The organism is Citrobacter freundii complex sp. CFNIH9, from assembly GCF_002903305.1.
Taxonomy (GTDB): Bacteria; Pseudomonadota; Gammaproteobacteria; order Enterobacterales; family Enterobacteriaceae; genus Citrobacter; species Citrobacter portucalensis.
Map to the genome: position 1 here is coordinate 2642530 of NZ_CP026238.1, position 115343 is coordinate 2757872.

The window sequence follows — 115343 nt, forward strand, 5'->3', positions numbered from 1 at the left end:
TTGGTTTTGCACTAATGGTTGGGATCCCCGTTGGTATGCTGGCCGGTATCACGCGGAACAAATGGCAGGACCGCTGCATCAGCGCATTGGCTCTGATGGGATTTTCTATCCCCGTTTTTTGGCTGGCGCTGCTGCTGACATTGCTCTTCTCGCTGACCCTCGGCTGGTTACCCGTTTCCGGGCGTTTTGATCTTCTCTACGAGGTGAAACCTGTTACCGGTTTTGCCATTATTGATGCGTGGATCTCCGACTCGCCCTGGCGCGATGAAATGCTGGTCAGCGCTATCCGTCATATGGTGCTCCCGGTGCTGACGCTCTCCGTTGCGCCCACCACAGAAGTTATCCGCCTGATGCGTATCAGCACCATTGAGGTCTTTGACCAGAACTACGTCAAAGCGGCGGCCACGCGCGGTCTGTCACGATTAACGATTCTGCGTCGTCACGTCCTGCACAATGCCCTTCCGCCTGTGATCCCGCGTCTGGGATTACAGTTTTCCACCATGCTGACGCTGGCGATGATCACCGAGATGGTCTTTAGCTGGCCCGGTCTTGGTCGTTGGCTGATTAACGCGATTCGTCAGCAGGATTACGCGGCGATTTCAGCGGGCGTGATGGTGATTGGCTCACTGGTTATTATCGTTAACGTCATCTCTGATATTTTGGGTGCTATGGCTAACCCTCTGAAACATAAGGAATGGTATGCCTTACGATAGCGTCTACAGCGAAAAACGCCCGCCAGGTACGTTGCGCACCGCATGGCGCAATTTCTATGGCGATGCGACTGCGATGATCGGCCTGTACGGCTGTGCGGGACTGGCTATTCTGTGTATTTTTGGTGGTTGGTTTGCCCCTTACGGCATCGATCAGCAATTTCTCGGCTATCAGCTTTTACCGCCGTCATGGTCGCGCTATGGCGAAGTCTCATTCTTCCTCGGGACAGACGATCTGGGACGTGACGTTTTAAGTCGTCTGCTCAGCGGCGCGGCCCCGACCGTTGGCGGCGCGTTTGTCGTCACTCTTGCCGCCACGCTGTGTGGCCTGGTATTGGGCGTAGTTGCCGGTGCGACGCACGGCTTGCGCTCTGCGGTGCTGAACCACATTCTGGACACCCTGCTGTCGATCCCTTCTCTGCTGCTGGCGATTATTGTGGTGGCCTTTGCCGGGCCGCACCTGACACACGCCATGTTTGCCGTCTGGCTGGCGCTGCTGCCGCGCATGGTGCGCTCCGTTTACAGCATGGTGCATGACGAGCTGGAGAAAGAGTACGTCATTGCCGCTCGCCTGGACGGTGCAACCACACTGAATATTCTGTGGTTCGCCGTTCTGCCCAATATTACCGCTGGCCTTATTACTGAAATCACCCGCGCACTGTCGATGGCGATTCTGGATATCGCCGCGCTGGGTTTTCTCGACCTTGGCGCACAGCTGCCGTCCCCGGAATGGGGAGCCATGCTCGGCGACGCGCTGGAGCTGATTTATGTCGCACCGTGGACGGTGATGCTGCCAGGCGCGGCAATTATGATAAGCGTGTTGCTGGTTAACCTACTGGGTGACGGCGTGCGCCGCGCAATTATTGCGGGGGTGGAGTAATGCCATTACTGGATATCCGCAACCTGACCATTGAATTCAGGACCGGTGACGACTGGGTAAAGGCTGTTGATCGTGTCAGCATGACCTTGAATGAGGGTGAAATCCGCGGGCTGGTCGGCGAATCTGGCTCCGGCAAAAGTCTGATCGCTAAGGCCATTTGCGGCGTCGCTAAAGATAACTGGCGCGTAACCGCAGACCGTATGCGTTTTGATGATATCGATCTGCTACGCCTTTCCGCGCGTGAACGACGCAAACTGGTCGGTCATAACGTCTCCATGATCTTTCAGGAGCCGCAGTCATGTCTCGATCCGTCCGAGCGTATCGGACGTCAACTGATGCAAAATATTCCGGCATGGACCTACAAAGGTCGCTGGTGGCAGCGCATCGGTTGGCGCAAACGCCGTGCGATTGAACTCTTGCACCGCGTCGGGATAAAAGACCATAAAGACGCCATGCGCAGCTTTCCATATGAGCTGACCGATGGCGAATGTCAGAAGGTCATGATCGCTATCGCATTAGCGAATCAGCCGCGTTTGCTGATTGCCGATGAACCAACGAACGCGATGGAGCCAACCACCCAGGCGCAAATTTTCCGTCTGCTAACCCGTCTGAATCAAAACAGCAATACTACCATTTTGTTGATAAGCCATGACCTGCAAATGCTCAGCCAGTGGGCTGACAAAATCAACGTGATGTACTGCGGGCAAACGGTCGAAACCGCGCCAAGTAAAGATTTGGTGACCATTCCTCATCATCCTTATACTCAAGCGTTGATTCGCGCTATTCCTGATTTTGGTAGCGCAATGCCGCACAAAAGCCGCCTGAATACCATGCCAGGAGCTATTCCATTGCTGGAACAATTACCCATCGGCTGTCGTCTGGGGCCACGCTGCCCTTATGCACAACGCGAATGTATTGAAACCCCAAGACTGACCGGAGCAAAGAATCATCTCTACGCCTGTCATTTCCCGCTGAACATGGAGAGAGAGTGAGATGGTAGAAACCCTGCTCGAAGTTCGTAATCTGAGCAAAACCTTTCGCTACCGGACAGGTTTATTTCGCCGCCAGACCGTTGAGGCCGTTAAGCCCCTGAGTTTCACCCTGCGTGAACGTCAGACGCTCGCCGTCATTGGTGAAAACGGTTCGGGGAAATCTACGCTGGCAAAAATGTTGGCGGGTATGATTGAACCCACCAGCGGTGAGCTGCTGATTGACGATCATCCGTTAAAATATGGCGATTATTCATTTCGTAGTCAGCGGATCCGTATGATTTTCCAGGATCCGTCAACATCGCTTAATCCGCGGCAACGTATCTCGCAAATCCTCGATTTTCCGCTTCGTCTGAATACCGACCTCGAGCCTGAGCAGCGTCGTAAACAGATCGTGGAGACCATGCGCATGGTCGGGCTGCTGCCCGATCACGTAAGCTATTACCCACATATGTTGGCCCCAGGGCAAAAACAGCGTCTGGGCCTTGCCCGTGCGCTCATTTTACGCCCCAAAGTCATTATCGCCGACGAAGCCCTGGCTTCTCTGGACATGTCGATGCGTTCGCAGCTCATCAATCTGATGCTGGAATTGCAGGAAAAACAGGGGATTTCGTATATCTATGTGACCCAACATATTGGCATGATGAAGCACATCAGCGATCAGGTATTAGTCATGCATCAGGGCGAAGTGGTAGAACGCGGCAGTACAGCGGATGTTCTGGCGTCCCCGCTTCATGAGCTTACCCGCCGCCTGATTGCAGGTCATTTCGGCGAAGCGCTCACCGCTGATGCCTGGCGAAAAGATCGTTAGCAAACGGCTGCCCTCCTCAACCGGGGGGCAATCTGTCATCAGTGACACAACGTGGGTAAGAGCAGCGTATCAACTTCGGTAAACGCGACTGACGGGTAAAGGGCACCACCTTGCATTGCCCAGACACCTGCGGTACTGGCCTCGTCAATAAGTCGTACTGTTTCTACTCCCTTCACCACAACACGGTCGCAATATTCCCTGATATTTTTGATCAGCACCGGGAACATCGGTTTTTCTACCTGTTCCAGGAAGAAACCGCGATCCAGTTTCACAACGTCAAAATGACCGCAAACCAGCGGACTGGCCCCTACGCTGCCGGAGCCAAGATCGCCCAACCACAATGCGTTTGGGCCGTCGCGAAGTGAATTAATCAGCAGATTATTCAGGCACACGGTATTCGACAGAAAACGTTCTGAAAGTTCCAGTGCAATAAATGGTAGAGCATGTAAGGCCGACTTGATGGCTGGATCACCAATCGCCAGCAGTGCCATTTCGTCAATGAGGTTCAGGGTGCAAATAAGGCTGTTGCGCTCAAACCAGTCACGCTTTTCGGCAATTAGTCGAATTTGCTCGAGCAGGAAATTACGCTTTTGTTCGCTATCCCACGCTGAAATGATGAAATCTGGATGCAACGGGTGAACCGTATCTGAAGTAAACCGGGCGTTAATCTCTACACCCAGTAATTTATCTGTTGTGTCTCTCATCGGTTCCGCGATGAAATGATAGTGCATAAGACCACTCCAATTGATCATAACATCCTGATAATGCACTTCTAATCACAATCAATCAATAATATCGATCAATGAATCGATATTGATCGATAAAAACAATATATCATAACAAGCTGAATATTGTCATGTTTTATGTTTTAAGAAAGTTCCTACCTTGCTATGTTTATTAACATCAGCTAGCAATGAAATAATACCATTTCAATGCCTTTGAAACCTCGTATTTTCTCTGATTCACCGACGTTAGATGCCTGAACGAAGCATAAGCGGAGGGGGATGATATACTCCTCACATGTAATAACGTGACAGGTCACGTGAGGCGGATAACCATTCTCCAGGGAAAAAGCGTGGGATATAATTTCAGGCCAATTTCGAGTGTGTTTGATGCGTCAATCATAACTCATTGATTGATAAAAGATAAGTGTTAACCAAAAGGATTAAAGCCATGGGTTTTTTATCAGGTAAGCGCATTCTGGTGACAGGCCTTGCCAGTAAATTGTCTATCGCATGGGGAATCGCTCAGGCGATGCATCGCGAAGGTGCCGAACTGGCGTTCACCTACCAGAACGACAAGCTGAAAGGTCGTGTGGAAGAATTTGCAGCGCAATTAGGCTCCAACATTGTTTTGCAGTGTGATGTAGCTGAAGATGCCAGCATTGACGCCATGTTTGCTGAACTGAGCAAAGCCTGGCCGAAATTCGACGGTTTCGTACACTCCATCGGCTTCGCACCTGCTGACCAACTGGATGGTGATTATGTGAATGCAGTTACCCGCGAAGGATTTAAAATTGCGCATGACATTAGCGCTTATAGCTTTGTTGCGATGGCAAAAGCATGTCGTTCTATGCTAAACCCTGGCTCTGCGCTATTGACGTTGTCCTATCTGGGCGCAGAGCGTGCAATCCCTAACTATAACGTGATGGGCCTGGCGAAAGCCTCATTGGAAGCAAACGTCCGTTATATGGCTAACGCAATGGGGCCTGAAGGCGTACGCGTAAACGCAATTTCCGCAGGTCCAATCCGCACCCTCGCCGCTTCCGGTATCAAAGATTTCCGTAAAATGCTGGCCCATTGCGAAGCTGTTACGCCGATTCGCCGCACTGTTACCATTGAAGATGTGGGCAACTCTGCGGCATTCCTGTGTTCCGATCTTTCTGCCGGTATCTCAGGTGAAGTTGTACACGTTGACGGTGGTTTCAGCATCGCTGCAATGAATGAACTAGAACTGAAATAATCATCCACTCTTCTCTGGGCGGCCCACCGTCGCCCGTGATGCTCGTTTTTAATTCCCCTCTACCCTGTCCCATATATGCTTTTCTGATATTTATTATCACGTAACAATCTTTCATCCCCTCTTCTGCTTACGTCAGGATATTGCAGCGCAAACGATCCGGCGTAGTGGTATGACGACGTGTCCGGGTCGCCACTTTTTAGACCAAGGACCGCCCATGGAACAACGCCGAATTGAAGGCAAAAGCCACTGGTATCATGAGACGCAATCCAGCATGTATCCACAAGATGTTCTGCCGCTGGTGCCGGAAGCCGCTCATGTCGACGACTGCTTTTTACTGGATCTGGCGATATCTGATGACGCCCTTTTACCTTTTCAATCCTGGTTAATCCCTGCCCGTAAACTTGCACAGATCCTCTTCCCGATCCACGTAAACCTGAGTCAGATGCACACATTCAGCGCCTATGAACGGATGAGTACGGCGTTAACCGTCGCTCAGGTATATGGCGTCCAGCGATTATGTAATCACTATGCCGCGCGTCTAACACCGCTTCCTGGGCCGGACTCCTCGCGGGAAAGTAACCATCGACTGGCGCAAATCACCCAATATGCTCGTCAACTTGCCAGCTCTCCTGCCGTGATAGGCGCGCGCGATCGCCAGCATCTGGATGCAGTCGGGCTGACCACCAGCGATAGCATTCTGATGAATCAAATTATCGGATTCGTCGGTTTTCAGGCCCGTATCGTGGCCCTGTTTCAGGCCTGGTGTGGACATCCGGTGCGCCGAATTCCGGGTCTCGATATACAACAATTCGCTCACGCTTCACCATTTAGTGCAGCAAACGCTACCTGGCACGCTTCGCCATTTCCGATTGAAAAACATCTTAATCATGATGAGTCGATAGACAGACGTTATCCCGAGGAACTGCAAGCGTTACTGCCATTACTGATACATTCCCCCGTCATTTTGGATTTACTCGGGTCGCTCATTTCCAGCACGCAACGTAGCGGGATACCGGTACAGGCATTTTCATTGGCGGCGCTGATGACTTCGCGGATTAATGGCAGCGTGGCCTGTTTTAATGAACATGCGTATTCAGCTCATGAATTAACCGAGGCCATTACCGTTCTTCGTCAGGATGAACGTGAATTACAACATTGGGAACAACGACATCCGGTTGAGCGCGTCACCCTACAGGCGGTACAATGGCTGACCCGGGCGCCCGACCGCTTTAGCACCGCACTGTTAACGCCTTTGTTCGATCAGGGAATCTCTTCAGAGCAGGCCATTAACCTGCTAGCCTGGAGTGGATTGTGCGGATGGTTGAATCGCTTGAAAATCGCGCTGGGCGACACTGATTAACCGATCCACTTACTGAAAGAGCGCTTGCTGCCACTGGCAGAATCGCGTAAAACTGTCAGCCGCTCTTTTAGCCACGAAAATAGACAATTATGCTTCAGGACAACCCGCTGCTAGCGCAGCTTAAACAGCAACTACATTCCCAGACGCCACGTGCTGAAGGGGTGGTAAAAGCCACGGAAAAAGGCTTTGGCTTCCTGGAAGTCGATGCACAAAAAAGCTATTTCATTCCACCGCCGCAGATGAAAAAAGTGATGCATGGCGACCGTATTGTTGCGGTTATCCATACAGAAAAAGATCGTGAGTCTGCTGAGCCGGAAGAACTGATCGAACCCTTCCTGACGCGCTTCGTGGGTAAAGTTCAGGGCAAAAATGACCGTCTGTCCATTGTGCCGGATCATCCGTTACTGAAAGATGCTATTCCTTGTCGTGCAGCCCGCGGCGTTGAACATGAATTTAAAGAAGGCGACTGGGCTGTTGCAGAAATGCGCCGCCATCCGCTGAAAGGCGATCGCAGCTTCTACGCCGAGTTAACCCAATTTATCACTTTTGCTGATGACCACTTTGTCCCGTGGTGGGTCACACTGGCACGCCATAATCTGGAAAAAGAAGCACCAGACGGTGTAGCAACCGAAATGCTGGACGAAGGCCTGGTTCGCGAAGATTTAACCGCCCTCAATTTCGTCACCATCGACAGCGCCAGCACCGAAGATATGGACGATGCGCTGTATGCTGAAGAACAAGCTGACGGCACGCTACAATTAACCGTCGCCATTGCCGACCCAACAGCCTGGATTGCTGAAGGCAGCAAGCTGGATAAAACGGCTAAAATTCGCGCGTTCACCAATTATTTACCGGGGTTCAATATCCCGATGTTACCACGTGAATTGTCTGACGATCTCTGCTCTCTGCGCGCGAACGAAGTGCGCCCGGTTTTAGCTTGTCGTATGAGCATTACCGCCGATGGCACGATTGAAGACAACATCACCTTCTTCGCCGCAACCATCGAGTCTAAAGCGAAGCTGGCCTATGACAATGTTTCCGACTGGCTGGAAGGTACTGGCGAGTGGCAACCAGAAAACGACGCGATTGCGGAACAAATCCGTCTGCTGCATCGTATTTGCCTGAGCCGAGGAGAGTGGCGTCATAACCACGCGCTGGTCTTTAAAGATCGCCCGGATTACCGTTTCGTTCTCGGTGAAAAAGGTGAAGTACTGGACATCGTCGCTGAGCCACGCCGCATCGCAAACCGTATCGTGGAAGAATCCATGATTGCGGCAAATATTTGCGCCGCCCGTGTGCTTCGCGACAAGCTGGGCTTCGGTATTTATAACGTCCATATGGGATTCGACCCGGCCAACGCCGACGCTCTGGCCGCGCTGCTGAAAACCCACGGTATGCACGTCGATGCCGAAGAAGTACTGACACTGGAAGGTTTCTGCAAACTGCGCCGCGAACTGGATGCACAGCCATCCGGCTTCCTCGACAGCCGAATTCGCCGCTTCCAGTCTTACGCTGAAATTAGTATTGAGCCAGGTCCACACTTTGGGCTGGGTCTGGAGGCATATGCCACCTGGACTTCCCCAATCCGTAAGTACGGCGATATGATCAACCACCGTCTGCTTAAGGCTGTCATCAAAGGCGAAACCGTCGCTCGACCTCAGGATGATACCACCGTGCAAATGGCAGAACGTCGTCGCCTGAACCGGATGGCTGAGCGTGATGTGGGTGACTGGCTATACGCCCGTTTCCTGAGTGATAAAGCCGGAACTGACACCCGCTTTGCGGCCGAGATCATCGACGTCAGCCGCGGCGGCATGCGCGTACGTTTGGTTGATAATGGCGCTGTTGCCTTTATTCCTGCACCCTTCCTGCACGCCGTGCGTGATGAACTGGTCTGCAGCCAGGAAAGTGGTACCGTACAAATCAAAGGTGAAGTGGTTTACAAAGTCACTGATGTGATTGACGTAACTATCGCTGAAGTTCGCATGGAAACCCGTAGCGTTATCGCGCGTCCAGCAGCGTAAACTGACAAATCCAACGACCTTTCTCTTTTTTGAAAGGTCGTTTTCTTTTTTTAGCGGCCAAATTTCAACCACACACTACACTTCCCTTATCCAGTCAAAATTTTTTTTTACTATTTTTCAGTTCCGCTGGCTTTGCTTTTTATGGATTCTGGATTACATATAAATATATAAATAAAACAATACGTTCAGCCATAATCACCCTGAATGAATCATGGCTACCCTTACTTTTGAGGCTTTATGCGCTTTAAACGGGATAGTACACATCATGAAAGACGTCCGGGAGCTGGTTACGTTGTATAGCTATGTGGGTACTCATAACCCCTACTGGCGTTTGTCAGAGGATTGCAACATCCTGCATTTCTCTATTGACGAAACAGCAGACGCTGAGCAGACCATCGAATTATCACCCGAGCAGGCCGACCGCATTCGCGAGATGACGGTAATTACGTCAAGCCTGTTGATGACATTACCTATTGAAGATGACGATATTCCGGTACATTTGGTCGGGCGGAAAATCAATAAGCGCGAATGGGCCGGCAGCGCATCAGCCTGGGATGACACCCCTTCCGTCGCACGCGATCTGGCTCAAGGTCTCTCTTTTGCCGAGCAGGTGGTTTCAGAAGCCAACTCCGTTATTGTCATTCTTGACCGCATGGGCAACATTCAGCGTTTTAACCGTCTGTGCGAAGAGTACACCGGACTCAGAGAACGTGAAGTCATTGGCCAAAGCGTATTCACACTGTTTATGAGTCGACGTGAAGCCGCAGCCTCCAGACGCAACATCGAGGTCTTTTTTCGCGAAGGCAACTCATATGAAGTCGAACGTTGGGTGAAGACCTGCAAAGGTCAGCGCCTGTTTCTTTTTCGCAATAAGTTTGTACATAACGGTAGCGGCAAGAACGTGAAGTCATTGGCCAAAGCGTATTCACACTGTTTATGAGTCGACGTGAAGCCGCAGCCTCCAGACGCAACATCGAGGTCTTTTTTCGCGAAGGCAACTCATATGAAGTCGAACGTTGGGTGAAGACCTGCAAAGGTCAGCGCCTGTTTCTTTTTCGCAATAAGTTTGTACATAACGGTAGCGGCAAGAACGTGAAGTCATTGGCCAAAGCGTATTCACACTGTTTATGAGTCGACGTGAAGCCGCAGCCTCCAGACGCAACATCGAGGTCTTTTTTCGCGAAGGCAACTCATATGAAGTCGAACGTTGGGTGAAGACCTGCAAAGGTCAGCGCCTGTTTCTTTTTCGCAATAAGTTTGTACATAACGGTAGCGGCAAGAACGAAATATTTCTGATCTGTTCCGGCACCGATATCACTGAAGAACGCCGCGCGCAGGAACGCCTGCGTATGTTGGCTAATACCGACTCCATCACCGGATTACCGAACCGTAACGCCATTCATGAGCTGATAAGCGACGCGATTGAGAACGCAGGTGATACTCAGGTTGGGATTGTATATCTCGATCTGGATAACTTCAAAAAGGTGAACGATGCCTACGGGCATATGTTTGGCGATCAGCTATTACAGAGTGTGTCGCTTGCAATCCTCAGTTGTCTTGACGACAACCAGCTATTGGCTCGGTTTGGCGGTGATGAATTTATCGTCCTTGCCACCGAAACGTCCCAGAGCACTCTGGAAGCTACCGCATCGCGCATTCTGACACGCCTGCGTCAGCCCTTTCGCATTGGCCTGATTGAAGTCTATACAGGCTGCTCTATTGGTATTTCCCTTGCTCCACAGCATGGTCAGGACTGCGAGAGCGTCATTCGTAACGCCGATACGGCCATGTACACCGCGAAAGAAGGCGGCCGCGGACAGTTTTGTGTTTTCTCTCCGGAAATGAATCAGCGGGTATTTGAATACCTGTGGCTGGATACTAACCTGCGCAAGGCGCTGGAAAACGATCAACTGGTTATCCATTATCAGCCAAAGATAACCTGGCGAGGCGAAGTGCGCAGCCTGGAGGCGCTGGTACGCTGGCAGTCTCCGGAACGCGGCCTCATTCCACCACTGGAATTTATCTCCTACGCCGAAGAGTCAGGGCTTATTGTTCCGCTGGGTCGCTGGGTTATTCTGGACGTTGTGCGTCAGGTCGCAAAATGGCGCGCCAAGGGAATCAATCTGCGCGTGGCGGTAAACGTTTCTGCCCGCCAGCTCGCCGATCAGACGCTATTTACCGATCTCAAACAGGTGCTTCATGAACTCGACTTTGAATATTGCCCCATCGATGTCGAGTTAACGGAAAGCAGTTTGATTGAAAATGAGCAGTTGGCACTGTCCGTCATTCAGCAGTTTAGCCAGTTGGGGGCGCAAATCCATTTGGATGATTTTGGTACTGGATATTCGTCACTGTCTCAACTGGCCCGCTTCCCGCTTGATGCAATTAAACTGGATCAGACCTTTGTCAGGGATGTACACAAACAACCTATTTCGCAGTCGCTGGTACGTGCCATTGTTGCGGTCGCACAGGCACTCAATCTGCAGGTCATCGCCGAAGGTGTTGAAAGCGCGAAAGAGGATGCGTTTTTAACCAAAAATGGTGTCAACGAGCGTCAGGGTTTTTTGTTTGCCAAACCAATGCCAGCGGCTGCATTTGAACGTTGGTATCGACGACATCTGAATAAAAAAACGCGCTAATGCTGTGGGATCAAACGTCATTAATAGCCATAAATGGACATTACGTAACGATCCTATCTGCATGTAATCACAGAATATATAATATTCTTCTATCATTGAAGTTAATACTATTTTTCCCTTCTCTTTTGCCATGAAATTCTGCATCATGAAATTCAAACTCTATTGCCATTAGGATGATAACCATGTCTGATATCGACGCTCAGCGTCTGGCCGAACGCATTGATACCGTGCTGGATATCCTCGTTGCAGGTGATTACCACTCAGCCATCCACAATCTCGAGATTCTGAAGGCTGAGCTGCTAGACACGGCCAAAGAAGATGCCGAGTCTTTGCCCAAAAAGCACAAGGCTCCCTGGGAGATTTGATGACATTAACCCTTTAATGTCGCTGCTATAAGCAAACTGCGTATGAAGCAGTTTCCGTTTAATTTCCGATACGATATCGCAATAAAATTAATATTATGAATTCCCGACAACAATCTATTTTGCAGATGGTGACTGATAAAGGTCAGATGAGCGTTGCCGAACTGGCAAAAATCACCGGTGTCTCAGAAGTGACGATTCGACAGGATCTGAACACACTGGAAAAACAGAGTTATTTACGCCGTGCGCACGGTTTTGCCGTTTCATTGAACAGTGATGATGTGGAAACGCGCATGATGACTAATTTTACGCTGAAGCGTGAACTGGCCGAATTTGCCGCATCTTTGGTAAGCCCTGGCGAGTCCGTATTCATTGAAAACGGCAGCAGCAATGCGCTCTTGGCCAGAACGCTGGCGGAGCAAAAAGATGTCACCATCATTACCGTCAGCAGTTATATAGCCCATCTGCTGAAAGAAACCCCCTGCGAAGTGATTCTCCTTGGCGGGATCTATCAGAAAAAAAGCGAAAGCATGGTGGGGCCCTTAACTCGCCAGTTTATCCAGCAGGTACACTTCAGCAAGGCCTTTATCGGCATTGATGGCTGGCAGGCTGACACCGGCTTCACCGGACGCGACATGATGCGTTCTGATGTGGTTAACGCGGTGCTGGAAAAAGGTGCAGAAGTTATTGTACTTACTGACAGCTCAAAATTCGAAGCCATTCACCCTTACACGTTGGGTCCATTAGAGCGATTCAGCCGCGTAGTCACGGATTCCAGACTCAGCGCCAGCGTACAAATGCAGCTTGAGCATTCAGGATTAACCGTCAATATCATTGATGCGAACGCATAAAATCTTCAGCAGATGATTTGTCAGTCGGCAAATCATCTCCTCTCTGAGAGTTATCTGACAGTCCAATTAAGACTTTTTACCTGTCGTTAACAGGATTAAGTCGTAAAATTAATGTTAGCGATATAACAGGAACGAACCTCCAATCTCAGGATAGTGTTTGTCATGCCTTCGCTAAACGGTTTCACGGAAATATCTTCGTTAGCCTAAATTTAGCGCTATTCTTAAAGAACACTGGATTCCGTGAATCAATAATTCAGGAGAAAGTATTATGTTAGTAACGAGCAAAAAAATGACCGCTGCCATTTTGGCAATTACTCTGGCAATGTCGCTGAGTGCCTGCTCTAACTGGTCCAAACGTGACCGTAACACCGCAATTGGTGCTGGTGCTGGTGCAATCGGTGGTGCAGTCCTGACTGACGGCAGCACGCTGGGCACGCTGGGTGGTGCTGCAGTAGGTGGTATTATTGGCCACCAGGTGGGTAAATAACTTACGGTTAAACGGCTCGATATAATAATACGTTTACTTTTTCAGGTCTGTATTATTAAAAAGCCACGGAAAAATTCCGTGGCTTTTTTTATTAACCGCCAGCCAATTTAACTTTCATTCCTTTGGCTTCCAGTAGCGATTTAATCAGGTCGCGTTTATCACCCTGTATCTCAATCACGCCATCCTTCACTGCCCCGCCGCAACCACATTTTTTCTTCAGTTCCGCAGCTAATTTGGTCAGTTCAGCATCGTCCTGATCTATTCCAGTAATCAGGCACACGCCCTTACCTTTGCGGCCACTGGTCTGTCGCTGGATACGGACAATGCCATCGCCTTTGGGACGCTCTGGGACGGCTTTCGGTTCATCAATACGCCCGGTGTCAGTTGAGTAGACCAGACGAGAATTTGAGTCGTTCATTTACGCACCTCGTTTCAGGGAGGCATTGATCATCTTCAGCGTCTGAGCCGGATCTGCCGACTGTGTGACCGGACGACCAATAACCATATAATCCACGCCAGCTGACTGTGCCTGTTCCGGCGTCATAATGCGACGCTGGTCGCCTGCCTCGCTACCTTCAGGGCGAATACCCGGCGTAACCAGTTTAAATGCCTGGCCAAATGCCTGCTTGAATCGCACTGCTTCCTGCGCGGAGCATACGACGCCATCCAAACCACAATGTTGGGTTAAACGCGCCAGCCTTTCCGCATGCTCCGCAGGTGACAACGTCACGCCAAGGTCGGCAAGATCGCTGGCTTCCATACTGGTCAGAACTGTTACTGCAATCAGCAGCGGCGCATCCTTGCCAAAAGGCACCAGGGCTTCACGTGCGGCGGTCATCATACGCGCCCCACCTGAAGCATGAACGTTAACCATCCACACGCCAAGCTCAGCCGCCGCCGCAACGGCATGCGCGGTAGTATTGGGAATATCATGAAATTTCAAATCAAGAAAAACGTCAAAGCCACGCTGTTGTAAATCGCGAACCAACTGAGGTCCAAAAAGCGTGAACATCTCTTTGCCCACTTTCAAACGGCAATCACGAGGATCAATTCTGTCGACAAAAGCTAATGCTTTATCACGATTGGAATAATCGAGAGCGACAACGACAGGAGAATCAGTAACAGCACGAGAAAAAGATGAAGCAGTAAACGTCATGACCAGACCTTCCTGAGGATGGGCGCCATCGGCGGCGCAAAATGGGTAAACGGCGTGCATTCTACCTGCGGCAATAGAAAATTAACAGGCGCGATTACATTTCTGCCAGGCGAATTTGGCAACGGAGGTTGAGGATGGATTGGTTACACATCATTAGTATGTTGTAACTAAAGTGAAGTTTTTTTAAAAATTACAGCCCATCAAGTCCGCGAATAGGCTTAATGGTTGACCATGAGCGACAGGATGGGCAGTGCCAGTACAGTGTATATGCGGTAAATCCGCACTTCTGGCAACGATACCGAGGCTTGCTGCGCACCTGCTCCCCGACCATATCGCGCAGAACCATCAGGCTCTCTTTCGCGCGCCCTTCTTCTGCTTCGTTAAGATGATAATCCATCAACTTGTGGAACACGCGCATCGTAGGATGGCGTTGTAGCTGGCGGGTAATATAAACCTGAGCGGTATCAGTCCCCTCACGCGCTTCAAGAATATCGGCCAGCATCAGCTCTGCGGCGGCGCCAGTATTCTCCTCAACGGCCCGACGTAAAAACTCGGCCCACTCATCGTTTTTCCCCAGATGCTGGTAGCAGCTTTGCAGCATTTCCAGCGTTTCGCTGACCAGTTCTTTATCCTGAGAAATCACGCGTTGCAGACTTTCAACGGCCTTCGCGTAATCGCCTTTCACCATGTACACACGGCCCATCATGATGGAAACACGTGCACTGTTTTTGTCTGCCGCAGCCCCTTTTTTCAACAGCGTCATGGCGCGATCCATATCGTCGCTGCCCATCTGCTGTAAGGCCAGTTCGCAGTAGAAGTGAGCTATCTCGATACGTTGTTTATCTTTACCGAGCTTCACCAGGCGTTCTGCAACATCAATCGCTTTCTGCCATTCGCTGGTTGCCTGATAAATTTGCAGCAGTTGCTGTAATGCACCGACGCGAAAATCTGTTTCATCGGTAAGCTGATTAAACATGTCTTCCGCGCGGTCGTACAGACCTGCGGCCATGTAGTCGCGCCCCAGCTGTTGTACGGCCAACAAACGCTGCTCGTAGGTTAGCGAAGCACTTTCCATTAACGTTTGATGGATGCGGATTGCACGGTCGACTTCACCGCGCGAGCGAAACAGGTTTCCGAGGGTGAGATGAGCCTCAACGGTGCCCGTATCCTCTTTTAGCATATCGAGGAACAGATCCACCGCTTTGTCTTGTTGGTTGCTCAGGAGGAAGTTAACCCCGGCGACATAGTCACGGGAAAGACGGTTAGCTTCATCCTGCTTGGTTTGTTGCGCACTTCTGCGACCCATATACCACCCATAGGCAGCGGCTACAGGCAAAAGCAGAAACAACAACTCCAACATAAATAATTATTCCTTCACAACCGACGAATCGGCAGAAACCGCAACGTCGGTCGCAGGCGTAAGCTGGTTTTCCAGTCGTTTGATTTTACGTTCGGCACGCGCAAGAGACACACGAACCTTCAGCCAGAAAAGGCCACAAATTAACCAACCAATCGCAAAACCTGCGGCAAACAATACAGCAAGCAGCGTAGAGATACGATACTCACCCTGAGCCAGCAGGTAATTAAACGTAACCTGTTGATCGTTTTGCGCACCTAATGTCACCGAAATAACAAAAATCGCCAACACCAGTAAGAAAATGAGTAAATATTTCACATTACTTCCCGTTATGTGGTTTGAGCGAATAAATCGTGTACAACTTACCGCGTTGAGCCCTTTAAATTACCATTTTCACAACGAGTGCGAAACGGAAAAGCGCTTTCCCCTTTCTGATTTAAGGGCAAAATTCGAAAAATCAATCATGGCTAACTTTCTTGTTCACGCTGAGCGATTTCTTTTTCCTCCTGCAAAGGCGGCGTTAATGGTCCGCATACCCGCTGCGCAAGCCATGTCGCCAGTGTTACCAGCAACCATGAAATCAGCGTTGCAACGACCAAATCACGGGGCCAGTGCATGCCTAATAGCAAGCGGCTGCCCATAACGCCCGTAGCCCAGATAAGTAAAAACACAATTGTCAGCGTACGTCGGCGTGGCCATAACAGCCCAACGGCCAGTAAAGCCCAGCTGGCGGCAAACATCGTATGCCCTGACGGAAAGGCAAAACCCGTTTCTTTTTGCCAATGCTTACGTAGAAACGTCGGAATATCCTGTTGTTCGGCCAATTGCTCTTTAACTAAGTGACCACGATCTTTACGTTTTAAAGTGTAGAACTCATCAACCGGAATATGGTGCGTTTTTTCCAGCCACACGACAAAGGGCCGAGGTTCCTGCACCCTGTCTTTAACCCAGGACTTCACGCCCTGACCGACTAAAATTGCCGCAGCCAGGATCGCAAACAGCATTACCGCAGCTTTCAGACGAAAACGCAGACACCACAGAAACCATGCACAGAGAACAACGTGAGTGATAATGCCCCACGGCTGCGTCACCGTTTCCGTTATCCAGTACAGAGATTTTAGCCACCAAACGTTATGTCCCGGCTGCCAGCTCCAGCCCGATACCCATACGGCAACCGGCATAATAAGTAGCAGCCCGGCCCCGACCGCAGTGCGCTTTGCAATTGACAGCATTGCCTCTCCTTTCGTCGATAAGTCTCACAATCATAACTGAAAAAAGCGCATGCCGGGGAAATTGACAATTTTGTGCCATTCCAAAAGCGAATCCGTTGTCGCGATTAGGTGAACATCGTTGCCTTATGGCAAAATAGTGCAATATAGAACAGAAGCCAACAGGCGACGGCACGACAGTGCCAGCATAATCTGGAGAATTACATGCAGCTTAAACGTGTGGCAGAAGCCAAACTGCCAACCCCCTGGGGTGATTTCCTGATGGTGGGATTTGAAGAACTGGCAACCGGACACGATCACGTCGCACTGGTTTTTGGCGATATCACAGGCCAAACGCCTGTCCTGGCGCGTGTCCACTCCGAATGTCTGACTGGCGATGCATTGTTTAGCCTGCGTTGCGATTGCGGTTTCCAGCTCGAAGCGGCTCTCACCCATATTGCTGAAGAAGGGCGCGGTATCCTGCTTTATCATCGTCAGGAAGGACGCAATATCGGCCTGCTCAATAAAATCCGCGCCTACGCGTTGCAGGACCAGGGTTATGATACCGTTGAAGCTAACCATCAGTTGGGCTTTGCGGCAGATGAGCGTGATTTCACGCTGTGTGCGGATATGTTCAAGCTGCTTGGTGTGGACGAAGTTCGTTTGCTGACCAATAACCCGAAAAAAGTGGAAATTCTGACCGAAGCGGGAATCAACATTGTTGAACGCGTGCCGCTGATTGTGGGTCGTAACCCGAACAATGAACATTACCTGGACACCAAAGCCGCCAAGATGGGACATTTGCTGGGCAAGTAATAATTGTTACCGCCGATAAAAAAGCCTGCTCTTGCAGGCTTTTTACATTCTAGCTCAACATATTACGAATCACGTAGTGCAGTATGCCATCGTTTTGGTAGTACGTTAGCTCCGTCGCGGTATCGATACGGCAGCGGCATAAAACCACCTCTTTACGTCCATCCGAGCGAACCATACTCACCGGCACTGTTGCACCCGGTTTGATGTTTTGCAGATCCGTAATATCGATCGTTTCCTCACCGGTTAGTCCCAGCGTTTTACGCGTGACGCCCTGTGGGAATTCCAGCGGCAAAATCCCCATACCAATCAGGTTAGAACGGTGAATTCGCTCAAAGGATTCAGCGATAACCACGCGAACCCCCAGCAAGCGCGGGCCTTTTGCCGCCCAGTCGCGACTGGAGCCAGAGCCATACTCTTTCCCGGCAATAACCGCCAGGGGAATATTCTCCTGTTGATATTGCATAGCCGCATCATAGATAGCCACTACCTCAGTTCCCGGCAAATGACGCGTCATCCCACCTTCCACGCCAGGTACCATCTCATTGCGAATACGAATATTGGCAAAGGTACCGCGCATCATGACTTTATGATTCCCGCGCCGCGAACCGTAGGAGTTAAAATCTTTACGCTCTACGCCGTGGCTTTGCAGATAACGCCCCGCCGGACTGTCCGGCTTAATACTACCTGCAGGAGAAATATGGTCAGTGGTGACGGAATCTCCAAGCATTGCAAGGATACGCGCGCCGTGAATGTCCTGGACCGGATCCGGCGTCGCCTGCATACCATCGAAGAACGGCGACAAGCGGATATAGGTTGAGTCAGACTGCCAGCCATAGGTATCAGCCCGATCGACCTGGATTGCTTTCCATTCTGGCGTGCCTTCAAACACTTCAGCATACTCTTTATGGAACATGGCGGTAGAAACCTGCTCCACGGCACGGGCAATTTCCTGAGCCGTCGGCCAGATATCTTTCAGATATACGGGATCGCCCTTTCTGTCATGCCCTAACGGATCTTTCGTCAGATTGATATTCATATTCCCCGCCAGCGCATAGGCCACCACCAGCGGCGGAGACGCCAACCAGTTGGTCTTCACGAGCGGATGGATACGCCCCTCAAAGTTTCGGTTGCCGGAAAGCACAGCACCAACGGTGAGGTCGACTTTTTTGATAGCTGTCTCGATAGGATCGCGTAACGGACCCGAGTTACCGATACAGGTGGTACAGCCATAACCTACAAGGTTAAATCCCAGCTCATCAAGGTATGGCGTGAACCCAGCCTGCGCCAGATAATCAGACACCACCTTCGATCCTGGCGCCAACGAGGCTTTCACCCACGGCTGAGGTTTCAGACCAAGAGTCACTGCTTTTTTCGCCAGCAGCCCCGCCGCCATCAATACGCTTGGGTTAGAGGTGTTGGTACAGGAAGTGATCGCTGCAATAACCACAGCACCATCCGGCAGCTGGTACTGGTGACCGTTCATTGTATAGTCCACTGGCTGGCGATCTTTCAGCGAGCTATTCACTTCGAGTTCATTACTCGCCGAAAACGCTTTCGGGACATCAGCCAGTGCCACCCGATCCTGCGGACGCTTCGGTCCGGCAAGGCTAGCTTCTACACTGCCCATATCCAGCTCCAGTGAACTGGTAAATACGGGTTCATCCCCAGGATTACGCCACATTCCCTGCGCTTTGGCATAGGCGCTGACCAGCTCAACCTGCTCCTCACTGCGCCCACTCAGACGCATATATTCAAGAGTGATGCTATCGATCGGGAAGAAACCGCAGGTTGCGCCGTATTCCGGTGACATGTTCGCAATGGTTGCCCGATCGGCCAGCGGTAAGGTGTCCAGCCCATCACCGTAGAATTCAACGAATTTACCGACCACGCCGTGCTTACGCAACATCTGGGTGACGGTTAAAACCAGGTCAGTAGCGGTGATGCCTTCCCGCAGTTTGCCCACCAGTTTGAAGCCCACAACATCCGGGATAAGCATAGAGACCGGTTGACCCAGCATTGCTGCTTCGGCCTCAATGCCTCCAACGCCCCATCCCAGCACACCGAGACCATTAATCATTGTCGTATGGGAATCGGTGCCGACCAACGTGTCAGGGTAAGCCACCCACTCACCGTCCTGTAACTCGCTCCAGACGGCTTTGCCGAGGTATTCAAGGTTAACCTGGTGGCAAATCCCCGTTCCCGGTGGCACAACGCTGAAGCGACTAAATGCCTGCTGTCCCCATTTCAGGAACACGTAACGCTCATGGTTACGTTCCATTTCCAGGCGAACGTTTTCTTCGAAAGCATCATCATCACCAAAACGGTCCACCGTTACCGAGTGGTCAATGACAAGGTCCACTGGCGAAAGCGGATTCACTTTTGCCGTATCCCCACCCAGACGTTTCACCGCTTCGCGCATAGCGGCCAGATCGACCACCGCCGGCACGCCGGTAAAATCCTGCATCAGAACACGAGCGGGTCGATAGGCAATTTCACGATCGGCATGGGCAGTCTTCAGCCAATGCGCGAGCGCATGAATATCATCTTCGGTTACGGAATTACCATCCTGCCAACGAAGCAGGTTTTCCAGTAACACTTTCAGCGATTTGGGTAGTCGGGTGATATCACCCAGTGATTTAGCGGCCAGAGGTAAACTGTAGTAGCGGTAGGTTTTATCTTTAACCTGCAATGTGTCCTTACTGGCTTCTCGTAGGGTCGACGACATAGCTCCTCCTTAAATGACAGGGTTGGATCCCCTGATTTCCTCAGGGTTAGTATTAAAGATAACACAAACAAAATGTAACGCTTTGATAACAACTCAAATTGATAAAAGTAGCGCGCGATACAAAAGCGCGAAGTGAGGTCAATGGTAGGGAGTAAGGTCTAGCCGTGTAGATGAATAGGATGAATATTCAGCAGGCAATAGCGCAATCGATAATACGTTGATTAGGTGGCTGATGGTGAATACATGGGATAAACAATTCGATATTTAAGGCCACGAGGTAATCGTTATTATTATAAAATACGTACGAATTATTGTTTCTGTTTATCATCATCGGTTAACAGGTCAATAAACGCCCGTTGTTCAGGAGAAAGATTCCAGGATTCGGGTATCTTTGGATCTTTCTCGGCTACGGTTTTGCTCTCTTGCTCATGGTCATGAGACGCTGGCGTCACGGTAGAGTGCTGCTCCGGTGCGGACATACTTACCCCCACACGTTCCAGGCCACGAGTGCGACAATAATCCAGAATATCGCAGAGCCAAGAAACACGGCGAACCAGGCTTTACGTTTCATCGCGGGATCCCGGCGTGCAGACTGGTTTCCTGAAGGCATCGCTAACCTCATACTATCGAAATCACTTATCATTTAGGCACCAAACAATTGGTACAATTAATCATCAGATAGGAGGAATCCTAATAAAAAAGGCGAAAAAAAGCCAGTTAATTTTCGGACTCGATCTGATAAATAAATCAATTGTTTGATCAATTATGAATATTTGAGCGTGATTTTTGGCAAGCTGACTAATTTGAAACTACTTTAGAGAACTTTTTCCATAAATAATATATGGTTAATATATAGGAGGAGAAATAATGAATAAATTCAGACTCTCCTGTCGGTATCACTTTATGCTTACGGATACCGACGAGGTAACAACCGTTATTATTTCTCAGGCAATTTAATATCTTTAAACATGGCTTCAATATCATCGTTGGAACGCAGTGCCACCGCCGTGTCCACCACATCACGCGTCAGATGCGGCGCGAAACGTTGAATGAAATCATACATGTAACTGCGTAAGAAGGTGCTGCGACGAAAACCAATTTTGGTGGTGCTATGGCTGAAGATATCGTGCGCATCCACACGTACCAGGTCAGGATCGGAAACAGGATCAACCGCCATACTGGCAATTACACCCACGCCGAGACCCAGACGGACATAGGTTTTAATAACATCGGCATCGGTCGCGGTAAAAACAATACGCGGCTCCAGACCCGCACGGTTAAACGCGGTGTCCAGCTCCGAACGCCCGGTAAATCCAAAGGTGTAGGTCACCAGTGGATACTGTGCCAGTTCCTCAATAGAAACCGAGGATTTTCCCGCCAACGGATGATCCGGCGTGACGACAATCGAACGGTTCCAGTGGTAACAAGGTAACATCACCAGATCGTCATACAGATGCAGGGCTTCCGTCGCGATGGCAAAATCCGCATTCCCTTTCGAGACGGCTTCGGCAATTTGCGTCGGCGATCCCTGATGCATATGCAATGAAACACGAGGATATCGCTCAATAAAACCCTTAATCACGTTCGGCAAAGCGTAACGTGCCTGGGTGTGCGTGGTGGCGATATATAGCGAGCCTTTATCCGGCCAGGTATGTTCGCCAGCAACGGACTTAATAGCATCTACCTTAGACAGTACTTCGCGCGCAATACGGATGACTTCCTGCCCCGCTGGCGTAACCTGAGTCAGATGCTTACCACTACGGGCGAAAATCTGGATGCCAAGTTCATCTTCCAGCATACGAACTTGCTTACTGATACCGGGCTGAGAGGTATAAAGCCCTTCCGCCGTTGAGGAGACATTAAGGTTGTGGTTCACCACCTCAACAATGTAGCGAAGCTGCTGTAATTTCATGTTATGCCATCCCGATTCGCGCCATCAAATCATCGTTTCAGTGCAGGCTCGTGGGCGCTGCTAATACGATTTAATAATAAAAAGTCTGTTAACTATAACCACTATATCATTTATATGTACGCTGTATAGGTATGACAAAAAATAATATGCCAGAAACAAAAAGGGCCGCTTTCGCGACCCTTTGAGGAGAAATTCAGCCGAAACGCTGTTATTTCTTCCCTTCTACCCATTTACCGTCAACGAAGAACGCGGACCAGCCTGTCGCCTTACCGTCTTTCTCAGCGGCAACGTATTGCTGCTTGGTTTTACGGCTGAAACGAACCATAGACTTGTTACCATCCGGGTCTGTTTGCGGCGCATCTGCCAGATAACGCAGTTTTTCCGGCAGGCGATCGCGGAAGCGGTACAACTCTTCCACCAACGGCGCACGAGTCTCACGTGATTTCGGGAACGTATTGGCTGCCAGGAAGATACCTGCAGCACCATCACGTAACACGAAATACGCGTCAGATTTTTCACACGGCAGTTCCGGCAGCGGAACCGGATCTTCTTTCGGCGGAGCAACTTCACCGTTACGCAGGATCTTACGGGTGTTTTTACACTCGTCGTTAGTACACGCCATGTACTTGCCGAAACGTCCCATTTTCAGGTGCATTTCAGAACCACATTTTTCGCACTCTACGATAGGACCGTCATAACCCTTGATACGGAATTCACCCTCTTCGATCTCGTAGCCGTCGCAGGTTGGGTTATTACCACACACATGCAATTTACGCTTAGGATCGATGAGATAACTGTCCATTGCTGTACCGCATTTCTGGCAGCGGCGTTTGGCGCGCAATGCGTTCGTTTCCGCGTCATCGCCTTCCAGCACGTTCAATACTTCGTTTTCCGGCACCAGGTTAATGGTGGTTTTGCAACGCTCTTTCGGGGAAAGTGCGTAGCCGGAGCAACCAAGGAAAACGCCGGTACTGGCGGTACGAATACCCATCTTGCGTCCGCAGGTCGGGCAATCAATGCTGGTCAGCACCATCTGGTTCGGACGCATACCGCCTTCTTCAGGATCTTTCTCGGCTTTATCTAACTGCTGAGTAAAATCAGTGAAGAAGTTGTCGAGTACGCCCTTCCATTCGGCTTCGTGATTCGCCACCTGGTCGAGGCTGTCTTCCATCTGCGCGGTAAAATCGTAGTTCATCAGTTCGCGGAAGTTTTCTTCCAGACGATCGGTGACGATTTCACCCATTTTTTCAGCGTAGAAACGACGGTTTTCAACGCGAACATAACCGCGATCCTGAATCGTAGAGATGATCGACGCATAGGTGGATGGACGACCAATGCCACGCTTTTCAAGCTCTTTAACCAGCGAAGCTTCACTGAAGCGTGCAGGCGGCTTGGTGAAGTGCTGCGCAGGTGTCAGCTCGATAAGCGTCAAGGTATCGCCTTTGTCCACCGCCGGTAAGATGCGATCTTCATCGCCCTTACGCAGCGCTGGCATCACTTTGGTCCAACCATCGAAGCGCAGAATACGACCACGCGCTTTCAGACGGAAATCACCCGCACCCACGGTCAGGGTGGTAGAGTCATATTTCGCTGGCGTCATCTGACAAGCTACAAACTGGCGCCAGATCAGCTGATACAGTTTTTGCGCATCGGCTTCCATATCTTTCAGCGACTCCGCCAGTACGGCGACATCGGAAGGACGGATAGCTTCGTGTGCTTCCTGCGAGTTCTCTTTGCTGGCGTACTGGTTCGCGCTCTCCGGCAAATATTTTTTGCCAAAATTATCACTGATGTAATCGCGAACCATGGTGACAGCATCCTGGCTCAGATTGGTTGAGTCAGTACGCATGTAAGTGATGTAACCCGCTTCATACAAGCGCTGCGCCATCATCATGGTTTTCTTCACACCAAAGCCCAGACGCGTGCTCGCAGCCTGCTGTAGCGTGGAGGTAATGAACGGAGCACTCGGCTTGCTGCTGGTCGGTTTATCTTCACGTTCCAGGACGCTATAGCGCGCTTTTTCCAACAGGCTAACCGCGGCAAGCGTTTGTTCCCGATTTACAGGACGGAACGGTTTATCATTTTGATGCGTCACCTCAAGCGGCAACGCGTCGCCGCCCGGCGTGGTCGTATTAGCATCAATTTCCCAGAACTCTTCTGGAACAAATGCTTTGATTTCGCGTTCACGCTCAACCACCAGACGCACAGCCACAGACTGTACGCGACCGGCAGACAGACCACGCGCAATTTTTTTCCACAGCAGTGGCGACACCATATAGCCCACAACACGGTCCATAAAGCGGCGCGCCTGTTGCGCATTAACACGATCGATGTTCAACTCGCCCGGTTTTTCAAACGCCTGGCGAATAGCATTTTTGGTAATTTCGTTAAACACCACGCGGCTGTAGCGGGTGTCGTCGCCACCGATGACTTCCCGCAGGTGCCATGCAATGGCTTCCCCTTCGCGGTCAAGGTCGGTTGCGAGATAGATGTGGTCGGCTTTTTCAGCCAGTTGCTTCAGTTCAGAAACAACTTTCTCTTTACCAGGCAGCACTTCATAGCGCGCATCCCAGTTGTGCCACGGGTCAACACCCATACGGTTGACGAGAGCGCCACGTTCATCCTTTTTGGGCTTTTTAGCCGTTTTGGTGGAGGTTGAGTCGGCGCTCTTTTTAGTTGCTGAGCCACTGGTCGGCAAATCACGGATATGACCGACGCTGGATTTCACCACGTAGTCATTACCCAGATACTTGTTGATCGTTTTGGCTTTTGCCGGGGACTCAACGATGACAAGAGCTTTACCCATATTCACCTTTACCTAATTTGATTCTTCCAGAATGCGTCGCACGTTGATTCACCTTCCACTGGCGACGAGACATCGATATGGTCTCTGCGTCGGCGGATATCAACCCCTTAAACTGTTTCGCGCTTGTAATGTAACTCTCATGTAACTGAGTTAACAGGCTTTTTCACAAACGCTCTAGCACGACGAAGTATTGGTCGAATGTCAAGCAAATCTGTTGCCAGATTGACGAAAGCGTCACACTGTACCTGATAAAATGCGTTACGCAACTTTATTAGCATGCAAAAACAAATCTCGCCAGTTGTAACACTGTCGTAAAACCTTCATTTATGTCAGGGAATATTTGCCCATAAGGCGGGCTCAGCGTAGACTAATGTCCTTGTTTAAGGAGTAAATCATGCATAAAGACACTCAACCCATCGATCGCGAAACACTGCTGATTGAAGCCAACAAAATCATTCGTGAGCATGAGGACACGCTGGCGGGGATTGTCGCCACCGGCGTTACGCAGCGAAACGGCGTGCTGGTTTTCAGCGGAGATTACTTTTTAGACGAGCAAGGGCTACCAACGCCCAAAAGTACGGCTGTGTTTAATATGTTTAAACACCTGGCGCACGTACTTTCTGAAAAGTATCACTTGATCGATTAACTCGAGAAATAATTTGCCGGATGGCGGCAACACCTTATCCAGCCTACATTGATGCCTATTTGTAGGCCGGATAGGATATGTGAGCATCGCTATCCGGCAATGACAATTTTACATCAGTGGCTTCTGCCCCCGCTGCCACCAGCGCATCAGCAAACGATCGGCGCTCTCCGCCGCACTACCGGTAAAACGATCCATCAGCTTTTTACGCTGCAGATAGCGAACGTTCAACACTTCACGACCTTCCATCAGCCCGAGGATCACCTCATCGCTGGTGTTGATCTCATCCACCAGCCCATTTGCCAGCGCCTGTTGACCAAACCAGTGTTCACCCGTGGCAACCTGCTCAATGTCCAGAGTCGGGCGCATACGATGGACAAAATCTTTAAACAAATGATGTGTTTCGTTCAGATCTTCACGGAATTTCTGCCGCCCTTCTTCCGTGTTCTCGCCAAGCAGCGTCAACGTACGCTTGTACTGTCCGGCGGTGTGCAGTTCGATATCAATATCTTTCCCTTTCAGGAAGCGGTTAAAGTTCGGGATCTGCGCCACCACGCCAATTGAGCCGACGATAGCAAACGGCGCCGAAACAATTTTATCTGCCACGCAGGCCATCATATATCCGCCGCTCGCAGCGACTTTATCTACCGTGACGGTCAGTGGGATCTGCTTATCGCGCAGGCGTTGTAACTGGGACGCAGCCAGGCCATAACCATGTACCACACCGCCCGGGCTTTCCAGACGAACCACCACCTGATCCTGAGGTTTAACAACCGCCAGCACCGCCGTCACCTCTTCGCGTAATGCGCTGACCTCGTGGGCATCCATACTGCCTTTAAAATCAAGCACCCATACACGGGGTTTATCTGATGGCGTACTGTCACCCAGTTTCGCTTTTGCCTTGGCGGCCTTCGCCTCCAGCTTCTGTTTCTTTTTCTGCGCCTTATGCCAGAATTTTTGCTGATGCCCATCCAATAAGGCCAGCGACAGGTCTTCCTTCATCTCTTTATATTGATCGCTGAGGTTAATAACCCGCAATTCCCCACGCTGACGTTTGCGTTGTGTCGCGTTTACGATCAGCATCACCACCACTGCAATAGCCACCACGACAGTGACAATTTTTGCCAAAAACAGCCCATATTCAGACAACAATTCCACGAGACCCACCTTGGTTAAACAACGCGACTTCCGCTCAGTGTACAACAGGCGTGTCACCTCGTCTTGCTTCATACATCCAGTGCTGAATCAGTAAAAAGCATGACAAAGCGTTCATTTTGCGGTGTTATTGCCTTTGGCTGATTGAAAAAGAACAGGGTTTAAGGCATAAAGCCCAAAAGTTATTGCGAACGAGATGGCCAGGGCGTCGCCGAGGAGTAGCCGTGCATTACCAACCTAAACAAGACCTTTTACTGGGCCGCATTATTCTTGTCACCGGTGCCAGCGATGGTATCGGACGCGAAGCCGCGCAGACCTATGCACGCTATGGCGCGACCGTTATCCTGCTTGGGCGTAACGAAGAAAAACTGCGTCAGGTTGCCCGCACTATCGCCGATGAAAACGGAACACAACCACAGTGGTTTACACTGGATTTACTGACCTGTACCTCTGAAGAATGTCACCAGCTTGCACAGCGCATTGCCGCACATTTCTCACGTCTGGATGGCGTACTGCATAACGCCGGATTACTCGGCGATATTTGCCCAATGAGTGAACAAAACCCGCAGGTCTGGCAGGATGTGATGCAGGTAAATGTGAATGCCACTTTTATGCTGACTCAGGCATTGCTGCCGTTGTTACTCAAATCCGATGCCGGATCGCTGGTCTTTACCTCTTCCAGCGTCGGCCGCCAGGGACGCGCCAATTGGGGGGCGTATGCCACATCAAAATTTGCTACCGAAGGGATGATGCAGGTTCTGGCTGATGAGTATCAAAACCGTCATCTGCGCGTAAACTGTATCAATCCTGGTGGAACACGAACTGGCATGCGAGCCAGCGCATTCCCCACGGAAGATCCACAAAAATTGAAAACTCCCGCCGATATTATGCCGCTCTACCTGTGGCTGATGGGCGATGACAGCCGCCGTAAAACCGGTATGACTTTTGACGCCCAGCCGGGCCGTAAACCAGGAATTGCCCAATGAGTGAAGAACGCTATCAGCAACGTCAACAGCGCGTAAAAGATCGGGTTGACGCACGCGTTGCCGCCGCTACGGACGAGCGCGGGATCATCATCGTATTCACCGGAAATGGTAAGGGTAAAACCACCGCCGCATTCGGTACTGCCACGCGCGCGGTGGGCCACGGTAAAAAAGTCGGCGTCGTACAATTTATTAAAGGTACGTGGCCAAACGGAGAACGTAACTTACTTGAACCCCACGGCGTAGAGTTTCAGGTTATGGCGACAGGATTTACCTGGGAAACGCAAAACCGTGAGTCCGACACTGCGGCCTGTATGACCGTGTGGGAACACGGTAAGCGGATGCTGGCCGACGATGAACTGGATATGGTGGTGCTGGACGAGCTGACCTACATGGTGGCATACGACTATCTGCCGCTTGAAGAGGTCATCACTGCCCTAAACGCGCGCCCTGCCCATCAAACGGTGATTATCACCGGCCGTGGATGTCATCGCGATATTCTGGAGTTAGCGGATACGGTCAGCGAGCTGCGCCCGGTCAAGCATGCGTTTGAAGCGGGCGTGAAGGCCCAGATAGGGATTGATTACTGACAGTAGGCCGGATAAGGCGCTTGCGCCGCATCCGGCTCCACGCTAACGCCTGATGGCGCTTTGCTTATCAGGCCTGGTCATAATTAACCGTTGTTGCTACGACCACCCGGACGACGGCTGCTACCGACCTGTGAGTGGCGCTTCACCGCACGACGGATCTGATTTGCCTTCATGCGACGACGATCTTTCTCGACGGCAACTTTAGAGGTTGTTTCCGGCTTCAATTCCACCAGTTCACGCAGATAGTTGGTCTGCGCGAGGTCAAGCTCGGTCCAGCCACCACGCGGCAGGCCTTTCGGCAGCGGGATATCACCGTAACGAACACGAATAAGACGGCTTACCTGTACACCTACAGCTTCCCACAGGCGACGGACTTCACGGTTACGCCCTTCGGTCAGCGTGACGTTATACCACTGGTTGATCCCTTCACCACCGCTGAACTTGATCGTTTTAAATGCCGCCGGACCATCTTCCAGCTGTACGCCACGACTCAGATCGCGCAGTTTTGCATCATCAACCTGACCAAACACACGTACCGCATATTCACGTTCGACTTCACGGCTTGGGTGCATCAGACGGTTAGCCAGTTCACCATCGGTGGTAAACAGCAGTAAACCGCAGGTATTCACGTCCAGACGCCCTACGGCAATCCAGCGAGCATCACGCAGTTTTGGCAAACGATCGAACACGGTCGGACGACCTTCCGGGTCGTTGCGGGTACACAGTTCACCTTCTGGCTTGTAATAGGCCAGAACGCGGCAGATTTGCTCTGCAGACTCTTTAACCGAAATCAGATGACCGTCGATACGGATTTTCAGACCCGGAGTGACTTCAACGCGATCGCCGAGCGTGGCAATTTTGCCATCAACGCTCACGCGACCCGCGGCAATAATAGATTCGATTTCACGGCGAGAACCGTGGCCAGCGCGCGCCAGCACTTTTTGTAACTTTTCGCTCATAGAGCTTCCTTTAGATGTCGCCTTCACAGGCGTCGAACAGGAGAATCAACGGCGCCAGTCAGCGCCATTTTAAGGCCGCGTAGTATAGCGGTTCGCGCCCTTATAAGAAAGGTTTAACGTCGCCGACGCCTTCACGCAACACCACCGGGGAATCGTCGGTTAAATCGATGACCGTGGTCGGCTGCTGACCGAGATAGCCACCGTGGATAATCAAATCCACCAGTTTTTCCAGACGGTCTTTAATCTCTTCCGGGTCTGACTCAGTAAATTCACTGCCCGGCAGCATCAGCGATGTAGATAGCATCGGCTCGCCCAGCGCTTCCAGCAGCGCCAGCGCAATCGGATTCGATGGCACACGCAGGCCGATGGTCTTACGTTTTTCCTGCAACAAACGGCGCGGAACTTCTTTCGTCCCTTTCAGGATGAAGGTGTAGTTGCCCGGCGTGTTGTTTTTAATTAAACGGAATGCCACGTTGTCGACAAACGAATAGGTCGACAGTTCGGACAGGTCACGACACATCAGCGTAAAGTTGTGCCCGTCCGGCAGGTGACGGATGCGGCAAATGCGCTCCATGGCGCCTTTATCTTCAATTTTGCAGCCCAACGCATAGCCGGAATCGGTTGGATACACGATCACCCCACCTTTACGCACGATTTCAACGGCCTGATTGATCAGTCGCTGCTGCGGGTTTTCGGGATGAATATAAAAAAACTGACTCATACTTTCCTCTCTGTGATCTCGGGCTGCTCCCAAAGTTGCCAGACGCCTTCTACGCCTGCGGGCAACCAAAGTTTACGGCCCAACTCAATCCATGGGCAGGGTAGATGAAAATCAGACCCTTGCGATGCCCACAGTTGATGCGAACGCGCAAGCGTCGCCAGATGGGTGCGTTCATTGGGAGACTGCTGGCACTGTGCTACTTCCATCGCGTCGCCGCGGTGTTCAGCAAAATGCGCAACCAGTCTTTTCAGCCACTTAGCGCTAAGATCGTACCGCCCAGGATGAGCCAGAACAGCCTTACCGCCAGAATGATGAATGACATCAATAGCTTGTTCTATTGTACACCACTGTGGCGGAACGTAACCGGTTTTCCCACGGGCAAGATATTTTTTAAAGACATCCGCCATGGTTGTGGCTTTTCCACATTCCATCAGGAAACGCGCAAAATGGCCCCGCGTAACCGCCCCGCCATCGGCCAGGCGTAACGCCCCTTCCCAAGCGCCGGGGATATGCGCTTTGTCGAGTCGTTCGGCAATCAGGCGTGCACGCTGCTGACGACGTTCCGTTTGTTGCGCCAGAAACTCACACATCATGGGATGGGCGATATCAATGTTCAGACCCACTATATGGATCTCATGGTTTTCCCAGACCGTTGATATCTCGACGCCAGGGATCAAATTTAAGGCTAAACCTGAACGTGAAATTTCTTCTCTTGCCGCCGCAATGCCGGCCGTGGTGTCATGATCGGTGATCGCCAGTGTACCGACTCGCATCTCTACCGCACGGTGTACTAAGGCTTCTGGCGTTAACCGCCCATCGGAGGCTGTAGTATGACTGTGCAGGTCATAAATCACTGCGTAATTCGTGTCGCTCAAGGCGGCTCCCGTTTCAATAAATGTCGTATCACGCCCATCATAGCGGTTTCGACAAATATACTGAAATCAGGTGTTGACTTTATTCCACCGAACTAGTTAACTAGTACGCAAGTTCACATGAAGAAGGTATCTGAGATGAAAGCAACATTTGTTCTGCAAGGTTGGTGGCGCACTTCCTGATTTCGGGCAGTGTCTTACGTCTGCAATATGCAACCAGATACCCGGCCCGCCAAATGAGCGGGCTTTTTTTTGAACAAAATTAATGAGAATAACGATGCAAACTCAAAAACCGACACTCGAACTGCTTGCCTGCGATGCCGCCTACCGTGAGAATCCGACGGCGCTGTTTCATCAAGTGTGTGGCGCACGTCCAGCAACACTGCTGCTGGAATCTGCAGATATCGACAGCAAAGACGATCTGAAGAGCCTGCTGCTGGTCGACAGCGCATTACGCATTACCGCTCTCGGTGACACTGTCACTATTCAGGCATTGTCCGCAAACGGCGCATCGCTGCTGTCGCTGCTGGATGTTGCCCTGCCCGCTGGCGTTGAAAACGAACAACAGCCGAATGGTCGTCATCTGCGATTCCCTGCCGTCAGCCCACTGCTCGATGAAGACGCCCGCTTATGCTCCCTGTCCGTATTTGATGCATTCCGTTTATTGCAGGAGCTGGTTAATGTTCCAGCGCAAGAACGTGAAGCAATGTTCTTCGGCGGTCTGTTTTCTTACGATCTGGTTGCGGGTTTTGAAGAGTTGCCACAGCTTGAAGCGGGCAACCGTTGCCCTGACTACTGCTTCTATCTGGCAGAAACGCTGATGGTTATCGACCACCAGAAAAAAAGCACCCGTATTCAGGCCAGTATTTTTACCCCCAATGATGCGGAAAAACAGCGTCTTAATGCTCGTCTGGCGCAATTGAGCCAGCAGCTTACCGAGCCTGCGCCGCCGTTGCCGGTCACTGAAGTCCCGCAGATGCGCTGCGAGTGCAATCAGAGCGATGAAGAGTTTGGCGCCGTAGTTCGTGGTATGCAAAAAGCGATTCGCGCGGGCGAAATTTTCCAGGTGGTGCCATCCCGCCGTTTCTTGCTGCCCTGCCCATCTCCGCTGGCGGCCTACTATGTGCTGAAGAAAAGTAACCCCAGCCCATACATGTTTTTCATGCAAGACAACGAGTTCACGCTGTTTGGCGCCTCCCCGGAAAGCTCGCTGAAATACGATGCCACCAGCCGCCAGATTGAGATCTACCCGATTGCTGGTACTCGCCCGCGCGGTCGTCGTGCGGACGGTTCGCTTGATCGCGATCTCGACAGCCGTATCGAGCTGGAGATGCGTACCGACCATAAAGAGCTTTCTGAGCACCTGATGCTGGTTGACCTTGCGCGTAACGACCTGGCGCGCATCTGTACGCCTGGCAGCCGCTATGTTGCTGACCTCACCAAAGTCGATCGTTACTCCTTCGTTATGCACCTGGTTTCGCGCGTGGTCGGCGAGCTGCGTAGCGATCTGGATGTGCTGCACGCTTACCGCGCCTGTATGAATATGGGCACGTTAAGCGGAGCGCCAAAAGTTCGCGCCATGCAGCTTATCGCCGAGGCCGAGGGTCGTCGCCGTGGCAGCTACGGCGGTGCGGTAGGTTACTTCACGGCGCATGGCGATCTGGATACCTGTATTGTCATTCGCTCCGCCCTCGTGGAAGACGGTATTGCCACCGTACAAGCCGGTGCCGGGATTGTTCTGGATTCTGTACCGCAGTCTGAAGCCGATGAAACCCGTAATAAAGCGCGCGCGGTTCTACGTGCTATCGCTACCGCGCACCACGCACAGGAGACCTTCTAATGGCTGACATTCTGCTGCTTGATAACATCGATTCTTTTACCTATAACCTGGCGGATCAGCTGCGTACTAATGGTCACAATGTGGTGATTTACCGCAACCATATTCCGGCCCAGACGTTGATTGACCGCTTAGCAACCATGAAAAATCCGGTGCTGATGCTTTCTCCAGGACCAGGCGCGCCAAGCGAGGCAGGTTGCATGCCGGAGCTGTTAACCCGTTTGCGCGGCAAGCTGCCAATCATCGGTATTTGTCTGGGACACCAAGCCATTGTTGAAGCCTATGGTGGATATGTGGGTCAGGCCGGAGAGATCCTTCACGGCAAAGCGTCCAGCATTGAACACGACGGTCAGGCGATGTTTTCTGGTCTGGCGAATCCGCTGCCGGTGGCACGCTATCATTCACTGGTTGGCAGCAACGTACCTGCTGGGTTGACCATTAACGCCCACTTTAACGGCATGGTGATGGCGGTACGTCACGATACCGATCGCGTCTGCGGCTTCCAGTTCCATCCGGAATCAATTCTGACCACCCAGGGCGCGCGTTTGCTGGAACAAACGCTGGCCTGGGCGCAACAGAAGCTTGAACAAACCAATACGCTGCAACCCATTCTGGAGAAACTGTATCAGGCCCAGACGCTGTCCCAGCAGGAAAGTCACCAGCTGTTTTCCGCAGTCGTTCGCGGTGAACTGAAGCCGGAACAACTGGCTGCGGCGCTGGTGAGCATGAAAATTCGTGGCGAACACCCGAATGAAATTGCCGGTGCGGCAACCGCGCTGCTGGAAAACGCCGCCCCGTTCCCGCGCCCTGATTATCTGTTCGCCGATATTGTCGGTACCGGCGGCGACGGCAGCAACAGCATCAATATTTCTACCGCCAGCGCCTTTGTTGCGGCGGCTTGCGGACTGAAAGTTGCCAAACACGGCAACCGCAGCGTCTCCAGCAAGTCTGGCTCTTCGGATCTGTTAGCGGCATTTGGCATCAATCTGGATATGAACGCTGATAAATCCCGTCAGGCGCTAGACGACCTCGGGGTGTGTTTCCTGTTTGCGCCGAAATATCACACCGGTTTTCGCCATGCCATGCCAGTACGCCAGCAGTTAAAAACCCGCACGCTGTTTAACGTGCTCGGCCCGTTGATTAACCCGGCGCATCCGCCTCTGGCGCTGATCGGCGTTTACAGCCCGGAACTGGTGCTACCGATTGCTGAAACGCTGCGCGTGCTGGGATATCAACGAGCAGCCGTGGTGCACAGTGGTGGCATGGACGAAGTTTCGCTGCATGCGCCGACCATTGTGGCAGAGCTGCACGATGGGGAAATCAAGAGTTATCAACTGACGGCAGAAGACTTTGGTTTGACGCCTTACCACCAGGAACAGCTGGCTGGCGGCACGCCGGAAGAAAACCGTGACATTCTTAGTCGCTTGTTACAAGGTAAAGGTGAAGCCGCTCATGAAGCTGCTGTTGCCGCGAATGTCGCCATGTTAATGCGCCTGCACGGTGAAGAAGATTTAAAAGCCAATGCGCAAACCGTGATTAATGTACTGCGTAGCGGTGCGGCCTATGACCGCGTCACTGCACTGGCAGCAAGAGGGTAAATGATGCAAACCGTTTTAGCGAAAATTGTCGCAGACAAGGCGATTTGGGTAGAAGCCCGCAAACAGCAACAACCGCTGGCCAGCTTTCAAGATGATGTTCAGCCTGGCTCACGTGATTTCTACGATGCGCTGCAAGGTGCACGCACCGCCTTTATTCTGGAATGCAAAAAAGCATCTCCATCAAAAGGCGTGATCCGTGATGACTTCGACCCTGCACAGATTGCGAGCATCTATAAACATTATGCTTCCGCGATCTCCGTACTGACCGATGAGAAGTATTTCCAGGGGAGCTTTGATTTCCTGCCTATCGTCAGCCGCATCGCACCGCAGCCGATTCTGTGTAAGGACTTTATTATCGATCCTTACCAGATTTACCTGGCGCGTTTCTACCAGGCGGACGCCTGTTTGCTGATGCTGTCGGTGCTCGATGATGAGCAATATCGTCAACTCGCCGCCGTCGCCCACAGCCTGAAAATGGGCGTACTGACCGAAGTCAGTAACGAAGAAGAGCTGGAGCGTGCTATCGCACTGGGCGCCAAAGTCGTTGGTATCAACAACCGTGACTTACGCGATCTGTCGATTGATCTGAATCGCACCCGTCAACTGGCACCGCGACTGGGTCATGGTGTGACCGTCATCAGCGAGTCCGGCATCAATACTTACGGTCAGGTGCGCGAGCTCAGCCACTTCGCCAACGGTTTTCTGATTGGCTCCGCGCTGATGTCGCATGATGATCTGCACGCCGCCGTGCGACGCGTACTGCTCGGCGAGAATAAAGTCTGCGGTTTAACCCGGGCTCAGGATGCAAATGCGGCATACGAAGCGGGCGCCATTTACGGCGGCTTGATTTTTGTCCCCACATCACCGCGCGCGCTCAACGTAGCACAGGCGCGAGAGGTCATGACCGGCGCGCCGCTGCAATACGTCGGGGTGTTTCGCAACTCAGATATTACCGACGTGAGCGCAACAGCGGCGGAGCTGGGACTAACTGCCGTGCAACTGCACGGTAACGAAGACCAGTCCTATGTTGACGCTCTGCGCGACTTACTGCCCGCACAGGTGCAAATCTGGAAGGCACTCAGCGTCAGCGAGACGTTGCCATCCCGTGATTACCAGCATGTCGATAAATACGTCTTCGACAACGGCCAGGGCGGCAGCGGTCAACGCTTCGACTGGTCACTTTTAGGCGGACAATCGCTGGATAACGTTTTACTGGCTGGCGGACTCGGCGCAGATAACTGCGTTGACGCGGCAAAAACCGGCTGTGCCGGTCTCGATTTCAATTCTGGCGTAGAGTCACAGCCGGGCATCAAAGATGCACGTCTTCTGGCTTCGGTCTTTCAGACGCTGCGCGCATATTAAGGAAAAGGACATGACAACATTACTCAATCCGTACTTTGGTGAATTTGGCGGTATGTATGTGCCACAGATTCTGATGCCTGCCCTGCGCCAGCTGGAAGAAGCTTTTGTCAGCGCACAAAAGGATCCTGAATTTCAGGCGCAGTTTACAGATCTGCTGAAAAACTATGCGGGTCGCCCAACCGCACTGACCAAGTGCCAGAACATTACTCAAGGCACCAACACGACGCTGTATCTCAAGCGCGAAGATTTACTGCACGGCGGCGCGCACAAAACCAACCAGGTGCTGGGTCAGGCGTTGTTGGCGAAGCGCATGGGTAAAACGGAAATCATCGCCGAAACAGGTGCGGGGCAGCACGGTGTTGCATCTGCTCTCGCCAGCGCACTGCTGGGGTTGAAATGCCGTATTTATATGGGCGCGAAAGATGTTGAACGTCAGTCGCCTAACGTTTTCCGTATGCGTTTGATGGGCGCTGAAGTTATCCCCGTTCACAGCGGTTCCGCGACGCTGAAAGATGCCTGTAACGAAGCGCTTCGCGACTGGTCTGGCAGCTACGATACCGCGCACTACATGCTCGGTACGGCGGCTGGTCCGCACCCCTTCCCGACCATTGTGCGTGAGTTCCAGCGCATGATCGGTGAAGAAACCAAGGCGCAGATTCTGGAAAAAGAAGGCCGTCTGCCGGACGCCGTTATCGCCTGCGTGGGCGGAGGTTCTAACGCCATCGGGATGTTCGCCGATTTTATTAATGAAACCAGCGTAGGTCTGATTGGCGTAGAGCCAGGCGGTCACGGGATTGAGTCTGGAGAACACGGCGCGCCGTTGAAGCATGGTCGTGTCGGGATATACTTCGGCATGAAGTCCCCAATGATGCAGACTGAAGAAGGACAGATTGAAGAGTCTTACTCTATTTCTGCAGGGCTGGATTTCCCGTCAGTGGGGCCACAGCATGCATACCTGAACAGCATTGGTCGCGCCGATTATGTTTCAATCACCGATGATGAAGCACTGGAAGCCTTCAAAACGCTGTGTCTGCACGAGGGAATTATCCCGGCACTGGAGTCCTCCCATGCCCTGGCGCACGCGTTGAAAATGATGCGTGAGAATCCAGAAAAAGAGCAGTTGCTGGTGGTTAATCTCTCCGGTCGCGGCGACAAAGACATTTTCACCGTACACGATATTTTGAAAGCGCGAGGGGAAATCTGATGGAACGTTACGAAAACCTGTTTGCACAGCTGAAGGACCGCAAAGAAGGCGCTTTTGTCCCCTTCGTAACCCTGGGCGATCCGTCTGTTGAGCAGTCACTGAAAATCATTGATACGCTGATTGAAGCCGGTGCCGACGCTCTTGAGCTCGGCATTCCGTTCTCCGATCCGCTGGCAGATGGCCCAACTATTCAGGAAGCCACCCTGCGTGCGTTTGCCGCCGGCATTACACCGTCGCAATGCTTTGAAATGCTGGCGCTGATTCGCCAGAAGCATCCGACGATTCCCATTGGGTTGCTGATGTATGCCAACCTGGTCTTCAGTAAGGGCATTGATGAATTTTACGCCCATTGTGAGAAAGTGGGTGTGGATTCTGTATTAGTGGCCGATGTTCCCGTTGAAGAGTCTGCACCATTCAGAACTGCAGCGCTGCGCCACAACATCGCGCCGATTTTCATCTGCCCGCCGAATGCAGATGAAGAACTGCTACGCCAGATTGCCTCTTATGGTCGTGGCTACACTTATCTGCTTTCACGTGCAGGTGTAACCGGTGCCGAAAATCGTGCAGCATTACCGCTGCATCATCTTGTTGAAAAGCTGAAAGAATATGGTGCACCACCTTCTTTACAGGGCTTTGGTATTTCTGCGCCTGAACAGGTCGCTGGTGCTATTGAAGCCGGTGCTGCCGGTGCAATTTCCGGCTCGGCAATTGTGAAAATCATTGAGAAAAATGTTGCGGCACCGGAACAGATGCTGGCTGAGCTGAAAGCGTTTGTCAGCACGATGAAAGCCGCCACCCACCAGTAAGCTAAATCAACCGCCAGAAATTTCTGGCGGTTTTATCCTTCTTTCGTGTGCTTCATTCTATACATAGCGCTATCCGCATTCTGAATGGCCACATCCAGTTCACCATTCACCTCTGCAATCCCCCACGATACTGACAATGGCACGGTATGGCCATCCACCACAAACACATGGCTGGTCACCTGCCCACTAATACGTTGCGCGATTGCTATAGCGTCAGTTGCCTGCGATCGAAACAGCAGGATCATAAATTCATCCCCGCCGGTACGAATCACAATATCGTGACTGGTGCGGGTGTTTGACAGCATCCTGTTGGCGATAATTTGCAGCGCACGATCGCCTGCCGCGTGGCCCCAGGTGTCATTGACGGCCTTGAACTTATTACAGTCAAGTAGCACCACCGAGCAGTGTGATAAATCCCGACGCTTGATGATGTCGAGAATTCGGCGGTTAAAACAACCGGTGAGGGTATCAATATAAACCTTGAGGTCACTTTCGTTCAGCCATGTTTTTAACGAGAAGCTGATCATGATGAAGAAAAACGGCGCCAGCAGAATCACGATACCTGCATGCGTGTCGCGCGTCATAAAACGACCTAATGATAACGAATAGTGCAGCGCATATTTCTCTGAAAAATTGCGCACCATAAAGCGGGATTGACCGGTACATTTACCGGATAAACAGAGACTCTCATTGTTGGTCAAATTCACCAATTCTACGTTCAATTCTGGTGGAATTTGGTAGTCAAATGCCTGGGCTAACGCTTCCTGCAATTCGGACTTTGAATGGTCATAGACCAGATAAGCCACGATTTGGTCTGATATCTCTTTGCCAGACAGATCGTAGATATAACTCACCACGCTGTAAGCTTTTTCACCGGTAATTTTATCGGTATAGAAATTCGTTGAACTGAGGGCTTTATTTTTGACGTTTTTCTGCAGCAGTCGGGTATAGAAATCGACGGGGGGATAGAAAAATTGCGTGATATCCCGCGCCATTTCAGAATTAGAGAAACTGAAATTGCGCGAATCGGAAGCCATAAACCAGTAAAAATAATCTGAGTTTTTGGCGATAATATAACGATGTGCATCAAAACTGCCCGGGTTTAGCTCATTGACCATACCGCGAATAAACTCCGCCGCCGTATACATACACAGCGCGTTGTGGCTGGTTTGCTGAGCAACCATTGTCCCCGTTGCCGAATGCAGCCGCTTTGGGTCGGCGTTAATTCCCCATTCATTCTCATCCCGGGGGGCGAATTGTGAAATATCACCGCATTGATCACCCGTTTTGATATGGTGGTAGCGCTCGCCAATCGCATCGGCGATCAGCTCGTTGTCGTTAAAAATGTCCATCATGCGCGCTTGCAGGCGGTTAACACCTTCGCTGGCAGCGGCCATTCGCTGTTCATAAATAATAAACAGAAACAACGACGTAAATATCAACGTAATGAGCCCTGATACCAGCAGTGCCTGCCTGTTTCTGAGCTTATCCTGCACAATCTTCACGAGTCCACCCTGATAGTTAACAGTATTGCCAAATCGGTTACCCGTTTATGTTGTTGCATAACAGCGTTGTACGTTGATAGAGAATGTTCGCCACCCCGATGCAGGTAAGTTGATGTAGCCCGCAGCCGCGCGCTTAGGTTACAGTTTTATACAATAAAAGCACATAATTGTTAACATAAACGCAAACTAATCATCACCTTCAATAGGATACCCTGCCCGTCGAATGGCCTCGCGGCAGTCGTTTACGCCTGCGGCATAGCCCGCCTCAATCTCACAAACCGGACTGGCGCTGCAATAAGGTAGTGTAACTGGAGTCGCAATAAGTTTCTCCAGCGCCTCAATTTTATCCATGTAAAGCAATAACTCACGTGCAGCACTTACGGCAAACGCTGCCGTTTGATCTTCTGAGAACGGTTCCAGAAGTGCGATTTTTTGCTGTAGCAGATGGCGGGTCAACATCATCAGCAATATCCTCAAAATTGTTTTGCTTAAAGAGTAGCACTACATCAAAGGGGAGAAAGGTAGGATGGGATTGTTTAAACGATGGGTCTAAGTAAGGATATTGTCTGAAAACGGTAACAGACAGCTCCGTGCGAATCTCTGGCGAAGATCAGATATTTTTAGTTGATGACGATGGAGAATAACCGAGTTTGTAATAATAGTGCACTCATTGTTTCCATACTGTCTGAGACTGTCAATCGTTAGACTACTCTGAGCGTGAAGCGGACCATAATTTCTGATGTAAAGCTTCACTGATAATGTCGGGACAGTGATGAGTGAGAAACTCACGTTGTGCTTACACCAGGATTATCTGGAATGATGGAGTTAACATCTCAATTGTTCATAGCGGCGCTGAGTGGATGCAGGATATCGCGGGGCATATTGGACGTATAACGTTTATCGCGTACCTAAGAAGTTAAGACCAGAGGTTTTAATTATTACATTTTTTAAGATAGTTGTTTTTATCTGTTTTTTAGAATTGCCATACCTGGCCAGACATTCTTATCCATAACAACTTTATGAGTTAAAAAAATCTGCCATATTGACAGATTCTTTTAATCTATCATTAGAGATTTGCAACGTTATGATATACTTTTTGAACATCATCGTCATCTTCAAGGGCATCAACAAGCCCTGCGAAGACTTCTAAATCTTCTGGTGAAAGTTCAATTTCTGATTGAGCAATCATCTCTAATTCTGTGGTAGAGAATTCAGTAATCCCTGCGGCTTTTAAAGCTGCAATGCCTTTGTGAAGATCTGTAGATTCTGTATAAATAACGATGTTTCCTTCTTCTTCGGTTACATCACGAACATCTACTTCAGCATTAAGCAAAATTTCAAAAATGTGGTCAGGGTCTGTCCCTTCAAAAACAATCACTCCGGTATTGTCAAACATATAGCTGACAGAACCAGCCGCTCCGATATTCCCGCCTTTTTTATTAAAAATTGAGCGGACATTAGCAATCGTACGGTTAACATTTGAAGTCAATGTTTCAGCGATAATCAGTGAGCCACTGGGACCAAAGCCTTCATAACGCCCTTGCACGAACGTTTCATCACTGCCGCCTTTGGCTTTATCAATGGCTTTATCAATAACGTGTTTTGGAACCTGCGCTTGTTTAGCACGTTCAATAACGAATTTTAAAGATGTATTTAATTCTGGGTCTGGTTCGCCTTGTTTAGCAGCAGCATAAATTTCGACACCGAATTTTGCATATACATTAGACGTTGCACCGTCTTTAGCTGTTTTTTTAGCAACAATATTTGCCCACTTACGTCCCACTGGAATGATCTCCTCAAAAATTCATTTACATAGCCGACAGGTAAATAACCTAGCATTACATTATATCATGACGTATAAATCCTCGTCTATTAAAAATAAAAATATTCGAATTTTACGATATGTTACTTTAAATTTATCAATAGTTAACATTATTGATAAATTATCCTCTGGTTCTTTTTTGTTCTTAATAAATGGTCCGCAGCAATAATGCATAAGAAAAGAGAAACAAAAGTAATATTCCAGACAAACACTTCTACTATTAAAGTTGCTGCTGCACTGCTTATAGCGAGGTATCGACACACAAATTTTGTCAGGCCAGATGAGCAAAATAATGGCCGATCAAGACAACGATACGCGAGGAAAAGAATGGAAAAAAACTGGCCATTTGACGACCAGTTTTGCAGAAGTGTTTTACAGTAAATATCAGAAACGATAACCCGCAGAGAACATAAACACCCACGGATCGAGGCGTACACTGTCTCGCTGCTGGACGCCACCCATTTTATAGCTTGCGGTGGTATCGATATCCATGTACCAGACCGACATGTTAATCAGCCAGTCGCGGTTAATCAGATAGTCCATACCGACTTGCCCTGCTGCACCCCAGGAATCTTTCAGGCTCAGGTCCGATAACCCCGTTTTTTTACCGTTATCGTTAAAGCCTTCATCGAAGAAGGTCGTGTAGTTCACCCCAACACCTACGTACGGACGCAGTTTACTGCTGGAGTCACCGAAGTACCACTGCGCCATTAACGTCGGCGGTAAATGATGTACGGTGGCAATATCACCCGTTGCAGCAGTGCCGATTTTATGGCGAAACGGCGTAGCTGCCAGTAATTCAACACCGATATTGTCGGTTGCCATGTAGGTAAATGTCAGACCCAACTGCGTGTTATTGCTGACATCAAAGCCACCTAAGCTGCCCAGCGTACCACCTGCACCTTCCGTCGGCCTGACGGTGGCAGAACCCGCACGAATAAAGAATTCTCCAGCTTCATGCGCAAATGCGTTACCAGAGAGAAGAGTTGTTAAAGCCAATGCTGCAACTGTTAATTTTTTCATGTCCGCTCCATCGTTATGGTTATAAAAGCGGAACGAATATACCCACATTGGAGTAATAAGTGATCTAACATTGATCACATTGACTTTGATAATTTAACATTTATTGATCCAGATTAAGTTAGAACTTGCATTCAAAATCCTGGTTAAATTAATTCAGATCAATTTTGATATATTTTCATTGTGCAAGTACCTCCAGCTCATTGCTGATGGTTGATGGATATCTGCGCGTGATGCGCAGATAACAAACAGCGTTCATGCACGACGCTGAAGTCATAGCCAAAAATTACTGCAGCTTTACAAAGATATGCTTTTCCATACATCGCGCGATGCTGCCACTGTAGAGTTATCCAGGGTACAATTGCCCGCAAATGAACACCTGCAAAACTCAAGGAGAGTGCATGTCTATCACGGCGAAATCCGTTTACCGTGACACGGGAAACTTTTTCCGTAATCAATTCATTACCATCTTGCTGGTATCGTTGTTGTGCGCGTTTATCACAGTGGTGTTAGGGCATGCCTTTTCCCCCACTGACGCACAAATTGCGCAACTCAGTGAAGGCGATCAGTTAACCAGCAGCGTGGGGCTGTTCGATCTGGTGCAAAACATGACCCCGGAGCAACAGCAAATTTTGCTACGCGCATCCGCAGCGTCGACGTTTTCCGGTCTGATTGGTAATGCCATCCTCGCCGGGGGGGTCATCCTGATGATTCAGCTGATTTCAGCAGGTCATCGCGTCAGCGCGTTACGTGCCATCGGCGCCAGTGCGCCAGTGTTACCGAAGCTGTTTATTCTGATTTTTCTGACTACTCTGCTGGTGCAAATCGGTATTATGCTGGTTGTTGTACCCGGTATTCTGCTGGCGATCCTGCTGGCACTCGCACCGGTGATGTTGGTACAGGACAAAATGGGTGTCTTTGCCGCGATGCGCAACAGTATGCGTCTGGCGTGGTCCAATATGCGACTGGTTGCGCCGGCAGTGATCGGTTGGTTGCTGGCAAAAACGCTGCTGTTGCTTTTTGCGCCAAGTTTTGCAGTACTTACGCCGAATGTAGGCGCGGTATTGGCGAATACGCTGAGCAATATGATCTCCGCCGTGTTGCTGATCTATTTGTTCCGCCTGTACATGCTGATTCGCCAATAAACCCTGAACGCATTCCGGGCTTGTTCCCGGTGCTTTTGATGACGGAATCGAAGAATGAAGCAGTTTCTTGATTTTTTACCGCTGGTTGTCTTTTTTGCTTTTTATAAGCTTTACGACATCTATGCGGCGACCTCGGCGCTGATTGTCGCGACGGCTGTAGTGTTGATTTACAGCTGGGTTCGCTATCGCAAGGTCGAGAAGATGGCGTTAATCACCTTTGTCCTGGTGGCCGTATTTGGTGGCCTGACTATTTTTTTCCACAACGATGAATTCATTAAGTGGAAAGTAACGGTGATTTACGGGCTGTTTGCTGGTGCTCTGCTGGTTAGCCAGTGGGTGATGAAAAAGCCGCTGATTCAACGCATGTTAGGTAAAGAGCTGACCCTACCGCAGTCAGTGTGGTCGAAACTTAATTTAGCATGGGCCGTCTTTTTCATCCTGTGTGGCCTGGCGAATATCTATATTGCATTTTGGCTACCGCAGAACATTTGGGTCAACTTCAAGGTGTTCGGTCTGACCGCCCTGACTTTATTCTTTACGCTGCTGAGTGGGGTCTATATTTACCGTCATCTGCCGCAAGAAGATAAATCGTAATACATGCTCGCCAGATCTGCGGATCTGGCGAATTTTTATCCCCTCGCGTTCCATTGTGCTGACAACCTGACTTACATCTGCTCTGCACGCCGCATCACCTCTGTTCTCAACGCACAAATTCTAGTAGCATCGCGCCTGTAATCTTTCTCTATAGTCGGTTCTACAATGACAACAACGAATAACACTCCCCAGGGTGAACTGGTTTTACGTACTCTGGCCATGCCTGCCGATACCAACGCGAACGGTGATATTTTTGGCGGCTGGCTGATGTCACAAATGGATATAGGTGGCGCGATTCAGGCCAAAGAGATCGCACATGGTCGTGTGGTAACGGTGCGAGTGGAAGGGATGAGCTTTTTGCGCCCGGTCGCCGTAGGTGATGTGGTGTGTTGCTATGCGCGCTGTGTGAAACGCGGGACAACCTCGATCAGCATCAATATTGAAGTTTGGGTGAAGAAGGTCGCTTCTGAACCTATTGGGCAGCGCTATAAGGCCACCGAAGCTCTGTTTATCTACGTTGCCGTTGATAAAGACGGGAAACCGCGTCCAATTCCCACGTTGGTCTGATAGCACACGTCAGTACTGCTATCCGGCAATCATCACTCTTGATCATTGCCGGACGGCCTGATGCTTACTCGATCTGCGTTGTGCCGTTTAATTTGAAAACAATATTCACCACAAGCCCGGAACCGGGTTTGCCTGCTTCATAACGCCATCTACGCATCGCATTTTTCACTTCACGCTCAAACATATTGGCAGGCTGTGCAGACAGGATCTCCACATTTTCAACCCGGCCATCCGGCGTTACGTTAAATTTGACCTTTACCCGGCCTTCAATGCGCAGCGCCTGAGCTCGCGCCGGATACTGAGGCTGATTACGGCTTAAAGCGCGTGGACCCGATGGCGCACTGACCACCGGTTTGCTGGTAGTTGCCGGCGCGGTATTGGTCATTGTGCGCGTAGGTGCCGTATTTTCCACTGGGGAGGCCGGGCGCGGTTCTGCTGGTTTAACATCGCGTTTCGGTTGCTCTTCCACCTTTTTCACCGGTTTTGGCTTCGGTTTAGGCTTGGGCTTCGGTTTTTCAATCACCACCGGCGCATCTTTTGGTGGCTCTGGAATCGGTTCAGGTTCCGGTTCAGGCTCGACAACGGGTTCCGGCGGCGGCTGAACGGCCTGAGGCGGTTCGAGATCGGCAGGCGCGACCATCGTGACAGAGATCGGCTGCGCTGGCGCAGGTAGTTCAATAACCTGATGTACCGAGGTATACAGCAAACCAGCCACTACGGCACCATGAATGCCGACAGACAGTAACGTTGGCCAGGGAAAGCGACGAGGTAAATCAAGGGTCATTGAAGTCATAATCGTTTCAGTAAAAAAACCAGGCCCTGATTTTAAATGCAAATAGCAATCATATTCAATAAGCCCGTGATGCTAACTGACATTTAAAACGCGATTTTATGATAAAAAACCACTTTCAGAGTATGGCCTTAACATATCAGTTATCTTTCCGTTGCAGTTGTTAGGCCTTTCCAATAACGTTATTAACGACTTTTACCGTTCAAGGAGCTCTACCCGTGCTGTATGTTATTTACGCTCAAGATATCGCAGACTCTCTCGAAAAACGTCTTTCCGTGCGCCCTGCTCATCTGGCTCGCCTGCAACTCCTTCATGACGAAGGTCGTTTGCTCACGGCGGGCCCTATGCCAGCGGTCGACAGTAACGATCCCGGTGCGGCGGGTTTTACCGGCTCGACGGTGATTGCCGAATTTGAATCTTTGGAGGCGGCACAGGCGTGGGCAGAAGCCGATCCGTATGTTGCGGCGGGCGTTTATGCGCAGGTTTCAGTAAAACCTTACAAGAAAATATTTTGACAAAACAAAAAGCCATTTTCATTTATAAAAATACTGAACAGTAAGCAAAATACATAGCCATTGAGGGCGCATTTAGGTGCACATTAGTCTAAACGCCCTCACTTCTCGTCTCTATGCATTAATTCAGCATATCAAAGCAATGATAAGTACCCTTATAAAAGGTAGCTACGACCGTTTATTAGCGTGTCATTGATTGTTTCTTACTCAACCTCAGTGTATTTTATTATCTGTCGAGATTAATTTGTCACAATGCAGACAGGCTGCGTTGTCACGATATACGGGATTTTAGTCAATTATGGCTTTTGATTCGTTCCGTCCCGCCTCTCCCTCTCCTAAAGCATTCCGCCATGATATCAATGGCCTGCGAGCATGGGCTGTATTAGCGGTCGTATTTTATCACTTTGGCGTACCCGGATTTAGCGGTGGCTTTATCGGCGTTGATGTTTTTTTTGTTATATCAGGTTTCCTGATGACCGCCATCATCGTGAACGGCCTTGAACGTGGCAATTTTTCATTATGGAGTTTCTATCTGGCACGTGCCAGACGAATTATTCCTGCCTTAATTGCATTATGTAGCACGTTACTTTTCTTGGGTTGGTTTTGGTTGCCCACCGCTGATTATCATGTGCTGGCAACCAATGCGATCACAGCGCTTACTTTTGTTTCCAATCTCAAGTTTTGGCGTGAAGCGGGTTATTTCGATATCACTTCCAGAGAAAACTGGTTGCTGCACACATGGTCTCTTTCGGTGGAGTGGCAATTTTACATTTTGTTGCCTGTTGGCTGCATTTTACTCTGGCGCTGGTTTGGCCGGCAGGGTGTTAAGTTTGCACTTATCGCCGCAGGCGTACTGTCATTAGCTCTATCAATTTACGTGAGCCCTCGACTCCCAGGTAGTGCGTTTTATCTACTCCCCACCCGCATTTGGGAATTATTAGCTGGAGGAGCTGCATGGTGGCTAACTCGTCGGCATTCTATGTCGCAACGCCCAGCCCGGATACTAGAGTTGGCGGGTTTTATTTTAATTGCCCTGTCAGTCACACTCCTGGATGCGACACGACCATGGCCGGGAAGTTATGCCGTGGTCCCTGTGCTGGGGACCATGCTGGTTCTTGCGGCTAATCGCCAGCGATCATTTTTTACATCTACGGCAATTTTTCGCCAGATAGGTGCCAGTTCTTATTCAATTTATCTGTGGCACTGGCCGCTGGCGGTGCTGCTCAGTTATGCCGACAAACATCACAATCCCTGGTGGATTGCTACTGGCATTGTAATGAGTGTGCTATTGGGAAAGATCTCTTTATTGCTCGTAGAGATTCCGACACGCAAACAGCTTGCGCTAACCCCTGCACGCAAACAGAGCTGGATACTATTACTGTTAATTTTGAGCACTGGTGGAATGGCCGCAGGGGCTCGTTATCAGCAAGTCGATGGTAGAATTAACCCGGCAATTGAATTAGCGATGATCCCGAAACTTGATTACGCAGTCCGATTTGAAAAATGTCTGCTCGCGCCGGGTAAAGGAAGCGAGTCTCCTATGTGCAGATATGGCAAAGGAGAGTTAATGGCCATTGTCCTTGGAGACAGTCATGCAAGCATGCTGGTTTCAGCTGTCGCAGAGGCTGCACCCGGTGCGGTGGTTGAGATGACCTATGCGAGCTGTCCGACAGTGTTAGGCATGAAACGAAGAGAGGATATTAATGATGACTGTAAACTATTTAATGATCGAGCTATTAATTTACTAAATAATGAATATAAAAATAAACTCGTCTTTATCGCCAACAGAAGCAGCCTCGCTATCCTGGGACAAAATGAAATGGACGATTTTTTTAATATTCCTATGGGATTTTTTGATACGCCGAATGAACACCCCAATCAGAATTTAACACAGCAGTTTAGCCAGCAACTCGTAAAAACTCTGTGTTCCATAGAGAATAGTCAGAGGGTATTTCTGGTCCGCCCTATTCCTGAAATGGCAGTCGATGTGCCTAATACAATGGCCAGGGCACTGATGTTTGGTAAGTCAGACAGTACAGTATCCATTTCTCTCGATAAATATTACCAGCGACAAACAGCCATTTGGGCAGCACAAGATGAGGCGGCCCTGCGCTGCGGCGTCAATATTCTCAATCCGTTACCCTATCTTTGCAAGGATGGGCGGTGTTGGGGAGATGCTGGTGGACGTCCACTTTACTCAGACAGTAACCACCTAAGTGCATTTGGCAGTAGGCTTTTACTCCCCATGTTTCAACGCGCATTTAAACAAGCAGAACATACCGAGGCAACTAACGCCCTGCAACTTTGACGCTTGACCAGAACTATGGGAATCATATCCATTCGGATACTAATATTCACTCAAGTAAAAAAGCCGCAGATAGCGGCTTTGGTTGTTACTTTTTCTCGTCAGTGTAGCGACGAGCGTTGTCAAAAAGATTTGTACACATAATGACTTCCCTCAAAAGACAATAAACTAACAGAATAGGATAACGGGTAATACCTGACCACACTATTATGAACCACTAGCCCCAGAATGTAGAATCATCGTATTGATAATAAAAAGAAAAGTATAATCAGCGAGAAATTTACGCTGCCGTTTTTTCAACAGTTCTTTCTTGAAACAACGGTGCTTTATTCATTACGTCTGGGATGCACCCGGTTTTAACAATCACGCCAGGATTACCAACAACGACAGAAAAAGGCGGGATACTTTCGGTCACAAACGCCCCGGCAGCAATTTTACTCCCTTGCCCAATGATGACCCCGCCGACGATGACAGCATTTGGACCAATCCAAACTTCATCCTCAATAATGGGGTAACCCGTGATGCGGGTTCCTGCTCCCCGAATAGTATCTCGCTGACCGATGGTTACACCATGAAATAAGGTAACGTTCTTTCCAATCCTTGCACTCGGCGATATCACTATCCCCCAGCCATGAGTGATAGCCAACCCGGCACCAACCTGCGTGCTCGATGGAAAATCCATCGAGCCCATGTGAGCAGCACACCGATGCAAGATCTTAAATGGATAGAGCATGATACGCAGCGGTGTGCGCGAAACCGCACAGTATTGGCATAAACGCATCATCACAATGATACGGAATGTTCTGCTAATTACTGTACCAATTATTAGTTTACTCCATGAGAAATAACCAAATTCACGGTGGGTATCGGCTTTAATTTTGTCGAATGCCATCATACTGTCTCATTGTTTAATCGTTAAAATGTATCAGTTCTCACTGAAATAAAAACATATTTTCTTGTCACCAGCATTCTTTTTTTCGAGTAGATACGGCACCTGAAAGATGACAATAATATAAATAATGAAATGGCTATCTCTTACCTGGACCAAAACAATAATGGCAGCCAGGAAAGTATTTAAGAATCAATACGGGAAAACAGACATTGGGCACCGCCAGCGGTGCCCTTTTAGATCAGATACTGTGGATTGCAAACAGCAACGAGTTGCGTTGATGATTGAGAATGCACTTTCTGATAGTGTGGATACGCATATTACGACGCGATTGTCCTTCAAGCCAACGTGCTTTACGGCGGCTAGCCTGACGCTGCATCCTCCAGCGTCCCACTTCCGTTCTACTACGCTTCATGTTAACTACTCTTCCAGTCACTGAGCGGCCATTATAACGCCAGACCGAATGCAGACCAGTGGTTTTCCCGTGTTTTTATTTGCCAGATTAATCCTGATGCGTAAACTCTTAACAATACGCTTTCAAAAGGATTTTTAAATTTATGACAACCTTCTACACCGTGGTGAGTTGGCTGGTCATTCTGGGTTACTGGGTACTCATTGCTGGCGTAACGTTACGCATTCTGATGAAGCGACGCGCAGTGCCCTCCGCAATGGCCTGGCTGTTGATCATCTACATTCTGCCATTGGTAGGAATTATTGCTTATCTGTCCTTTGGTGAACTTCACCTGGGCAAGCGACGTGCCGAACGCGCCCGGGCGATGTGGCCTTCAACCGCCAAATGGCTGAACGACCTCAAGGCCTGCAAGCATATTTTTGCCCAGGAAAACAGCAGCGTCGCCTCTTCGTTATTTAAACTGTGCGAGCGTCGTCAGGGTATAGCTGGCGTAAAGGGAAACCAGCTGCAGTTGCTCACCAGTTCAGATGACGTGATGCAGGCGCTGATCCGTGATATTCAGCTGGCACGCCACAACATCGAAATGGTGTTCTACATATGGCAGCCAGGCGGTATGGCCGATCAGGTAGCCGAGTCGTTAATGGCTGCCGCGAGGCGTGGCATTCACTGTCGCCTGATGCTGGACTCCGCAGGCAGCGTGGCGTTCTTCCGCAGCCCTTGGGCAGCGATGATGCGTAACGCAGGTATCGAGGTTGTAGAAGCGCTGAAGGTGAACCTGATGCGTGTATTTTTACGCCGTATGGACCTGCGTCAGCACCGCAAAATGATCATGATCGATAACTACATTGCTTATACCGGCAGCATGAACATGGTCGACCCGCGTTTCTTCAAACAAGATGCGGGCGTCGGGCAATGGGTTGATTTAATGGCGAGAATGGAAGGTCCTGTCGCCACTGCTATGGGCATTGTCTATTCCTGCGACTGGGAAATTGAGACCGGAAAGCGCATTTTGCCTCCGCCACCGGACGTCAATATCATGCCGTTTGAGCAGGCCAGCGGCCACACCATTCACACTATCGCCTCAGGTCCTGGTTTCCCTGAAGATTTGATTCATCAGGCGCTGCTAACCGCTGCTTATTCAGCGCGTGAATATTTAATTATGACCACCCCCTACTTCGTCCCCAGCGACGACCTGTTGCACGCGATCTGCACGGCGGCGCAGCGTGGGGTTGACGTCAGTATCATTCTTCCACGTAAAAATGACTCCCTGCTGGTTGGCTGGGCAAGTCGGGCCTTTTTCACCGAGCTGCTGGCGGCTGGCGTTAAAATTTATCAGTTCGAAGGTGGCTTGCTGCACACCAAGAGCGTACTGGTCGATGGCGAGCTGAGCCTAGTCGGTACGGTTAACCTGGATATGCGCAGTCTGTGGCTCAATTTTGAAATCACGCTGGTCATTGATGATGCCGGATTCGGTGGCGATCTCGCGGCAGTGCAGGATGATTATATTTCGCGTTCCCGCCTGCTTGATGCCCGTTTGTGGGTAAAACGACCACTCTGGCAGCGGATAGCAGAGCGACTGTTTTACTTCTTTAGTCCGTTGCTGTAAAACGTGCCCATCAGACAGTAAACAGGTAGTCATTATGGATATGGATTTGAACAATCGCCTGACCGAAGACGAAACGCTTGAGCAGGCTTATGACATTTTTCTCGAACTGGCTGCGGACAATCTGGATCCAGCCGACATCATTCTGTTCAATTTGCAGTTTGAAGAGCGTGGCGGTGCCGAGTTGTTCGATCCGGCAGAAGACTGGCAGGAGCATGTTGATTTTGACCTGAACCCTGACTTCTTTGCCGAGGTGGTGATTGGTCTGGCAGATACAGAAGACGGCGAGATTAACGATATTTTCGCGCGCGTTTTATTATGTCGCGAAAAAGATCATAAGCTCTGCCATATTCTCTGGCGCGAATAATCAAACAAAAAAGCTGCTCTCGCAGCTTTTTTCATTTTTAACCCGGCAGTTTACTTCCACAGCGGTTACAAAATTGCGCACTATGTTCGTGCTGCGCCTGCTGGCACTGCGGACATTTTCGTTGGTGCCCGCGCTGCTGGAACGCACTGCTCATGTGCGTGGTAATCAATCCCGTCGGTATTGCAATCACCGAGTAACCAATCAGGATAAGCACAGACGCCACCATGCGCCCCAACGGTGTGTGCGGCGTGATATCACCATAGCCGACGGTGGTTACAGTAACAATCGCCCAATACACCGACGCATTCAGCGTAGTAAACCCATATTTTGGCCCTTCAATCAGATACATCATCGCGCCAAAAACCACCATCAGGATGGCGATAAAGGAATAGAACAGCATCAGCTGATGTCGGGCGCTTTTTAACGCATTCCAGAACACCCGTAGAGAAGGCATAAAGCGCAGCAGCTTGAGAATACGCAGGACGCGCAGGACACGCATCGCTCGCCAGGCGAAAACATAGCTCAGGCTGATTTCCGGCCATAGCCACATCACATACAGAGGCAGAATGGTGGCAAGGTCAATTATCCCCCAGAAGCTGAACACATATTTAGCAGGGTTAGCCCAGCAACATAAGCGCAGAAGATATTCGAGGGTGAAGACCAGAGTAATAAAGATCTCCAGCCAGACAAAAACGCGCCATTCCTCAAAGGTTAAATGGTATTGCGTCCCTACTCCGGACTCAATGAAGATAACGATAACGCTGAGCAAGGCAAATAGCGCACACATACCTTCAAAGCGACGCCCTGAACGGGTGTTTAAATCAAATAATTTGCGATAGAGCGCACGGCGGACAGAAGAGACTAAACCTGGCACAGATACCTCACCAAAAAAAGGGCTGACCTTTGTCAGCCCTCAGGATTATAGCGGGTCTACTTTCAGGCAGGAAACTGCATGTCGGAAACTTCCTTCCAGAACCGGGCGCGTTTTTGCGCATTCCGGTCCAGCTATCGGACAGCGCGTACGGAACACGCAACCGGAAGGAGGATTAATCGGGGACGGTAATTCGCCTTCCAACAACTGGATAACCTTGTTCCTTTCCTGATCCGGATCGGGGATCGGCACCGCAGACATCAGCGCTTTGGTATAAGGATGCAGCGGGTTATGGTACACCTCGTCATAAGTCCCTAATTCCACCGCATGTCCGAGATACATAACCAGCACACGGTCGGAGATGTGTTTAACCACCGCGAGGTCGTGGGCAATGAAGATTAGCGATAATCCCATTTCGCGCTGAAGCTGTTGCAGCAGATTAACCACCTGGGCCTGGATTGATACGTCCAGCGCCGAAACTGGTTCATCGCAGATAATTAACTTCGGTTCGAGGATCAGCGCGCGGGCAATACCGATACGCTGACACTGGCCACCGGAAAACTCATGTGGGTAGCGGTTAATCAGGTTGGGCAGTAATCCTACCTTCATCATCATCGCCTTCACACGGTCGCGGACTTCCTGACCAGGAAGATTCGGATGATAAGTTCGCAGCGGTTCGGCAATGATTTCACCAATGGTCATGCGCGGGTTTAACGATGCCAGCGGATCCTGGAAAATCATCTGGATATCGCTGCGCACTTCCCGCCACTCATCGGGTTTCATGCCCAGTAAATCTTTACCCAGCCAGGCAACCTTTCCATCGGTGGCCTTCACCAGGCCGATAATCGCACGGGCAAAGGTCGATTTCCCGCAGCCTGATTCACCGACCACGCCCAGGGTTTCGCCCTCATACAGTCGCAGGGTTACGCCATCAACCGCCTTCAGGGTTTTAGACGGTTGCCAGAACCACTGTTTGCCATCTTTAATATCGAAATGGACTTTAAGGTCGGCAATCTCAAGGAGCACTTTACGTTGTTCGGTCACCGTATTCATACCAGTTCCTCCACCGGCTTAAAGCAGGCACGCAGACGGCCTGGGCTAAATTCCTCCAGTGGCGGAGCACTGCTACAGATTTCCATCGCATGCGGGCAACGCGGCTGGAATGGACAACCTTTTGGTAGACGCAGTAAGTTCGGTGGGTTGCCAGGGATAGTGAGCATCTCTTCCCCTTCGGCATCCAGACGAGGTACGGCATTTAGCAAACCAATCGAATACGGATGAACGGGTTTATAAAAGACATCCCGCGCACTGCCGTATTCCATAGTACGTCCGGCATACATCACCAGGACTTTATCGCAAATACCGGCAACAACCCCCAGATCGTGGGTGATCATGATAATCGCGGTGTTGAATTCACTTTTCAGTTCATTCAGCAGCGTCATAATTTGCGCCTGTACCGTCACATCGAGCGCAGTGGTTGGTTCATCGGCAATCAGTAATTTGGGCCTGCACAGCAGCGCCATGGCGATCATTACGCGCTGACGCATACCACCAGAGAATTCATGAGGATACATTTTCATACGCTTACGCGCTTCCGGCATTTTCACCGCATCCAGCATTCTGACCGACTCTTCAAAAGCTTCCGCTTTGCTCATGCCTTTATGCAGCATCAGAACTTCCATCAACTGCTCCCCGACCCGCATGTACGGGTTGAGAGACGTCATCGGGTCCTGGAAAATCATCGAGATTTGCTCGGCGCGCAGTTTGTTCAGCTCACGTTCCGGTAAATTCAGAATTTCACGCCCGTTGAACGTTGCGGAGCCCCCGATACGACCATTCGCCGCCAGCAGCCCCATCAGGGCAAAGGCCGTCTGCGATTTACCCGAACCGGATTCACCGACAATACCCAACGTTTCTCCGGCTCGCAGAGAAAAGTTTAAATCGTTGACCGCAGTTACATCGCCGTCGGGGGTAGCAAACGTCACGCGCAAATCTTTTACGTTCAGCAGTGCGTTAGCCTGTTGTTGCGCGAGCGGCGCGGTTGAGGTTTCAATTACGCTCATGGCTGCACTCCTTAACGGTCTTTCGGGTCGAGGGCATCACGCAGGCCATCGCCAATAAAGTTAAAACAGAACAAAGTGACCACCAGGAAACCAGCCGGGAACAGCAGCAGCCATGGTGAGACTTCCATCGAGTTGGCACCATCACTGAGCAGCGCGCCCCAGCTACTTAACGGCTCCTGCGTACCTAGTCCCAAAAAGCTCAGGAAGGATTCAAACAGGATCATGCTCGGCACCAGCAATGAAGCGTAAACCACCACCACACCCAGCACGTTCGGCACAATATGGCGGATAACGATACGCACGGTAGACACCCCACCCACTTGCGCCGCTTCAATAAACTCTTTGCGCTTGAGACTCAGCGTTTGTCCACGCACGATACGCGCCATATCCAGCCAGGAGACCATCCCGATAGCGACAAAAATCAGCAGGATATTTTGCCCAAAGAAGGTGACCAGCAGGATCACGAAGAACATGAACGGGAAGGAGTTGAGGATTTCCAGCAGACGCATCATCACCGAGTCAATTTTTCCGCCGAGGTAGCCCGACAGAGAACCGTACAGCGTACCAACAACCACCGCGACTAACGCCGCCGCAATGCCGACCATCAGCGAAATGCGCCCGCCAATTGCCACGCGCACCAACAGGTCTCGTCCCGAAGAGTCAGTACCGAAATAGTGGCCTGATTCCGTATCCGGCGCGCTGGACATCATGCCCCAGTCGGTATCGAAGTAGGTAAACTGCGACAGCATCGGTGCCAGCGTCACGAACAGCGCAATAATTACCAGCACCACCAGGCTTGCTACCGCCGCGCGGTTATGCATAAAGCGTCGACGCGCGTCCTGCCACAGGCTGCGGCCTTCGACCTCCAGCTTTTCACTGAAATTCTCCAGCGCCTCGCTGTTTTTCTTACTTAACATCATAGCGAGCTCCAGTATCAGTAACGAATTTTCGGGTCGATAACGGCATACAGCACATCGACAATCGCGTTAAACACGATGGTCAGCGTACCCACCAGTATGGTCAAACTAAGAACCAGCGAATAGTCGCGGTTTAACGCCCCATTGACGAACAACTGGCCAATACCCGGCAAACCATAAATGGTTTCAATAACCATCGAACCGGTGATAATGCCGACAAATGCCGGTCCCATATAGGACAACACTGGCAACAGCGCAGGTTTCAACGCATGGCGGAAAATAATCCGCCGCATCGGCAGCCCTTTAGCGCGTGCGGTACGAATAAAGTTAGAGTGCAGTACTTCAATCATCGAACCGCGAGTAATACGGGCGATACTGGCGATGTAGGCCAGTGACAAGGCTACCATCGGCAGGATCATAAATTTCAGCGCCCCGCCGTTCCAGCCCCCGCCGGGTAGCCATTTCAAGGTTATGGCAAATATCATGACCAATAAGGGAGCGACCACGAAACTGGGGATAACCACCCCGGTCATTGCCACCCCCATCACCGTATAGTCCCAACGTGTATTTTGCTTCAGCGCGGCTATCACTCCGGCGCTAACACCGACGAGCACCGCCAGAATAAAGGCTGCCGCACCCAGCTTCGCAGAAACCGGGAAGCTCGAGGCAACGAGGTCGTTAACCGTGTAGTCTTTATATTTAAAGGATGGTCCAAAATCGCCGTGCGCCAGCTGTTTCAGATAGCTGAAATACTGTGTGGAGATGGGATCGTTGAGATGATATTTCGCTTCAATATTCGCCAGCACTTCTGGCGGCAATGCGCGTTCCCCGGTGAATGGACTACCCGGCGCAAGGCGCATCATAAAGAATGAAATCGTAATAAGAATAAACAGCGTCGGAATCGCTTCCAGACAGCGACGTAATATAAATTTTAACATTGCCCGTACCTTCTGGCGTGTGCCTTTATACCCGTCATACTTCAAGCTGCAAGTGCGTTGGCTTTACTCGCTCACGCCAGTCACTTACTTAAGTAAGCTCCTGGCGATTCGCTGCGTTGCCGCCTTCCTGCAACGTGAATTATTTAGGGTATACCTCTCTTTGTCTAAAGAGGTATATATAGTTCGAAGAAAAAGACACTGTGGGGCAACATGATTGCCCCACGTCTTGCCATTAATGCTTGATAATATACAAGTCTTTAACGTGGATATTATCCATCGGGTCTTTACCGGAGTATCCGCCAACCCATGGTTTCACCAGGCGGGCGTTAACATAGTAATAAACCGGTACAATCGCAGAATCTTTATCCAGCTGCTGTTCCGCTTTCGAATACAGTTCGCTGCGCTGCGCTTCATCCGTCACTTTCAGCGTATCCGCAATCAGCTTATCAAATGCCGGGCTCTTATAGTGGACGGTATTATTGGAGCTGTCGGACAGCACCATATTCAGGAAGGACGTCGGTTCGTTATAGTCCGCACACCAGCCCGCACGTGAAACATCATAGTTGCCCTGATGGCGCGTATCGAGGAACGTTTTCCATTCCTGGTTTTCCAGCTTCACATTAGCACCCAGATTTTTCTTCCAGATAGATGCCGCGGCAATAGCCAGCTTCTTATGCAGGTCTGAGGTGTTATACAGCAGATCAAAGGTCAGCGGTTTCTCAGCGGTATATCCGGCCTCAGCCAGCAGTTTCTTCGCTTCTTCATTACGTTTTTCCTGAGACCACTTGAACCACTCTGGCTCAACCAGTTTCGCACCATCGGTGTATGGAGGAGTAAAGCTATATGCTGGCAGGTCACCCTGGTTTTTCACTTTATTGACGATAATGTCACGATCCAACGCCAGCTTCAGGGCGGTACGAACACGAACATCGTTGAACGGTGCTTTCTGGTTGTTGATTTCGTAATAATAGGTGCACAGATACGGGTCAACGTGGACTTCGTTCGGGATCTCTTTTTTCAGTTTCTGGAATAACTCAATCGGCATGTTGTTATAGGTCATGTCGATTTCACCGCTGCGATAGCGGTTTACGTCAGTCACTTCAGAAGAAATAGGCAGGTAGGTTACCTGGTTAATAACCGTTTTGGCGTTGTCCCAATAGTTGGTATTACGCTCAAGCACAATGCGCTCGTTCACAACCCAGTCTTTCAGTTTATACGCACCGTTAGTAACAATGTTAGCGGGCTGGGTCCACTTCTCGCCAAATTTTTCAACAGCCGCTCTGGGAACCGGTGAAACGGAAGAGTGCACAAGCAGTTTGTAGAAATAAGGAACGGGTTCGCTGAGGGTAACTTCAAAAGTATGATCGTCGAGAGCTTTTACGCCCAGATCGGTGACCGGTTTTTTACCGGCGATAATATCATCAATGTTGACAATATGACCGTACTGCAAATAACTGGCATACGGTGATGCAGTATTTGGATTAGCCAAACGTTGCCAGCTATACACGAAATCTTGCGCAGTAACAGGCGTGCCGTCAGACCATTTAGCATCTTTACGCAGATGGAATGTCCAGACTTTAAAATCTTTATTTTCCCATTTTTCAGCCACGCCAGGCGATGGTTTGCCATCGACATCACTGATTAATAAACCTTCAAACAGGTCACGGTTAATGTTGGATTCAGGTACACCTTCGATTTTATAGGGATCGAGTGATTGCACTTCCGAACCGTTATTACGCACCAGAGTCTGCTTTTCAGCAAGCTGCACACCCGCTGGCACTACTGCCGCCGTGGCAACATTTCCTGCGACTAGCGCAGTTAAGATCCCCGCAGCTACTAAACTTTTTTTAGTGATGTTAGTCATTGTGTTGTACTCCCTCATTATTATGGCTGGTTTTTTAACCAGACTGTTAATCCTGTTAGGATCCCTGTACGGCACCGGAGATTTTCTGCCGTCAGGTGGTTTATTGTTTTACTGCTTGCTATCACCGACTTTATTTATTCTGGCGATTCGTATGACCGCCTTGCGTCGATTCTCTACGTGCCTCCCCTGCCGGAAACACGCTATTACCCTGTTGAGAGAAACTAACTGCAAATGATTCTCATCAACGTGAATTCTTCTGCATAATACTTGGCCGGAAAGTATCAAATGCGTTTCTTAACCGCCAATACATTTTACAAATTTGTTAACCAATTCTCTTTTATTGGAAATAAATCTCACTTAAAAAGTCTTACGAATGAAGATTTATTATGGGAAGTTCACAAAAATCAATGCATTATGTCGACCATGGTGTTAACCATCCTTTCCTAAGTCAACGCCATGTCAAAATGCACATAAATTTAACAATTGGTTATTAATTAGCACATTCATCTGAAATAAAGGCTGAAATAACTAATAACATTTCGATAATCCTTCAGCAAGCCCCAGAGTATGATGTTAATAAAATAACAGCAGTATCGGTCTTCGCCGGGCGTACTGGGACGTGTTATATCTTTAGAATCAATGGCTAACAGGAGAGTTAATCATCAGCATTTTTTATTATTGCTCTGCTGATTTTCAACTTTAGTGAGAAGTTTTACTGATAATGAAATGAAACGGAGCCGGACACGACTCCGTTTGCACAGAAGAGAGGTTTCAGGCCAGCAAACCAGGGAAAATGGATTTGATGCCTGTAACGATAAATTCGATACCCAAAGCCATTAACAGCAGCCCCATAATACGCGTAATGACGTTGATACCGGTTTGGCCCAACAGGCGCACTAACCATGGTGCCATGCGGAACAGCCCCCAGCAGCACAGGGCAAACAACGCAATCGCTACAAAAAAGCCAAACAGGTTAATCGCACTATGATATCGCGTACCCCAGACAATAGTTGAGCTTATCGCACCCGGTCCCGCCATCAACGGCAATGCCAACGGTACAACGCCGATACTTTCACGGATTGCGGTTTCTGATTTTTCCTGTTTGTTTTGTTTATCTTCCCCTAGTTTTCCGCTAATCATTGACATCGCGATAGTCACAACCAGAATACCGCCAGCGATCCTGAACGAGTCAATTGAGATGCCGAAAAGTTGCAGAATACCATCACCAAGAAACAGCGAAGTCCACAGGATGATTGCGACCGAAAGGTTTGCCGTGAGGTTGGTTTTGTTTCGTGCTGCGGCAGTTTGATAGCTGGTCATACTGATAAAGACGGGGATGATCCCTACCGGGTTGACCAACGCAAATAACCCAATGAAAAATTTAAAATAGACAGGAAAATCAAATAGCGTTTGGATCACGGTTAGCTCCGAAGCGTTAGCCGGATAAAATGAGTCATAAAATTGATAAAATCCGCGCTGAAGATACGCCTTTTGTCAGCATACTTCACCTTCTATCTTCGTATATCAATGTAAATACGCTATCAATACTCAGTGTTATTAATATGTATTAAATATGCTAATGTTATTAGCATTCATTACGTCAATTTATTAACACTTAACGAGAAACGCTAAAAGGGCCTGCTGAAAGGTGTCAGCTTTGCGAATTTTTGATCCAGATCACGCAATTACTACTCAGAAGTGAGTAATCTTGCTTACGCCACCTGGAGGTAACGCGTTAGAGTTAACTGGCGCTAGCGTATAAGCTCTTTTAGTAAATCAAAGTAAAGTGGACGTTAATTAACCGTTTGATTTTCAAACCATTACACAAATTTTCGTCGGTCTGTCTATACTCTCGTATCGAGCAGATGATTTACTAAAAAAGTTTAACATTATCAGGAGAGCATCATGGCTGTTACTAATGTCGCTGAACTTAACGCACTTGTAGAGCGCGTAAAAAAAGCCCAGCGTGAATATGCCAGTTTCACTCAAGAACAGGTTGACAAAATCTTCCGTGCCGCCGCTCTGGCTGCCGCAGACGCTCGAATTCCTCTCGCGAAAATGGCCGTTGCCGAATCCGGCATGGGTATTGTCGAAGATAAAGTGATTAAAAACCACTTCGCTTCTGAATACATTTACAACGCTTACAAAGATGAAAAAACCTGTGGTGTGCTGTCTGAAGACGACACTTTTGGTACCATTACCATTGCTGAACCGATTGGTATCATCTGCGGTATCGTTCCAACCACTAACCCGACTTCGACTGCAATCTTCAAATCACTGATCAGCCTGAAGACCCGTAACGCCATCATCTTCTCTCCGCATCCGCGCGCAAAAGATGCAACTAACAAAGCAGCTGACATCGTTCTGCAAGCAGCAATCGCTGCTGGCGCACCGAAAGATCTGATCGGCTGGATCGATCAACCTTCCGTTGAACTGTCTAACGCGCTGATGCACCACCCGGACATCAACCTGATCCTTGCGACCGGTGGTCCAGGCATGGTTAAAGCGGCATACAGCTCCGGTAAACCGGCTATCGGCGTAGGCGCAGGTAACACCCCTGTTGTTATCGACGAAACCGCTGATATCAAACGTGCTGTTGCATCTGTTCTGATGTCTAAAACCTTCGATAACGGCGTAATCTGTGCTTCTGAGCAGTCTGTCGTCGTGGTTGACTCTGTATATGATGCAGTACGTGAGCGTTTTGCGACTCACGGCGGCTACATGCTGCAGGGCAAAGAGTTGAAAGCAGTTCAGGACGTTATCCTGAAAAATGGCGCGCTGAACGCAGCTATCGTTGGTCAGCCGGCATATAAGATTGCTGAACTGGCAGGCTTCTCCGTACCAGAAACCACTAAGATTCTGATCGGTGAAGTGAAGGTTGTCGACGAAAGCGAACCGTTTGCTCACGAGAAACTGTCTCCGACGCTGGCAATGTACCGTGCGAAGGACTTCGAAGACGCAGTCATCAAAGCTGAAAAACTGGTTGCGATGGGCGGTATCGGTCATACCTCTTGCCTGTACACTGACCAGGACAACCAGCCAGAGCGTGTTGCTTACTTCGGCCAGATGATGAAAACCGCACGTATCCTGATCAACACCCCGGCTTCTCAGGGTGGTATCGGTGACCTGTACAACTTCAAACTCGCACCTTCCCTGACTCTGGGTTGTGGTTCCTGGGGTGGTAACTCCATCTCTGAAAACGTTGGTCCTAAGCACCTGATCAACAAGAAAACCGTTGCTAAGCGAGCTGAAAACATGTTGTGGCACAAACTTCCGAAATCTATCTACTTCCGTCGTGGCTCTCTGCCAATCGCACTGGATGAAGTGATTACCGATGGTCACAAACGTGCGCTGATCGTGACCGACCGCTTCCTGTTCAACAACGGTTATGCAGACCAGATCACCTCCGTTCTGAAAGCTGCTGGCGTTGAAACCGAAGTGTTCTTTGAAGTTGAAGCTGACCCGACTCTGACCGTTGTTCGCAAAGGTGCTGAGCTGGCTAACTCCTTCAAACCAGACGTAATCATCGCACTGGGTGGTGGTTCCCCGATGGACGCCGCGAAAATCATGTGGGTTATGTACGAGCACCCAGAAACTCACTTCGAAGAACTGGCACTGCGCTTTATGGACATCCGTAAACGTATCTACAAGTTCCCGAAAATGGGCGTAAAAGCGAAGATGGTTGCAGTTACCACCACTTCCGGTACCGGTTCTGAAGTGACTCCGTTTGCGGTCGTTACCGACGATGCAACTGGGCAGAAATACCCGCTGGCAGACTACGCGCTGACTCCGGATATGGCGATTGTTGACGCCAACCTGGTTATGGATATGCCGAAGTCACTGTGTGCGTTCGGTGGTCTGGATGCCGTCACTCACGCTCTGGAAGCTTACGTTTCAGTACTGGCTTCTGAGTTCTCTGACGGTCAGGCTCTGCAAGCGCTGAAATTGCTGAAAGAAAACCTGCCAGCGTCTTTCCATGAAGGTTCTAAGAACCCGGTAGCGCGTGAGCGTGTACACAGTGCAGCAACTATCGCCGGTATCGCGTTTGCTAACGCCTTCCTGGGTGTATGTCACTCAATGGCGCACAAACTGGGTTCTCAGTTCCACATTCCTCACGGTCTGGCGAACGCCCTGCTGATCAGCAACGTTATTCGTTATAACGCGAACGACAACCCGACTAAACAGACTGCATTCAGCCAGTACGACCGTCCGCAGGCACGCCGTCGCTACGCTGAAATCGCAGACCATCTGGGTCTGAGCGCACCGGGTGACCGTACTGCCGCGAAAATCCAGAAACTGCTGGGCTGGTTGGAAGAAATCAAAGCTGAACTGGGTATTCCTAAGTCTATCCGTGAAGCTGGCGTTCAGGAAGCTGACTTCCTGGCACACGTGGACAAACTGTCTGAAGATGCGTTTGACGACCAGTGTACTGGCGCTAACCCACGTTATCCGCTGATTTCTGAACTGAAACAGATCCTGCTGGATACCTACTACGGTCGTGAGTATAGCGAAGGTCAGACCGCCGCTAAGACTGAAGCAGTAGCTGCACCGAAAGCAGAAAAGAAAGCGAAGAAATCCGCTTAATTTGCTCAGATAAGTTTTAGCTTCATCATAAACGGTCCCAATTGGGGCCGTTTTTTCGTCTTGTGTTATGAAAATCGGGGAATACACAATTTAACCATGTGAATAGAATGGCAGTGTAAGAGATGTATTCAGGAAGATGTGAGACCAGCCGTCAGAAAAGAGTCTGACAGGGTAGAGAACATTGACGAAGGTTCCGGCCTACCCTGTGTTTATAAGCGCTCAGAAGAGTACAGGGTTAATCGTGGCTGTGTCGTTCTTGTATCGCCGTCAGAGAGCCCTCAGACTGCGCTTGTTTGTAGTGTTTACGACATACCGACACATAGCGTTCATTCCCGCCGATAACCACCTGCTCGCCCTCGTTATAAGGTCTTCCAGCCTGATCAAGGCGTAATACCATGCTGGCCTTACGGCCACAGAAACAAATGGTCTTTAATTCAACCAGTTTATCTGACCAGGCAAGCAGGTATTCGCTGCCACCAAATAACTCGCCACGAAAATCAGTGCGTAAGCCGTAACACAAAACAGGAATATCCAGTTGATCGACAACTTCAGATAATTCATAAACCTGTTGTCGGGTCAGAAACTGAGACTCATCGACCAGTACACAGTGAATTCTTTGCTGCGCATTCTCAGCGCGAATCTCTTCGAACAATGATGAATTTTGGTTAAACAATTTTGCAGGTGACGACAGACCTATACGTGAACTTACTTTTCCAGCACCAAAACGGTCATCAATTTCCGCTGTATATACAACGGCACGCATCCCACGTTCCTGATAATTGTACGAAGATTGCAACAATGCAGTCGACTTACCTGCGTTCATTGCAGAATAGTAAAAATATAGTTGTGCCATTGACCGAAGGCCCTCACCAGGGGAAATAAATATGGGCTGGATTGTATCATATTTCACGAACATGTCGGTGTAGCGTTGGCCACAAAGGCGTATAAATGAGCGGGCAAGCTCGCACAGTGCCGCCTGAATTTAAGTAACGGATAGTGAGAGAGCATACAACCATCGACCAAACAGCCTGAGCTCGGACGCGTATATACACACTCTTTCACAAATAGTGCTCATGAAATTTATCAATGTCACTTATCATCATACGGCAATAAAGAAACCCTTCCCATATTGTTATTGAATCTACCCACTGTCGCCATGTATTAGCGAATTCACGTAAGCAAAACTAATACAAAAGGTTGAAATCACTGCAAAGAGATACTATTTGTACACCATAAAATGTGACCTGAATCTTGAATTTTTACTCTCAGCCGCTGAGAAGCCCCCTCGCCAATAAGCCTTTTTTATGCCCAACATCATGGGGAATTTAAGACAGGAGAATTAATTCTGATACTAAATAAAGCGCAATTTTGAATTCCTTACATTCCTGGCTATTGCACAACTGAATTTATCGCTCTATTATTAGCTCAACAAACCACCCCAATATAAGTTTGAGATTACTACAATGAGCGAAGCACTTAAAATTCTGAACAACATCCGTACTCTTCGTGCGCAGGCAAGAGAATGCACTCTGGAAACGCTTGAAGAAATGCTGGAAAAATTAGAAGTTGTAGTTAGCGAGCGTCGCGAAGAAGAAAGCGCTGCTGCTGCTGAAGTTGAAGAACGTACTCGTAAACTGCAACAATATCGTGAAATGCTGATCGCTGACGGCATTGATCCGAACGAATTGCTGAATAGCATGGCTGCTGTTAAATCTGGCACTAAAGCTAAACGCGCTGCACGTCCGGCTAAATATAGCTATGTTGACGAAAACGGTGAAACTAAAACCTGGACTGGCCAGGGTCGTACACCGGCAGTGATCAAAAAAGCGATGGAAGAACAAGGTAAACAACTGGACGATTTCCTGATCAAGGAATAATTCAGAAATAGTTTGCTTAAAATCCCGCCAGTGGCGGGATTTTTTTTACCGGTACTTCGCTCAACCCTACCCGGATTAGGTATAAAAAAACGGCACTGTTAATACAGCGCCGTTCTGACCAGATAATACCAGAAGGTTACTTCTTAATACCCATCTCGTCTTCCAGCCAGGCTTTAAATTCGGCGCCGAGAGTATTATGGCGAATACCATATTCAACGAACGCCTGCATATAGCCCAGTTTATTACCACAGTCATGGCTTTTGCCCTTCATGTGATAAGCTTCAACCGTCTCTTTTTCAATCAGCATATCGATAGCATCTGTCAGCTGAATTTCATCACCCGCTCCCGGAGGGGTTTTAGCCAGCAGAGGCCAGATATCGGCACTAAGAACGTAACGACCCACAACGGCCAGATTAGAAGGCGCAACATCAGCTTTTGGTTTTTCAACCACGCCAACCATCGGAACGCTTTCGCCCGGGGATAATTCAACGCCTTTACAATCAACAACGCCATAAGCCGTAACATCTTCTACCGGTTCAACCATAATCTGGCTGCTACCTGTTTCATCAAAACGATGAATCATTTCGGCAAGGTTGTCGCGGGATAAATCAGATTCGTATTCATCAAGAATTACGTCCGGCAGGATTACAGCTACCGGTTCATCGCCAACCACAGGGTGCGCGCACAATACCGCGTGGCCCAGACCTTTAGCCAGCCCCTGACGCACCTGCATAATAGTCACATGTGGCGGACAAATAGATTGCACTTCTTCCAGCAGCTGGCGTTTTACACGTTTTTCCAGCATCGCTTCAAGTTCAAAGCTGGTATCAAAGTGGTTTTCAATGGAATTTTTAGACGAGTGAGTTACAAGTACAATTTCAGTGATGCCCGCAGCAATACATTCGTTTACGACGTACTGAATTAATGGCTTATCAACCAACGGTAGCATCTCTTTCGGGATTGCTTTCGTAGCCGGTAACATCCTGGTTCCTAATCCCGCAACCGGGATAACGGCTTTTTTGACTTTTGAATTAAGGGCAGCCATTTAAAACTCTCCTGGACTGTTCATGTATTGAACGTGTTCATCATTCTGTATCGCATCCGAGTATATCAGTACAGCGACAAGCTTCTGGTCTGAAAAGGACGCGCGTCGGTATAATTAAGATAAATACGAATAAAACTGGCGCCGATAGTAGCACTCACAGCATGGGGAGGGTGAACCAATTTCATTTACACGCCTCTCAATTGTTCATTCTGCAGACAACATCAAGCGCAGGCGACCTCCCGCCCCCCAAATTTGGCATTGCCATGACTCGCAATGTTGGCTCAGCTGATTAAGATACGTATTACCTAAGGTACCCAGCGGAACGCCATTGCTGATTTGCACTTGGTGGGAACCTGTATTTAATGTCGCATTCAGCCCTGCCGATACCAGAATCAGATTTTTTAATCCGCTGTGGTAATACCCCACCAGCAAGGGAAACTGCCCTGGTAAATTGGCTTGCCGCAACAGATGATTTACCTGTTTCAATAACGTACCCAACTCCGGCAACCGTTGATTTTGTTGTGTCAGTTGCTCCTGCAGTAAACCATTAAATAGCGCCCGCAGTAATAATGCAGCCAGCACGCCATTATCCCCTGCACGCGTCACATCAAGGCAATAGAATGCAAGGTCATGATCCGACAGCGGCGCAATATCCAGCACCAGCCCCGGTTGGTCGGCTGCCACCAATTGTCGATAGTTAATGCGACAGTGCGAAATCACTTGCGACACCGGAGGCTGTAATTCTTTTAGCAGCTTCGCGGCGGCGGCAGGATCGTCCACCATCGCATCCCAGTCGCGAAATAGCCGCTCTTCTTCTTCCACGCGTGAATTAAACATGTTGGGATAAAGACATGCAAAGACGGTTTCTCGCAAGCGATTAAGATCTTTCACCGGCTTCAACAGGACGTCATCCACACCGAGTCGTAGCGCTTTGGCTATGTCGGACATGTTTTCCGTCGCAGAAATCACCAGTATTGGGGTCTGATCGCCACGATTGCGTAAATACTCAACCAGTTTGAGACCGTTCATTCTTGGCATAGCCAGGTCGCAGATCATCAGGTCGGGTTTAAAATGCCCAAGCAAGTCCAGTGCTTCAAGTCCGTCACCAGCTACCGCCGTTGTCGCTCCCAAAGAGGAAAACCATGAGTCCATGAGTGAGCGAAATACCGGCTCATCCTCAACGATAAGAATCTGTTTTCCGACCAATGGCTGCGTCATATTCTCCCCCCTGACTGGCTTTAATAAATAGTGGCATGCTATTGCCACTCACGCCTGTCAGAATTAGCTTAAGTGTTGATAAAAAATGCGTTAGACGTTGGTTTTCACCAGGGGTAGAAGCTCATCCATTTTCTTCTCGACCGCTAACTGCCCGGCAGCAATTGCCGCACTGGCGCGGTGAAAATCCAGAGTGGATATTTGTGGACAAAACGGCTGAATCAGAATGTCTGGAGGGTCACCGGCCATGCGGTTACGTTTCAGTCGGTTTTCCAGAACCTGAATAGACGTCGTCATAATCTCCATCGCCGTGGGCGCAGTTACTGCACGCCTGGCAGTAATGTTGCTCAAGCGTTCTTTCAGACGGGCATGCCATGAGAGTTCGTCAGCATCATCACCCGATTCGGCATCGCTATTGACGTTGAAGGAGAGTAAATCTTGTTGCATGAGATGCGCATCGTGTTGCAGGTCGACCGCAATAACAATATCGGCCCCCAACGCGCGAGTCAGGGAGACAGGGACAGGATTCACCACCGCACCATCGACCAGCCAGTAACCATTGTGCGCCACAGGTGACATCAGACCAGGAATACTGCAGGAGGCCCGGACAGCCAGATGTAAATCACCTTCGGTGAACCAAAGTTCCCGACCCGTACTCAGATTGGTGGCCACTGTTGCGAAACGGCGAGTACATTGCTCAATTGCTTCTACCGGCATCACATTACGGTACTGATTGAATACCCGTTCACCGCGCAGTAAACCTCCCCTGCGCCACGAGAGATCCATCAGCCGTAAAACATCCCAATAGCTGAAAGAACAGACCCACTTTTCGAGAGCAGGCAGCTTATTGCAGGCGTAGGCAGCGCCAACCAACGAACCGATGGAGCACCCTGCCACGATATCAACATCAATGCCCATATGCTTAAGGGCTTTAATAACGCCAATATGCGACCAACCTCGCGCCGCGCCGGAACCTAGCGCCAGCCCAATTTTTATTTTTCTCATTATACGTACAAACTTCCCCTGGCTTGCAGACGTAGCAACATCGCTACCGCTCAGTTAACATAGTGCCACTCTGGCGTTTTTACGCCGTTTTTATATTCCAGGGAGTACTTTGTGTCTCAGCTTTGTCCCTGTGGTAGCGCTGTCGAGTATAGCCTATGTTGCTACCGTTATGTGTCCGGCGCGCAAGTAGCACCTACGCCGTCACACCTCATGCGTTCTCGTTACTGTGCTTTTGTGATGAAAGACGCAGATTACCTTATCAGGACCTGGCATCCGGATTGTCATGCGGCCGAGTTTCGCGACGACATTATCGCAGGATTTACTCATACCGAATGGCTTGGACTGACCGTTTTTGAACAAGAAACGGCAGACACAGAAAATATCGGCTACGTCAGTTTTGTCGCACGGTTTTCTGAACAAGGTAAAACAGGTGCAATTATCGAGCGCTCTCGTTTTTTAAAAGAAAACGGTCAGTGGTACTATATAGACGGTACACGCCCTCAAATTGGACGAAACGATACCTGCCCTTGTGGCTCAGGTAAAAAATTTAAAAAGTGCTGCGGCTAATCAACGCCCGACAGTATCAATTTTGCAAACATTCTCAACAGGATCACCGCTGCAAATGCATTCATTACAACGAAAAGTGCTGCGTACTATTTGCCCGGACCAAAAAGGTCTGATCGCGCGCATTACGAATATCTGTTACAAGCATGAACTGAACATCGTGCAGAACAATGAGTTTGTGGACCATCGTACCGGACGCTTTTTTATGCGCACCGAACTGGAGGGCATTTTTAACGACGTCACGCTGCTTGCCGATCTGGACAGCGCCTTACCTGAAGGCTCGATTCGTGAATTAACCCCAGCAGGCCGCCGCCGCATCGTCATTTTGGTCACCAAGGAAGCGCATTGCCTGGGCGATTTATTAATGAAGGCCAATTATGGCGGGCTGGATGTTGAAATCGCCGCGGTGATCGGCAATCACGAGACCTTGCGTCCTCTGGTTGAACGGTTTGATATTCCGTTTGAGCTGGTGAGCCATGAAGGTTTAACACGTGACGAACATGATGAGAAAATGGCTGATGCTATCGACGCCCATCAGCCGGACTATGTCGTGCTGGCTAAATACATGCGCGTTCTGACCCCGACATTTGTTTCACGCTTTCCGAATAAAATTATCAATATTCACCATTCATTCCTGCCAGCATTCATTGGTGCTCGTCCGTACCATCAGGCTTATGAGCGTGGTGTGAAGATCATCGGCGCGACGGCCCACTACGTGAATGATAACCTCGATGAAGGCCCAATCATTATGCAGGACGTGATCCATGTTGATCACACCTACACCGCCGAAGATATGATGCGCGCGGGTCGCGACGTTGAAAAAAATGTATTAAGCCGTGCGCTGTATCAGGTTCTGGCTCAACGCGTCTTTGTTTACGGTAACCGAACGATTATTCTGTAATCGATTGATAAGTTAATTGGTTACCTTTACATCTTTACGTGTAAAAATCAGGCAACCAGTTCTTTTTTATCAACGGAATGCTTTACAGGGGCGCATCATTTGATATGATGCGCCCCGCTTCCAACGGAAGCAGGCCAGTAATTAGCATTACCCCGTGGTGGGGTTCCCGAGCGGCCAAAGGGAGCAGACTGTAAATCTGCCGTCATCGACTTCGAAGGTTCGAATCCTTCCCCCACCACCATCTTCTAGCACTGCCTACAATTTGAATTACCCCTGGTGGGGTTCCCGAGCGGCCAAAGGGAGCAGACTGTAAATCTGCCGTCATCGACTTCGAAGGTTCGAATCCTTCCCCCACCACCATCACTTCATAAAGCAACACACTCAATTCCTCAGCAATGCCTTTTATTTGCCTGATGCGCTATGCTTATCAGGCCTACAAACTCGACATGTGCCCGTAATTTGTCTGCTGCGCTGCACTGCGCTTATCAGGCCTACAAACTCGACATGTGCCCGCAATTTGTCTGCTGCGCTGCGCTTATCAGGCCTACGAACTCGTCACGTGCCCGCAATTTGCCTGATGCGCTGCGCTTATCAGGCCTACGAACTCGACACGTGCCCGCTATTCGTCTGATGCGCTGCACTTATCAGGCCTACGAACTCGACACGTGCCCGCTATTTGCTGCACTTATCAGGCCTACAGCGCTCGCTGATACCTTCGTAGGCCGGATAAGGCGCTTGCGCCGCCATCCGGCAAACAGGCATAAAAAAACCCCGCCGAAGCAGGGTTTTGTCATTCTCAAATATACGATTAGTGACGCGCGCGAACAATCTGGTATTTGCGTGTCAGATATTCGACCGGGACGCTCCAGATGTGTACCAGACGAGAGAATGGGAACAACAGGAACAGCGTCATACCCAGCACCAGGTGCATACGGAAAATGAACGCAACACCATCGAGATATTGAGACGCTCCGCCCTGGAAGGTCACCACTGTCTGCGCCCAGTTCACCAGCTTCATCATCTCGCTACCGTCCATATGCTGGGCGGAAAACGGAATGGTCAGCAGGCCCAGCGCACACTGGATCACCAGCAGTGAGAGGATCAGAATATCCGCCCCGGTGGTGGTGGCCCGCACGCGCGGGCTGAACAGACGACGTTTCAGCAGCAGTACACCACCAATCAGACACATCAGGCCACTGGCACCGCCCGCAAACATTGCCATCTTTTGTTTCACTTCAAGCGGTAGCCAGGCTTCATACATCCAGTGCGGCGTCAACATGCCAAGGAAGTGCCCAGCAAAGATACCCAGGATCCCGATGTGAAACAGGTTTGACGCCAGGTTCATCCCTTTGCGATCCAGCATCTGACTGGAAGCTGCACGCCATGTATATTGCCCATAGTCATAACGCAGCCAGCTGCCGATCAGAAAGACAGAACCCGCGATGTACGGATAGATGTCAAAGAAGAACGTATTCAGGAAGTGCATTATTGCTGTCCTCCGGTGGTGATATTCAGATACTGCGGCGCAACGGCCCCGGCAAAACGACGCTGGTGAGCGGAGATTTCCGACTCGCCACACCCCTGATCGGCGAAGAATTTCACCTGCTCTTCTTCCCAGACCGCATCCAGCGCTTGTGGAGTATCGTCACGGGCTTCATCCGCAATTTTTTCAGCCACTTTATCGCTGTCGATAACGGTATTCGCCAGTTTTAACAGCAGATCGAACAGCACTGCATAACGGCTTTCACGCTGTTGCAAACGAGCGCTGAGCAGTGCCAGAATCGGCGCAATATCCTGTAAGCCACCTAGCGCTTCGCTTTTCGGCAGTTGCGCAAGGTATTCCAGATACAGCGGCAGATGATCGGGAAGTTCGCGGCTGTCGAGCTGCAAACCGTGCTGCTCATACTGTGCCATCAGGTCAACCATAGCCTGACCGCGATCGCGGGATTCACCGTGAACATGTTCAAACAGCAGCAGCGATGTCGCGCGGCCACGGTCAAACAGTTCGCTGTAGGCGGCCTGCACATCCAGCATGTCCTGCGAGGTTAGATCGCGCATGAAAACGCCCAGAGTCTGGGCATCCTCTTTATCCAGGTTCTCAGATGACGCGAGTGCATCGAAAAGTTCCTGCTGATGCTGCCACAAGGCAGCATCCGGGTACTCGAGCAGACGCGAAACAATGACGAGTTCAATCATTGGTGCGGCTCCGTTTTGCTGGTCACATCGACAGCGTCGATGCGGCGGCTGTTGAACAGATTGAATTTAGTATCAGAACCGTGGCAACCGTCGCCGAAGGTAAAGCCACAACCGCTTTTCTCCGGGAACGCGTCACGTGCCAGTTCACGATGGCTGCTCGGTACCACGAAACGATCTTCGTAGTTTGCGATCGCCAGGTAACGATACATTTCCTGTGCCTGCGCTTCGCTTAAGCCCACCTCTTCCAGCGCACGGGTATCAACTTTGCCGTCAACAGTTTCCGCACGTTTGTAGTGACGCATCGCCAGCATACGTTTCAGCGCCAACAGTACCGGCTGGGTGTCACCTGCAGTCAGCAGGTTCGCCAGGTACTGAACCGGGATACGTAGACTGTCCACATCCGGCAGAATACCGTTGCTGCCCAGCTCGCCCGCGTCGGCGGCAGACTGAATCGGTGACAAAGGCGGCACGTACCAGACCATCGGCAGCGTGCGGTATTCCGGATGCAGCGGCAGCGCCAGCTTCCAGTCCATCGCCATTTTGTAAACCGGAGACTGCTGTGCGGCATCAATGACGCTCAGCGGAATACCATCTTTCAGCGCCTGTTCAATAACCGCCGGATCGTTCGGATCGAGGAACACGTCCAGCTGACGCTGGTACAGATCTTTCTCGTGCTCGGTGCTTGCTGCACTTTCGATCGCATCTGCGTCATACAGCAGTACGCCGAGGTAACGGATACGACCTACACAGGTTTCGGAGCAAACGGTCGGCTGACCAGCTTCGATACGCGGGTAGCAGAAAATGCACTTCTCAGATTTCCCGCTCTTCCAGTTGAAGTAGATCTTCTTGTACGGGCAGCCGGTGATACACATACGCCAGCCGCGGCACTTGTCCTGGTCGATCAGCACGATGCCATCTTCTTCACGCTTGTAGATAGCTCCGCTCGGACAGGTCGCCACACACGCCGGATTAAGGCAGTGCTCACACAGACGCGGCAGGTACATCATGAAGGTGTTTTCGAACTGACCGTACATCGCCTTCTGCATGTTTTCGAAGTTCTGGTCTTTGGCGCGTTTTTCAAACTCGCCGCCGAGAATTTCTTCCCAGTTCGGACCGCTGGTGATTTTGTCCATTCGCTGACCGGTGATGAGCGAGCGTGGACGAGCAATCGGCTGCGCTTTGCTGTCTGCCGGGGCGTTATGCAACGTCTGGTAGTCAAAATCAAACGGCTCGTAGTAATCATCCATGCCCGGCAGATGCGGGTTAGCAAAGATTTTACCCAACAGCAGCGCTTTGTTACCCATGCGCGGCTGCAGTTTGCCGTTGATTTTACGGATCCAACCGCCCTTCCATTTTTCCTGGTTTTCCCAGTCGTTCGGGAAGCCAACGCCAGGCTTACTTTCGACGTTGTTGAACCAGGCGTACTCCATACCTTCACGGCTGGTCCAGACGTTTTTACAGGTCACTGAACAGGTGTGGCAGCCGATGCACTTATCGAGATTCAGCACCATGCCGACTTGTGAACGAATTTTCATTTTACGCTCTCCTGTACCTGGTCATTGCCTTCGCCATCCAACCAGTTAATGTTCTTCATCTTACGTACAACTACGAACTCATCACGGTTTGAACCGACGGTGCCGTAGTAGTTAAAGCCGTAGGCCAGCTGCGCATAGCCGCCGATCATATGGGTCGGTTTCGGCGTAATACGGGTCACCGAGTTGTGGATCCCACCGCGCTGCTGGGTGATTTCTGAACCCGGCAGGTTAACGATACGTTCCTGCGCGTGGTACATCATGGTCATCCCGGCCGGTACACGCTGGCTGACAACTGCACGTGCCGTCAGCGCACCGTTGCTGTTGAAGACTTCGATCCAGTCGTTATCTTCGATTCCCAGATCCTTCGCATCGACTTCGCTCATCCACACAATCGGGCCACCGCGTGACAGCGTCAGCATCAGCAAGTTGTCGCTGTAAGTGGAGTGGATACCCCATTTCTGGTGCGGCGTCAGGAAGTTGAGCGCTTTTTCCGGGTTACCGTTAGATTTCTCCCCAATCACCGCTTTCACCGAACGGGTGTCGATTGGCGGACGGTAAACCAGCAGACTTTCACCAAAGTCACGCATCCACTGATGATCCTGATACAACTGCTGGCGACCAGACAGCGTACGCCATGGGATCAGCTCGTGAACGTTGGTATAGCCGGCGTTATAAGACACGTGTTCATCTTCCAGTCCTGACCAGGTCGGGCTGGAGATAATTTTGCGCGGCTGCGCCTGAATATCGCGGAAGCGAATTTTTTCGTCTTCTTTATTCAGCGCCAGATGCGTATGGTCACGACCGGTAAATTCACTCAGCGCAGCCCAGGCTTTAACGGCTACCTGACCGTTAGTTTCCGGCGCCAGCGTCAGGATCATCTCGGCTGCATCAATTGCGGTATCCAGCATCGGCTGGCCTTTTGCCGGACCTTCAGCCTTGGTGTAATTGAGCTTACGCAGCAGATCCATTTCGCTCTGGGTATTCCAGGCAATCCCTTTACCGCCGTTACCGATTTTTTCCATCAGCGGGCCGATGGAGGTGAAACGCTCGTATGTTGCCGGATAATCACGCTCAACGGTCATGATGTGCGGCGCGGTAACACCAGGAATCAGGTCACATTCACCTTTTTTCCAGTCCTTCACGTCCAGCGGTTGTGCCAGTTCTGCGGCAGAGTCGTGCTGAATAGGCAGCGTAACGACGTCAGTTTCTTTACCGAGATGGCCCACGCAAACTTCAGAGAATTTCTTGGCGATGGCTTTGTAGATTTCCCAGTCGCTCTTCGATTCCCAGGCCGGGTCAACGGCCGCAGACAGAGGATGAATAAACGGATGCATGTCCGAGGTATTCATATCGTCTTTTTCATACCAGGTTGCGGTCGGCAACACGATGTCGGAATACAGACAGGTGCTCGACAGACGGAAGTCCAGCGTGACAACCAGATCCAGTTTGCCGTCCAGGCCGTTATCCTGCCATTCCACTTCTTCAGGCTTCACGCCGCTCTGCTGGCCGAGATCTTTGCCCTGAATACCATGTTCAGTACCCAGCAGATACTTGAGCATGTACTCGTGGCCTTTACCGGAAGAACCGAGCAGGTTAGAACGCCAGATAAACAGGTTGCGCGGATGGTTTTTACCGTTTTCCGGCTGCTCTGCCGCAAAGCGAATAGAACCTTCTTTCAGGGATTTAACGGTGTAATCCACCGGCGTCATACCTGCTTTCTGCGCTTCTTCGGCGATACGCAGTGGGTTAGTCCCTAACTGCGGCGCAGATGGCAACCAGCCCATACGTTCAGCGCGAACGTTAAAATCAATCAAATGACCGCTGTAGCGGGATTTGTCTGCCATCGGGGAAAGCAGTTCCTGCGCAGTAACCGTCTCATAGCGCCATTGGCTGGAGTGGTTATAGAAGTAGGAAGTGCTGTTCATATGACGAGGCGGACGCTGCCAGTCAAGAGCAAACGCCAGCGGCTGCCAGCCGGTTTGCGGACGCAGTTTTTCCTGGCCGACGTAGTGGGCCCAACCGCCGCCGCTCTGACCGATACAACCGCAGAACACCAGCATATTGATCAGGCCACGATAGTTCATATCGAGGTGGTACCAGTGGTTCAGGCCCGCACCGACGATGATCATCGAACGACCGTGTGTTTTATCGGCGTTATCCGCAAATTCACGGGCAATGCGCACGATCTGAGAACGTGATACGCCAGTGATTTTTTCTGCCCATGCCGGCGTGTACGCTTTCACGTCATCGTAGCTGGTCGCGCAGTTTTCGTCGTTCAGACCACGTTCCAGGCCATAGTTAGCCATGGTCAGGTCGTAAACGGTGGTCACCAGCGCGGTAGAGCCATCGGCCAACTGCAGGCGTTTAACCGGCAGTTTGTGCAGCAGAATATTTTCCAGCTCTACTTTACTGAAGTGCTCGGTACCTTCGCCGCCAAAGTACGGGAAGCCCACTTCAGCGATATCGTCCTGGCCACCCAGCAGGCTGAGCTGCAGTTCGGTTTCATCACCGGACGTACCGTCGCGTTGCTCAAGGTTCCATTTGCCCTTTTCGCCCCAACGGAAACCAATTGAACCGTTTGGCGCAACCATTTCGCCGTTGCTGTTGATAGCGACAGTTTTCCATTCTGGGTTATTTTGCTGGCCCAGAGAGTCGACCAGATCCGCCGCACGCAGCATACGACCAGCAGCATAGTAACCGTCACGCTCTTCGAGCATCACCAGCATTGGCATGTCAGTATAACGACGAACGTAGTCGGTGAAGTACTGGCTCGGGTTATCGAGGTGGAACTCGCGCAGCATGACATGGCCCATCGCCATTGCCATCGCAGCATCGGTTCCCTGCTTCGGTGCCAGCCACAGGTCGCAAAGTTTGGCGATTTCTGCGTAGTCCGGAGTAATCGCTACCGTTTTGGTGCCTTTATAGCGAACTTCAGTAAAGAAGTGTGCATCCGGAGTACGGGTCTGCGGTACGTTAGAGCCCCATGCAAGAATGTAGCTGGAGTTATACCAGTCGGCAGATTCCGGTACGTCGGTTTGCTCGCCCCAGGTTTGCGGGGAAGCCGGCGGCAGGTCGCAGTACCAGTCGTAGAAGCTCAGGCAGGTACCGCCAATCAGCGACATATAGCGTGCGCCGGAAGCATAAGAAACCATCGACATCGCCGGGATCGGAGAGAAGCCTGCAACGCGGTCAGGGCCATAGGTTTTGATGGTGTAAACGTTAGATGCAGCAATCAGTTCATTCACTTCCTGCCAGGAAGAACGAACAAATCCACCACGACCGCGCGCTTGTTTGAAGCTTTTTGCTTTGTCGGCGTCTTCGATGATGGATGCCCATGCGTCTACCGGATCGCTGTGCAGTCTTTTTGCTTCACGCCACATCTTCATCAGACGTTTGCGCATCAGTGGGTATTTCAGACGGTTAGCGCTGTAGAGATACCAGGAATAGCTTGCACCACGTGGGCAGCCGCGAGGCTCGTGGTTAGGCATATCTGGACGCGTGCGTGGGTAGTCAGTTTGCTGGGTCTCCCAGGTCACCAGACCATTTTTCACATAGATTTTCCAGCTGCATGAGCCCGTGCAGTTTACCCCGTGGGTTGAACGCACGATTTTGTCATGCTGCCAACGCTGGCGGTATCCGTCCTCCCAGTCCCTGTTGGTATTGAGAAGCTGGCCATGCCCATCGGCAAAGGTTTCGCCCTTCTGCTTGAAGTAGCGAAACCGGTCCAGGAATTTACTCATCGGTTTTCTCCTGTAGGAGCCTGACGGCTCTCTGATAAATCGACATTGCTTGATTGAGAGCGAAGGTAACGCTCTGAAAGGGCGTGAGAATTGATAACGATCAAGGCATGCAGGGATGAAAAATGGAGGTTGGTTTTTACATACCCCCAAAGTGGGATATTGTTTTTTAACGTAATGTTTTGAATTTAAAGGATTTTAAATAATTCACTTATCATACAAATGTTAAATTCTTTATAAGTGGGTATTAAGGGGTATCCCCCCTGCTTAGCATATTACCAGCACCGTTTTCGCAGACTTTCGTCATGAGCTCACATATAAGTATGTTGTAACTAATTTAGAACAAAAAAAAGCGCGGTCTAACACCGCGCAATGGATAATCAACTGCTACTACTTTTTTACTTTTTAGAATGACGTCCGTATACCGCCCAGGTGATGACCACACAAGCGACATAGAAGATCAGAAAGACTTTCATCGCATCGACCGGCGAACCAGTTAACGCCAGAGACGTACCAAATGCTTTCGGGATAAAGAAGCCGCCAATCGCACCAATGGCTGAGATAAAGCCCAACGCTGCCGCGGTGTCGGTTGCTGCTTCGCGCATTGCTTTCTCTTCTGAACCACCTTCAGCTTTCACTCTGTCCATCGTCAGCTTGCGGAAGATAACGGAGATCATCTGGAAGGTTGAACCACTCCCCAGACCAGCCGTCAGGAACAATGCCAGGAACACCGCGAAGAAGGCGATAAAGTTGCCACCGACACCGTTTGATGGCAGCGTCAGGAACAGTAAGGCACTGAAAATAGCCATCAGCACGAAGTTCACCAGCGTTACACGGGTTCCGCCCAGACGGTCAGAGATTGCGCCGCCCGCTGAACGAGCCAGCGCGCCAATCAACGGTCCAAAGAAGGCGTAATGCAGGATCTGTACCTCAGGAAACTGCGTTTTTGACAACATGGCAAAACCGGCAGAGAAACCGATGAATGAACCGAAGGTTGCCAGATACAGCAGGCTCATAATCCACAGATGCCCACGTTTCAGCACCGGCAATTGCTCTTTCAGCGACGCTTTTGAGGTTGCCAGTTCATTCATACCAAACCATGCAGCCAGCGTTAACACCGCAAGGAACGGTACCCAAATCCATGCGGCGTTTGCCAGATACAGCTGCGTACCATCCGGTTGTTCAACCCCGTGGCTACCAAATGCGGCAAAGATTGACAGTGAAACCACCAGCGGCGCAACCAACTGCATCACGCTGACGCCCATGTTGCCCAGGCCACCGTTCAGACCCAGCGCACCACCCTGTTTCTGTTTTGGAAAGAAGAAACTGATGTTTGCCATGCTGGACGCAAAGTTCGCACCGGCGAAACCGCACAACAGAGAGATAATAATAAAGGTACTAAACGGCGTGGAGGTATCCTGCACCGCAAAACCTAACCATACGCAAGGAATGATCAGGATACCGGTGCTAAACGCTGTCCAGCGACGTCCACCAAACAGGGGAACCATAAAGGAGTACGGAACACGCAGCAGCGCGCCGGACACCGAAGGTAATGCCGTCAGCATGAACAGCTGTTCAGTGGTGAAATCAAATCCGACTTTCGGTAAGTTCACCGCCACGGCGCTAAATAACATCCACACGCAAAACGCCAGCAGCAAGCAAGGGACGGAAATCCACAGGTTACGGCTGGCGATTCGTTGACCTCGCTGCTGCCAGAAGGCGGGATCTTCCGGCCGCCATTCGGTAATTACAGCTCCAGATGCCCTTTCCGGGGCAGATGAGTGACTCATAGACACCTCTGATACTTGTTTCGATGCCTGCAACATTAGGGTTTACAGCTGGAGGTAAGTTGATATAAATCAAAGGAAAAGGTGTCATTATTCATGCCTAAAATTTATCATTACCCTAAATGAGTACATAACTTCGGTAAAAAAGATGTGGTTTTTCACGCTTCTGTCGTCCCCTACTCCCCCTCGCCCGGGATCTCTCCCTCCACTGGCAATTAAGAGGTAGCCCGTTTGAGGTATGGGTATACTCCAGTGTATCGCCGAGAATAACGCCACTGCCTGCAGCAGAATCGTCATTCAATAAGGTTTTCTGTTCGACGAAAACCCGAAGGAACAAGTCACCATGTTTAAACGTTGTCTCTCCCCGCTTACGCTGGTCAACCAGGTGGCGCTGATTGTTTTATTGTCCACAGCCATCGGCGTGGCGGGTATGGCTGTCTCTGGCTGGCTGGTTCAGGGCGTTCAGGGTAGCGCCCATGCAATCAACAAAGCGGGATCGCTGCGCATGCAGAGTTATCGCCTGCTGGCAGCCGTACCGCTGGACGCTAGCGATCAACCGCTTCTGGATGAAATGGAGAAAACGGCGTTTAGCCCGGAGTTGACGCGTGCCGCAAAGCGAGACGGACAACAGGCGCAGTTAAAAGCACTACAGGATTACTGGCACACTGAACTGGCGCCGGGGCTTGTGCATGCGCAAACGCCTGATGCGGTAGCGCAGGATGTAACGCGCTTTGTAGGCGGTCTGGATAAGCTGGTTACCGCCTTTGACCATACCACCGAATTACGCATTGAACGCGTCGTCCTGCTGCATCGCCTGATGGCCATATTTATGGCATTGCTGCTGGTTTTCACCATTATCTGGCTGCGCGTGCGCCTGTTAGAGCCGTGGAAACAGCTGCTGGCGATGGCGCGAGCCGTCAGCCAACGTGATTTTACCCAACGCGCGCGTATCAGCGGGCGTAATGAGATGGCCGCTCTGGGTTCGGCACTGAATAATATGTCAGAAGAGCTGGCTGAGAGTTATGCCGTGCTGGAACAGCGGGTGCAGGAAAAAACGGCGGGACTGGAGCACAAAAATCAGATCCTTTCTTTTCTGTGGCAAGCCAACCGCCGCCTGCACTCTCAGGTGCCGTTGTGCGAACGCCTCTCTCCGGTGCTGAACGGTCTGCAAAATTTGACCTTGCTACATGATATTGAACTCCGGGTTTACGACCTGGAAGATGAAGACAATCATCAGGAATTTACCTGTCAGTCCAATGCCAGCTGTGATGAAAAAGGTTGCCATCTGTGTCCTCGCGGAACGCTGCCCGCGATTGACGGCGGGATCACATTGAAATGGCGGCTGACCGATGCGCATACCCAATATGGTATTCTGCTCGCCACCTTGCCGAACGGACGCCATCTCAGCCACGATCAGCAGCAGCTGGTTGATACCCTGGTTGAGCAACTGACCGCAACACTCGCGCTCGACAGACATCAGGAGCGTCAGCAGCAGTTGATCGTGATGGAAGAGCGTGCCACCATTGCACGCGAACTTCATGATTCTATTGCACAATCGCTCTCTTGTATGAAGATGCAGGTTAGCTGTTTGCAGATGCAGGGCGATGCGCTTTCAGATAACTGTCGCGAGTTGCTCAGCCAGATTCGTAACGAGCTGAATGCTTCGTGGGCACAACTGCGTGAGCTGTTAACCACCTTCCGTTTACAGCTCACAGAACCTGGATTACGGCCGGCGCTGGAAGCCAGCTGTCAGGAGTACAGCGCCCGTTTTGGATTTACGGTTAAGCTGGATTATCAGCTACCGCCACGCCTGGTCCCTTCGCATCAGGCGATTCACCTGCTACAAATTGCGCGCGAAGCCCTGAGTAATGCACTTAAACACTCTCAGGCCAATGAAGTGGTCGTGACGGTGGTGCAAAATGGCAAGCAGGTCAAACTAACAGTGCAAGATAACGGCTGCGGCGTACCGGAAAACGCCGAACGCAGTAACCACTACGGCATGATTATAATGCGCGATCGTGCGCAGAGCTTGCGCGGCGATTGCCGCGTACGCCGTCGCGAGACGGGCGGTACTGAAGTTGCTGTCACTTTTATTCCCGAAACAAACTTCACAGAAGTCCAAGGAGATACCCATGAGTAATCTGGAACCGGCAACCATCCTGTTGATCGACGATCATCCGATGCTGCGAACCGGTGTAAAACAGCTTGTCAGCATGGCGCCCGATATTACCGTTGTCGGCGAAGCCAGCAATGGTGAGCAGGGTATCGAGCTGGCTGAATCCCTTGATCCCGATCTGATCCTGCTTGATCTCAACATGCCCGGCATGAACGGCCTGGAAACTCTCGATAAGCTGCGTGAAAAGTCCCTGTCTGGCCGCATCGTGGTGTTTAGCGTATCCAATCATGAAGAAGATGTCGTTACCGCACTGAAACGCGGCGCTGACGGTTATCTGCTAAAAGATATGGAGCCTGAAGATTTACTCAAAGCCTTACAGCAGTCAGCGGCCGGTGAAATGGTGCTGAGTGAAAAGCCTTAACGCCGGTTCTGGCCGCCAGCCTGCGTGCTAATCGTGCAACGTCGGACCGTGATGTCACCCAACTGACACCGCGTGAGCGCGACATTCTCAAGCTCATTGCCCAGGGGCTGCCGAACAAGATGATCGCCCGTCGTCTGGACATCACTGAAAGTACGGTAAAAGTCCATGTGAAGCATATGTTGAAGAAAATGAAGCTCAAATCACGCGTCGAAGCCGCGGTATGGGTACATCAGGAACGCATTTTCTGATAACGCGTTGATGCTTCATTGCTAACGAGGATCATTTTCCGAAACGGTAATAAACGGTTCGGTCAGTGATAGCGTGATCTCATTGGAAGAGACACGCTGACCCTGCTCATCTTCTACCACCACAGACAACCGCCAGCGGTTTGTCGCGCCTTCGCTGCTGTCCCACTTCGGCATAATAATCGTCCAGCCTTGCGCGCTTCGGTTATCGCTACCCGCCGTTAAACTCAACGCCTGGGTATCACCCTGCCAGGTCAAATGGCGGATCCCATGCAAACTACGCACCTGCAGCTTCAGCGCCACCGTCTCACCAGACTTGAGATCCCAGGGCGGCGTGGCCAAAAATACCGACAATGTTTTACGCTGGCGATATTCCAGCGTCGGCAGATTGTTACGCTGCGGGTCGTCATAACGACTGCCGCGCAGCGATCGGCTGTTTGCCACCTCGCTGACCATCAGTTGTTTTTTTAGCGGCACGCCAAAGCGGTAATTCAGCGTTAAGCCGAGGTTATTCTGGCTGACTCCGCTTTCGCCCTGCTTATGTTGTGCCGTCACGGTAATCAACGGCACCGGCGTATAGCTCAATCCCAGATTCACCGCCACAGGATTGTGGTACCCGGTTCCGGAATGAAACAGATCCACCCGGTCGCCAAAATACTGTTCCACGCTGACGCTGGTATTGAGGTGTTGATAGAACGGCATGCGCATTTGCGCAGTCAGGTCGTAGCCGCGGGCCATCCGTTGTTCCTGGGTTGCGGAACGCTCCTGCCAGGAGGACAGCGGTTGGTAATAGTTAGCGGATAAGCGCAAGTATTCACCCCACGCCTCGGCGCCAAGGCCTCCCCGGGGCAGATTTTCATCCAACAGGTTGTCATAAAAGGTGTTGTAACCCAGAAACCAGCCGTCGCGTACCCAGCGCTGCCCAATCCCCGCATTGCTGACTAAACCTTCGTCCTGTTGCGTCAGCCCCAACTGGCTCCAGGTTAAATATCGTTGATTGTCCTGCCATGGGATAAACCAGCTTCCCCGACTTCCGGTAAAGCTGCCTTCGTTATCCATCTGCAATCCAACGCTGGCGTTTCCCCAGGGAGAGAGCCAGGATTCCAGTTGCTGATTAACCTGTTCACTGACCGTGTCACGCACCTGACCAAACGCGAACTGCTTCGCCTGTTCACCCGTATCAAGCCCGTTATCGGTCATGCTTGCTTCACCAAACGCTTTGACCATTTCAGCAAAGTGCTTTTCGCCTGCCCGCGACTCCGGCGCCATACCGAGATCGGGCAAGCCATCACTATTGTTATCGAAAGGGTTTTCAGCCTGGTGCACAAAAGATGGCTGCGCGCTGGCAATACCGCCTGCCAATGGCAAGAGTGAGAATACAGCGAGAGAAAAATAAATATTACGGCTCAAATCGTCAGTTGTTTCTTACATCAATTAATTAGACACACTTAACCTAAACCATAACGTCTTCGGCTGTTAATTGCAGCCTTTATCCCCGTTTTCGGGATTTTCTGACATGGATAATTAGAGGTACCCACTCCTGCAACCATGCTTTCTTTCCCACATCAGGAACAGGGAGTAACATACACGCCAGGAATTATCCCTTCCATCTGACAACAGGAGTAATAATGCAAAAGATAGTGATCGTCGCGAACGGTGCAGCCTATGGAAGCGAATCGTTATTTAACAGCCTGCGTCTGGCCATCGCCCTGCGCGAACAGGATGCGGAACTCGACCTACGTTTATTTTTAATGTCGGACGCGGTAACGGCGGGGCTTAGCGGTCAAAAACCTGCGGAAGGATATAATATTCAGCAAATGCTGGAGATCCTGACGGCGCAAAATGTGCCGGTCAAACTGTGCAAAACCTGCACCGATGGCCGTGGGATCACGACGCTGCCGTTAATTGACGGAGTAGCCGTCGGCACGCTGGTAGAACTGGCTCAATGGACGCTGGCTGCAGATAAAGTATTAACCTTCTGATACACCGCTTCAGGCAAGCTCACTGAAAGTGTCGATAATTTCCGAATTTAATCGTAGATGGGCGCGGTTTCGTTGAACGTTAGCACGCCCTTTCAACCCTTTTGAGGTATTTTGTCACTTTTGTTTAATCGTTATGCCATTTTTTGATCAAAATCAGCATCCTGTTGCTCCCCCTTTGGTGTTATGCAGTGAGTGAAATGTGAACAACATCACGCAGCACTTTCGACAGAAAGTACGTTGTTTTCAAGAACGGGGTGAAAAATGGCATTAGTGAAGGCGAGTTTAAAGTTATTTGGTGGTGATACGGTGGTAGTGCGCTGTTCTGAGCGCTGCCACATCCACCTGATGAGCGAGAAAAATCACGTCAAAGACACGCAGTCCGACATCTTAAGCGTGCAGGATCGTGATAACGCATGGTTAACCGTACCGTATACCGGCGTCTGGAATGTGCTGATCGACAGCCATAGCCAGTCGCTCGAGCATTCGATAAGTTTTATTGCAGCCTAAGCGTTAAACGCCCGATAAGCACCTGACTTATCGGGCATACAACATCGGGCGATATTAGGCAAATCCTGGACGCATAACACCTTCCGGTAGGTTCTCTCCCAACAATCGTTTGACCGTGATCACCAGATCGTTAAGACAGTCATCCTGCATCCCCAACTTGACCAGCTCTTGTTCCAGTGAGAACAGATACTGGGCATTGGTGCCTAAAGGTCCGCTCGCCGCGGCGATAAGCGGCGCAATCACCTGCGCGCGCGTATCTGACTCAAACAGCGGATGACGCGGATCCATAATAAAGACCAGCGCGTTTACCGCCCGACCGTCATCCAACGTCAACTGGCACCAGGTTGGTAGATAGCATCCGGTGATCATTTCACGCTTCCACAGCAGAGAAAGCTCTTGTTCCAGCGACGCGTCCGGCAAACGGTAGGCCACACCGGTGGTGCGTCCGCCCTCTTTCAGGGCCAGCATACGTCCTGGTTGACACGCCGTTCCTCGCCCCGCCGTCAGGCGCAGACAAAATGCACGGTGCCAGCCGACTAACGTCCCGGTACAGGACTCTTCAAACTCTAAGGCCGGGTTCCACATCAACGATCCATAACCGAAGATCCACACCGGTCCATCATCTGGTCGGCATGCAAGCGTGGCGGCCAGTGAGGCTGCCCGTTGTTCCGCTGACCAGAGTAGTGATTCTTCAATAGCACCAAATGCCGTCTTACAGTCGGCATTCAATAAAAAATCACGCGTTAACACCTTACACCTCCGCCACTGCTGCTTCCCTGCGACAACTTTTTTGACGCCTTCCGGGCTTTTTTGCTGCTCATTTTGAAACCAATAGCTGGACAATAGGCAATTCACCGCTCGCTTGCAAGCCAGCAACGGCGCGGCGTAGCACGATTCGCTAACGCCTGATGCAAGCTAGTTCATAAAGGCATTATAATTGATACTGTTACGCCTTTTTATGCCATTTATCATCATCACCTTTTTGATAATCATTTTTGACCGCGGCCCACGCCACCTTGTGTGCTGTCTCTTCACGGGTAGCATCATCACGACGGTCAGATTTATCTTTATATTGTTCCCAGGCGCTGTTGAAAGCTTCTTTGTAGATGTCCTGAGCATGGGCTGGCAGAACATGCTGCACGCTTTCAGGCAGATCGCTTTTGGATTTATATGGCATTGTGAACTCCTCTTTTTAGGCTAAACCTTAAGTGTGGTTAACAATGCTGTGATGCGCCAATAATGGACATTTATAGAAATTTTATTCATCTAACCTTCTGTTAATTAAACAGTCTATAGACAAGAACTTTGTTTTTGACCGCTTTGAGAGGAAAAATAAGCGATGCAGTAAAATTACGTAAAATGTTACCTGCAAAACCAGGTTTTCTGTTATTTTTTACATTCTTTAATACTTTTTATAATTATATACCCTAAATAATTCGAGTTGCTTAAAGGCGGCAAGGGAGTGAATCCCCAGGAGCATAGATAACTATGTGACTGGGGTGAGCGAGCGTAGCCAACACATAAGCAACTTGAAGTATGACGGGTATAAATACCTGCAGAGACGGAGAATTAATTCAATGACACACGTACATGAGGCGGTAAAAACCCGCCACAAGGAGACCTCTCTCGTCTTCCCGATTTTGGCACTGGTAGTACTGTTCTTATGGGGGAGCAGTCAGTCACTACCAGTGGTCATCGGCATTAATGCGCTGGCCCTTATTGGTATATTAAGCAGTGCATTCAGTGTTGTCCGTCATGCGGATGTATTAGCACATCGACTTGGCGAACCCTACGGGTCGCTGATCCTCAGCCTGTCCGTTGTTATTCTTGAAGTCAGCTTAATCTCCGCATTAATGGCGACGGGCGATGCAGCGCCTACGCTCATGCGCGATACGCTATATTCAATCATTATGATCGTAACCGGCGGCCTGGTCGGTTTTTCATTACTGTTAGGTGGCCGTAAATTTGCCACTCAGTATATGAATCTGTTTGGTATTAAGCAGTATTTAATTGCTCTGTTCCCACTGGCCATTATTGTACTGGTGTTCCCGATGGCTTTACCGGGTGCGAATTTCACTACCGCACAAGCGCTGTTGGTGGCGTTAATTTCTGCGGCAATGTACGGTGTATTTTTGCTGATCCAAACTAAAACGCACCAGAGTCTGTTCATTTACGAGCATGAAGACGAGGGTGACGATGACGACCCGCATCACGGTAAACCGTCAGCACATAGCAATTTATGGCACGCTGCCTGGCTTATCATTCATCTGATCGCCGTTATTGCTGTGACCAAGATGAACGCCAGCCCGCTGGAGACATTGCTGACTGAACTGAATGCGCCGGTCGCCTTTACCGGTTTCCTGGTAGCGTTACTGATCCTCTCTCCTGAAGGGCTGGGTGCGCTGAAAGCGGTTCTGAGCAACCAGGTACAACGGGCGATGAATTTGTTTTTCGGTTCAGTATTAGCCACCATTTCACTGACCGTTCCGGTAGTGACCCTGATCGCATGGGCAACCGGGAATGATTTGGTCTTTGCGCTGGGCGCGCCAGAGATGATTGTGATGGTTTCATCACTGGTACTGTGCCACATCTCTTTCTCCACCGGACGCACCAATGTGCTTAACGGTGCGGCGCATCTGGCGCTGTTTATCGCCTATCTGATGACGATATTTGCCTGATGAGTTTTTCTGGTAGAACCCACGGCCCTTCTCAGGGCCGTTTTCTTTTACCGCTCACAGCTCCGGATAAACCTGTTGACCATCGACAAACGTTAATAACTCCTCCGTTTGGTGCAATTTGTCTGCCGGAATAGCCATAATATCCTGATTAAGCACCGCAAAATCGGCGAACTTACCTTCCCGCAAACTACCCCTCTGCTGTTCTGCAAAAGCCAGCCAGGCGGCATTTCGGGTATACATTTTTAACGCATCTTCCCGACTTAACTGGCGGGTGTCATGGCGTACTGAGCCGTCGAGTGCTTTACCTGTGACATGATACTCAATGGCATGCCACACTCCCGCAACGCCAATCCGCGTCGCATCTGTACCGCCGGCAACGATTACCCCCTGCTCTAACGCGGGTTGAACTGGTGATGAGAGTGCCGCCACCGTTTTACCATTTGCGCGTCCAATGGCGGGAGATTCAAAATATGGCCCCATCTGGACAGAATAGGCCAAGCCGAGTTTCTTCATGCGGGTAATTGTTTCTGGCGTACCGGTATTGAGATGCGCAATAGACCAGCGTAACGGAGCAATGTCATACGATTTAGCCACCTCGCTAATGAGATCTAAAATCGCATCCGCACTGTCATCGGTATAGGCATGTATTTCTACGGCGACCCCTTCCTGGGCGGCAAGCTGGAGCACCTTAAATTGTTCTTGTTGGGATTGTGCAGAAGACTTAAATCCAGATGACATCCGTACGCCGTCATTCATTGCCATCACCAGGCTTTCACCGAAGCCCAGAAAGGCTATTCTGCCGTCATCGTGTATTGCCGGGCGAAATACCAGACGTTGTTTAAACCATTCCGTTTCATTACCAGGCGGTGCGGATAAACGATATCCAACACGTATCCTGAGAGGTTGCTGCTGCTGAAGTTTAAAGAAATCACGATAAGCTTGCTCATGCCCGGCAGAAGGATCGATAAACCCGACCACGCCGCGTTTATTTAAATAACGAACAAAGGCGTTAAGGTTCTTTTCAACATCGGAAGTCTGGCTAATCTGGGCGAAAAGCTGGTTAAAACTGCCAATGGTCCCGCGCAATTTCCCCGTTGCCAGCCCTTTGTCATCACGTTCTATCACGATCCCTGCCGGAACATCCGGCTGTGGACTATTAAGTTTTAGGGTTTCGATAGCCTTTTGATTTAACAGGGCATAGTCATAAAGGCTTTGTATATACGCAGGATGCTGAGGCACCGCCTGATTCAGTTCCTGAACCGTCGGATCCCGTTTTTCAGCAAATTGTTCAGGTATCCATGAGCCAGCCACCGCCACCCATTGCGCAGTATTTTTCTGTGCCGCAGATTGCGACAATTTATTTAACGCATCGGGTAAATTTTTAGTATCAAACCAGTAGGTTTCAAATAAAAACGTCCTCCCCCCCCGAATGCCATGCAGATGCGCATCAATTAATCCCGGAATAACGGTTTGCCCCGTAAGATTGATTTCCTTCGTGTTCGGTCCGGACCATTTTTTCACCGTTTCATTATTACCCACCGCAATAATATGCCGCCCTTTTACCGCCAGCGCCTGCGCGTTGGGTTGTTGTTCATCCATGGTAATCAGCTTGCCGTTATACAAAATAACATCGGCCTTGTCCTGAGAATGCGCCAGAAATGAAGTTCCGATCAGAATTGCGGCCAACGTTGCTTTGCGAATAGCCGGAGGGGGAGTATTAAAGCGAAGCCCCAGTTTACCCATCATATTTATCTACCTTTTCACGTGATGAAAATCAGGAAAGCTGATGCCGCACCGCTACGCTGGCGATTCGCGCGCTGGCTAGCAGACGTTCGAACGAATGCCCGCAACGCGCTTTTCCCGACAGGCCAAGCATTGTGGTACTGACGTAATCAGTCAGGCTGTCAGCCTCTTTAGGATGCCGCTGTGCGATAAAGTCGTGAATTTTATGTTCGGCAGCCGAGTAGAAATTCCGCGCGACCTTCCGCGCCTGCGGATCGTTACTGTGCGTGCCCTCCAGGACCAAACATCCCGGCGCATGCGGATCTGCGGCATAACGTCGCGCCGCCTCTTCAAGCAGATCGGTAAGACATGCAGAAACGGGTTTGTCGGGGCGAAGAATGTCATCAAAAGGGATCGCCTCAGTTTGTACGTAGCGGTCAAGAACACGTTTATAAAGACCGATTTTGTTCCCAAAAGCAGCATAGAAACTGGGGGGCTTGATCGACAACGCCGCGGTGACATCCGCCACGCTAACCGCGTCATAGCCATGTGCGTGAAACAAAGGTTGTACTTTGGCAACGGCCATTTCTGGATCAAAATTACGTGGGCGTCCAGGTGCACGAGTGCATTTTGTAGTGCTCATTACAAATCCATTGACAGAAAACAGTGCACCCATTATATATCGATCACTACATAATTGTTCAAGGAGCACCTCATGTCTTCTTTTAACGGCAAGTCAGTTCTGGTTCTTGGCGGCAGTCGTGGGATTGGCGCGGCTATCGTGCGCCGTTTTGCCGCGGATGGCGCATCGGTTATCTTTACCTATTCAGGCTCCCCTGACGCTGCCAAAGCGCTTGCTGATGAGACGGGTACCCAGACAGCGCAAACCGATAGCGCCGACCGTAACGCCGTCATCAACCGGGTACGCGAAAGCGGCCCGCTGGACGTGCTGGTAGTTAATGCAGGGATTATTCTGTTTGGTGATGCGCTGGAGCAGGATCCGGATGACGTGGAGCGCCTGTTCCGGATTAACATTCACTCCCCATACTATGCGGCCGTGGAAGCGGCACGACGGATGCCTGACGGCGGACGCATTATCATTATTGGTTCTGTGAATGGCGACCGTATGCCTCTTGCTGGCCTGGCCTCTTATGCGGTGAGCAAATCAGCGCTGCAAGGGCTGGCCCGGGGGCTGGCACGTGATTTTGGACCGCGGGGCATTACGGTAAACGTGGTTCAACCGGGTCCTATTGATACCGATGCCAACCCGGAAGATGGCCCACTGAAAGAGGTGATGCACAGTTTTATGGCGCTAAAACGACATGGCCGTCCAGAGGAAGTTGCGGGAATGGTTGCCTGGCTTGCAGGCCCTGAGGCTGGGTTTGTGACGGGGGCAATGCATACAATTGACGGTGCATTTGGCGCCTGACGGCCACCCTTAACACTTTTCTCAAACAGCAGTCCGAAGAGATATCTCTCCGGACTGCAATACTTTCTTAGTTCTCGGTATCCAGCTCGTCGAAGCTTTTAACCAGGTCATCAATCGCTTTAATCTGAGTCAGGAACTGTTCCAGTTTCGCCAGCGGCAGCGCGGATGGACCGTCGCATTTTGCATTGGCTGGATCCGGATGCGCTTCAATAAACAGACCGGCCAGACCAACCGCCATACCTGCGCGCGCCAGTTCGGTAACCTGCGCACGACGACCGCCGCTTGCTGCGCCAAACGGGTCACGGCATTGCAGCGCATGGGTAACGTCAAAAATCACCGGCGAGTTGCCAGAAACTTTCTTCATCACGCTGAAGCCCAGCATATCCACAACCAGGTTGTCATAACCAAAGTTCGCGCCACGGTCGCACAGAATTACTTTGTCGTTGCCGCCTTCATGGAATTTATCCACGATATTGCCCATCTGGCCCGGGCTTACGAACTGCGGTTTTTTCACGTTGATAACAGCACCGGTTTTCGCCATCGCTTCCACCAGATCGGTCTGACGAGCGAGGAAGGCCGGCAGCTGAATCACATCCACCACGTCAGCAACAGGCTGAGCCTGGCTGGCTTCGTGAACGTCGGTGATCACTTTTACGCCAAAAGTCTGCTTCAGTTCCTGGAAGATTTTCATCCCTTCTTCAAGGCCCGGTCCACGGTAAGAGTGGATGGAAGAACGGTTGGCTTTATCAAAGGAGGCTTTGAACACGTAAGGGATACCCAGCTTTTGAGTAACGGTTACGTAGTGCTCACAAATGCGCATCGCCAGATCGCGGGATTCCAGCACGTTCATTCCGCCAAACAGCACGAACGGCAGGTCATTTGCCACGTTGATGTCGCCAATGCTAACCACTTTTTGTTTCATAGGATCGCCTTAAACGGTAGGTAAAGTGTCATTAATCAATGCAATACAATTTGCTTGTGCGAAATAGTATTAATCTGCGCACGAATCATTTCGCTGATCGGGTCTTCCGGACACTGTTCAACGAAATAACTTAAATCGGTCAGCGCAACATGTTCACACTCCAGCTGCGCGTAAATTAATCCACGATCGCGTATTTCATACGGATCTTCAGGATTAAACTGTAATAGTGCTTCGCTGGCACGCAGCGCCAGCTCCATTTGCCGCTCTTCCATCAGCGATGATTTCAGCGTGTCGAGCAGCTTACGAATTACTTCTGCATTATCCGCCTCATCCAGGTCTTCGTTAAACAGCTCCGCGACCGGGCTGATATTCCCCTTCAGCCACACTTCCAGCGTGTGCTCATTTAACGTTTCGCCATTCAACGGATTGATTAGCCACATTTCGCCATCGAGCGATTCAATACGCAGGATGAGTTGTGTCGGGAAAATCACCGGCACCAGTGGCAGCTCCAGTCGGTTGGCAATCCACAATAAGATTGCGCCCAGGGATACGGCACTGCCCTGACGATTTTTCAGTACCTGATCAAGCCATAGTGCATCAGAAAGACGATAGACGCCGTCGGTATCCGTAAACCCCCATTCGCCGTAAAAAAGTGCCAGCAGTTTTTCCAGTTGCTCATCCTGAGACAGGAGCTGGCTAATTTCTTCTTGCGCCAGACTGACCAGACGTTCCAGTTCGTCATAGACAGTTTGTGTTGGAAAATCCAGACGGATAGACTCCGACGCCAGGATCATCCCATCACACAATGGCGCTTTATTAAATTCGAAATCAGCTAACGACCTCATGCTTACCCCAGTAACGGTATTTTTGTGGTGGCGAGTTTAATGATGATGTACAGCACCACCAGCGCCAGCGGAAAAGCGATTAATCGCGCCTGCTGACTGCGCGCCCGACGATAATCGAGCGCAATAAAACCCAAAACGATGTAAATGATAACCCCAAACAGCTTTTCAGTCAGCCATGTCCCGTGCTCAGTGAATGGCAGGATGTGCGCTTTAACCATTAACGCTACGCCGCTGAGTAATAAAACGGTATCGACAACCGGCGGCACGATGCGCGTCCAGCGCGCGCAGGCAAGGCGCGAGTCGGTGTAACGCCACCAAAATCGCAGGGTCAGCAAACCAACCGAAAGCGCAATGCTGATGAGATGGACGTTGAGTAACACACCGAAGGTACTCATGATGGGATGCGTCCAAGCGTAATTCGCTCGTTGCCGCCATAGTCACGACAGGTTTCAACTGCCACGTAACCCGCACGAGTAAAGGCATCACGGACGGCCTCGCCCTGCTGCCAACCATGTTCCAGCAACAGATAGCCGCCGGGCGTTAACATGCGCTGAGACTGGTCGATGATATGCACGATATCCGCCAGCCCCTGATCGCCCGCCACCAGCGCCGACAGCGGTTCAAAGCGAACGTCGCCTTGCGCCAGGTGCGGATCCTGTTCGTCGATATACGGCGGATTGCTGACAATCATGTCAAACTGCTGTCCCTGCAATGCGCTAAACCAGTTACTTTGCAGCACACAAACATTGTCGATGCCCAGTTGCTGCTTGTTGCGAATGGCCAGTGCCACGGCATCGGGCATGCGGTCTACGGCAGTCACCGCACAATCCGGACGCTCGGTTGCCAGCGCCAGCGCAATGGCACCCGTGCCGGTTCCCAAATCAAGAATACGACACGCCGAGGCCGGCAGGCGAGCCAGCGCCTGCTCCACCAGACACTCGGTATCCGGACGCGGAATAAGCGTGGCTGGAGACACAAACAGCGGCAACGACCAGAACTCGCGCACACCGGTTAAGTGTGCCACCGGCTCTCCCCGCTGACGCCGCTCCAGTAGCGTATCAAGCTGTTGACGCTGCGCCTCGGTTAACTCCGTTTCGCCGAAAGCCAGAATAAAGGTGCGCCCTTTGCCAGTAACGAACTCGAGTAAAATCTCGGCGTCACGGCGCGGGCTTTCGCTTGCCTGTAATTGGCTAATCGCCTCACGCAGCCAGTGCTGATAATCCATTAATCCTGCTCGGACAACGCCGCCAGTTGGTCGGCCTGGTATTCCTGGACAATCGGCTCAATGAGCATATCCAGTTTGCCTTCCATCGCTTCATCCAGACGGTAGAGCGTCAGGTTAATGCGGTGATCGGTCACACGACCCTGCGGGAAGTTATAGGTACGGTTACGATCGCTGCGATCGCCACTGCCCAACAGGTTGCGACGCTCAGAGGCTTCCGCCTGTTGACGTCTTGCCACTTCGGCCGCACGAATTCGCGCCCCCAGCACCGACATCGCTTTGGCTTTGTTTTTATGCTGTGAACGTTCGTCCTGGCATTCCACTACGATACCGGTCGGTAAGTGGGTAATACGGATTGCGGAGTCGGTGGTGTTAACGTGCTGACCGCCCGCGCCTGATGAACGGAAGGTGTCAATACGCAGATCGGCCGGGTTGATGTCCGGCAGTTCGGCATCCGGCAGTTCCGGCATAACCGCGACCGTACAGGCAGAGGTATGAATACGCCCCTGCGATTCCGTCGCAGGTACGCGCTGCACGCGATGGCCGCCAGACTCAAACTTCAGTCGCCCGTAAACGCCTTCGCCGCTAATCTTGGCAATGACTTCTTTAAACCCGCCATGCTCGCCTTCGCTGGCGCTCATGATCTCAACCCGCCAGCGACGCGATTCAGCGTAACGGCTGTACATGCGGAACAGATCGCCGGCAAACAGCGCCGCTTCATCACCACCAGTTCCCGCGCGCACTTCGAGGAAGGCGTTACGTTCGTCATCGGGATCTTTAGGTAATAGCAGGACCTGCAGATGCTGTTCCAGCTGCTCACATTTCTCTTTTGCTTCGCGCAGTTCATCCTGCGCCATTTCACGCATTTCAGGATCGTCGAGCATCATCTGAGCCGTCTCGATATCTTCCTGAACCTGTTGCCAGTCCGTAAAACAGCGAGATACATCGCTTAATTGCGCATATTCGCGCGACAGCGCACGAAAGCGATCCTGGTCTGCGATAGTACCCGCATCACCGAGCAGCGCCTGAACTTCTTCATGGCGTTCATGCAGGGCTTCCAGTTTGGCAACGATAGAAGGCTTCATAGGCGTAAATGCACCCTGTAAAAAATAAGATTGGTGTGCTGCTACTCCAGCCCGAGGCTGTCGCGCAGAATATTCAGGCGTTCACTATCCCCGTCACGGGCGGCCTGTTGAAGTGATTTGGTTGGTGCATGAATCAGGCGATTGGTCAGTTTCCAGGCCAGATCCTGCATAATGGCTTGCGCATCACCGCCCTGTTGAAGAGCGGCCAACGCTTTGGCGGTCAGTTCATCACGGATCTGTTCTGACTGACTGCGATACTCGCGGATAGTGTCGCTTGCGCCCTGGGCGCGTAGCCAGGCCATAAACTCGCTGGCTTCCTGCTCCACTATCGTTTCGGCTTCCACCGCCGCCGCTTTGCGCTGGGCCAGGTTATGCGAAATGATGCTTTGCAGGTCATCAACGCTGTACAGATAGGCGTTAGACAATTTACCCACTTCCGGCTCGACATCGCGCGGTACGGCGATATCCACCAGCAACATAGGCTGATTGCGGCGGTTTTTAAGCGCACGTTCCACCATTCCTTTGCCGATAATCGGCAGCGGACTGGCGGTAGAACTGATAATGATATCGGCATCCTGTAAACGCGCGTCTATATCACTCAGTGAAATCACCTCGGCGCCGACTTCATCCGCCAGCACCTGCGCACGCTCGCGAGTGCGGTTGGCGATGATCATCTTCTTCACTTTGTGCTCGCGCAGATGTCGCGCTACCAGCTCAATGGTTTCGCCCGCACCGACTAACAGCACGGTTACCGTGGAGAGCGATTCAAAGATCTGCCGCGCCAGGGTACAGGCGGCAAACGCCACCGACACGGCGCTGGCGCCGATGTCAGTTTCTGTACGTACACGTTTTGCGACAGAGAATGATTTCTGGAACATCCGTTCCAGCGCACTGGCGTTCAGGTGACCTTTTTGCGAATCCGCAAACGCTTTTTTCACCTGCCCCAGAATTTGCGGTTCACCGAGCACCAGTGAATCCAGACCGCTGGCAACACGCATCAAGTGACTGACCGCGTCGTTGTCCTGGTGCCAGTACAAGCTGTTGCGCAGATCTTCTTCATTGAGGTTATGGTATTCACACAGCCAGCGAACCAGCGCTTCTTGCAGGTTATCCTGCTCTTCAACGCTGAGATACAGCTCCGTGCGGTTACACGTCGACAGCACTACCCCGCCCTGCACCATTGGCTGCGCGAGCAGGCTGTCCAGCGCCAGATCGAGCGTATCCGGCGAAAACGTTACGCGTTCTCGCAGCGATACAGGTGCCGTTTTATGGTTAATACCAAGCGCTAAAAGGGTCATGTGTGCGGGAATAGTACCAGCGTTGATAAGGTTAGACTGGGTGCATCATACAGGATGCGTGCGGTCAATAAAAGAGACTGACCCCTTTTGGAGTAATAGCTTAGTGCACAAATTTAAGCGATTTAAGATAACTTGAACGTAGACGATGTCTGATGGCGGCGCTAGCATTAAGAGTTATAACTGCAACGTATCTCAAGGATTTGTCATCATTATGACCCTGCCTGATTTTCGCCTGATTCGCCTGCTGCCGCTGGCGGCCCTGGTTCTTACTGCCTGTACGCTCAACGCGCCTAAAGGTCCCGGTAAAAGCCCCGATTCTCTGCAGTGGCGCCAGCACCAACAGGAAGTTCGCGCCCTGAACCAGTATCAGACGCGTGGTGCGTTTGCCTATATTTCCGATCAACAGAAAGTGTATGCCCGCTTTTTCTGGCAGCAAACCGGTCAGGATCGCTATCGTCTCCTGCTGACCAACCCACTGGGCAGCACGGAACTGGAACTTAATGCGCAGCCTGGCAACGTCGAACTGGTCGATAACAAAGGCAAGCATTACACCGCCGACGACGCTGAAGAGATGATCGGCAAACTGACCGGCATGCCTATCCCATTAAACAGCCTGCGCCAGTGGATCCTTGGACTGCCAGGTGACGCCACCGATTATAAGCTCGACGACCAATATCGTCTGAGTGAAGTGAACTACAGCAAAGACGGTAAAAACTGGAAAGTGGTCTATAGCGCCTACGACAGCAAAACCCAGCCAGCGATGCCAGCAAACATGGAGCTGTCCGACGGCTCCCAGCGTATTAAGCTGAAAATGGATAACTGGATTGTGAAATGATGACCCATTGGCCCTCTCCGGCAAAACTGAATTTGTTTTTATACATCACCGGACAGCGTGCGGACGGTTACCACACGCTGCAGACCTTATTTCAGTTTCTTGATTATGGCGACACGATAGATATTACGCCGCGTAGCGACGGCGAAATTCACCTGTTAACCCCAGTGGAAGGCGTTGCGCATGAAGACAATCTGATCGTCCGTGCGGCACGTTTGCTGATGAAAGCGGCATCTGAAAGCAATCGCCTTCCCAAAGGGAGCGGTGCGGACATCAGTATCGACAAACGCCTGCCGATGGGCGGCGGTCTTGGCGGAGGTTCGTCTAATGCGGCAACCGTTCTGGTGGCGCTGAATCATCTCTGGCAGTGCGGACTTTCAGTTGATGAACTGGCGGCACTCGGCTTAACGCTGGGGGCGGATGTTCCCGTATTCGTGCGCGGCCATGCGGCTTTTGCCGAAGGCGTAGGCGAAATTCTGACGCCGGTCGAGCCTGAGGAAAAGTGGTATCTGGTTGCTCATCCGGGAGTCAGTATTCCGACACCGGTGATTTTTAACGATCCCGACCTCCCGCGCAACACGCCAAAAAGGTCAATAAAAACGTTACTAAAATGTGAATTCGGCAATGATTGCGAGGTTATCGCAAGAAAACGTTTTCGCGAGGTTGATGCGGCGCTTTCCTGGCTGTTAGAATACGCGCCGTCGCGCCTGACTGGTACAGGGGCTTGTGTCTTTGCTGAATTTGACACAGAGTCTCGTGCTCGCCAGGTGCTTGAGCAAGCCCCGGAATGGCTCAAAGGCTTTGTGGCGAAAGGCGTCAACCTCTCCCCATTGCACAGAGCGTTACTCTAAATCCTTCGGATTTCAGGAAGATGGCGAAATGACGAATCGCCAGGTGCATACAACTTCAGTATGTAACTGGTGTGAGGAATTGATGCCAGCGCAAATGAAACGCGAAGGACAACGAGTAAGCCGGGCAAGCTGAGTTGCGGTGACAACGTCACCCTGTTCCAGACGTTGCATCGCGCTCTTTAATACACCGCATGGAGAGGATACTGCCTGGCCCGCACAGTTTTCGGCAGATTCTTTCCACCAATGGACGCATGCCTGAGGTTCTTCTCGTGCCTGATATGAAGCTTTTTGCTGGTAACGCCACCCCGGAACTAGCACAACGTATTGCCAACCGCCTGTACACTTCACTCGGCGACGCCGCTGTAGGTCGCTTTAGCGACGGCGAAGTCAGCGTACAAATTAATGAAAATGTACGCGGTGGTGATATTTTCATCATCCAGTCCACTTGTGCCCCTACTAACGACAACCTGATGGAATTGGTCGTTATGGTTGATGCGCTGCGCCGTGCTTCCGCAGGCCGTATCACCGCCGTTATTCCTTACTTCGGCTATGCACGTCAGGATCGTCGCGTACGTTCCGCTCGTGTACCGATTACCGCTAAAGTCGTCGCTGATTTCCTGTCCAGCGTTGGCGTTGACCGCGTCCTCACCGTTGACCTGCATGCTGAACAGATCCAGGGCTTCTTTGACGTACCGGTTGATAACGTATTCGGTAGCCCGATCCTGTTAGAAGACATGCTGCAGCTGAACCTGGACAACCCGATTGTGGTTTCTCCGGATATCGGTGGCGTCGTGCGTGCCCGCGCTATCGCTAAACTGCTGAACGATACCGACATGGCTATCATCGACAAACGTCGCCCGCGTGCGAACGTTTCTCAGGTGATGCACATTATTGGTGACGTTGCAGGTCGTGACTGTGTTCTGGTTGATGACATGATCGATACCGGCGGTACGCTGTGCAAAGCAGCAGAAGCACTGAAAGAACGTGGTGCTAAACGCGTATTTGCGTACGCCACTCACCCGATCTTCTCAGGTAATGCGGCAAACAACCTGCGCAACTCAGTGATTGATGAAGTCGTTGTCTGTGACACTATTCCACTGACTGACGAAATCAAAGCGCTGCCAAACGTGCGTACATTGACCCTGTCGGGTATGCTGGCCGAAGCGATTCGTCGTATCAGCAACGAAGAATCCATCTCTGCTATGTTCGAGCATTAATCGAGCCCGGCTCAAAAACCCGCTGCGGCGGGTTTTTTTATCTGCAATACTTATTTGTATGACTTATGCCTCCTTCACCTGCCATTTAGTTGACAGATGATGCGCTCATGGATGAAACATTATTGTGAACAGATTATTTTCCTCACATGTGATGCCTTTCCGCGCCCTCATCGACGCTTGTTGGAAAGAAAAATATACTGCCTCTCGCTTTACCCGTGACCTGATCGCCGGGATAACCGTTGGGATCATCGCCATTCCGCTGGCAATGGCCCTGGCAATAGGCAGTGGCGTTGCGCCGCAGTACGGCCTGTATACCTCAGCCGTCGCTGGGATTGTTATCGCCCTTACCGGGGGATCGCGCTTTAGCGTATCTGGCCCAACCGCCGCCTTCGTGGTGATTCTGTATCCGGTGTCGCAACAGTTTGGGCTGGCAGGCCTGCTGGTTGCCACGCTCATGTCCGGGATATTCCTGATCCTTTTCGGCCTCGCTCGTTTTGGCCGCCTGATCGAATATATCCCCGTGTCGGTAACGTTAGGTTTTACATCGGGTATTGGTATCACCATCGGTACCATGCAGATTAAAGATTTTCTTGGCCTGCAGATGGCCCATGTCCCGGAGCACTATCTGCAGAAGGTCGGCGCGCTATTTATGGCCTTGCCGACCATCAACGTTGGCGATGCCGCCATTGGCGTAGTGACGCTGGGGATCCTGATTTTCTGGCCGCGCCTGGGGATCCGACTGCCGGGTCACCTTCCCGCACTGCTGGCAGGCTGTGCGGTAATGGGTATCGTGAACCTGACCGGCGGCCATGTCGCCACTATTGGTTCTCAGTTCCACTACATTCTGGCTGACGGCTCACAGGGTAATGGTATCCCGCAGTTGCTGCCGCAGCTGGTCCTGCCGTGGAATATGCCGGAATCAAACTTTACCCTAAGCTGGAGCTCGTTACAGGCGCTGTTACCGGCAGCCTTCTCGATGGCGATGCTGGGGGCAATTGAATCTCTGCTGTGCGCCGTCGTACTCGATGGGATGACCGGCACCAAGCATAAAGCTAACAGCGAGTTGATTGGCCAGGGGCTGGGTAACATCGTGGCACCGTTCTTTGGCGGTATCACTGCCACGGCGGCAATTGCCCGCTCTGCGGCAAACGTCCGCGCCGGGGCGACCTCGCCAATCTCTGCGGTTATCCACGCGATTCTGGTGATCCTCGCCCTGCTGGTACTTGCACCGCTGCTTTCCTGGTTACCGCTTTCCGCCATGGCCGCCCTGCTGCTGATGGTGGCATGGAACATGAGTGAAGCGCATAAAGTCGTGGATTTGCTGCGCCATGCACCGAAAGACGACATCATTGTCATGCTGATGTGTATGTCGCTGACGGTACTGTTCGACATGGTTATTGCCATCAGCGTCGGTATCGTTCTCGCCTCTCTGCTGTTTATGCGTCGTATTGCGCGCATGACTCGCCTGGCGCCGGTCAACGTAGACGTACCGGACGATGTGCTGGTGCTGCGCGTTATTGGTCCGCTGTTCTTTGCCGCGGCGGAAGGATTATTTACCGATCTTGAGTCGCGTATTGAAGGTAAACGCATCGTAGTCTTGAAGTGGGACGCGGTCCCGGTACTGGATGCCGGTGGTCTGGACGCTTTCCAGCGCTTTGTAAAACGTCTGCCGGAAGGTTGTGAATTACGCATCAGTAATCTGGAATTCCAGCCGCTACGTACCATGGCGCGCGCGGGTATTCAGCCGATTGCCGGGCGCCTGACGTTCTTCCCGAATAAAGATGCTGCGCTAGCAGATATCCGCTAACGTGTAGCCCGGCCAGGCTAAACGCCGCCGGATTGCAAATGACAGACAAAAAAATGGCTCCCTTACCTGGGAGCCATTTTTATAACAAGCTTATTGCTTACGCGTTCAGCAGTTGCTCAGCCGTTGCCTTCACGCTTGCCAGCAGGACTTTAACATCCTCCAGACATACCGTCGGATTGAGCAGCGTTAGCTTCAGGCAGGTGACACCATCTGCTTCGGTCACGCCGACGTTGGCGCTACCTGAAGCCAGAAGAACGTCGCCAATACGCTGGTTCAGCAGCGCGACAAATGCCACGTCGTCACTTTGCGGGCGGAAGCGGAACAGCACGCTTGCCAGCTGCGGCTCCATCACCAGTTCAAGATGCGGCTGGGTTTTGACAAACTCAGCAACATCACGCGCCAGCGTCACACCGTTATCAATGATCTCGGCGTACTGCTTTTTGCCCAGCGCTTCGAGGCCCATCCACAGCTTCAGCGCATCGAAACGACGCGTGGTCTGCAGCGACTTCGATACCAGGTTTGGTACGCCAGCCTCTTCATCGAAATCAGAGTTCAGGTACGCCGCCTGGTAACGCATCAGCTCGTAGTGGCGCGCATCTTTTAACAGGAACGCACCGCAGCTGATAGTCTGGAAGAACTGCTTGTGGAAATCCAGCGTCACGGAATCTGCCAGTTCAAGGCCGTTCAGGAAGTCACGGTACTTATCAGAAAGCAGTAACGCCCCGCCCCATGCCGCATCCACGTGCATCCAAATCTGATGTTCTGCAGCCAGCGCTGCAATATCCGCTAACGGATCGATTGCGCCCGCATCGGTAGTACCGGCAGTGGCGACGATTGCCATCACCTGCTCACCGTTGGCTTTCGCCTGGGCCAGCTTGTCTTTCAGGTCAGCCTGATCCATGCGTGAAAACGCATCGGTCTTCACCTGGGTGACGGAACGGTAGCCCAGCCCCATCAGCGCCATGTTCTTCTGCACGGAGAAGTGCGCGCTTTCAGAGCAGAATACTTTGATTTTACTCAGATCACCGGTCAGACCATCCTGCTGAATGGAGTGCCCCTGGCGAGCGAAGAAAGCATCACGCGCCAGCATCAGGCCCATCAGGTTACTCTGCGTACCGCCGCTGGTGAATACGCCCGCATCGCCTGTCGGGTATCCAACCTGCTCACGCAACCACTCGATCAGCTTGATCTCAATGATGGTGGCCGACGGGCTCTGGTCCCAGGAGTCCATACTCTGGTTGGTGGCGTTGATCAGCACTTCCGCCGCCTGGCTAATTACCAGGCTTGGGCAGTGCAGATGCGCCACGCACTGCGCATGGTGAACCAACAAGCTGTCTTTGAGAAAGTATTCAACCGCACGCTCAATAGCGGCCTGGTTGCCCAGGCCCTGAGACGTAAAATTCAGGTTGATACGTTCACGCAGTTGCTCAACGGTTTTACCCTGATACATCTCAGGCTGCTTCAACCATTCAACGACCGCTTGCGTACTCTGCTCGATAGCGTCCTGATAAGCTGCAATGCTTTGCGCCGAGCCGGACAGAATCGGGTTTACGTCTGACATTCGATCCAACTCCGTTTAAACCGGCTTCACGCCAGCGCCCAGCAGGGCGTTTTCGAATTTATCGAGGAAGATTTCCAGCTCAGCGTTGGTGATCAGCAGTGACGGCAACAGCCGCAGCACGCAACCATTGCGGCCACCACGCTCCAGAATCAGCCCATTTTCGAAGCATTTTTTCTGCAGCAACGCGGACAGCTCGCCATCGGCCGGGTAGCAGCCCATGTGATCCTGCGCTTCGTTCGGCTTCACGATTTCCAGGCCGATCATCAGACCCAGACCGCGCACCTGGCCGATAACCGGGTAGCGTTTCTGCAGGTCAGCCAGTTTGCCTTTCAGCCACTCGCCCTGGGCAGCAACTTTATCGGCAATCTTGTCGTCTTTGAGGATCTTCAGCGTTGTCAGACCGGTCGCCATCGCCAACTGGTTGCCGCGGAAAGTACCAGTGTGGTGGCCCGGAGCCCACGCATCGAACTGCTTTTTAATGCCCAGCACCGCCAGTGGCAGACCGCCGCCAACCGCTTTGGACATCACGATGATATCTGGCTCAATACCGGCGTGTTCGAAGGCGAACAGTTTACCGGTACGTGCAAAGCCCGCCTGAACTTCATCGATGATCAGCAGAATGCCATGTTCCTGCGTCACTTTACGAATGCGTTGCAGCCACTCGACCGGAGCCGGATTCACGCCACCTTCACCCTGCACCGCTTCAAGGATCACGGCAGCCGGTTTACGCACGCCGCTTTCAACGTCGTTGATCAGGTTTTCGAAGTAGTAGGTTAATGCTTTAACGCCAGCGTCGCCGCCGATACCCAGCGGGCAACGGTATTGATGCGGATACGGCATAAACTGCACTTCCGCCATCATGTTGCTGACCGCTTCTTTCGGCGACAGGTTGCCGGTCACGGACAGCGCGCCGTGGGTCATCCCGTGGTAGCCACCGGAGAAACTGATGATGCTGGAACGGCCGGTGACTTTCTTCGCCAGCTTCAGCGCCGCTTCAACAGCATCAGCGCCGGACGGACCGGTGAACTGCAGGCAATATTCTTTGCCCTGACCCGGTAATAAAGAAAGTAAATATGATGAGAACTCATCTTTTAACGGCGTGGTAAGGTCAAGCGTATGTAACGGTAAGCCGCTTGTGATGACACTTTGAATGCTCTGCAGCACTTCAGGATGGTTATGACCAAGCGCCAGGGTTCCGGCACCTGCCAGGCAATCAAGATATTGATTATTTTCTACATCAGTAATCCAGACGCCCTGCGCTTTAGCGATCGCTAATGGCAGTTTACGTGGATAGCTGCGGACATTAGATTCAAACTCAGCCTGTCTTGCTAAAAAGGTATCATTGCTCTGCGGTAATGAATTAGCACTTGAAGTATCAATACGGACTTTATCCGTCATCATATCACTCCTACAACCAGGTGTAGATTAACGCCTGATTGAATAAATGGTTATAAGGATTACCTGTAAAAAAGCGCGGCTAATATATGTTGTTTTAGCTTAGGACTCAATCATTTATTTTTCGGCATTAAAAATAACAACCTTTTCCTTTAAATTCAAAGCGTAACAACTATTTACCATTACTAAATCCTAAAGAAATATATCTATTTAATTAACAATGTTGCAGCTAATTGCAACGCAGACAATCTAATAAAAACCATGGAATTTTCGTGTTTTTATTATTTTTTTACACGTTTTTACCATTAATGATGCTCGCGATATCTTGTGATGCCATGATTTTTCACTTATTTGTCGATAAATCGAATAAAAAAGTCGATCCCTAAATATAAATCACTTAGTATGGCGCGCTTATTTGCAGGCTATGTAGATAAAATTAATGCGCAGCACCCGATAACGCGTACAGGCGACACGCGTTATCGACAACAGGTATTCCCTGGGTTGTCAGCAGAAATGTTCGCGGGCGGACATTTCGTAAGGCGAACTTCGTTCCCTTATGCCGAGAATGAAAATTTTCTAGCCATACTTTTATGGCGCCCTGATATGAGATTGTTATGACTCGCATTTATCCACCATCCGTCGTTGCCAAATTTGGCGGCACCAGCGTCGCTGATTTTGATGCGATGAACCGCAGCGCCAGCATTGTCCTTGCTGATCAAGATGTCCGTTTAGTCGTTTTATCTGCTTCAGCAGGCGTGACAAACTTACTGGTTGAGCTTTCTGAAGGTCTGGAAACACATCAACAATTAGATAAGATTGAGACTTTACGCGCCATCCAATACAACATTATTTCCCGCCTGAAGCAGCCGTCCGTTATCAGTACGGAAATTGATAATCTTCTAAACAATATACGTCGACTTGCACAAACGGCGATGGTTTCGCCGTCTGATGCGTTAAGCGATGAATTAGTCAGCCATGGCGAGCTGATGTCCTCGCTACTTTTTACTGAAGTCTTACGTGAACGGCATGCCGAGGCCGGGTGGTTTGACGCCCGCAGCGTGATGCGTACTAACTCGAACTTCGGCTGTGCCGAACCCGAGCTTGGCACACTGCACCACCAGGTGGAGACTCACCTGCGCCCTCGTCTTGAGCAAGCGATTATGGTGACTCAGGGATTTATCGGGCGTGATGCCGCAGGGCACACCACTACGCTTGGGCGCGGCGGTAGTGATTACACGGCTACGCTTCTCGGTGAGGCGCTTCACGCCACACGCATTGACATCTGGACCGACGTCGCAGGGATCTACACCACCGACCCACGCATTGCGCCGCGGGCCAAACGAATCGACCATATCTCATTTTCCGAGGCCAGCGATATGGCCGCCTACGGTGCGAAGGTTCTCCACCCGGCGACACTGCTCCCGGCAATGCGTAAAAGCATTCCGGTCTTTGTTGGCTCAAGTAAGGATACTGCCGCCGGAGGTACGCTGGTGCACAACACCACCGATAATCCACCTCGCTATCGTGCGCTCGCCGTGCGTCGTAAACAGACGCTGTTGCGGTTACACAGCCTGGAGGCGCAACCTTCCTGTTCTTTCCTGGCGCAGTCCTTCACCATTTTAGCTCGCCATGCAGTCACAGTGGATTTGGTTACAACCTCAGAGAATAGTATTGCGCTGGCGCTGGACGCCACTCATGCAACCTCAGGTGAAGACCATGTGCTGACCACCGCATTGTTTACCGCCTTGTCCTCCCACTGTCGTGTGGAAGTGGAAACCGGGCTGGCGCTGGTCACTTTGGTGGGGAATCAACTCACACAGGCTGCGGGAGTTTGCAAAGACGTTTTTGCCTGGCTTGAAGAGCATACGGTACGAATGATTTGCCATGGGGCGTCAAACGACAACCTGAGTATTCTGTTGCCGGCTGACAATGCAGACAGCGCGATCAAAGCGTTACATTATCGGTTATTCGAATAACGCTTCTTTGTAGTATGCCACCAAGGGTAGAAGTCGTTTAATCCAGTACTGACGAACAAGCAGAGCCCTGGTTTTTAAACCAGGACTTTGTGTTCAAACAACTGCACTCCAAGCTGGGAGAGCTATTAGTTATGCCGATGATTGGTATCACCGCGACGGCAGCGTTTGTCATAGTGGCGCACCCACCAGTAACGATCGCTGATTTGTTCGTGCCCCCCCACTCTGGCACCCGCCAACCAGAGGACACCACCAACAAAAATACTGAGCACGGCACCATGTGCGAAAAACTGTGGCAGATTAAATTGCGGCAGTTGGTTTAAAATAGAGTAACCAACACCACCCACCATCACCACCAACCCTAAAGCCATGAGCACGTTACCGAGTAACGAAGCGTTTTTGCGTTTCATGTGTCACCTCCGGAACTTTGGGTTGTTACAGGGAATACCCCTAATCCTTATGTGTAAAGTATAGACAACACTGCCCTTCGCAAGTGCGGGAGCGATCACAATTACAAACACTCATGCAACAAAACTTTACAAATAAGCCACTGAACACACTCATTTTCTAATAGTCCATTTGTGCAATTATTCAGCTTTTGGCGATAAGCACGCAGTTTTTTGTCAACAGCAGCGTCAGACAGTAAACTACACGTCGTTTATCGAAACACTCAGGACAAAACACGTGGCGATTAAATTGATTGTCGGCCTGGCGAACCCCGGCGCAGAGTATGCGGCAACGCGACACAATGCAGGCGCATGGTATGTCGATCTGCTGGCAGAAAGATTACGCGCTCCCCTGCGCGATGAGCCGAAATTCTTCGGCTACACCTCCAGAGTTACGCTTGAAGGTGAAGACGTCCGTCTGCTGGTGCCAACCACATTTATGAATCTGAGCGGCAAGGCTGTCGGTGCGATGGCCTGTTTTTATCGTATTAACCCCGATGAAATTTTGGTCGCACACGATGAGTTAGACCTGCCCCCTGGCGTGGCCAAATTTAAGCTTGGCGGCGGTCATGGCGGACATAATGGCCTGAAAGACATCATTAGTAAGTTAGGTAATAACCCCAACTTTCATCGTTTACGCGTTGGAATTGGCCATCCGGGCGATAAAAACAAAGTTGTCGGATTTGTTTTAGGCAAACCGCCTGTTTCAGAACAGAAGTTAATTGATGAAGCAATTGACGAAGCGGCACGTTGTACCGAGATATTGTTCAAAGACGGCCTGACCAAAGCGACGAGCCGGTTACACACCTTTAAAGCGCAATAAGCAGCGATGTGCGGCATTTTTCTCGCGTGCTGTGTATAATAGGCAAAGTTATTTACATTTCTACAATCTGTTTTCCATAACAGGTTGAATATCAAAAGATTAAGGTGATTTAAACATGGGATTCAAATGCGGTATCGTCGGTTTGCCAAACGTAGGCAAATCCACCCTGTTCAACGCGCTCACAAAAGCGGGTATTGAAGCGGCAAACTTCCCGTTCTGTACTATCGAGCCGAACACCGGTGTTGTCCCGATGCCCGATCCGCGTCTGGATCAGCTGGCCGAAATCGTCAAACCGCAGCGTATCCTGCCAACAACGATGGAATTCGTCGACATCGCCGGTCTGGTAAAAGGCGCGTCCAAAGGTGAAGGTCTGGGTAACCAGTTCCTGACCAACATCCGTGAAACCGAAGCTATCGGCCACGTGGTGCGTTGCTTTGAAAACGACAACATCATCCACGTTAATAACAAAGTGGATCCGGCTGATGACATTGAAGTTATCAATACCGAGCTGGCGTTGTCCGACCTCGACACCTGTGAGCGCGCTATCCATCGCGTGCAGAAGAAGGCCAAAGGCGGCGACAAAGACGCTAAAGCAGAACTGGCTGCGCTGGAAAAATGCCTGCCACAGCTGGAAAACGCTGGCATGCTGCGCGCGCTGAAAACGCTGACTGACGAAGACAAAGCGGCCATCAAATACCTGAGCTTCCTGACGCTGAAGCCAACAATGTACATCGCCAACGTCAACGAAGACGGTTTTGAAAATAACCCGTACCTCGATAAAGTGCGCGAAATCGCGGCTGCCGAAGGTTCTGTTGTGGTTGCCGTTTGCGCAGCCGTTGAAGCTGACATCGCAGAACTCGATGATGCTGACCGTGAAGAATTCATGGCTGAAATGGGTCTGGAAGAGCCGGGCCTGAACCGCGTTATCCGTGCTGGCTACGAATTGCTGAACCTGCAGACCTACTTCACTGCTGGCGTGAAAGAAGTCCGTGCATGGACCATTCCTGTCGGTGCCACGGCTCCGCAGGCAGCCGGTAAAATCCATACCGACTTCGAGAAAGGCTTTATCCGCGCACAAACCATCGCGTTTGAAGATTTCATCACCTATAAAGGTGAGCAAGGTGCGAAAGAAGCTGGGAAAATGCGTGCCGAAGGTAAGGACTATATCGTCAAAGATGGCGATATCATGAACTTCCTGTTCAACGTCTAAATAAAATTTGTTATCTCATGAGGTTTCAACGAATCTCATGAAAATCACAAAACCTATAAAATCCACGCAATTGCGTGGATTTTTGTTTTCACAGCATCTCAACTCATCTCGTCACAGCACCGTCAAAAATGAGTACATATTGACGCTGACCCCTTCGTGAAGCACACCGCCCTACAGTTTCTCCAGAATTAAACACGCTTCACGATTAAGCATAATGAACTCCTGCCAGCTATATTGCTGTTGGTAGTTAAGCTGATACTGCTTTTCTACCTGGCAAATAAGCGGACGTGTTTCATAAATCGCGCACAGCTTTGTCTCCATCTGATAGTGACGACAAATGCCGTCACCGCGATCAAGAAACTGCGTTTCACTGGCGCGATCGACGTGGCGACAACAAGCGCCACACTGGTTACAGGGAAACTCGGGCGTGAGCGTCATAGCTTACTTAACCAGCTACGTACAGAGCGGGTATTCCCTGCTTCAAACGGTAGCGCAATATTTCGGCGCTCAACCTCTGCACGCAGCAACAAACCACGCTCAATTTCACTGTTCACCGCGTTAAGATGCAGCGAGAAACGCGATAACGCTGACGTATCAATAGCAAACTCTAACGCCGAAAGCTCCAGTAGATAACGATCGAGTTCAGCATTCACCTGTTGATAATACTCTAGTGCTTTCTGATACTTATCTTTAAACGTATCCAGAAACGCCCAGACCTTTTTCATCAATGCACTGTGTTCCAGGAAGTAGTTCATTACCAGCGTCAGAATACCTGTCGCCAGCGCACCGCAGAAAGCGGCCAGTTCCGGACCAAAAGGAAAGACGAGCATCTTGGCTAAAGCTTCGTTAACCACCACACCAGCAGCCACGGCAACACCCGCAGCCACCAGCTTGCTTACCGCTTTAGCGAGCTGCCCCGGCGCTAACCCTTCAGGGTTAAAGACCATAACTTTAAAGGCCTGTACCAAATTGTTCCACATCTCACGAATCAGGCGCACCATCATCTTCTTAGTCGTAAAGAAGATATTGAACAGCGTCGTTGTAATGCTGGAGAGCACGCCACCGATGGCACCGTCTTTAAAGGACGTCAGGAAAGTGCTGAATTTACCCTGCACTCGCTGCCAGACTGCGCGTAATGCCTCCGCCGCATCTTGCAGGAAGTCTCCGGCATCGAATGAATGACGATGCTTCTCAAACATCACGGGAATACGCTCACGGAACTCAAACCAGGTCTCTGCCAGAATCAGTCCCAACATCTGCCGCGTTCCCATGCGAAACGCATTGTTCATTGTGGCGGTGGCGACATTCTTCGCAAACTTACTGCTGGTATAATATTCCTGATTGATCGTACTGTTGTATTTTGCCCGCGCCTTTTTGTCGGCCTCTTTCATCCGTTCAAAATCGGCGGCGGCTTTATTTTCCAGCTTATTCAGCTGTTTTTGCTCTTGCTCGGAAAGCGTTGGCTGGCTGCGTAAACGGGCAATTTCCTGCGTGGTCACAGCATGCTGTTCTTGTAGCGTTTGCACGAAGGCATCCATCGTTTTCGCCTTCTTCGCCTTATTCAGCGACTCATTCGTGAAGGTCAGATTTGATGAATCATTAGCCAGATCGGCACCATCACATTCGGCAAGGATACGCCCAGGATCGTTGTGAATTTCATGGGCGGCAATAATATGGTCGAGGTTCTTTTTATCATTAGCCGCAAATTTCTCACCGGTGTAGGTATCGGTCAACGTACCGGCCTCGTGCGCCTTTTTTCCCGCCCGGTTGGTGGCAATGTAGTTTTCGTGGCTATGGTAATGATGAGAATCATACCCTTCACGTTGCTCGTACCGTTGACGCTCGGCATCGGTGGCATACACTCCCTCGCGAGCGTTATGAATGGTATTCACATCGCCGCCGTGTTTATCCTCCAGCAAGAGAAAATCCAACCCAAAAGAGGTGGTCAGACTCTTAACCACCGTCTGATGTAACTCTTCACCCCAGTCAAACCTGGCTGTGTTCATTGTGCTCGCCCATAGCAATGCCGGGCAGATTCGCCCGGCGCGTCGATTAAATACGAGAAGAAAATGCGTCAAACTCAGAAGCAGAAACCGCCAGTTTTTCGTCCAGAATCTCTTTGTTCAGCAGGTTCATACCGTTGCTGTCGGTCTGCAGTTGGATCACGCCATCTTCGATAACGGCTTCACCGTTTTCCTGCGTCACCGGCTTGAACAGCGGCGTGGTGATCACGTCGGTCATGATGGCGGCTAATTCATAACCATGGTCGATAATCGCCATGATCTCTTCCGACTCACTAATCTCGGTGGTTATATTCTTCTCATGACGTTCAACAATGATGGCATGCATCGCTTTCAGCGGTTCAAAGTAGTGTTGAACAAAGACGCTATGCATACGGGTTATTGATTCATAAATGCTATTTACATACTGCTGCACCTTCGTCAGCTGCGCTTCAGCCGCATTCATTTTTTCCACCGCAGCTGTCACTTCACGGGAGCTTTGATAAGCATTGTTAAGCGCTTTTTCGGCATGGCTATCGTAAGCCCAGCCTGCGATAGCAATCAACGGAGCCACTACCGCGCCGCCAAGTACCATCGCACCGCCCGCCATTCCCCAGCCGCCTGCGGCCAGAGAACCGCCGCCAATAGCCGCCATTGTGGCGTTATACGCCGCCGCACCAGACAGGGCGGCAATCGGCGTACCGGTAGACGCTGCGGCAAATGCCATCACACCGCTGTACACGGCAAAACCAGCGGCAGCACCGGACACCCCGGCACCGACGACCGTCGTCAGGTATTCCGTAGCGGAAATCGCCAGACTCTGAATTTTATTGATGTTGTGCTGCGGTACCTTCAGACGAAGATCTTTATGCCCATCCTTAGCCATACGCGCCAACAGATCGTCGGCAATCGTTTTAAATTCATTGAAATCTTTACCGATCTTCAGTTCTTTTTCACCCAGCTCGGCCAGTTTTTTCGACGTTGTTTCATTCGCCAGATCAAAGCTCTCTTTATGCTTATCAAAGCGACGCTGCGCGCGATCTAAAACATCGTCGGCTTCTGATTTTTTCTGGTAGCCATCATAAGCTTTTTTGCCACCAAACGCCGTTGCCGCTGCCGCGACGCCCAGAATAATGAAAGGTAATGCCATAAATAAAAATCTCCTGTGCAATAAGTCGTTGTTACCCGCTACACATCACATTCCAGAACAGGAACAGAGTCGCGATCGCCAGTGATGTAGTTATGCAGTATGTTGATGACCGTTTTTTTCAACCATTCAGGTTCCAGAATTTCTATATTCGGTAACCAGAATAGAATTAGTGGAATAATTTGATTCTGATGTGCTGCCTTGCAAAGCAAAGTCACGCCATCATTCTCTTCACGCACTAATTCTTGCTGAGGCAGTAAATCTCGTCTTGCGAAGTAGCCTGCAATGCTGTGTTTAATACGCACCCGCACCTCAAACGTCTCTTCACTTACCCAAGGATCGCGATGCTCATCAATTAATGACAGTGTGGGTGTATCGACCGTAAAATGCTCTTTCCGGATATCCAACCACCGAATTTTACTTAACGAAAAAGACTTTAGCTTTCCGTCCTCGGTCGCCTGCAGATACCAAATATTTTTCTGGTTAACTAATTTATAAGGGTGAACGGTGCGCGTTTTGTCTTTATATAAAATATGACAGACACTGTTTTTCTGAATCGCTTTTTCTAATAAGTTAAAATACTTTCGCAAATCATTTCTGACTGAATGTTCAGGGCGACCAAACTGAACTCTAACATGCTGTTCTACCGCTCGTTTTTCTAAGCTAAGCCAAAAATCCTCATCTCTATCAGGAAAAACCGCGTCGGCGTCCAGCAGCTTTGCCAGTGGGTCATGAAGGGCATAGGCGCTATTATTCTGCGCGCGAATCGGTATCAATCGATACTCTCCTCCACCACACCCCTCAATAAAGGAGGAAAGCATATTAAGATCACGATAGACCGTTCGTTCAGTGATATTAAATTTCTTCATCAACTGATAGCGATTCACAACGCCACAAGTTTGCAGCTCTATTAGGATATCGACTAAACGTTCTGCTGAGCAACTCCTTGCTGAATCAGCCATAAGCACCTACTCTTCTGTTTTCCTGACATGAATTATATATAAAATGCTGACATATCCTGTCAGTGTATCGGCACGCTGATCATTTTTTTTAGAGAAATCGACAATTTATTTGACCATTAGTCGCATTGGACAATTTTTAGGAACAAAAAGCGCTCCTCATCAGGAGTAAATGCCAGAGACATGGCGGCCAAAAGACCACCTGCATACATCCTCATCAAACTGGCTAACGGCTATCTCTTCCACTAAGCCAAATTCAACGTTGAGTTTGCAAAGGTGGATTGTCAGGAGAGTTTCTTAATGATGGCCAGTATCGTGGTATGAACGCCAGTATTTGGTTTCTTCACGCTGAGTAAAAAAACATCATCTGCAGAAGGATGTGGACGCGCTGGCAGCGGTTAGTGCTGCTGACTGAGTCGTTGAAACACGAGCTAATTCGTTGTACAACCGGGCTTACCCATTGATTTCATAGTGACAAGGGGCTAATTTGTATCTCATTAAACATGATTATGACCCTCATTAAAGCCAGACTATGAACATCAGCGAAAAAACATATCATCAATTGAAGGCCAAAATCATCGCCAATGAGTTGGTGGGGGCTATCTCAGAAAATGAGCTATGTCAGGAACTTAATGTCAGCCGTACGCCGCTGCGCGAAGCTTTGTTTCGCCTGATGACTGAAGGCTGGATTGAGCCTTCCAAAAATAAAACGAAAACCATTAAACCCATTACGCTCAGTGAAATACGTGATATTTTCCAGATCCGAAAAGACATTGAAATTATGGTATTGAATTTGTCATGGGAGAACCAGGACCCGCAACGGTACCAGACAATTAAAGATAAAATTGAAGTCGGTTTTCATGATTCGAATGTGTCTTTATTACTCGAAGCTGATAACGAGCTACATGAACAAATGCTATCCGATTGCCACAACGCTATTGTGACTAAAACGCTGACCTTCATGTATGACCGGTTACGCATGCTGCGTTCAGACAAAATGAAAAATGATTCAATTATTGATTCATCCAAAGAACATTTGAAAATTTGCGCCGGTATTATTGCCCGCGATATAGAACAAACCCGTGAGGCCATTGCCCATCACGTCAACAACTCCTACAACCGCCTGTTCTCCAGCTTTAAATAGGCTATGCATATAACATGACCGGTATTTCTACCGGTCATGTGGAAAGTTAAAAATTAGTAGAGTTGTCGGTACAACGCCTTAATCTCTTCAATACAAGTATCTCGAGGGTTTCCACCTGTACAGACGTCCGCCATTGCCGCGGCTGCCAGAGCATCGATATCTTCATATTTCATGCCGATATCGCGCAGTCGGACGGGAATATTTACGTCGCGGTTAAGCTGTGCCACGGCTTCAACGGCCGCCTGACGCGCCTCTTCAATCGGCATCACCATGGCCTGAGTATTGCCCAAAGCTTGTGCAATTTGGCGATATTTGTCTCCTGTAAACTCGGCGTTGTATGCCATGATATGCGGCAATAGCACTGCATTGGCGACGCCGTGTGGCGTACCATAGAATGCACCCAGAGGATGGGCCATCCCATGCACCAGGCCCAATCCGACATTAGAAAAGCCCATCCCGGCAATATACTGCCCCACCGCCATGCCTTCAGCGTCCTGGGCGATTCCCTGTATCGAACCGCGTAGCGAACGCCCTATCATCTCAATCGCCTTTAAATGAAGCGTATCGGTTAATTCCCATGCCCCTTTCGTAATATATCCTTCGATTGCATGAGTCAGTGCGTCAACACCGGTTGCCGCTTTTAAACTGGGCGGCATGCTGGCCATCATGTCAGCATCAATAATGGCAACGACCGGAATAGCATGAGGATCGTAGCAAACGAACTTACGTCGGTTCTCTACATCGGTAATCACATAGTTAATAGTCACCTCAGCTGCCGTACCCGCGGTCGTTGGAATGGCAATCATCGGTACAGCGGCATTTTTAGTGTCAGCCCCACCTTCGAGGCTGCGGACATCGGCAAACTCAGGGTTGTTAATGATTATCCCTACCGCTTTGCACGTATCCTGCGGTGAACCGCCACCAATAGCGACCAGGTAATCTGCCCCCGCCTGACGAAATGCCTCAACACCTTGCTGCACGACGTCAATCGTAGGGTTAGATATGACCTTATCAAAAATTTGGTAAGGCAACCCTGCGCTATCAAGAATATCAAGTACCTTGGTCGCTACATTAAACTGGATAAGATCGTGGTCAGTAACTACCAGCGCTTTTTTAAAACCTCGCTTTTTAACTTCATCAACGATAGCGTTAATTGAACCCACGCCAAAATATGAGGTTTCATTTAATATCATTCTATAAGACATATTCTATACCTTATAACAGAGAGGTATAACAGCAATACAGCATTGCCGTGGCATAATGTGTGCTGTTATTGATTTTTGATTATTTGATACTGAACATTATGTCAATCTGTTGCGATTCCTGACGAGTTAGTTCCCCCGCAAAGCTTCTTGATTTCTCTCCAGAATACTGAAACTTATGAGCCACCGCGGTTTTAATTGTAGTAACAAAATCATTACCAATATTATAAATAGCAGAAAGTCGGCTTATCTCACGCTGTATGCCAGTAAGCTGGGTAAGATCATTTTCATCCCAGGCTTTAATTGCCTGCACAAAAAGTTCGGGGCAAATATTATTTAATCCTGAAATAACTCCCGCGCCACCCGCGAGAAGATTTGGGATAAGATATTCATCATAACCGGACAGAACAACAAAATCGTCTCTAACGGACGCGACTTTCTGAATAATTGCGCGAGTATGAGAGAGACAATCAACAGTATCTTTAACACCCACAAAATTGGGAAATTCTGCCGCTAATTGCGCTACCAGTACCGCGTCCAGGTCGCATCCAGTTCGGGCAGGAAAGTTGTATGCGAACCATTTTCCATTCAGGCGCTGCCCCAGACCGCGGTAGTATGCCAATAGTTGGGCCGGCGTTTGTTGAAAATAGTAGTGAGGTAGAATCATCACTGCCTGATACCCGCAATGCCAGGCCTCTTCTGCCAGACGTATCATATCCGCCATACAGGTAGCTGATATATTTGCCACCAGCGGCAGCGATGACATTTTCCGTGCCTCACGGATAAGCATCAGTCGTTCATCCAGCGTTAATGCGGTGAACTCCCCAATACTTCCCATTAGCAATACGACATGAGTCCCAGCCTCTTCCAACCGTCGCAAATGCTGCTGCAGTGCCGATAAATCAATATTTCCTTGTTGATCAAAAGGCGTAATTGATGGGCACCATGCACCGCGAAATTGAGCATGATTATCAGACATAATATATTCCTGAGAAAATAAAAGTTGTTTTATTCAATGACATGGTAAACAACAGTATCAGCCTGTATTTTCTGCCAGTCCCACTGAATACCCAAACCAGTTTCTTCTGGTGGGAAAGCATATCCCTCGCGAATATTCACCTTATTCAGAGTAACACTATCGAGCTGTGGGATATACTCCAGCCAACGGCTATTAGTAATGGCGCAACATAATGATATATGCAATTCCATCAAGAAATGCGGGCAGACAATTTTATTAAAGCATTCCGCCATATGTGCAACTTTAAGCCATGGTGTAATACCACCAATACGAGCCACATCAACCTGAATAATATCTGCGGCATTATTCTGTAAATACTCTTTGAAGTGCTGGATAGAATAAATGGACTCACCCACCGCGACAGGAATGGTGGTTGACTCACACAATTTTTGATGAGAATCAACATCATGTGCCAGAAACGGCTCTTCAATCCATGAAAGATTAATATGCTCCAACAACGCTGCTCGCTGTTTGGCTTCCGAGAATTTAAACGCCTGGTTGCAATCAGTCATGATCACGTACTCATCACCCACCGCTTCACGTACAGCAGTCAAACGCTCGATATCACGCACCGGACTTTCAGAACCAATTTTGATTTTAGAACCGCAGAATCCCTGCGCCTTAACAGCCAGCGCATCATCAACTAATTCCTGAGTGCTTAAATGCAGCCAGCCCCCTTCGGTGGTGTATAACTTCATGCGCGACTTCGCACCACCTGCGACTTTATACAGCGGCAAATTCATGCGCTTACACTTCAAATCCCATAATGCGGTATCAATGGCTGCCAATGCCAGAGACGTAATGGCGCCAACCGAGGTCGCATGAGTTGAGAACAGCAATGATTCCCAGATGCCCTCAATCATCGTCGCAT

Annotated in this window: 103 protein-coding genes, 2 tRNA genes, 4 pseudogenes and 1 other annotated feature (2 of these 110 only partly in view); of the genes and pseudogenes, 50 read left to right on the forward strand and 59 right to left on the reverse strand. The window is 50.5% G+C overall.

The features are described from left to right. The 4 genes in view from sapB to sapF are tightly spaced (at most 1 nt apart) and all read left to right on the forward strand, a layout consistent with a single transcriptional unit that may run on beyond the window. On the forward strand, positions 1-713 hold the 3' portion of the coding sequence (gene sapB / locus C2U43_RS13385) for a peptide ABC transporter permease SapB (RefSeq protein ID WP_003020545.1). It extends 253 nt beyond the left edge of the window; the window shows 713 of its 966 coding nt (coding positions 254-966); the start codon falls outside the window, past its left edge; it ends in the stop codon at positions 711-713. Further along, entirely contained in the window at positions 700-1590 is an 891-nt protein-coding gene (gene sapC / locus C2U43_RS13390; RefSeq protein ID WP_003833291.1) for a peptide ABC transporter permease SapC, read from the forward strand. The genes sapB and sapC overlap by 14 nt, the downstream gene beginning before the upstream one ends. Then, positions 1590-2582, forward strand: coding sequence for a peptide ABC transporter ATP-binding protein SapD (sapD, locus tag C2U43_RS13395; protein WP_003020556.1), 993 nt, complete (start codon positions 1590-1592; stop codon positions 2580-2582). The genes sapC and sapD overlap by 1 nt, the downstream gene beginning before the upstream one ends. 1 nt (position 2583) lies before the next feature. Beyond that, on the forward strand, positions 2584-3390 hold the full coding sequence (gene sapF, locus C2U43_RS13400; protein ID WP_003020558.1) for a peptide ABC transporter ATP-binding protein SapF: 807 nt from the start codon (positions 2584-2586) through the stop codon (positions 3388-3390). 38 nt (positions 3391-3428) lie between these two features. On the opposite strand, the gene C2U43_RS13405 is transcribed toward sapF, so the two are convergent. Further along, positions 3429-4121 carry an EAL domain-containing protein gene (locus C2U43_RS13405; RefSeq protein ID WP_103285290.1) on the reverse strand — a complete coding sequence of 231 codons (693 nt, stop codon included), beginning with the start codon at positions 4119-4121 and terminating at the stop codon, positions 3429-3431. Between the two features lie 442 nt (positions 4122-4563). On the opposite strand from C2U43_RS13405, the gene fabI reads away from it, so the two are divergent. The 8 genes and pseudogenes from fabI to osmB all read left to right on the forward strand — a co-directional run bounded on the left by fabI (position 4564) and on the right by osmB (position 13075). Next, positions 4564-5352 (forward strand): enoyl-ACP reductase FabI, encoded by a 789-nt coding sequence (fabI, locus tag C2U43_RS13410; protein ID WP_020996373.1) that lies wholly within the window; start codon positions 4564-4566, stop codon positions 5350-5352. A 214-nt stretch (positions 5353-5566) separates the two neighbouring features. Further along, entirely contained in the window at positions 5567-6712 is a 1146-nt protein-coding gene (locus C2U43_RS13415; RefSeq protein ID WP_103285291.1) for a CMD domain-containing protein, read from the forward strand. Positions 6713-6801: 89 nt separating this feature from the next. Continuing rightward, positions 6802-8736 carry an exoribonuclease II gene (locus tag C2U43_RS13420; RefSeq protein ID WP_103285292.1) on the forward strand — a complete coding sequence of 645 codons (1935 nt, stop codon included), beginning with the start codon at positions 6802-6804 and terminating at the stop codon, positions 8734-8736. A gap of 265 nt (positions 8737-9001) precedes the next feature. Then, positions 9002-9637, forward strand: a pseudogene (locus C2U43_RS13430) (PAS domain S-box protein); the annotation flags it as partial. A gap of 184 nt (positions 9638-9821) precedes the next feature. Next, a pseudogene (gene pdeR, locus C2U43_RS13440) lies at positions 9822-11375 on the forward strand (cyclic di-GMP phosphodiesterase); the annotation flags it as partial. 182 nt (positions 11376-11557) lie between these two features. Further along, on the forward strand, positions 11558-11740 hold the full coding sequence (locus tag C2U43_RS13450; RefSeq protein ID WP_003833313.1) for a YciZ family protein: 183 nt from the start codon (positions 11558-11560) through the stop codon (positions 11738-11740). A 95-nt stretch (positions 11741-11835) separates the two neighbouring features. After that, positions 11836-12588: a DNA-binding transcriptional regulator YciT gene (gene yciT / locus C2U43_RS13455; RefSeq protein ID WP_032943602.1), complete on the forward strand. Its 753-nt coding sequence runs from the start codon at positions 11836-11838 to the stop codon at positions 12586-12588. Positions 12589-12856: 268 nt separating this feature from the next. Continuing rightward, complete coding sequence (osmB, locus tag C2U43_RS13460; RefSeq protein ID WP_003020583.1) at positions 12857-13075, forward strand: osmotically-inducible lipoprotein OsmB; 219 nt, start codon at positions 12857-12859, stop codon at positions 13073-13075. Positions 13076-13166: 91 nt separating this feature from the next. Here osmB and yciH read toward each other — a convergent pair whose 3' ends face one another. From yciH to pgpB, 5 genes are all read right to left on the reverse strand, one after another. Beyond that, positions 13167-13493 carry a stress response translation initiation inhibitor YciH gene (gene yciH, locus C2U43_RS13465; protein ID WP_003833315.1) on the reverse strand — a complete coding sequence of 109 codons (327 nt, stop codon included), beginning with the start codon at positions 13491-13493 and terminating at the stop codon, positions 13167-13169. Continuing rightward, positions 13494-14231, reverse strand: a complete 738-nt coding sequence (gene pyrF, locus C2U43_RS13470) for an orotidine-5'-phosphate decarboxylase (protein WP_103285296.1) — start codon at positions 14229-14231, stop codon at positions 13494-13496. Between the two features lie 190 nt (positions 14232-14421). Next, positions 14422-15591, reverse strand: a complete 1170-nt coding sequence (gene lapB, locus C2U43_RS13475; protein ID WP_008784929.1) for a lipopolysaccharide assembly protein LapB — start codon at positions 15589-15591, stop codon at positions 14422-14424. Between the two features lie 6 nt (positions 15592-15597). Beyond that, positions 15598-15906 carry a LapA family protein gene (locus tag C2U43_RS13480; RefSeq protein ID WP_003020595.1) on the reverse strand — a complete coding sequence of 103 codons (309 nt, stop codon included), beginning with the start codon at positions 15904-15906 and terminating at the stop codon, positions 15598-15600. Between the two features lie 149 nt (positions 15907-16055). Beyond that, positions 16056-16820, reverse strand: a complete 765-nt coding sequence (gene pgpB, locus C2U43_RS13485) for a phosphatidylglycerophosphatase B (RefSeq protein ID WP_103285297.1) — start codon at positions 16818-16820, stop codon at positions 16056-16058. Between the two features lie 201 nt (positions 16821-17021). On the opposite strand from pgpB, the gene ribA reads away from it, so the two are divergent. After that, positions 17022-17612 carry a GTP cyclohydrolase II gene (gene ribA, locus C2U43_RS13490; RefSeq protein ID WP_003020601.1) on the forward strand — a complete coding sequence of 197 codons (591 nt, stop codon included), beginning with the start codon at positions 17022-17024 and terminating at the stop codon, positions 17610-17612. 49 nt (positions 17613-17661) lie between these two features. On the opposite strand, the gene acnA is transcribed toward ribA, so the two are convergent. The 5 genes from acnA to topA all read right to left on the reverse strand — a co-directional run bounded on the left by acnA (position 17662) and on the right by topA (position 25055). Further along, positions 17662-20337, reverse strand: a complete 2676-nt coding sequence (gene acnA / locus C2U43_RS13495) for an aconitate hydratase AcnA (RefSeq protein ID WP_103285298.1) — start codon at positions 20335-20337, stop codon at positions 17662-17664. A gap of 308 nt (positions 20338-20645) precedes the next feature. Continuing rightward, the gene (locus C2U43_RS29590; RefSeq protein ID WP_165612489.1) at positions 20646-20816 is read right to left on the reverse strand and encodes a hypothetical protein; all 171 of its coding nucleotides are present in this window, start codon (positions 20814-20816) and stop codon (positions 20646-20648) included. 2 nt (positions 20817-20818) lie between these two features. Beyond that, entirely contained in the window at positions 20819-20959 is a 141-nt protein-coding gene (locus C2U43_RS13500; protein WP_220471133.1) for a YmiA family putative membrane protein, read from the reverse strand. Between the two features lie 315 nt (positions 20960-21274). Continuing rightward, entirely contained in the window at positions 21275-22249 is a 975-nt protein-coding gene (cysB, locus tag C2U43_RS13505; protein WP_003020610.1) for an HTH-type transcriptional regulator CysB, read from the reverse strand. A gap of 208 nt (positions 22250-22457) precedes the next feature. After that, a complete protein-coding gene (gene topA, locus C2U43_RS13510; protein WP_003833325.1) occupies positions 22458-25055 on the reverse strand; it encodes a type I DNA topoisomerase in 2598 nt (865 codons plus the stop codon). 394 nt (positions 25056-25449) lie between these two features. On the opposite strand from topA, the gene C2U43_RS13515 reads away from it, so the two are divergent. Next, positions 25450-25701 (forward strand): YciN family protein, encoded by a 252-nt coding sequence (locus C2U43_RS13515; RefSeq protein ID WP_003020616.1) that lies wholly within the window; start codon positions 25450-25452, stop codon positions 25699-25701. Between the two features lie 108 nt (positions 25702-25809). On the opposite strand, the gene sohB is transcribed toward C2U43_RS13515, so the two are convergent. Then, entirely contained in the window at positions 25810-26856 is a 1047-nt protein-coding gene (gene sohB / locus C2U43_RS13520) for a protease SohB (RefSeq protein ID WP_103285300.1), read from the reverse strand. 221 nt (positions 26857-27077) lie between these two features. Between sohB and C2U43_RS13525 the strand changes: the two genes are divergently transcribed. Further along, positions 27078-27839 (forward strand): YciK family oxidoreductase, encoded by a 762-nt coding sequence (locus C2U43_RS13525; RefSeq protein ID WP_103285301.1) that lies wholly within the window; start codon positions 27078-27080, stop codon positions 27837-27839. Next, positions 27836-28426, forward strand: a complete 591-nt coding sequence (cobO, locus tag C2U43_RS13530) for a cob(I)yrinic acid a,c-diamide adenosyltransferase (protein WP_008784936.1) — start codon at positions 27836-27838, stop codon at positions 28424-28426. Before C2U43_RS13525 ends, cobO begins: the two co-directional genes overlap by 4 nt. Before the next feature lie 83 nt (positions 28427-28509). Here cobO and rluB read toward each other — a convergent pair whose 3' ends face one another. From rluB to rnm, 3 genes are all read right to left on the reverse strand, one after another. Next, positions 28510-29385, reverse strand: coding sequence for a 23S rRNA pseudouridine(2605) synthase RluB (gene rluB, locus C2U43_RS13535; protein ID WP_003020625.1), 876 nt, complete (start codon positions 29383-29385; stop codon positions 28510-28512). A 100-nt stretch (positions 29386-29485) separates the two neighbouring features. Continuing rightward, positions 29486-30106 carry an L-threonylcarbamoyladenylate synthase gene (locus C2U43_RS13540; protein WP_003833336.1) on the reverse strand — a complete coding sequence of 207 codons (621 nt, stop codon included), beginning with the start codon at positions 30104-30106 and terminating at the stop codon, positions 29486-29488. Next, positions 30103-30981, reverse strand: a complete 879-nt coding sequence (gene rnm, locus C2U43_RS13545; protein ID WP_008784938.1) for an RNase RNM — start codon at positions 30979-30981, stop codon at positions 30103-30105. The genes C2U43_RS13540 and rnm overlap by 4 nt, the downstream gene beginning before the upstream one ends. A gap of 135 nt (positions 30982-31116) precedes the next feature. Between rnm and trpL the strand changes: the two genes are divergently transcribed. The 6 genes from trpL (at position 31117) to trpA (ending at position 37785) form a co-directional block, all read left to right on the forward strand. Then, positions 31117-31161 carry a trp operon leader peptide gene (trpL, locus tag C2U43_RS29385; RefSeq protein ID WP_199771100.1) on the forward strand — a complete coding sequence of 15 codons (45 nt, stop codon included), beginning with the start codon at positions 31117-31119 and terminating at the stop codon, positions 31159-31161. Beyond that, positions 31138-31232, forward strand: a sequence feature (Trp leader region). It overlaps the preceding gene by 24 nt. Positions 31233-31255: 23 nt before the next feature. Continuing rightward, entirely contained in the window at positions 31256-32818 is a 1563-nt protein-coding gene (locus tag C2U43_RS13550) for an anthranilate synthase component 1 (protein WP_103285302.1), read from the forward strand. Continuing rightward, positions 32818-34413, forward strand: coding sequence for a bifunctional anthranilate synthase glutamate amidotransferase component TrpG/anthranilate phosphoribosyltransferase TrpD (gene trpD, locus C2U43_RS13555; protein ID WP_057067328.1), 1596 nt, complete (start codon positions 32818-32820; stop codon positions 34411-34413). Before C2U43_RS13550 ends, trpD begins: the two co-directional genes overlap by 1 nt. 3 nt (positions 34414-34416) lie before the next feature. Next, complete coding sequence (gene trpCF, locus C2U43_RS13560) at positions 34417-35775, forward strand: bifunctional indole-3-glycerol-phosphate synthase TrpC/phosphoribosylanthranilate isomerase TrpF (protein WP_103285992.1); 1359 nt, start codon at positions 34417-34419, stop codon at positions 35773-35775. Between the two features lie 10 nt (positions 35776-35785). Beyond that, complete coding sequence (gene trpB, locus C2U43_RS13565) at positions 35786-36979, forward strand: tryptophan synthase subunit beta (RefSeq protein ID WP_003020645.1); 1194 nt, start codon at positions 35786-35788, stop codon at positions 36977-36979. After that, positions 36979-37785, forward strand: coding sequence for a tryptophan synthase subunit alpha (gene trpA / locus C2U43_RS13570; protein WP_048235267.1), 807 nt, complete (start codon positions 36979-36981; stop codon positions 37783-37785). The genes trpB and trpA overlap by 1 nt, the downstream gene beginning before the upstream one ends. Before the next feature lie 32 nt (positions 37786-37817). On the opposite strand, the gene C2U43_RS13575 is transcribed toward trpA, so the two are convergent. The 4 genes from C2U43_RS13575 to ompW all read right to left on the reverse strand — a co-directional run bounded on the left by C2U43_RS13575 (position 37818) and on the right by ompW (position 42135). Next, on the reverse strand, positions 37818-39290 hold the full coding sequence (locus C2U43_RS13575) for a GGDEF domain-containing protein (protein ID WP_103285303.1): 1473 nt from the start codon (positions 39288-39290) through the stop codon (positions 37818-37820). A 186-nt stretch (positions 39291-39476) separates the two neighbouring features. Beyond that, positions 39477-39752, reverse strand: a complete 276-nt coding sequence (locus C2U43_RS13580) for a hypothetical protein (protein WP_103285304.1) — start codon at positions 39750-39752, stop codon at positions 39477-39479. 604 nt (positions 39753-40356) lie between these two features. Beyond that, on the reverse strand, positions 40357-41073 hold the full coding sequence (locus C2U43_RS13585) for a YebC/PmpR family DNA-binding transcriptional regulator (protein WP_003020658.1): 717 nt from the start codon (positions 41071-41073) through the stop codon (positions 40357-40359). Between the two features lie 423 nt (positions 41074-41496). Next, positions 41497-42135, reverse strand: a complete 639-nt coding sequence (ompW, locus tag C2U43_RS13595) for an outer membrane protein OmpW (protein WP_071446265.1) — start codon at positions 42133-42135, stop codon at positions 41497-41499. A 292-nt stretch (positions 42136-42427) separates the two neighbouring features. Here ompW and C2U43_RS29780 point away from each other — a divergent pair. The 4 genes and pseudogenes from C2U43_RS29780 to yciA all read left to right on the forward strand — a co-directional run. Beyond that, positions 42428-42505, forward strand: a pseudogene (locus C2U43_RS29780) (YkgJ family cysteine cluster protein); the annotation flags it as partial. A gap of 28 nt (positions 42506-42533) precedes the next feature. Next, positions 42534-43277 carry a YciC family protein gene (locus C2U43_RS13600; RefSeq protein ID WP_003020663.1) on the forward strand — a complete coding sequence of 248 codons (744 nt, stop codon included), beginning with the start codon at positions 42534-42536 and terminating at the stop codon, positions 43275-43277. Between the two features lie 54 nt (positions 43278-43331). Next, positions 43332-43871: a septation protein A gene (locus C2U43_RS13605; protein WP_048235264.1), complete on the forward strand. Its 540-nt coding sequence runs from the start codon at positions 43332-43334 to the stop codon at positions 43869-43871. A gap of 165 nt (positions 43872-44036) precedes the next feature. Then, the gene (yciA, locus tag C2U43_RS13610) at positions 44037-44438 is read left to right on the forward strand and encodes an acyl-CoA thioester hydrolase YciA (protein ID WP_008784945.1); all 402 of its coding nucleotides are present in this window, start codon (positions 44037-44039) and stop codon (positions 44436-44438) included. A gap of 64 nt (positions 44439-44502) precedes the next feature. Here yciA and tonB read toward each other — a convergent pair whose 3' ends face one another. Next, positions 44503-45231, reverse strand: a complete 729-nt coding sequence (gene tonB / locus C2U43_RS13615) for a TonB system transport protein TonB (RefSeq protein WP_182315644.1) — start codon at positions 45229-45231, stop codon at positions 44503-44505. A 215-nt stretch (positions 45232-45446) separates the two neighbouring features. Here tonB and C2U43_RS13620 point away from each other — a divergent pair, with 215 nt between their 5' ends. Beyond that, positions 45447-45743, forward strand: a complete 297-nt coding sequence (locus C2U43_RS13620) for a YciI family protein (RefSeq protein WP_103285305.1) — start codon at positions 45447-45449, stop codon at positions 45741-45743. Between the two features lie 295 nt (positions 45744-46038). Next, positions 46039-48048: an acyltransferase family protein gene (locus C2U43_RS13625; protein ID WP_103285306.1), complete on the forward strand. Its 2010-nt coding sequence runs from the start codon at positions 46039-46041 to the stop codon at positions 48046-48048. Between the two features lie 277 nt (positions 48049-48325). Here the strand turns inward: C2U43_RS13625 and C2U43_RS13630 are convergent, their stop codons facing one another. Beyond that, a complete protein-coding gene (locus C2U43_RS13630; protein ID WP_048216256.1) occupies positions 48326-48940 on the reverse strand; it encodes a serine acetyltransferase in 615 nt (204 codons plus the stop codon). A 235-nt stretch (positions 48941-49175) separates the two neighbouring features. Further along, on the reverse strand, positions 49176-49349 hold the full coding sequence (locus tag C2U43_RS29390; RefSeq protein WP_094301000.1) for a YciY family protein: 174 nt from the start codon (positions 49347-49349) through the stop codon (positions 49176-49178). A gap of 142 nt (positions 49350-49491) precedes the next feature. On the opposite strand from C2U43_RS29390, the gene cls reads away from it, so the two are divergent. Further along, positions 49492-50952 carry a cardiolipin synthase gene (gene cls, locus C2U43_RS13635; RefSeq protein WP_003020687.1) on the forward strand — a complete coding sequence of 487 codons (1461 nt, stop codon included), beginning with the start codon at positions 49492-49494 and terminating at the stop codon, positions 50950-50952. A 34-nt stretch (positions 50953-50986) separates the two neighbouring features. Beyond that, the gene (locus C2U43_RS13640; RefSeq protein ID WP_003020691.1) at positions 50987-51316 is read left to right on the forward strand and encodes an HI1450 family dsDNA-mimic protein; all 330 of its coding nucleotides are present in this window, start codon (positions 50987-50989) and stop codon (positions 51314-51316) included. A 37-nt stretch (positions 51317-51353) separates the two neighbouring features. On the opposite strand, the gene C2U43_RS13645 is transcribed toward C2U43_RS13640, so the two are convergent. The 7 genes from C2U43_RS13645 to ychE all read right to left on the reverse strand — a co-directional run bounded on the left by C2U43_RS13645 (position 51354) and on the right by ychE (position 59388). Then, positions 51354-52190: an ion transporter gene (locus tag C2U43_RS13645; protein WP_003833361.1), complete on the reverse strand. Its 837-nt coding sequence runs from the start codon at positions 52188-52190 to the stop codon at positions 51354-51356. Between the two features lie 45 nt (positions 52191-52235). Next, complete coding sequence (gene oppF, locus C2U43_RS13650) at positions 52236-53240, reverse strand: murein tripeptide/oligopeptide ABC transporter ATP-binding protein OppF (RefSeq protein WP_008784949.1); 1005 nt, start codon at positions 53238-53240, stop codon at positions 52236-52238. Then, the gene (oppD, locus tag C2U43_RS13655) at positions 53237-54250 is read right to left on the reverse strand and encodes a murein tripeptide/oligopeptide ABC transporter ATP-binding protein OppD (protein WP_003833364.1); all 1014 of its coding nucleotides are present in this window, start codon (positions 54248-54250) and stop codon (positions 53237-53239) included. Before oppD ends, oppF begins: the two co-directional genes overlap by 4 nt. 11 nt (positions 54251-54261) lie before the next feature. Then, complete coding sequence (gene oppC, locus C2U43_RS13660; protein ID WP_003020701.1) at positions 54262-55170, reverse strand: oligopeptide ABC transporter permease OppC; 909 nt, start codon at positions 55168-55170, stop codon at positions 54262-54264. A gap of 14 nt (positions 55171-55184) precedes the next feature. Further along, positions 55185-56105 carry an oligopeptide ABC transporter permease OppB gene (oppB, locus tag C2U43_RS13665; RefSeq protein WP_003020708.1) on the reverse strand — a complete coding sequence of 307 codons (921 nt, stop codon included), beginning with the start codon at positions 56103-56105 and terminating at the stop codon, positions 55185-55187. Between the two features lie 232 nt (positions 56106-56337). Further along, positions 56338-57969 carry an oligopeptide ABC transporter substrate-binding protein OppA gene (gene oppA, locus C2U43_RS13675; protein ID WP_103285307.1) on the reverse strand — a complete coding sequence of 544 codons (1632 nt, stop codon included), beginning with the start codon at positions 57967-57969 and terminating at the stop codon, positions 56338-56340. Between the two features lie 771 nt (positions 57970-58740). Next, positions 58741-59388, reverse strand: coding sequence for an NAAT family transporter YchE (ychE, locus tag C2U43_RS13690; protein WP_003020714.1), 648 nt, complete (start codon positions 59386-59388; stop codon positions 58741-58743). A gap of 486 nt (positions 59389-59874) precedes the next feature. On the opposite strand from ychE, the gene adhE reads away from it, so the two are divergent. Beyond that, a complete protein-coding gene (gene adhE / locus C2U43_RS13695) occupies positions 59875-62553 on the forward strand; it encodes a bifunctional acetaldehyde-CoA/alcohol dehydrogenase (protein WP_103285308.1) in 2679 nt (892 codons plus the stop codon). A 235-nt stretch (positions 62554-62788) separates the two neighbouring features. Here the strand turns inward: adhE and tdk are convergent, their stop codons facing one another. After that, on the reverse strand, positions 62789-63406 hold the full coding sequence (tdk, locus tag C2U43_RS13700) for a thymidine kinase (RefSeq protein ID WP_008784954.1): 618 nt from the start codon (positions 63404-63406) through the stop codon (positions 62789-62791). A 610-nt stretch (positions 63407-64016) separates the two neighbouring features. Between tdk and hns the strand changes: the two genes are divergently transcribed. Further along, positions 64017-64430, forward strand: a complete 414-nt coding sequence (gene hns / locus C2U43_RS13705; protein ID WP_003020723.1) for a histone-like nucleoid-structuring protein H-NS — start codon at positions 64017-64019, stop codon at positions 64428-64430. Positions 64431-64566: 136 nt separating this feature from the next. On the opposite strand, the gene galU is transcribed toward hns, so the two are convergent. From galU to rssA, 3 genes are all read right to left on the reverse strand, one after another. Beyond that, complete coding sequence (galU, locus tag C2U43_RS13710; protein WP_003020727.1) at positions 64567-65475, reverse strand: UTP--glucose-1-phosphate uridylyltransferase GalU; 909 nt, start codon at positions 65473-65475, stop codon at positions 64567-64569. 204 nt (positions 65476-65679) lie between these two features. Beyond that, positions 65680-66693, reverse strand: a complete 1014-nt coding sequence (rssB, locus tag C2U43_RS13715; protein ID WP_032943688.1) for a two-component system response regulator RssB — start codon at positions 66691-66693, stop codon at positions 65680-65682. 90 nt (positions 66694-66783) lie between these two features. Continuing rightward, entirely contained in the window at positions 66784-67695 is a 912-nt protein-coding gene (gene rssA, locus C2U43_RS13720) for a patatin-like phospholipase RssA (RefSeq protein WP_008784956.1), read from the reverse strand. Between the two features lie 111 nt (positions 67696-67806). On the opposite strand from rssA, the gene C2U43_RS13725 reads away from it, so the two are divergent. The 4 genes from C2U43_RS13725 (at position 67807) to C2U43_RS13740 (ending at position 69520) form a co-directional block, all read left to right on the forward strand. After that, a complete protein-coding gene (locus C2U43_RS13725; protein ID WP_008784957.1) occupies positions 67807-68262 on the forward strand; it encodes a YchJ family protein in 456 nt (151 codons plus the stop codon). 55 nt (positions 68263-68317) lie between these two features. Continuing rightward, the gene (purU, locus tag C2U43_RS13730) at positions 68318-69160 is read left to right on the forward strand and encodes a formyltetrahydrofolate deformylase (protein ID WP_048224038.1); all 843 of its coding nucleotides are present in this window, start codon (positions 68318-68320) and stop codon (positions 69158-69160) included. Positions 69161-69316: 156 nt separating this feature from the next. Continuing rightward, positions 69317-69401 (forward strand) — tRNA-Tyr (locus tag C2U43_RS13735). A gap of 34 nt (positions 69402-69435) precedes the next feature. Beyond that, positions 69436-69520 (forward strand) — tRNA-Tyr (locus C2U43_RS13740). A gap of 448 nt (positions 69521-69968) precedes the next feature. Here the strand turns inward: C2U43_RS13740 and narI are convergent. The 5 genes from narI to C2U43_RS13765 form a co-directional block, all read right to left on the reverse strand. Next, positions 69969-70646, reverse strand: a complete 678-nt coding sequence (gene narI / locus C2U43_RS13745; protein WP_003833386.1) for a respiratory nitrate reductase subunit gamma — start codon at positions 70644-70646, stop codon at positions 69969-69971. Then, the gene (gene narJ / locus C2U43_RS13750) at positions 70646-71356 is read right to left on the reverse strand and encodes a nitrate reductase molybdenum cofactor assembly chaperone (RefSeq protein WP_103285309.1); all 711 of its coding nucleotides are present in this window, start codon (positions 71354-71356) and stop codon (positions 70646-70648) included. The genes narI and narJ overlap by 1 nt, the downstream gene beginning before the upstream one ends. Then, positions 71353-72891: a nitrate reductase subunit beta gene (gene narH / locus C2U43_RS13755; protein WP_003833388.1), complete on the reverse strand. Its 1539-nt coding sequence runs from the start codon at positions 72889-72891 to the stop codon at positions 71353-71355. Before narH ends, narJ begins: the two co-directional genes overlap by 4 nt. Further along, entirely contained in the window at positions 72888-76631 is a 3744-nt protein-coding gene (locus C2U43_RS13760; RefSeq protein WP_079935302.1) for a nitrate reductase subunit alpha, read from the reverse strand. Before C2U43_RS13760 ends, narH begins: the two co-directional genes overlap by 4 nt. Positions 76632-77026: 395 nt before the next feature. Then, positions 77027-78418 (reverse strand): NarK family nitrate/nitrite MFS transporter, encoded by a 1392-nt coding sequence (locus C2U43_RS13765; RefSeq protein WP_003833390.1) that lies wholly within the window; start codon positions 78416-78418, stop codon positions 77027-77029. 340 nt (positions 78419-78758) lie between these two features. Here C2U43_RS13765 and narX point away from each other — a divergent pair, with 340 nt between their 5' ends. After that, positions 78759-80555, forward strand: a complete 1797-nt coding sequence (narX, locus tag C2U43_RS13775; RefSeq protein WP_103285310.1) for a nitrate/nitrite two-component system sensor histidine kinase NarX — start codon at positions 78759-78761, stop codon at positions 80553-80555. Then, positions 80548-81200: pseudogene (gene narL, locus C2U43_RS13780) on the forward strand (two-component system response regulator NarL). The gene narX and the pseudogene narL overlap by 8 nt, the downstream one beginning before the upstream one ends. A 21-nt stretch (positions 81201-81221) precedes the next feature. Here narL and C2U43_RS13785 read toward each other — a convergent pair. Then, the gene (locus C2U43_RS13785; RefSeq protein WP_103285311.1) at positions 81222-82607 is read right to left on the reverse strand and encodes a YchO/YchP family invasin; all 1386 of its coding nucleotides are present in this window, start codon (positions 82605-82607) and stop codon (positions 81222-81224) included. A 218-nt stretch (positions 82608-82825) separates the two neighbouring features. Here C2U43_RS13785 and C2U43_RS13790 point away from each other — a divergent pair, with 218 nt between their 5' ends. Continuing rightward, positions 82826-83179: a DsrE/DsrF/TusD sulfur relay family protein gene (locus tag C2U43_RS13790; RefSeq protein WP_048235258.1), complete on the forward strand. Its 354-nt coding sequence runs from the start codon at positions 82826-82828 to the stop codon at positions 83177-83179. A gap of 261 nt (positions 83180-83440) precedes the next feature. After that, on the forward strand, positions 83441-83686 hold the full coding sequence (locus C2U43_RS13795; RefSeq protein ID WP_038641131.1) for a DUF1883 domain-containing protein: 246 nt from the start codon (positions 83441-83443) through the stop codon (positions 83684-83686). Between the two features lie 54 nt (positions 83687-83740). Here the strand turns inward: C2U43_RS13795 and C2U43_RS13800 are convergent, their stop codons facing one another. Both C2U43_RS13800 and chaB read right to left on the reverse strand, forming a co-directional pair. Then, positions 83741-84436 (reverse strand): gamma-glutamylcyclotransferase, encoded by a 696-nt coding sequence (locus tag C2U43_RS13800; protein WP_048235257.1) that lies wholly within the window; start codon positions 84434-84436, stop codon positions 83741-83743. Positions 84437-84632: 196 nt separating this feature from the next. Further along, positions 84633-84863, reverse strand: coding sequence for a putative cation transport regulator ChaB (gene chaB / locus C2U43_RS13805; RefSeq protein ID WP_008784971.1), 231 nt, complete (start codon positions 84861-84863; stop codon positions 84633-84635). 400 nt (positions 84864-85263) lie between these two features. Here chaB and chaA point away from each other — a divergent pair, with 400 nt between their 5' ends. Then, positions 85264-86364 carry a sodium-potassium/proton antiporter ChaA gene (gene chaA, locus C2U43_RS13810; protein ID WP_048216245.1) on the forward strand — a complete coding sequence of 367 codons (1101 nt, stop codon included), beginning with the start codon at positions 85264-85266 and terminating at the stop codon, positions 86362-86364. A gap of 54 nt (positions 86365-86418) precedes the next feature. Here chaA and C2U43_RS13815 read toward each other — a convergent pair whose 3' ends face one another. Both C2U43_RS13815 and C2U43_RS13820 read right to left on the reverse strand, forming a co-directional pair. Then, positions 86419-88110, reverse strand: coding sequence for an amidohydrolase (locus C2U43_RS13815; RefSeq protein ID WP_103285312.1), 1692 nt, complete (start codon positions 88108-88110; stop codon positions 86419-86421). Positions 88111-88138: 28 nt separating this feature from the next. Then, a complete protein-coding gene (locus C2U43_RS13820) occupies positions 88139-88729 on the reverse strand; it encodes a TetR/AcrR family transcriptional regulator (RefSeq protein ID WP_103285313.1) in 591 nt (196 codons plus the stop codon). A 72-nt stretch (positions 88730-88801) separates the two neighbouring features. Between C2U43_RS13820 and bdcA the strand changes: the two genes are divergently transcribed. Then, positions 88802-89515, forward strand: a complete 714-nt coding sequence (gene bdcA / locus C2U43_RS13825) for an SDR family oxidoreductase (RefSeq protein ID WP_103285314.1) — start codon at positions 88802-88804, stop codon at positions 89513-89515. A gap of 67 nt (positions 89516-89582) precedes the next feature. Here bdcA and kdsA read toward each other — a convergent pair whose 3' ends face one another. From kdsA to hemA, 6 genes are read right to left on the reverse strand one after another with little or no spacing between them, the layout of a single operon-like run. After that, entirely contained in the window at positions 89583-90437 is an 855-nt protein-coding gene (gene kdsA, locus C2U43_RS13830) for a 3-deoxy-8-phosphooctulonate synthase (RefSeq protein ID WP_003020772.1), read from the reverse strand. A 35-nt stretch (positions 90438-90472) separates the two neighbouring features. Beyond that, positions 90473-91282 carry an invasion regulator SirB1 gene (gene sirB1 / locus C2U43_RS13835; RefSeq protein ID WP_103285315.1) on the reverse strand — a complete coding sequence of 270 codons (810 nt, stop codon included), beginning with the start codon at positions 91280-91282 and terminating at the stop codon, positions 90473-90475. A gap of 2 nt (positions 91283-91284) precedes the next feature. Then, positions 91285-91677, reverse strand: a complete 393-nt coding sequence (sirB2, locus tag C2U43_RS13840; RefSeq protein WP_032943708.1) for an invasion regulator SirB2 — start codon at positions 91675-91677, stop codon at positions 91285-91287. After that, positions 91674-92507: a peptide chain release factor N(5)-glutamine methyltransferase gene (gene prmC, locus C2U43_RS13845; protein WP_103285316.1), complete on the reverse strand. Its 834-nt coding sequence runs from the start codon at positions 92505-92507 to the stop codon at positions 91674-91676. Before prmC ends, sirB2 begins: the two co-directional genes overlap by 4 nt. Continuing rightward, complete coding sequence (gene prfA / locus C2U43_RS13850) at positions 92507-93589, reverse strand: peptide chain release factor 1 (RefSeq protein ID WP_003020786.1); 1083 nt, start codon at positions 93587-93589, stop codon at positions 92507-92509. The genes prmC and prfA overlap by 1 nt, the downstream gene beginning before the upstream one ends. Before the next feature lie 41 nt (positions 93590-93630). Beyond that, entirely contained in the window at positions 93631-94887 is a 1257-nt protein-coding gene (gene hemA / locus C2U43_RS13855) for a glutamyl-tRNA reductase (RefSeq protein ID WP_103285317.1), read from the reverse strand. A gap of 211 nt (positions 94888-95098) precedes the next feature. On the opposite strand from hemA, the gene lolB reads away from it, so the two are divergent. From lolB to dauA, 4 genes are all read left to right on the forward strand, one after another. Beyond that, a complete protein-coding gene (gene lolB / locus C2U43_RS13860) occupies positions 95099-95722 on the forward strand; it encodes a lipoprotein insertase outer membrane protein LolB (RefSeq protein ID WP_103285318.1) in 624 nt (207 codons plus the stop codon). Beyond that, positions 95719-96570, forward strand: a complete 852-nt coding sequence (gene ispE / locus C2U43_RS13865) for a 4-(cytidine 5'-diphospho)-2-C-methyl-D-erythritol kinase (RefSeq protein ID WP_103285319.1) — start codon at positions 95719-95721, stop codon at positions 96568-96570. Before lolB ends, ispE begins: the two co-directional genes overlap by 4 nt. A 269-nt stretch (positions 96571-96839) precedes the next feature. Continuing rightward, entirely contained in the window at positions 96840-97787 is a 948-nt protein-coding gene (gene prs / locus C2U43_RS13870; RefSeq protein WP_001518537.1) for a ribose-phosphate diphosphokinase, read from the forward strand. Positions 97788-97911: 124 nt separating this feature from the next. Continuing rightward, positions 97912-99594, forward strand: a complete 1683-nt coding sequence (dauA, locus tag C2U43_RS13875; RefSeq protein ID WP_008784981.1) for a C4-dicarboxylic acid transporter DauA — start codon at positions 97912-97914, stop codon at positions 99592-99594. Between the two features lie 97 nt (positions 99595-99691). Here dauA and C2U43_RS13880 read toward each other — a convergent pair whose 3' ends face one another. Both C2U43_RS13880 and C2U43_RS13885 read right to left on the reverse strand, forming a co-directional pair. Continuing rightward, positions 99692-101155: a pyridoxal phosphate-dependent decarboxylase family protein gene (locus C2U43_RS13880; protein ID WP_103285320.1), complete on the reverse strand. Its 1464-nt coding sequence runs from the start codon at positions 101153-101155 to the stop codon at positions 99692-99694. Positions 101156-101170: 15 nt separating this feature from the next. Then, on the reverse strand, positions 101171-102556 hold the full coding sequence (locus C2U43_RS13885; RefSeq protein WP_103285321.1) for a diaminobutyrate--2-oxoglutarate transaminase: 1386 nt from the start codon (positions 102554-102556) through the stop codon (positions 101171-101173). Between the two features lie 608 nt (positions 102557-103164). Between C2U43_RS13885 and lysC the strand changes: the two genes are divergently transcribed. After that, entirely contained in the window at positions 103165-104526 is a 1362-nt protein-coding gene (lysC, locus tag C2U43_RS13890) for a lysine-sensitive aspartokinase 3 (RefSeq protein ID WP_103285322.1), read from the forward strand. Between the two features lie 125 nt (positions 104527-104651). Here lysC and ychH read toward each other — a convergent pair whose 3' ends face one another. Then, positions 104652-104933, reverse strand: a complete 282-nt coding sequence (gene ychH / locus C2U43_RS13895) for a stress-induced protein YchH (protein WP_003833480.1) — start codon at positions 104931-104933, stop codon at positions 104652-104654. A gap of 274 nt (positions 104934-105207) precedes the next feature. On the opposite strand from ychH, the gene pth reads away from it, so the two are divergent. Beyond that, on the forward strand, positions 105208-105792 hold the full coding sequence (gene pth / locus C2U43_RS13900) for an aminoacyl-tRNA hydrolase (protein WP_103285323.1): 585 nt from the start codon (positions 105208-105210) through the stop codon (positions 105790-105792). Positions 105793-105907: 115 nt separating this feature from the next. Continuing rightward, complete coding sequence (ychF, locus tag C2U43_RS13905; RefSeq protein WP_003020818.1) at positions 105908-107002, forward strand: redox-regulated ATPase YchF; 1095 nt, start codon at positions 105908-105910, stop codon at positions 107000-107002. A 171-nt stretch (positions 107003-107173) separates the two neighbouring features. Here ychF and C2U43_RS13910 read toward each other — a convergent pair whose 3' ends face one another. From C2U43_RS13910 to C2U43_RS13925, 4 genes are read right to left on the reverse strand one after another with little or no spacing between them, the layout of a single operon-like run. Then, the gene (locus C2U43_RS13910) at positions 107174-107440 is read right to left on the reverse strand and encodes a YkgJ family cysteine cluster protein (RefSeq protein WP_103285324.1); all 267 of its coding nucleotides are present in this window, start codon (positions 107438-107440) and stop codon (positions 107174-107176) included. After that, positions 107437-109008, reverse strand: coding sequence for a hypothetical protein (locus C2U43_RS13915; RefSeq protein WP_060682107.1), 1572 nt, complete (start codon positions 109006-109008; stop codon positions 107437-107439). Before C2U43_RS13915 ends, C2U43_RS13910 begins: the two co-directional genes overlap by 4 nt. 46 nt (positions 109009-109054) lie before the next feature. Next, positions 109055-110152, reverse strand: a complete 1098-nt coding sequence (locus C2U43_RS13920) for a hypothetical protein (protein ID WP_048216231.1) — start codon at positions 110150-110152, stop codon at positions 109055-109057. A gap of 38 nt (positions 110153-110190) precedes the next feature. Next, positions 110191-111111 carry a helix-turn-helix transcriptional regulator gene (locus C2U43_RS13925; protein ID WP_103285325.1) on the reverse strand — a complete coding sequence of 307 codons (921 nt, stop codon included), beginning with the start codon at positions 111109-111111 and terminating at the stop codon, positions 110191-110193. A 529-nt stretch (positions 111112-111640) separates the two neighbouring features. Between C2U43_RS13925 and C2U43_RS13930 the strand changes: the two genes are divergently transcribed. Next, entirely contained in the window at positions 111641-112252 is a 612-nt protein-coding gene (locus C2U43_RS13930; protein ID WP_048216229.1) for a GntR family transcriptional regulator, read from the forward strand. Between the two features lie 53 nt (positions 112253-112305). Here C2U43_RS13930 and fucO read toward each other — a convergent pair whose 3' ends face one another. The 3 genes from fucO to C2U43_RS13945 all read right to left on the reverse strand — a co-directional run. Beyond that, on the reverse strand, positions 112306-113457 hold the full coding sequence (gene fucO, locus C2U43_RS13935; RefSeq protein ID WP_103285326.1) for a lactaldehyde reductase: 1152 nt from the start codon (positions 113455-113457) through the stop codon (positions 112306-112308). Positions 113458-113536: 79 nt separating this feature from the next. Continuing rightward, a complete protein-coding gene (locus C2U43_RS13940) occupies positions 113537-114433 on the reverse strand; it encodes a dihydrodipicolinate synthase family protein (protein WP_103285327.1) in 897 nt (298 codons plus the stop codon). 29 nt (positions 114434-114462) lie between these two features. Next, positions 114463-115343, reverse strand: the 3' portion of a protein-coding gene (locus C2U43_RS13945) for a mandelate racemase/muconate lactonizing enzyme family protein (protein WP_103285328.1). Its footprint extends 220 nt past the window's final position; 881 of the gene's 1101 nt are visible here — the last part of the coding sequence; its start codon lies beyond the right edge, outside the window; it ends in the stop codon at positions 114463-114465.

Excerpts from the sequence above, each read along its gene's own strand:
- galU (WP_003020727.1), bottom strand. The coding sequence starts at position 65,475 with ATGGCTGCCCTTAATTCAAAAGTCAAAAAAGCCGTTATCCCGGTTGCG.
- cysB (WP_003020610.1), bottom strand. The coding sequence starts at position 22,249 with ATGAAATTACAGCAGCTTCGCTACATTGTTGAGGTGGTGAACCACAAC.
- sapF (WP_003020558.1), top strand. The coding sequence starts at position 2,584 with ATGGTAGAAACCCTGCTCGAAGTTCGTAATCTGAGCAAAACCTTTCGC.
- C2U43_RS13580 (WP_103285304.1), bottom strand. The coding sequence starts at position 39,752 with ATGATGTTGACCCGCCATCTGCTACAGCAAAAAATCGCACTTCTGGAA.
- lapB (WP_008784929.1), bottom strand. The coding sequence starts at position 15,591 with ATGTTGGAGTTGTTGTTTCTGCTTTTGCCTGTAGCCGCTGCCTATGGG.
- narH (WP_003833388.1), bottom strand. The coding sequence starts at position 72,891 with ATGAAAATTCGTTCACAAGTCGGCATGGTGCTGAATCTCGATAAGTGC.
- ychF (WP_003020818.1), top strand. The coding sequence starts at position 105,908 with ATGGGATTCAAATGCGGTATCGTCGGTTTGCCAAACGTAGGCAAATCC.
- yciT (WP_032943602.1), top strand. The coding sequence starts at position 11,836 with ATGAATTCCCGACAACAATCTATTTTGCAGATGGTGACTGATAAAGGT.
- cls (WP_003020687.1), top strand. The coding sequence starts at position 49,492 with ATGACAACCTTCTACACCGTGGTGAGTTGGCTGGTCATTCTGGGTTAC.
- C2U43_RS13515 (WP_003020616.1), top strand. The coding sequence starts at position 25,450 with ATGCATAAAGACACTCAACCCATCGATCGCGAAACACTGCTGATTGAA.
- trpD (WP_057067328.1), top strand. The coding sequence starts at position 32,818 with ATGGCTGACATTCTGCTGCTTGATAACATCGATTCTTTTACCTATAAC.
- rssA (WP_008784956.1), bottom strand. The coding sequence starts at position 67,695 with ATGAGAAAAATAAAAATTGGGCTGGCGCTAGGTTCCGGCGCGGCGCGA.
- oppA (WP_103285307.1), bottom strand. The coding sequence starts at position 57,969 with ATGACTAACATCACTAAAAAAAGTTTAGTAGCTGCGGGGATCTTAACT.
- tonB (WP_182315644.1), bottom strand. The coding sequence starts at position 45,231 with ATGACTTCAATGACCCTTGATTTACCTCGTCGCTTTCCCTGGCCAACG.
- prmC (WP_103285316.1), bottom strand. The coding sequence starts at position 92,507 with ATGGATTATCAGCACTGGCTGCGTGAGGCGATTAGCCAATTACAGGCA.
- narI (WP_003833386.1), bottom strand. The coding sequence starts at position 70,646 with ATGCACTTCCTGAATACGTTCTTCTTTGACATCTATCCGTACATCGCG.
- oppB (WP_003020708.1), bottom strand. The coding sequence starts at position 56,105 with ATGTTAAAATTTATATTACGTCGCTGTCTGGAAGCGATTCCGACGCTG.
- chaA (WP_048216245.1), top strand. The coding sequence starts at position 85,264 with ATGACACACGTACATGAGGCGGTAAAAACCCGCCACAAGGAGACCTCT.
- C2U43_RS13760 (WP_079935302.1), bottom strand. The coding sequence starts at position 76,631 with ATGAGTAAATTCCTGGACCGGTTTCGCTACTTCAAGCAGAAGGGCGAA.
- sapC (WP_003833291.1), top strand. The coding sequence starts at position 700 with ATGCCTTACGATAGCGTCTACAGCGAAAAACGCCCGCCAGGTACGTTG.
- lysC (WP_103285322.1), top strand. The coding sequence starts at position 103,165 with ATGACTCGCATTTATCCACCATCCGTCGTTGCCAAATTTGGCGGCACC.
- acnA (WP_103285298.1), bottom strand. The coding sequence starts at position 20,337 with ATGTCGTCGACCCTACGAGAAGCCAGTAAGGACACATTGCAGGTTAAA.
- purU (WP_048224038.1), top strand. The coding sequence starts at position 68,318 with ATGCATTCATTACAACGAAAAGTGCTGCGTACTATTTGCCCGGACCAA.
- C2U43_RS13880 (WP_103285320.1), bottom strand. The coding sequence starts at position 101,155 with ATGTCAGACGTAAACCCGATTCTGTCCGGCTCGGCGCAAAGCATTGCA.
- ychH (WP_003833480.1), bottom strand. The coding sequence starts at position 104,933 with ATGAAACGCAAAAACGCTTCGTTACTCGGTAACGTGCTCATGGCTTTA.
- C2U43_RS13600 (WP_003020663.1), top strand. The coding sequence starts at position 42,534 with ATGTCTATCACGGCGAAATCCGTTTACCGTGACACGGGAAACTTTTTC.
- C2U43_RS13925 (WP_103285325.1), bottom strand. The coding sequence starts at position 111,111 with ATGGCTGATTCAGCAAGGAGTTGCTCAGCAGAACGTTTAGTCGATATC.
- C2U43_RS29390 (WP_094301000.1), bottom strand. The coding sequence starts at position 49,349 with ATGAAGCGTAGTAGAACGGAAGTGGGACGCTGGAGGATGCAGCGTCAG.
- C2U43_RS13795 (WP_038641131.1), top strand. The coding sequence starts at position 83,441 with ATGGCATTAGTGAAGGCGAGTTTAAAGTTATTTGGTGGTGATACGGTG.
- trpB (WP_003020645.1), top strand. The coding sequence starts at position 35,786 with ATGACAACATTACTCAATCCGTACTTTGGTGAATTTGGCGGTATGTAT.
- yciA (WP_008784945.1), top strand. The coding sequence starts at position 44,037 with ATGACAACAACGAATAACACTCCCCAGGGTGAACTGGTTTTACGTACT.
- C2U43_RS13500 (WP_220471133.1), bottom strand. The coding sequence starts at position 20,959 with ATGAGGTTAGCGATGCCTTCAGGAAACCAGTCTGCACGCCGGGATCCC.
- C2U43_RS13540 (WP_003833336.1), bottom strand. The coding sequence starts at position 30,106 with ATGAGTCAGTTTTTTTATATTCATCCCGAAAACCCGCAGCAGCGACTG.
- C2U43_RS13820 (WP_103285313.1), bottom strand. The coding sequence starts at position 88,729 with ATGAGCACTACAAAATGCACTCGTGCACCTGGACGCCCACGTAATTTT.
- oppD (WP_003833364.1), bottom strand. The coding sequence starts at position 54,250 with ATGAGCGTAATTGAAACCTCAACCGCGCCGCTCGCGCAACAACAGGCT.
- C2U43_RS13920 (WP_048216231.1), bottom strand. The coding sequence starts at position 110,152 with ATGGCATTACCTTTCATTATTCTGGGCGTCGCGGCAGCGGCAACGGCG.
- oppF (WP_008784949.1), bottom strand. The coding sequence starts at position 53,240 with ATGAATACGGTGACCGAACAACGTAAAGTGCTCCTTGAGATTGCCGAC.
- sirB1 (WP_103285315.1), bottom strand. The coding sequence starts at position 91,282 with ATGAGGTCGTTAGCTGATTTCGAATTTAATAAAGCGCCATTGTGTGAT.
- C2U43_RS13790 (WP_048235258.1), top strand. The coding sequence starts at position 82,826 with ATGCAAAAGATAGTGATCGTCGCGAACGGTGCAGCCTATGGAAGCGAA.
- C2U43_RS13815 (WP_103285312.1), bottom strand. The coding sequence starts at position 88,110 with ATGATGGGTAAACTGGGGCTTCGCTTTAATACTCCCCCTCCGGCTATT.
- C2U43_RS13915 (WP_060682107.1), bottom strand. The coding sequence starts at position 109,008 with ATGAACACAGCCAGGTTTGACTGGGGTGAAGAGTTACATCAGACGGTG.
- rssB (WP_032943688.1), bottom strand. The coding sequence starts at position 66,693 with ATGACGCAGCCATTGGTCGGAAAACAGATTCTTATCGTTGAGGATGAG.
- ompW (WP_071446265.1), bottom strand. The coding sequence starts at position 42,135 with ATGAAAAAATTAACAGTTGCAGCATTGGCTTTAACAACTCTTCTCTCT.
- C2U43_RS13415 (WP_103285291.1), top strand. The coding sequence starts at position 5,567 with ATGGAACAACGCCGAATTGAAGGCAAAAGCCACTGGTATCATGAGACG.
- yciH (WP_003833315.1), bottom strand. The coding sequence starts at position 13,493 with ATGAACGACTCAAATTCTCGTCTGGTCTACTCAACTGACACCGGGCGT.
- C2U43_RS13405 (WP_103285290.1), bottom strand. The coding sequence starts at position 4,121 with ATGCACTATCATTTCATCGCGGAACCGATGAGAGACACAACAGATAAA.
- ribA (WP_003020601.1), top strand. The coding sequence starts at position 17,022 with ATGCAGCTTAAACGTGTGGCAGAAGCCAAACTGCCAACCCCCTGGGGT.
- C2U43_RS13420 (WP_103285292.1), top strand. The coding sequence starts at position 6,802 with ATGCTTCAGGACAACCCGCTGCTAGCGCAGCTTAAACAGCAACTACAT.
- topA (WP_003833325.1), bottom strand. The coding sequence starts at position 25,055 with ATGGGTAAAGCTCTTGTCATCGTTGAGTCCCCGGCAAAAGCCAAAACG.
- cobO (WP_008784936.1), top strand. The coding sequence starts at position 27,836 with ATGAGTGAAGAACGCTATCAGCAACGTCAACAGCGCGTAAAAGATCGG.
- C2U43_RS13640 (WP_003020691.1), top strand. The coding sequence starts at position 50,987 with ATGGATATGGATTTGAACAATCGCCTGACCGAAGACGAAACGCTTGAG.
- sirB2 (WP_032943708.1), bottom strand. The coding sequence starts at position 91,677 with ATGAGTACCTTCGGTGTGTTACTCAACGTCCATCTCATCAGCATTGCG.
- fabI (WP_020996373.1), top strand. The coding sequence starts at position 4,564 with ATGGGTTTTTTATCAGGTAAGCGCATTCTGGTGACAGGCCTTGCCAGT.
- pyrF (WP_103285296.1), bottom strand. The coding sequence starts at position 14,231 with ATGACGTTTACTGCTTCATCTTTTTCTCGTGCTGTTACTGATTCTCCT.
- bdcA (WP_103285314.1), top strand. The coding sequence starts at position 88,802 with ATGTCTTCTTTTAACGGCAAGTCAGTTCTGGTTCTTGGCGGCAGTCGT.
- fucO (WP_103285326.1), bottom strand. The coding sequence starts at position 113,457 with ATGTCTTATAGAATGATATTAAATGAAACCTCATATTTTGGCGTGGGT.
- C2U43_RS13885 (WP_103285321.1), bottom strand. The coding sequence starts at position 102,556 with ATGATGACGGATAAAGTCCGTATTGATACTTCAAGTGCTAATTCATTA.
- ispE (WP_103285319.1), top strand. The coding sequence starts at position 95,719 with ATGATGACCCATTGGCCCTCTCCGGCAAAACTGAATTTGTTTTTATAC.
- tdk (WP_008784954.1), bottom strand. The coding sequence starts at position 63,406 with ATGGCACAACTATATTTTTACTATTCTGCAATGAACGCAGGTAAGTCG.
- narX (WP_103285310.1), top strand. The coding sequence starts at position 78,759 with ATGTTTAAACGTTGTCTCTCCCCGCTTACGCTGGTCAACCAGGTGGCG.
- osmB (WP_003020583.1), top strand. The coding sequence starts at position 12,857 with ATGTTAGTAACGAGCAAAAAAATGACCGCTGCCATTTTGGCAATTACT.
- C2U43_RS13550 (WP_103285302.1), top strand. The coding sequence starts at position 31,256 with ATGCAAACTCAAAAACCGACACTCGAACTGCTTGCCTGCGATGCCGCC.
- oppC (WP_003020701.1), bottom strand. The coding sequence starts at position 55,170 with ATGATGTTAAGTAAGAAAAACAGCGAGGCGCTGGAGAATTTCAGTGAA.
- C2U43_RS13765 (WP_003833390.1), bottom strand. The coding sequence starts at position 78,418 with ATGAGTCACTCATCTGCCCCGGAAAGGGCATCTGGAGCTGTAATTACC.
- C2U43_RS29590 (WP_165612489.1), bottom strand. The coding sequence starts at position 20,816 with ATGTCCGCACCGGAGCAGCACTCTACCGTGACGCCAGCGTCTCATGAC.
- adhE (WP_103285308.1), top strand. The coding sequence starts at position 59,875 with ATGGCTGTTACTAATGTCGCTGAACTTAACGCACTTGTAGAGCGCGTA.
- C2U43_RS13910 (WP_103285324.1), bottom strand. The coding sequence starts at position 107,440 with ATGACGCTCACGCCCGAGTTTCCCTGTAACCAGTGTGGCGCTTGTTGT.
- kdsA (WP_003020772.1), bottom strand. The coding sequence starts at position 90,437 with ATGAAACAAAAAGTGGTTAGCATTGGCGACATCAACGTGGCAAATGAC.
- hns (WP_003020723.1), top strand. The coding sequence starts at position 64,017 with ATGAGCGAAGCACTTAAAATTCTGAACAACATCCGTACTCTTCGTGCG.
- pgpB (WP_103285297.1), bottom strand. The coding sequence starts at position 16,820 with ATGCTGTCAATTGCAAAGCGCACTGCGGTCGGGGCCGGGCTGCTACTT.
- C2U43_RS13450 (WP_003833313.1), top strand. The coding sequence starts at position 11,558 with ATGTCTGATATCGACGCTCAGCGTCTGGCCGAACGCATTGATACCGTG.
- C2U43_RS13940 (WP_103285327.1), bottom strand. The coding sequence starts at position 114,433 with ATGTCTGATAATCATGCTCAATTTCGCGGTGCATGGTGCCCATCAATT.
- trpCF (WP_103285992.1), top strand. The coding sequence starts at position 34,417 with ATGCAAACCGTTTTAGCGAAAATTGTCGCAGACAAGGCGATTTGGGTA.
- trpA (WP_048235267.1), top strand. The coding sequence starts at position 36,979 with ATGGAACGTTACGAAAACCTGTTTGCACAGCTGAAGGACCGCAAAGAA.
- prfA (WP_003020786.1), bottom strand. The coding sequence starts at position 93,589 with ATGAAGCCTTCTATCGTTGCCAAACTGGAAGCCCTGCATGAACGCCAT.
- C2U43_RS13630 (WP_048216256.1), bottom strand. The coding sequence starts at position 48,940 with ATGATGGCATTCGACAAAATTAAAGCCGATACCCACCGTGAATTTGGT.
- lolB (WP_103285318.1), top strand. The coding sequence starts at position 95,099 with ATGACCCTGCCTGATTTTCGCCTGATTCGCCTGCTGCCGCTGGCGGCC.
- rluB (WP_003020625.1), bottom strand. The coding sequence starts at position 29,385 with ATGAGCGAAAAGTTACAAAAAGTGCTGGCGCGCGCTGGCCACGGTTCT.
- C2U43_RS13930 (WP_048216229.1), top strand. The coding sequence starts at position 111,641 with ATGAACATCAGCGAAAAAACATATCATCAATTGAAGGCCAAAATCATC.
- narJ (WP_103285309.1), bottom strand. The coding sequence starts at position 71,356 with ATGATTGAACTCGTCATTGTTTCGCGTCTGCTCGAGTACCCGGATGCT.
- chaB (WP_008784971.1), bottom strand. The coding sequence starts at position 84,863 with ATGCCATATAAATCCAAAAGCGATCTGCCTGAAAGCGTGCAGCATGTT.
- sapD (WP_003020556.1), top strand. The coding sequence starts at position 1,590 with ATGCCATTACTGGATATCCGCAACCTGACCATTGAATTCAGGACCGGT.
- hemA (WP_103285317.1), bottom strand. The coding sequence starts at position 94,887 with ATGACCCTTTTAGCGCTTGGTATTAACCATAAAACGGCACCTGTATCG.
- C2U43_RS13605 (WP_048235264.1), top strand. The coding sequence starts at position 43,332 with ATGAAGCAGTTTCTTGATTTTTTACCGCTGGTTGTCTTTTTTGCTTTT.
- C2U43_RS13625 (WP_103285306.1), top strand. The coding sequence starts at position 46,039 with ATGGCTTTTGATTCGTTCCGTCCCGCCTCTCCCTCTCCTAAAGCATTC.